Source organism: Flavobacterium sp. GP15 (assembly GCF_014281985.1).
Taxonomy (GTDB): Bacteria; Bacteroidota; Bacteroidia; order Flavobacteriales; family Flavobacteriaceae; genus Flavobacterium; species Flavobacterium pygoscelis.
Genome location: NZ_JACFTC010000007.1, coordinates 57672 through 173014 on the forward strand (window position 1 = coordinate 57672; position 115343 = coordinate 173014).

92 protein-coding genes, 1 tRNA gene and 1 riboswitch (2 of these 94 cut by a window edge) are annotated in these 115343 nt (G+C 32.1%); of the genes, 55 read left to right on the plus strand and 38 right to left on the minus strand.

Annotation, left to right across the window (positions count from 1 at the left end; translation table 11 throughout):
- From H2650_RS13425 to H2650_RS13445, 5 genes are all read right to left on the minus strand, one after another.
- Positions 1–443: the 5' portion of an OsmC family protein gene (locus H2650_RS13425; protein WP_188051330.1), read on the minus strand. It extends 10 nt beyond the left edge of the window; 443 of the gene's 453 nt are visible here — the first part of the coding sequence; its start codon is at positions 441–443; the stop codon falls past the left edge of the window.
- Positions 444–552: 109 nt separating this feature from the next.
- Positions 553–3939, minus strand: coding sequence for a bifunctional aspartate kinase/homoserine dehydrogenase I (gene thrA / locus H2650_RS13430; protein WP_188051331.1), 3387 nt, complete (start codon positions 3937–3939; stop codon positions 553–555).
- An 83-nt stretch (positions 3940–4022) separates the two neighbouring features.
- Positions 4023–4145, minus strand: a riboswitch (SAM riboswitch).
- A 198-nt stretch (positions 4146–4343) separates the two neighbouring features.
- The gene (locus tag H2650_RS13435; protein WP_188051456.1) at positions 4344–4553 is read right to left on the minus strand and encodes a hypothetical protein; all 210 of its coding nucleotides are present in this window, start codon (positions 4551–4553) and stop codon (positions 4344–4346) included.
- A gap of 492 nt (positions 4554–5045) precedes the next feature.
- Positions 5046–5339, minus strand: coding sequence for a hypothetical protein (locus H2650_RS13440; protein ID WP_188051332.1), 294 nt, complete (start codon positions 5337–5339; stop codon positions 5046–5048).
- Positions 5340–5712: 373 nt separating this feature from the next.
- Positions 5713–7005, minus strand: a complete 1293-nt coding sequence (locus H2650_RS13445) for an O-acetylhomoserine aminocarboxypropyltransferase/cysteine synthase family protein (protein WP_188051333.1) — start codon at positions 7003–7005, stop codon at positions 5713–5715.
- Positions 7006–7571: 566 nt separating this feature from the next.
- Here H2650_RS13445 and metK point away from each other — a divergent pair.
- Positions 7572–8822, plus strand: coding sequence for a methionine adenosyltransferase (gene metK, locus H2650_RS13450; protein ID WP_188051334.1), 1251 nt, complete (start codon positions 7572–7574; stop codon positions 8820–8822).
- Between the two features lie 236 nt (positions 8823–9058).
- Here metK and H2650_RS13455 read toward each other — a convergent pair whose 3' ends face one another.
- On the minus strand, positions 9059–9574 hold the full coding sequence (locus tag H2650_RS13455) for an outer membrane beta-barrel protein (RefSeq protein ID WP_188051335.1): 516 nt from the start codon (positions 9572–9574) through the stop codon (positions 9059–9061).
- 360 nt (positions 9575–9934) lie between these two features.
- Between H2650_RS13455 and H2650_RS13460 the strand changes: the two genes are divergently transcribed.
- Entirely contained in the window at positions 9935–10726 is a 792-nt protein-coding gene (locus tag H2650_RS13460) for a hypothetical protein (RefSeq protein ID WP_188051336.1), read from the plus strand.
- Positions 10726–11340 carry a deoxynucleoside kinase gene (locus tag H2650_RS13465; RefSeq protein WP_188051337.1) on the plus strand — a complete coding sequence of 205 codons (615 nt, stop codon included), beginning with the start codon at positions 10726–10728 and terminating at the stop codon, positions 11338–11340. Before H2650_RS13460 ends, H2650_RS13465 begins: the two co-directional genes overlap by 1 nt.
- 152 nt (positions 11341–11492) lie before the next feature.
- On the opposite strand, the gene H2650_RS13470 is transcribed toward H2650_RS13465, so the two are convergent.
- From H2650_RS13470 to H2650_RS13490, 5 genes are all read right to left on the minus strand, one after another.
- Positions 11493–13961, minus strand: coding sequence for a sodium-translocating pyrophosphatase (locus tag H2650_RS13470; protein ID WP_188051338.1), 2469 nt, complete (start codon positions 13959–13961; stop codon positions 11493–11495).
- A 108-nt stretch (positions 13962–14069) separates the two neighbouring features.
- Positions 14070–14600 carry an inorganic diphosphatase gene (locus H2650_RS13475; protein ID WP_188051339.1) on the minus strand — a complete coding sequence of 177 codons (531 nt, stop codon included), beginning with the start codon at positions 14598–14600 and terminating at the stop codon, positions 14070–14072.
- 108 nt (positions 14601–14708) lie between these two features.
- Positions 14709–15311 (minus strand): DNA-3-methyladenine glycosylase, encoded by a 603-nt coding sequence (locus H2650_RS13480; protein ID WP_188051340.1) that lies wholly within the window; start codon positions 15309–15311, stop codon positions 14709–14711.
- An 87-nt stretch (positions 15312–15398) separates the two neighbouring features.
- Entirely contained in the window at positions 15399–17882 is a 2484-nt protein-coding gene (locus H2650_RS13485) for a DUF5686 and carboxypeptidase-like regulatory domain-containing protein (RefSeq protein ID WP_188051341.1), read from the minus strand.
- Between the two features lie 135 nt (positions 17883–18017).
- Positions 18018–18998, minus strand: a complete 981-nt coding sequence (locus H2650_RS13490) for a pyruvate dehydrogenase complex E1 component subunit beta (RefSeq protein WP_188051342.1) — start codon at positions 18996–18998, stop codon at positions 18018–18020.
- 340 nt (positions 18999–19338) lie between these two features.
- On the opposite strand from H2650_RS13490, the gene H2650_RS13495 reads away from it, so the two are divergent.
- From H2650_RS13495 to H2650_RS13530, 8 genes are all read left to right on the plus strand, one after another.
- On the plus strand, positions 19339–20085 hold the full coding sequence (locus H2650_RS13495; protein ID WP_188051343.1) for an electron transfer flavoprotein subunit beta/FixA family protein: 747 nt from the start codon (positions 19339–19341) through the stop codon (positions 20083–20085).
- Positions 20086–20208: 123 nt separating this feature from the next.
- Positions 20209–21174, plus strand: coding sequence for an electron transfer flavoprotein subunit alpha/FixB family protein (locus tag H2650_RS13500; protein WP_188051344.1), 966 nt, complete (start codon positions 20209–20211; stop codon positions 21172–21174).
- 123 nt (positions 21175–21297) lie between these two features.
- Positions 21298–21927, plus strand: coding sequence for a bifunctional nuclease family protein (locus H2650_RS13505; RefSeq protein ID WP_188051345.1), 630 nt, complete (start codon positions 21298–21300; stop codon positions 21925–21927).
- Positions 21928–22014: 87 nt separating this feature from the next.
- Entirely contained in the window at positions 22015–22839 is an 825-nt protein-coding gene (locus H2650_RS13510; RefSeq protein ID WP_188051346.1) for a thymidylate synthase, read from the plus strand.
- 266 nt (positions 22840–23105) lie between these two features.
- Positions 23106–23447: a 2TM domain-containing protein gene (locus H2650_RS13515; protein ID WP_188051347.1), complete on the plus strand. Its 342-nt coding sequence runs from the start codon at positions 23106–23108 to the stop codon at positions 23445–23447.
- Between the two features lie 2 nt (positions 23448–23449).
- Positions 23450–23932, plus strand: coding sequence for a dihydrofolate reductase (locus tag H2650_RS13520; protein WP_188051348.1), 483 nt, complete (start codon positions 23450–23452; stop codon positions 23930–23932).
- Positions 23933–24525: 593 nt separating this feature from the next.
- The gene (gene ubiE, locus H2650_RS13525; protein WP_188051349.1) at positions 24526–25257 is read left to right on the plus strand and encodes a bifunctional demethylmenaquinone methyltransferase/2-methoxy-6-polyprenyl-1,4-benzoquinol methylase UbiE; all 732 of its coding nucleotides are present in this window, start codon (positions 24526–24528) and stop codon (positions 25255–25257) included.
- A gap of 1 nt (position 25258) precedes the next feature.
- Positions 25259–25972 carry a porin family protein gene (locus H2650_RS13530; protein ID WP_188051350.1) on the plus strand — a complete coding sequence of 238 codons (714 nt, stop codon included), beginning with the start codon at positions 25259–25261 and terminating at the stop codon, positions 25970–25972.
- A gap of 21 nt (positions 25973–25993) precedes the next feature.
- Here the strand turns inward: H2650_RS13530 and H2650_RS13535 are convergent, their stop codons facing one another.
- Positions 25994–26722 carry an RNA methyltransferase gene (locus H2650_RS13535; RefSeq protein ID WP_188051351.1) on the minus strand — a complete coding sequence of 243 codons (729 nt, stop codon included), beginning with the start codon at positions 26720–26722 and terminating at the stop codon, positions 25994–25996.
- A gap of 37 nt (positions 26723–26759) precedes the next feature.
- Between H2650_RS13535 and H2650_RS13540 the strand changes: the two genes are divergently transcribed.
- The 3 genes from H2650_RS13540 (at position 26760) to accD (ending at position 31419) form a co-directional block, all read left to right on the plus strand.
- Positions 26760–29327, plus strand: a complete 2568-nt coding sequence (locus tag H2650_RS13540; protein ID WP_188051352.1) for a BamA/TamA family outer membrane protein — start codon at positions 26760–26762, stop codon at positions 29325–29327.
- Positions 29328–29384: 57 nt separating this feature from the next.
- Positions 29385–30452 (plus strand): class II fructose-bisphosphate aldolase, encoded by a 1068-nt coding sequence (gene fbaA, locus H2650_RS13545; protein ID WP_188051353.1) that lies wholly within the window; start codon positions 29385–29387, stop codon positions 30450–30452.
- 112 nt (positions 30453–30564) lie between these two features.
- On the plus strand, positions 30565–31419 hold the full coding sequence (gene accD, locus H2650_RS13550) for an acetyl-CoA carboxylase, carboxyltransferase subunit beta (protein WP_188051354.1): 855 nt from the start codon (positions 30565–30567) through the stop codon (positions 31417–31419).
- Positions 31420–31517: 98 nt separating this feature from the next.
- Here the strand turns inward: accD and H2650_RS13555 are convergent, their stop codons facing one another.
- From H2650_RS13555 to H2650_RS13565, 3 genes are all read right to left on the minus strand, one after another.
- A complete protein-coding gene (locus H2650_RS13555; protein ID WP_188051355.1) occupies positions 31518–32759 on the minus strand; it encodes an MFS transporter in 1242 nt (413 codons plus the stop codon).
- Positions 32760–32809: 50 nt separating this feature from the next.
- A complete protein-coding gene (locus tag H2650_RS13560) occupies positions 32810–33415 on the minus strand; it encodes a PAS domain-containing protein (RefSeq protein ID WP_188051356.1) in 606 nt (201 codons plus the stop codon).
- Between the two features lie 78 nt (positions 33416–33493).
- The gene (locus H2650_RS13565; RefSeq protein WP_188051357.1) at positions 33494–34564 is read right to left on the minus strand and encodes a Ppx/GppA phosphatase family protein; all 1071 of its coding nucleotides are present in this window, start codon (positions 34562–34564) and stop codon (positions 33494–33496) included.
- Between the two features lie 541 nt (positions 34565–35105).
- Between H2650_RS13565 and H2650_RS13570 the strand changes: the two genes are divergently transcribed.
- Positions 35106–35486 (plus strand): hypothetical protein, encoded by a 381-nt coding sequence (locus H2650_RS13570; protein WP_188051358.1) that lies wholly within the window; start codon positions 35106–35108, stop codon positions 35484–35486.
- Positions 35487–35553: 67 nt separating this feature from the next.
- Here the strand turns inward: H2650_RS13570 and H2650_RS13575 are convergent, their stop codons facing one another.
- A complete protein-coding gene (locus H2650_RS13575; protein ID WP_188051359.1) occupies positions 35554–36804 on the minus strand; it encodes an ABC transporter permease in 1251 nt (416 codons plus the stop codon).
- 198 nt (positions 36805–37002) lie between these two features.
- Here H2650_RS13575 and purH point away from each other — a divergent pair, with 198 nt between their 5' ends.
- From purH to rodA, 6 genes are all read left to right on the plus strand, one after another.
- Positions 37003–38529 carry a bifunctional phosphoribosylaminoimidazolecarboxamide formyltransferase/IMP cyclohydrolase gene (gene purH / locus H2650_RS13580; protein ID WP_188051360.1) on the plus strand — a complete coding sequence of 509 codons (1527 nt, stop codon included), beginning with the start codon at positions 37003–37005 and terminating at the stop codon, positions 38527–38529.
- Between the two features lie 55 nt (positions 38530–38584).
- Entirely contained in the window at positions 38585–39613 is a 1029-nt protein-coding gene (locus tag H2650_RS13585; protein ID WP_188051361.1) for a rod shape-determining protein, read from the plus strand.
- Between the two features lie 88 nt (positions 39614–39701).
- Complete coding sequence (gene mreC, locus H2650_RS13590) at positions 39702–40526, plus strand: rod shape-determining protein MreC (RefSeq protein WP_188051362.1); 825 nt, start codon at positions 39702–39704, stop codon at positions 40524–40526.
- Positions 40519–41025 (plus strand): rod shape-determining protein MreD, encoded by a 507-nt coding sequence (gene mreD, locus H2650_RS13595; protein ID WP_188051363.1) that lies wholly within the window; start codon positions 40519–40521, stop codon positions 41023–41025. Before mreC ends, mreD begins: the two co-directional genes overlap by 8 nt.
- Positions 41022–42974, plus strand: coding sequence for a penicillin-binding protein 2 (gene mrdA / locus H2650_RS13600; protein ID WP_188051364.1), 1953 nt, complete (start codon positions 41022–41024; stop codon positions 42972–42974). Before mreD ends, mrdA begins: the two co-directional genes overlap by 4 nt.
- A gap of 5 nt (positions 42975–42979) precedes the next feature.
- Positions 42980–44215, plus strand: coding sequence for a rod shape-determining protein RodA (gene rodA / locus H2650_RS13605; protein WP_188051365.1), 1236 nt, complete (start codon positions 42980–42982; stop codon positions 44213–44215).
- 7 nt (positions 44216–44222) lie between these two features.
- On the opposite strand, the gene H2650_RS13610 is transcribed toward rodA, so the two are convergent.
- Together H2650_RS13610 and H2650_RS13615 are read right to left on the minus strand one after the other, a co-directional pair.
- Positions 44223–45068: a DNA/RNA non-specific endonuclease gene (locus H2650_RS13610; protein ID WP_188051366.1), complete on the minus strand. Its 846-nt coding sequence runs from the start codon at positions 45066–45068 to the stop codon at positions 44223–44225.
- Between the two features lie 142 nt (positions 45069–45210).
- Complete coding sequence (locus H2650_RS13615; RefSeq protein ID WP_188051367.1) at positions 45211–47388, minus strand: carboxy terminal-processing peptidase; 2178 nt, start codon at positions 47386–47388, stop codon at positions 45211–45213.
- 205 nt (positions 47389–47593) lie between these two features.
- Between H2650_RS13615 and surE the strand changes: the two genes are divergently transcribed.
- The 5 genes from surE (at position 47594) to H2650_RS13640 (ending at position 52522) form a co-directional block, all read left to right on the plus strand.
- Positions 47594–48373: a 5'/3'-nucleotidase SurE gene (gene surE, locus H2650_RS13620; protein WP_188051368.1), complete on the plus strand. Its 780-nt coding sequence runs from the start codon at positions 47594–47596 to the stop codon at positions 48371–48373.
- Entirely contained in the window at positions 48366–48638 is a 273-nt protein-coding gene (locus H2650_RS13625) for a hypothetical protein (RefSeq protein WP_188051369.1), read from the plus strand. The genes surE and H2650_RS13625 overlap by 8 nt, the downstream gene beginning before the upstream one ends.
- Before the next feature lie 95 nt (positions 48639–48733).
- Positions 48734–49846: a lipid-A-disaccharide synthase gene (lpxB, locus tag H2650_RS13630; RefSeq protein WP_188051370.1), complete on the plus strand. Its 1113-nt coding sequence runs from the start codon at positions 48734–48736 to the stop codon at positions 49844–49846.
- Positions 49847–49885: 39 nt separating this feature from the next.
- The gene (locus H2650_RS13635) at positions 49886–50404 is read left to right on the plus strand and encodes a C40 family peptidase (RefSeq protein WP_188051371.1); all 519 of its coding nucleotides are present in this window, start codon (positions 49886–49888) and stop codon (positions 50402–50404) included.
- 87 nt (positions 50405–50491) lie between these two features.
- Entirely contained in the window at positions 50492–52522 is a 2031-nt protein-coding gene (locus H2650_RS13640; RefSeq protein WP_188051372.1) for a ComEC/Rec2 family competence protein, read from the plus strand.
- A gap of 2 nt (positions 52523–52524) precedes the next feature.
- Here the strand turns inward: H2650_RS13640 and H2650_RS13645 are convergent, their stop codons facing one another.
- From H2650_RS13645 to H2650_RS13670, 6 genes are all read right to left on the minus strand, one after another.
- Positions 52525–52989, minus strand: coding sequence for a thioredoxin family protein (locus tag H2650_RS13645; RefSeq protein ID WP_188051373.1), 465 nt, complete (start codon positions 52987–52989; stop codon positions 52525–52527).
- Between the two features lie 108 nt (positions 52990–53097).
- A complete protein-coding gene (locus H2650_RS13650) occupies positions 53098–53562 on the minus strand; it encodes a thioredoxin family protein (RefSeq protein WP_188051374.1) in 465 nt (154 codons plus the stop codon).
- 49 nt (positions 53563–53611) lie between these two features.
- Positions 53612–55096, minus strand: coding sequence for a peptide MFS transporter (locus H2650_RS13655; RefSeq protein WP_188051375.1), 1485 nt, complete (start codon positions 55094–55096; stop codon positions 53612–53614).
- Between the two features lie 5 nt (positions 55097–55101).
- Positions 55102–56760: a peptide MFS transporter gene (locus tag H2650_RS13660; RefSeq protein WP_188051376.1), complete on the minus strand. Its 1659-nt coding sequence runs from the start codon at positions 56758–56760 to the stop codon at positions 55102–55104.
- Between the two features lie 76 nt (positions 56761–56836).
- The gene (locus tag H2650_RS13665) at positions 56837–58528 is read right to left on the minus strand and encodes a peptide MFS transporter (RefSeq protein ID WP_188051377.1); all 1692 of its coding nucleotides are present in this window, start codon (positions 58526–58528) and stop codon (positions 56837–56839) included.
- Between the two features lie 25 nt (positions 58529–58553).
- Entirely contained in the window at positions 58554–60725 is a 2172-nt protein-coding gene (locus tag H2650_RS13670) for a S9 family peptidase (RefSeq protein WP_188051378.1), read from the minus strand.
- 179 nt (positions 60726–60904) lie between these two features.
- Between H2650_RS13670 and H2650_RS13675 the strand changes: the two genes are divergently transcribed.
- On the plus strand, positions 60905–62221 hold the full coding sequence (locus tag H2650_RS13675) for a hydroxymethylglutaryl-CoA reductase, degradative (protein ID WP_188051379.1): 1317 nt from the start codon (positions 60905–60907) through the stop codon (positions 62219–62221).
- Between the two features lie 66 nt (positions 62222–62287).
- The gene (locus tag H2650_RS13680) at positions 62288–63205 is read left to right on the plus strand and encodes a GYDIA family GHMP kinase (protein WP_188051380.1); all 918 of its coding nucleotides are present in this window, start codon (positions 62288–62290) and stop codon (positions 63203–63205) included.
- A 266-nt stretch (positions 63206–63471) separates the two neighbouring features.
- Here H2650_RS13680 and H2650_RS13685 read toward each other — a convergent pair whose 3' ends face one another.
- The 6 genes from H2650_RS13685 to H2650_RS13710 form a co-directional block, all read right to left on the minus strand.
- On the minus strand, positions 63472–65568 hold the full coding sequence (locus H2650_RS13685) for a peptidylprolyl isomerase (protein WP_188051381.1): 2097 nt from the start codon (positions 65566–65568) through the stop codon (positions 63472–63474).
- 108 nt (positions 65569–65676) lie between these two features.
- Positions 65677–66936, minus strand: coding sequence for a hemolysin family protein (locus tag H2650_RS13690; RefSeq protein ID WP_188051382.1), 1260 nt, complete (start codon positions 66934–66936; stop codon positions 65677–65679).
- Complete coding sequence (locus tag H2650_RS13695) at positions 66936–67136, minus strand: hypothetical protein (protein ID WP_188051383.1); 201 nt, start codon at positions 67134–67136, stop codon at positions 66936–66938. The genes H2650_RS13690 and H2650_RS13695 overlap by 1 nt, the downstream gene beginning before the upstream one ends.
- 11 nt (positions 67137–67147) lie before the next feature.
- Positions 67148–67702, minus strand: coding sequence for an LPS export ABC transporter periplasmic protein LptC (gene lptC / locus H2650_RS13700; protein ID WP_188051384.1), 555 nt, complete (start codon positions 67700–67702; stop codon positions 67148–67150).
- A gap of 36 nt (positions 67703–67738) precedes the next feature.
- Positions 67739–68986: a hypothetical protein gene (locus tag H2650_RS13705; protein ID WP_188051385.1), complete on the minus strand. Its 1248-nt coding sequence runs from the start codon at positions 68984–68986 to the stop codon at positions 67739–67741.
- Positions 68983–69714, minus strand: coding sequence for a type III pantothenate kinase (locus H2650_RS13710; RefSeq protein ID WP_188051386.1), 732 nt, complete (start codon positions 69712–69714; stop codon positions 68983–68985). The genes H2650_RS13705 and H2650_RS13710 overlap by 4 nt, the downstream gene beginning before the upstream one ends.
- A 98-nt stretch (positions 69715–69812) precedes the next feature.
- Between H2650_RS13710 and H2650_RS13715 the strand changes: the two genes are divergently transcribed.
- Positions 69813–69885, plus strand: a tRNA-Phe gene (locus H2650_RS13715).
- Between the two features lie 158 nt (positions 69886–70043).
- Here H2650_RS13715 and H2650_RS13720 read toward each other — a convergent pair.
- Complete coding sequence (locus tag H2650_RS13720) at positions 70044–70583, minus strand: YSC84-related protein (protein WP_188051387.1); 540 nt, start codon at positions 70581–70583, stop codon at positions 70044–70046.
- 318 nt (positions 70584–70901) lie between these two features.
- Between H2650_RS13720 and H2650_RS13725 the strand changes: the two genes are divergently transcribed.
- The 7 genes from H2650_RS13725 (at position 70902) to acs (ending at position 80043) form a co-directional block, all read left to right on the plus strand.
- Positions 70902–71321 (plus strand): helix-turn-helix domain-containing protein, encoded by a 420-nt coding sequence (locus H2650_RS13725; RefSeq protein ID WP_188051388.1) that lies wholly within the window; start codon positions 70902–70904, stop codon positions 71319–71321.
- A 109-nt stretch (positions 71322–71430) separates the two neighbouring features.
- On the plus strand, positions 71431–72699 hold the full coding sequence (locus H2650_RS13730) for a hypothetical protein (RefSeq protein WP_188051389.1): 1269 nt from the start codon (positions 71431–71433) through the stop codon (positions 72697–72699).
- A gap of 29 nt (positions 72700–72728) precedes the next feature.
- Complete coding sequence (locus H2650_RS13735; RefSeq protein WP_188051390.1) at positions 72729–74264, plus strand: MFS transporter; 1536 nt, start codon at positions 72729–72731, stop codon at positions 74262–74264.
- Between the two features lie 10 nt (positions 74265–74274).
- A complete protein-coding gene (locus H2650_RS13740; RefSeq protein WP_188051391.1) occupies positions 74275–74502 on the plus strand; it encodes a DUF6814 family protein in 228 nt (75 codons plus the stop codon).
- Between the two features lie 442 nt (positions 74503–74944).
- A complete protein-coding gene (locus tag H2650_RS13745) occupies positions 74945–77650 on the plus strand; it encodes a sensor histidine kinase (RefSeq protein ID WP_188051392.1) in 2706 nt (901 codons plus the stop codon).
- Positions 77651–77657: 7 nt separating this feature from the next.
- Positions 77658–78020 (plus strand): response regulator transcription factor, encoded by a 363-nt coding sequence (locus H2650_RS13750; RefSeq protein ID WP_188051393.1) that lies wholly within the window; start codon positions 77658–77660, stop codon positions 78018–78020.
- A gap of 115 nt (positions 78021–78135) precedes the next feature.
- Positions 78136–80043, plus strand: coding sequence for an acetate--CoA ligase (gene acs, locus H2650_RS13755; protein ID WP_188051394.1), 1908 nt, complete (start codon positions 78136–78138; stop codon positions 80041–80043).
- Between the two features lie 717 nt (positions 80044–80760).
- On the opposite strand, the gene H2650_RS13760 is transcribed toward acs, so the two are convergent.
- From H2650_RS13760 to H2650_RS13770, 3 genes are read right to left on the minus strand one after another with little or no spacing between them, the layout of a single operon-like run.
- Entirely contained in the window at positions 80761–81582 is an 822-nt protein-coding gene (locus tag H2650_RS13760) for a SusE domain-containing protein (protein WP_188051395.1), read from the minus strand.
- Positions 81583–81612: 30 nt separating this feature from the next.
- Positions 81613–83223 (minus strand): RagB/SusD family nutrient uptake outer membrane protein, encoded by a 1611-nt coding sequence (locus H2650_RS13765; protein ID WP_188051396.1) that lies wholly within the window; start codon positions 83221–83223, stop codon positions 81613–81615.
- 10 nt (positions 83224–83233) lie between these two features.
- The gene (locus H2650_RS13770) at positions 83234–86176 is read right to left on the minus strand and encodes a SusC/RagA family TonB-linked outer membrane protein (protein ID WP_188051397.1); all 2943 of its coding nucleotides are present in this window, start codon (positions 86174–86176) and stop codon (positions 83234–83236) included.
- A gap of 233 nt (positions 86177–86409) precedes the next feature.
- Between H2650_RS13770 and H2650_RS13775 the strand changes: the two genes are divergently transcribed.
- From H2650_RS13775 to H2650_RS13825, 11 genes are all read left to right on the plus strand, one after another.
- The gene (locus tag H2650_RS13775) at positions 86410–87432 is read left to right on the plus strand and encodes a LacI family DNA-binding transcriptional regulator (RefSeq protein ID WP_188051398.1); all 1023 of its coding nucleotides are present in this window, start codon (positions 86410–86412) and stop codon (positions 87430–87432) included.
- Positions 87433–87700: 268 nt separating this feature from the next.
- Positions 87701–89065 carry an MFS transporter gene (locus H2650_RS13780; protein WP_188051399.1) on the plus strand — a complete coding sequence of 455 codons (1365 nt, stop codon included), beginning with the start codon at positions 87701–87703 and terminating at the stop codon, positions 89063–89065.
- Positions 89065–89721, plus strand: coding sequence for a beta-phosphoglucomutase (gene pgmB / locus H2650_RS13785; RefSeq protein ID WP_188051400.1), 657 nt, complete (start codon positions 89065–89067; stop codon positions 89719–89721). The genes H2650_RS13780 and pgmB overlap by 1 nt, the downstream gene beginning before the upstream one ends.
- Positions 89722–89838: 117 nt before the next feature.
- Positions 89839–92136: a glycoside hydrolase family 65 protein gene (locus tag H2650_RS13790; RefSeq protein WP_188051401.1), complete on the plus strand. Its 2298-nt coding sequence runs from the start codon at positions 89839–89841 to the stop codon at positions 92134–92136.
- Positions 92137–92166: 30 nt separating this feature from the next.
- Positions 92167–94278 (plus strand): glycoside hydrolase family 97 protein, encoded by a 2112-nt coding sequence (locus H2650_RS13795; protein ID WP_188051402.1) that lies wholly within the window; start codon positions 92167–92169, stop codon positions 94276–94278.
- Positions 94279–94374: 96 nt separating this feature from the next.
- Complete coding sequence (locus tag H2650_RS13800) at positions 94375–96042, plus strand: alpha-amylase family glycosyl hydrolase (RefSeq protein ID WP_188051403.1); 1668 nt, start codon at positions 94375–94377, stop codon at positions 96040–96042.
- Positions 96043–96223: 181 nt separating this feature from the next.
- Positions 96224–96781, plus strand: a complete 558-nt coding sequence (locus H2650_RS13805; RefSeq protein WP_188051404.1) for an NfeD family protein — start codon at positions 96224–96226, stop codon at positions 96779–96781.
- A 13-nt stretch (positions 96782–96794) separates the two neighbouring features.
- Positions 96795–98327 carry a flotillin family protein gene (locus H2650_RS13810; protein WP_188051405.1) on the plus strand — a complete coding sequence of 511 codons (1533 nt, stop codon included), beginning with the start codon at positions 96795–96797 and terminating at the stop codon, positions 98325–98327.
- A gap of 122 nt (positions 98328–98449) precedes the next feature.
- Positions 98450–99127, plus strand: coding sequence for a glycerophosphodiester phosphodiesterase family protein (locus tag H2650_RS13815; protein ID WP_188051406.1), 678 nt, complete (start codon positions 98450–98452; stop codon positions 99125–99127).
- Positions 99124–100332 carry an NAD(P)/FAD-dependent oxidoreductase gene (locus H2650_RS13820; protein WP_188051407.1) on the plus strand — a complete coding sequence of 403 codons (1209 nt, stop codon included), beginning with the start codon at positions 99124–99126 and terminating at the stop codon, positions 100330–100332. Before H2650_RS13815 ends, H2650_RS13820 begins: the two co-directional genes overlap by 4 nt.
- Positions 100333–100423: 91 nt before the next feature.
- Positions 100424–101161: a hypothetical protein gene (locus tag H2650_RS13825; protein WP_188051408.1), complete on the plus strand. Its 738-nt coding sequence runs from the start codon at positions 100424–100426 to the stop codon at positions 101159–101161.
- 24 nt (positions 101162–101185) lie between these two features.
- Here H2650_RS13825 and H2650_RS13830 read toward each other — a convergent pair whose 3' ends face one another.
- The 3 genes from H2650_RS13830 to H2650_RS13840 all read right to left on the minus strand — a co-directional run bounded on the left by H2650_RS13830 (position 101186) and on the right by H2650_RS13840 (position 103631).
- Positions 101186–101662, minus strand: a complete 477-nt coding sequence (locus tag H2650_RS13830; RefSeq protein WP_188051409.1) for a TspO/MBR family protein — start codon at positions 101660–101662, stop codon at positions 101186–101188.
- Between the two features lie 206 nt (positions 101663–101868).
- On the minus strand, positions 101869–102582 hold the full coding sequence (locus H2650_RS13835) for a LytTR family DNA-binding domain-containing protein (protein WP_188051410.1): 714 nt from the start codon (positions 102580–102582) through the stop codon (positions 101869–101871).
- Positions 102579–103631: a sensor histidine kinase gene (locus tag H2650_RS13840; protein WP_188051411.1), complete on the minus strand. Its 1053-nt coding sequence runs from the start codon at positions 103629–103631 to the stop codon at positions 102579–102581. The genes H2650_RS13835 and H2650_RS13840 overlap by 4 nt, the downstream gene beginning before the upstream one ends.
- A 203-nt stretch (positions 103632–103834) precedes the next feature.
- Here H2650_RS13840 and H2650_RS13845 point away from each other — a divergent pair, with 203 nt between their 5' ends.
- From H2650_RS13845 to H2650_RS13875, 7 genes are all read left to right on the plus strand, one after another.
- Positions 103835–106234: an outer membrane beta-barrel family protein gene (locus H2650_RS13845; RefSeq protein ID WP_188051412.1), complete on the plus strand. Its 2400-nt coding sequence runs from the start codon at positions 103835–103837 to the stop codon at positions 106232–106234.
- A 151-nt stretch (positions 106235–106385) separates the two neighbouring features.
- Positions 106386–107489, plus strand: a complete 1104-nt coding sequence (locus tag H2650_RS13850) for a diphosphomevalonate/mevalonate 3,5-bisphosphate decarboxylase family protein (RefSeq protein WP_188051413.1) — start codon at positions 106386–106388, stop codon at positions 107487–107489.
- A 37-nt stretch (positions 107490–107526) separates the two neighbouring features.
- The gene (locus H2650_RS13855) at positions 107527–107721 is read left to right on the plus strand and encodes a hypothetical protein (protein ID WP_188051414.1); all 195 of its coding nucleotides are present in this window, start codon (positions 107527–107529) and stop codon (positions 107719–107721) included.
- A 51-nt stretch (positions 107722–107772) separates the two neighbouring features.
- The gene (locus H2650_RS13860) at positions 107773–108711 is read left to right on the plus strand and encodes a mevalonate kinase (RefSeq protein ID WP_188051415.1); all 939 of its coding nucleotides are present in this window, start codon (positions 107773–107775) and stop codon (positions 108709–108711) included.
- 149 nt (positions 108712–108860) lie between these two features.
- Positions 108861–109787 carry a geranylgeranylglycerol-phosphate geranylgeranyltransferase gene (locus tag H2650_RS13865; RefSeq protein ID WP_236023968.1) on the plus strand — a complete coding sequence of 309 codons (927 nt, stop codon included), beginning with the start codon at positions 108861–108863 and terminating at the stop codon, positions 109785–109787.
- Positions 109788–110080: 293 nt separating this feature from the next.
- Positions 110081–110989, plus strand: a complete 909-nt coding sequence (locus H2650_RS13870) for a pseudouridine synthase (protein ID WP_188051417.1) — start codon at positions 110081–110083, stop codon at positions 110987–110989.
- Between the two features lie 84 nt (positions 110990–111073).
- A complete protein-coding gene (locus H2650_RS13875; protein WP_188051418.1) occupies positions 111074–111436 on the plus strand; it encodes a nuclear transport factor 2 family protein in 363 nt (120 codons plus the stop codon).
- 83 nt (positions 111437–111519) lie between these two features.
- Here the strand turns inward: H2650_RS13875 and H2650_RS13880 are convergent, their stop codons facing one another.
- Positions 111520–113667: a M3 family metallopeptidase gene (locus H2650_RS13880; RefSeq protein WP_188051419.1), complete on the minus strand. Its 2148-nt coding sequence runs from the start codon at positions 113665–113667 to the stop codon at positions 111520–111522.
- A gap of 179 nt (positions 113668–113846) precedes the next feature.
- Here H2650_RS13880 and H2650_RS13885 point away from each other — a divergent pair, with 179 nt between their 5' ends.
- Positions 113847–115343, plus strand: partial view of a DUF885 family protein gene (locus H2650_RS13885; RefSeq protein ID WP_188051420.1) — the 5' portion only. Its footprint extends 267 nt past the window's final position; the window shows 1497 of its 1764 coding nt (coding positions 1–1497); it begins with the start codon at positions 113847–113849; the stop codon falls past the right edge of the window.

Below are 115343 nucleotides of genomic sequence, written 5' to 3' on the forward strand. Positions count from 1 at the left end.
CTTGTTCCCCCTTCGGGGGTTAGGGGGATTCCATTCAAAACTACTTTGTAATTTACTGTAGCTGTTGGCTCTAATGTTTTAGAAACGGAACAATACTTCTCAAAAGAAAGTTGTGCGGCTCTCGCTGCTTTTTCTGGATTAATTTCGCCTTCTAAATAAAAAACAACATGAATATCTTTAAAAGGTTTTGCCTCTCCTATTTGAACTCTTTCGCCATCAACCTCTGCTTTGAAAGAAGTAATTTCTTGACGTTGCTTTTTTAGAATCGAAATCATATCAATGGCGCTACAGCCTGCAACTCCCATTAACACTAATTCCATAGGACTTGCTCCCATATCATTTCCTCCAAACTCAGGACGACTGTCTACGTTTACTATGTGTCCACGTTCGTTTTTTAATTCGAAATGGAAATTATCGTTTACTCTATTTAATGTTACTTTCATAATATCCCCTCCCCAACCCTCCCCGAAGGGGAGGGAGCCAAGACCGGAGGTATGTCCTTTTTATATTATTTATATTTTCTTTATTCCCCCTTCGGGGGTAAGGGGGATTCTACCCTTTATCCGACAATCTCAAAATATCTCCAAAAACTCCTCTTGCTGTCACCGCTGATCCAGCGCCCGCTCCTTGAATTACTATTGGTCGATCTCCGTAGGACTCTGTGTAAATCTCGAAGAAAGAATCAGAACCTTTCAATCCTCCTAATGCAGTATCTGAAGGAACTGAAACTAATTTCACTTCTAGTATTCCTTTATCATGCTGCAAATCTCCAGACAATTCGCCTATATATCTTAAGACATGATTCGGTTTTTGGTCTGCTTTTATTTTGTCATAAATAGGATCAAATTCCTTAAGCTTTGTTAAAAAATCAGCAACATCACCTTCACGTAAATGTTCTGGAATAAGATTTTGAATCTTAATTTCTTCAAATTCATTTTGCAAATCTAGTTCTCTTGCTAAAATCAATAATTTTCTTCCTACGTCATTACCGCACAAATCTTCTCTTGGATCTGGCTCCGTGTAACCGTTGTCAATTGCTTCTTTTAGAATTTCGCTAAAAGGCGCATCTTTTGCAGAGAAATTATTGAATAAATAGCTCAAAGTTCCAGAGAAAACCCCTTTAATTTTAGTAATATTTTCTCCTGAAAGATGCAGTAATTTAATCGTATCAATCAATGGCAAACCAGCTCCAACATTGGTTTCATACAAATAGTTCTTTTGGTTATCTGCTAATGATTTTCTTAAGTCTTTATAAAAACCATAGCTTAATGTGTTTGCTACTTTATTTGAAGAAATTAAATCGAAGCTGCTTTCCACCAGCGGAATATAGTTTTCAACAAATGCAGCACTCGCTGTATTATCGATGGCAATTAAATTTTCTAAATGATGTTCGTTTGCATAAGCAATAACGTCTTCCATCGTATAAGGAATTCCTTGATCTTGAATTTGATTTTTCCACTGTAAAGAAACTCCGTTTTTATCTAAAAGAATTTTTTTAGAATTGGCAATGGCAAAAACATTTAGTTTAATATGTTTTCTTTTATCAATTGCTTCAGCAGACTCTAAAATTTGATTAATCAAAGTTCCTCCCACTAGACCATGTCCAAAAACAGCAATGTTGATTTTTTTTGAAACACCAAAAATCTCACCGTGAATGACATTTAATGCTTTATAAAGTTCGGTTTTTTTAACCACTAAACTCACGTTTTTACCCGTAACAGTATTATTAAATAGTATAGGAATAATTTTATTTTTAATTAAAGCAGTATAGGGTTTATGAAACGTACTTAAATCTTGGCCAATAATTGAAATTACCGAAACATTATCAGTCACTGTAATTTTATTCACATCTTTAGAATAGAAATCATTTTCGAATTCTTTTTCTAATTCGATCATTGCTCTTGTGGCTTTATCAGCTGCAACCACTAATCCAATTCCTCTTTCTGATGAACCTTGTGAAATGATACTTACACTAATATCATTATCGCCCATTACTTTAAAAATACGAGCATCTACACCTGTTTTCCCCAACAATCCTCTTCCTTCAAGATTTACTAAAGCTACATTCTCTAAAACGGAAAGTGTTTTTATTCCCGCTCCTGCAGCATTAGCCGTAATGAGTGTTCCTTTATTTTCGTGATTAAACGTATTTAAAATACGAAGCGGAATATTTTTTTCTAATAAAGGAATGATAGTTTTAGCATGCAGAATAGTTGCGCCAAAATTAGCCAACTCATTTGCTTCATTAAAAGTCAAGTGATCTATTTTTTTTGCATCAAATACTAAATCTGGATTGGCAGTGTATATTCCGTCAACATGTGTGAAGTTCTGAAGTTCTTCCGCATTAATGAAATTTGCTATTAGTGAAGCTGTGTAATTACTTCCATTTCTACCTAAAGTAGTAGTTTCATTTTTGGCGTTCGCACCAATAAAACCTGTAATTACTAAAACGGCGTCTTCATTTTCTTTAAAAATCTGGATGATATTCTTTTTCGATGCCCCTTCTATAGGTTGAGCATCGCCAAAATTCGAGTCCGTAACTATCAATTCACGGGTATCGGCAAATTTTGCAAGAATACCTCTTTCGTTTAGTAAGAAGACGAGTAATTTAGCCGAAAGCACTTCACCTTGTGCCAAAATTTGATCTTGAATTTTAGTACTGTAATCGCCTATCAAACTCACTCCTTCAAAAAGTTTATCTAATTTTTCAAATTCAACAGAGAAATCAATTGATTCAAATCCATCTTTTTGATATTTTTTAAAACTCTCTAAAAGTGGTTTGTAATTACCATTTTTCACAGCGATTGTTAAAATATCATCAAGTTCATCAGTAGCTTTTCCTCTTGCGGATACAACAACAGTAACTTTTTCTTCTTGCTTTATTTTACTTTCAATAATATTTAGAACCGTATTAATCCCTTCCCCATTTGCTAAAGATTTTCCGCCAAATTTCAGTACTTTCATTTGTTTTTTATTTTTGAAGACTACTTCTAATAAATTGTCTAATTGTTCATATTCTATCAAGAAAGCATCATGTCCGTGCTGCGAGTCAATCTCGCTATAGAATACATTGTTTTTAAATTTTTTGATATCGTTGTATGTTTCTTTATTCTCCTTTGCCGTAAAAAACAAGTCAGAGTTGATTCCTACTATATAAATATTGGCATCAACTTTAGAAATAAGAGATTCAAAAGATTCTCTATTCCGAGTGATATCAATGGTTTTTAATAATTGATTCATCATCTTGTAGGCCGATAACTGAAATCTTTTTTCCAATTTTTCTCCGTGATAATTCAACCAACTCTCCACTTGAAAAGTTTCGAGTTGCACATTAATATCTCGATTAAATTTTTCCTTAAAAGATTCAGGAGTTCGGTAACACAACATTGCGTGAATGCGTGCATCTTCTATAGGTTTTTTAGAATTATTTAAGATTTGCTCTTGCAAATAACAGTTAGCAATCAACCAATCGGTAGCCTTCCAATCGGTAGCAATGGGAATGAAATTTTGAGTTAATTTAGGCTCTAAGGCCAAAATTTCCCAACCTATTCCTCCACCTATTGATCCACCGATAAGCGCAAAAAGTTGATCAACTTTTAGCACACGAAGTCCTTCCAGAAAAATTTTAGCAATATCTCTTGCAATAAAATCCTTGTAATTGTCGATGGTAGCTGAATTAAAACCATTGCCTGGAACATCAAAAGCGATGATGGTATATTTTCGGGTATCAATTGTTTTATCAACGCCTACTATTTCGTTCCACCAACCAGCTTCACCAATAACTTGTGAGTTTCCAGTTAAAGCATGATTAATTAAAATTATGGGAGCAGAATGCAAATCGGCGCCAAAAATCTGATAGCTTAAATTTAGGGTAGCATAGAAAGCACCATTATGAGTGGTGAAATCTTGTAATTTAATTAATGAAGGTTTATTTTCCAATTTCAAATCTTTTATGATTTTTGATTTGTGTCTGGAAATATTAGAAAGAAAGCTAGAATATTGGGTATCTAGACGAATTCTTATTGTTATCTTTCCTAGCAACTGAAACAAATTCAGTTCAAGGTAGAATGCAGCACCTTCTCCGATAAATCGAAGGGTTGCTAAGGCTTCATCGGGTCTAATCCCTCTGCCTTTCTTTATAACATTTCAATACAAGTGTGAACTTAAAGCAGCAAATTAACTGCTATTATTTTTAAAAACCAAATTTTCGTGTCTTTTGATTTTTATAAGAAAAATAAAAGCAAAGTGTTAAACTTATAAATTAAAAGTAAAACTATACTATATCAGAGTAACACTTTGCATTTTTTTGTATCATCAGATAATGGAAATTACTTTCCCATTTCCTAAATAAACAACGCTTCATTCTCTTTTGAATACATTAAAAAAAGTAATGAATCTGTCACTTTATTTTGTGGCAAAGCATCATTTTTTGAAAATTCAAATCTCGAATCGATTAGTTCATTGATAAAGTCGTTCCCCTTTACTGTTTTATTTCTGAAATTAATACTTTTTAATAACTGAAATGTTTTTGCAAAATACTTAGTTGCACTCATAATTTAATAATTGTTTAGGTTTATAAAATTCTTTTTTGTTCTTATTGTTGTTATACTATCTTAGTTTTCAAATACTAGTAAAAAAACAAAAACCCTTTTAGATGACTATCCAAAAGGGTTTTAAGTTATATATCAAACTTATACTTTTGGAATCAACAGTCATGCATGCATAAAATGGTACACACCACAATTACATTGGTGACTTTTACGGTATTTATTGTCTTGTTTATTAGTTTTTTCATCTATTTCCGATTCTAATATAAATCAATTTAATTTTGTATGCTCATAAAAAAAGCCTCCCTATCATGGGAAGCTTATTTCTTATAATTTTAATTTAAAATTATGCAATAAACTACCCTCAGGAATTATCCTGACCGACTTTAAACATAGTGTAAATTGTATATTTCATCTTTATTTTTTTCAAAATCAAATATGCAACTTTTAATTCATATTTCCAAATAAAAAGACTGGATTTCTAATATTAAATAATCGTTAACAACCTTCTATTGTTTTCATATTCATCAGTCTTTCAATTTGTTGATCATTCAAACGATTGTATTTGTAGGCCCTGCTGATTTGCTTTTTAAAAAATTGCCATTTCTGCTGCATATAAGGATATAATGATAATGAATTCATATTCCCCTCGTTTGACTTTTTGTAATGCTTTTTATATTCTTTAAAATAGTTACAATAATCATCTAAATATTTATCCCATTTTAAATCTCCTGTTTTGTTACTTGTTTTCGATGCTTTTTGCTCCGCTACTAGTATTTCTCGTGACTCCATAATGAGATTGTTATTTTATTTTAATTTTATTTCTACTTCCAGCTAAAAAACACATCAACATATTGCTTTTCTTTTTTTTTAACTCGTAGCAAATCTACTGCGCTTATCTGCTACTTATCTTACACAATAAGGATTAATACTTATATAACTTTTTTGTATCATCACTTAAAAAATATAAAAGCTTTACAGAAACTTCGAATTTTTTCTTTGAAACCAAAATCTAACTAGAACTCTATCGTTATTCTTCAAAAAAAGATTTAGTTAGAAATATGTAATTTTTCACAATTAAAAAACCAAATTTTAATAAAGTTCTTTAATTGTGAAATTACTATTGAATTATGATCATTTTTTAAACTAATTAAAATCATAGTCTTTAAACAAATTCAGATTGTTTTATACTTTTAAAAGCCACTTTTAAATCGGTAATTAAATCCTGAATATCTTCTAATCCTACAGACAATCGTATTAAGTCATTAGGAACTCCTGCTGCAGCTTTTTGTTCATCGGATAATTGCTGATGAGTAGTACTAGCAGGATGAATTATTAATGATTTAGTGTCGCCAATATTAGCTAATAGCGAAAATAATTTAGTTTGATCTGCTACTGTTTTTGCTGCTTCAAATCCTCCTTTTAACCCAAAAGTCACTACTCCACTTTGCCCTTTTGGTAAATACTGCTGAGCTAAATTATAGTATTTACTGGATTTCAAACCTGGATAATTTACCCAAGCCACTTCTGGTTGCTCTTCTAACCATTGCGCTAATGCCAAAGCATTTTCACTGTGGCGTTGTACACGAATGGGCAAAGTCTCTAATCCTTGTATAATCTGGAAGGCATTAAACGGACTCAAAGCTGCTCCAAAATCACGCAGACCTTCAATTCTAACCTTAGCAATAAAAGCTGCTTTTCCTAAAGCTTCATTGTAAATTAATCCGTGATAACCTGCTGAAGGCTCTGTTAATTCAGGAAATTTCCCATTAGTCCAATCAAAGTTTCCAGCATCAATAATCACACCTCCAAGAGAAGTTCCGTTTCCAGTGATGTATTTTGTTAAAGAGTGCACTACGATATCCGCTCCAAAATCTATAGGATTTAACAAATAAGGGGATGCAACTGTATTATCAACTATAAAAGGGACTTTTGCGGCTCTTGCTTCCTTAGAAATACCTTTTAAATCTAAAACGTCTAATTTTGGATTCCCCAAGGATTCTACAAAAAAAGCTCTCGTATTTTCTTGAACAGCGTTCTTAAAGTTTTTTGTATCCGATGGATCTACAAATGTTGTGGTGATACCAAGTCTTGGTAATGTCACATTAAATAAATTGAAAGTTCCGCCGTATAAACTATTGGAAGCTACAATGTGATCTCCCGCTTTTAACAAAACTAACAATGCAGTAGTAATGGCAGCTGTACCAGAGGCTGTAACTACCGCTCCTATTCCCTTTTCTAGAATAGCCAATCGCTGCTCTAGAATATCGTTTGTTGGATTATTAAGTCTTGTATAAATAAATCCTGGCTCCTCTAATCCAAAAACTTTGGCGGCGTGTTCCGAATTATTAAAAACGTACGAACTTGTTTGATAAATTGGAACCGCTCTTGTTCCTGCTGTTTTAGTAACATCATGTCCTGCATGTAATGCATTTGTCTCAAATTTTTGTGTACTCATAATCTTCAAATTTAAATTAGTTGGTTTGTTATTAATTGCTTCTTTTTTTTATTTCTGATCTTAAAAAATAATACTCATATACTGGATTTATTAATTTAATTCCAAAAAAAAACCCCTGCTTTTCGCAGAGGTCTTAATTATATATTTTAAATTTTTAAAACTATACAATAGCGTGCTCTGCGGAAGGCTCCGGCATCATAACACACATATTGAAAGTTTTAATTGTCATTTTTCTTTATTTTATTTTACAAATCTGCAAACTATATTTGAATAAAACAAATAAAAAATAAATTATTTACTAATCCTATAGATTTAATAGGTTTTATTAAATTGTCTTAAATTATATTAAAAAAACAAAAGATTAATTTACAATTCAAAATGGTTTCATACATTTGCACCCTAATACAAGAGGAAAAATTTGAACTGATTGCAACCTCTTCATAATGAAACAAATTCATTGTGAATACTGAAAATTTTTCAGTAGAAAAAATGCTAAAGCAGAAACGCTCCTTTAGTCCTTTTCAGCAATTATTTTTTCTCATTTAATTTTAAAAATAATAATTATTATGGCCTATTTATTTACGTCAGAATCTGTAAGCGAGGGACACCCAGACAAAGTTGCAGATCAAATTTCAGATGCATTAATCGATAATTTTTTAGCATTTGATGCTGATTCAAAAGTAGCTTGTGAAACTTTAGTAACTACCGGTCAAGTAATACTTGCTGGTGAAGTAAAATCAAACACTTATTTAGACGTTCAACAAATTGCTCGTGATGTAATCAGAAAAATTGGTTATACGAAAAGCGAATACATGTTCGAAGCTAATTCTTGCGGTATTCTTTCTGCTATACACGAACAATCTGCTGATATTAATCAAGGTGTTGATAGAGCAAATCCTGAAGAGCAAGGTGCTGGTGACCAAGGAATGATGTTTGGTTACGCAACTAACGAAACAGAAAATTACATGCCATTGGCGCTTGACTTATCTCATAAATTATTGCAAGAATTAGCAATTTTAAGAAGAGAGAATAAAGAAATTACCTACTTGCGCCCTGATGCAAAATCTCAGGTAACATTAGAATATAGCGATGACAATAAACCAACTCGTATTGATGCAATTGTAATCTCTACACAACACGATGATTTTGATGAAGAAGCAGTTATGCTTGCAAAAATCAAAAAAGACATTGTGGAGATATTAATTCCAAGAATTATTGCAAAAAACCCAACGCACGTACATTTATTTAATGATACAATCCAATACCATATCAATCCAACTGGGAAATTCGTAATTGGAGGACCACACGGAGATACTGGACTTACTGGAAGAAAAATTATTGTAGATACTTACGGTGGAAAAGGGGCTCACGGTGGTGGAGCATTTTCTGGAAAAGATCCAAGTAAAGTAGATAGAAGTGCTGCTTATGCAACGCGTCATATCGCTAAAAACTTAGTTGCTGCGGGAATTGCTGATGAAATTTTAGTTCAGGTTTCTTACGCAATTGGTGTTGCAAAGCCAATGGGTATTTTTATTGATACTTACGGAACGTCTAAAGTAAACTTGACCAATGGTGAAATCGCCAAGAAAGTAGAAGCTATTTTTGACATGCGTCCTTACTTTATTGAGCAACGTTTAAAATTGAGAAATCCTATTTATAGCGAAACGGCTGCATACGGACACATGGGACGTACACCTGAAACTGTTACAAAGACTTTTACAGCTCCCGGAGGTTTAACAAAAACGGTAGAAGTAGAATTATTCACTTGGGAAAAATTAGATTTTGTTGACCAAGTTAAAACAGCATTTGGACTATAAATCATTTTCTTATCTACTATTATAATTAGAAACAGAAAAAAACGGTCTTCTATACAAAAAAACCGCAATTAAAAAGAATTGCGGTTTTTTTATTTTAATTCTTTTAGCAAAATTGTAAATAATTCTTTCAAAGAATATTATTTACAGTACATTAAAAAGCAATTAATAATAAAAAATCATAAAAAAACCGTCGCTTTATAGAAACGACGGTTTTTTTTATTTTCAATAATGTAAAATTAGAATTTGTATGTAATTCCAAGTTTAGCACCACTTACTACATTACCACCACCTAACTGAAGATTTACTCCAAAGTTATCACTGAAGAAATAACGACCACCTACTTGTAGACCGATACCAAAATTTTCAGCACCATTATAACCACTAAGTTTTTCTCCGTCATATTTTGTAGTCCAACTGTAGTAATTTAAGTTAGCTCCAGCATAAAAATCCCATTCACTAGGAATACTCAACAATTCATTAAAATGATAGTTACCGTTTCCTTGAATCCCTAAAATAGAACTTTTTACTTTACCATTTCCATAACCATAATTTTCATTGTAAGATTGGTAAGAAAGTTCTGCTCCAAGAGTCCAGTTTGTTGCAATACCGTAATCAAGACCGACATAAACAGGTGTTCCCCATCCAGAAGTTCCAACTCCAGCATTTAATTGAACTCCTCCTTCTTCTAAAGGAGCCTGAGCATTTGCAAAACTAAAAGCGAATACAGCTAATAAAAGAGCGATTTTTTTCATGTTTAAATTTTTAAATTAATTTGATTATTGTGTAAATAACATCTGTAAAAGTAGTATTTTTCTATTGAATAAACAAAAAATCAGTATATCGTTGGTGATTTTAGTACAAAAAACAAACGATTATTCTATTTCTTAAGGGTCTAGAATGTATTGTATGGATAAAATTAAAATCATATTTCGGTATTTTTAATAGATTCTATTTCTTGATCCTTTTTAATTTTGAAAAAAATATAGTTTTATTCAATACCATTAAAGTTCCTGAGAAAATCTAATTAGGCAAAAAAATATTTTTCATCAAGTTATTTAAATTAATAAAAAAGTGATCCTTTTTTGTAATGGTTAAATCGTAAATTCGTCTTCATGAAAAAAATTATATTTTTATTTATCATCACCTTTTATACCGCTCTTTCAAGTCAAAACATTGAAATAATAGGCTCTAAAACGAATACGCTTGTTTTTGATGGAGATGAATTTTTGGGATATGACAATTTAGGTTTTTATTATTTTATAAAAAATAATGTGTTTCATAAACGGAACAATCAAAACAATCTCGAGTATAAAAACATAAGTCTTGGAAAAATTACGAAAATCGACATACAAAACCCTTTTAAAATAATTGTGTTTTATGAAAACTTCAATACAATAATTCTGCTAGACAATCAATTGAATGAAATTCAAAGCATTAATTTTTCAGAGGACAACACCCCTATTATAGCTACAGCTGTTGGTCTTGCATCTCAGAATCAGTTCTGGATTTACAACACTATGAATCAGCAAATAGGGCTTTACGATTATTTAAAAAAAGAATACCGAGCGATCGCTGTTCCATTTATTGACACTATAAAATACTACCAATCCGACTTTAATTCCTTTTCCTGGATAGATCAAAAAAATAATTGGTATAGTTGCGATATTTTTGGAAAAATAGTTTTGAGAGGAATATTGCCAAATTCAGATTACACATTGATTATAAATAAAAATCAAATTATGTACGCTAAGTCAGGAATTATAACTCTTGAAGATGCCGAGAAACAGAAAAAATATGAAATAAAAATTCCCGAAAAAACCTTTAATAAATTCTATTACAAGGACCAAATTTTATCTATTTTTACATCAGAAGGAATTACAAATTATAAAATCATAATACCGTAATGCACATAGCAATAGCAGGAAATATAGGTTCAGGAAAAACTACTCTAACGCGTTTATTAGCCAAACACTTTAAATGGGAACCCCATTTTGAGGATGTAGTTGACAATCCATACTTAGATGATTTTTACCATCAAATGGAACGTTGGTCTTTTAATTTACAAATTTATTTTCTCAACACCCGTTTTCGACAAGTGATGCAAATTAGAGAAAGTGGCAAAAAGATCATACAAGACCGAACTATTTATGAAGATGCACATATTTTTGCTCCCAATCTTTATGCAATGGGATTAATGACAAGTCGTGATTTTCAGAATTACTCCTCTCTTTTTGAATTAATGGAATCAACTGTGAAACCACCAGATTTATTAATCTATTTGAGAAGTTCGATTCCTAATCTAGTAGGACAAATTCACAAAAGAGGAAGAGAGTATGAGAACTCTATTTCGATTGATTATTTAAGCCGATTAAATGAACGTTATGAGGGTTGGATACAAACCTATGATAAAGGAAAATTAATGATAATAGATGTTGATAATATTAATTTTGTTGACAGTCAGGAAGATTTAGGAAATATTATCAATAGAATAGATGCCGAACTAAACGGATTATTCTAAAATACGCTCCAATATTCTCACCATAAGAAAGGGAGAAACAATAAAATTAATAAAAACTAAATATAAAAATGCCTCACTCCTAATTTTTAGAGTGAGGCATTTTTTGTAAAACTTTGTCAAATTTTTAAACTTTCACAAAGATGATTTAATCATTATTTTAAAGCGTCTATTTTAGCTTGAACTTCGGCGTCGGTTCCTTCAAATTTTTGAATTTCTTCTTTTCCGTCTATCGTCGTTTTTATGGTAGCTGTTACCTTTCCATCAATGTTTGACTTTTCGATAGACACTTCTTTTGAAGAAGAGAAATGCGTAGCGACTGATTTCTCATTCATAAATTTACAACTTGAACTTGTACAACCCTTAGCTAAACACTCTTCTTTAGACATTGAAGTACACATTTCTGAAGTAGCGCAACATGCTGGTTTATCCAGAACAGTATGACTACCGTTGCCTAAAATTGGAGCGATTACTAAACCAATCAAACAAGTCAATTTAATTAAAATATTCATCGATGGTCCAGATGTATCTTTAAACGGATCTCCAACAGTATCACCAGTTACCGCTGCTTTATGAGCATCAGAACCTTTATAAGTCATCTCACCATTTATCAAAACTCCGGCTTCAAAAGATTTTTTAGCATTATCCCAAGCTCCACCAGCATTATTTTGAAAAACTGCCCAAAGCACACCCGAAACAGTAACTCCAGCCATATAACCACCGAGCATTTCGGCTACTAATTGGTTATTACTACTGTAAACTAACTTACCTAAAAGTACAATTGCAATAGGGAAACCAATAGTAAGAATTCCTGGCAACATCATTTCACGTAGTGCTGCTTTCGTAGAAATATCAACACATTTTGCGTATTCTGGTTTCCCAGTTCCTTCCATAATTCCAGGAATTTCTCTAAACTGACGACGTACTTCGTACACCATATCCATCGCTGCTTTTCCAACAGAGTTCATTGCCAAAGCAGAGAAAACTACAGGAATCATTCCGCCCACAAATAGCATAGCTAAAACAGGGGCTTTAAAAATATTAATTCCGTCAATTCCTGTAAAAGTAACATAGGCTGCAAATAAAGCCAATGAAGTTAATGCTGCCGAAGCAATTGCAAATCCCTTTCCAGTTGCTGCTGTTGTATTTCCTACAGAATCTAAGATATCAGTTCTCGTACGTACTTCTTTAGGCAACTCGCTCATTTCAGCAATTCCACCTGCATTGTCTGATATTGGTCCAAAAGCATCGATTGCTAATTGCATTGCAGTTGTTGCCATCATTGCAGAAGCTGCAAGTGCAACTCCATAAAAGCCAGCCAATGCATAGGTTGACCATATAGCTGCTGCAAATAATAAAACAGTCGGAAAAGTAGAAATCATTCCAGTTGCCAATCCAGCAATTACATTAGTTCCTGCACCCGTTGATGATTTTTGTACAATGGCCATAACTGGTTTTGTACCTAATCCGGTATAATATTCTGTAACTGATGAAATAGCACCACCAACAAATAAGCCAATTAGTGATGCATAGAAAACTCTCGTTGAAGAAATATCTTGTAAGCCTTCGCCAAAGAAATTCATTTTCATAGTTTGAGGTAACATCCACTGAATTAAAAAGAAACAAGCGATAGCTGTAAGTACAATAGAAACCCAGTTTCCAATGTTAAGTGCTTTTTGAACTTGTGGCTCTTTAGCATTATCGTCTGTAATTTTGACTAGTAGAGTTCCGACGATAGAGAATAAGATTCCGAAACCAGCAATTGCCATAGGTAATAGTATTGGACCAATTCCGCCAAAACCATTTTCTACTATATTCCCTCCCATATCTTTGATTACATAGTTTCCTAATACCATTGCTGCTAAAACGGTAGCAACATAAGAACCAAATAAATCCGCACCCATGCCCGCAACATCGCCAACATTGTCCCCAACATTATCAGCAATAGTCGCTGGATTACGTGGATCATCCTCTGGAATACCCGCTTCTACCTTACCAACTAAATCAGCTCCTACATCAGCGGCTTTGGTATAGATACCACCTCCAACTCGAGCAAATAATGCAATAGATTCAGCTCCTAACGAGAAACCAGCCAATGTTTCCAGTACAATTGTCATTGTCTCTGTGTCTTTCCAAACGCCTCCAGAAAGTATTTGAAATAAAATTATAAAGAAAGTTGTTAATCCTAAAACTGCTAGACCTGCAACTCCCAAACCCATAACAGTACCACCACCAAAAGAAACTTTTAGTGCTTGTGGCAAACTCGTACGTGCAGCTTGGGTGGTTCTAACATTGGTTTTAGTAGCGATTTTCATTCCCATATTTCCTGCCCAAGCTGAAAATATAGCTCCAAAAATAAAGGCAACTACTATTAGTAAATGTGTTTTTACACCTGGAATAAAAGTAATTCCGGCTAAAACAATGCTAGCTCCTATAACAAAGAAAGTCAACAACCTATATTCTGCTTTTAAAAAAGCTAAAGCTCCTTCGTAGATGTAATCTGAAATCTCTTTCATTTTTCCATCTCCTGGATCTTGTTTTAAAACCCAGGCTCTTTTATACATCATAAAAAGAAGGCCAACTATTGCCATAATTATTGGCACATAAATCATTATTGAATCCATAATTTTTGTTTGGTTTTTGGTTAAATTAACAATGTAACTTAACGAAAATAAACAAAAAAGCAATACTCTTAACGGAGTATTGCTTTTTTTATAAAAATCACAAATTAATTATTTAATGCTAAATAATCCTTTTGGTTTGTTTTCAATCTGATTGAAACGGTCTGTACATTGTTTGATTATAGAATAAGCTTCCTTAACATCTCCCCAACCACCTACGTCAACACTTTTGTTTTCAAGATCTTTATATACTTGAAAAAAGTGCTCGATTTCTTTTAATAAGTGTGGATTCATATCTGATAAATCATTCAATGAATTCCAAATTGGATCTGAAACAGGAACGCAAATTACTTTTTCATCTGGTCCTTTATCGTCTGCCATATGGAAAACACCTATTGGTTTTACTTCCATAACACATCCAGGAAAAGTTGGCTCATTTACTAATACCAAAACATCTAATGGATCTCCGTCTAAAGCTAAAGTTTCAGGAATAAATCCGTAATCAGCAGGATACATCATTGAAGAAAATAACATTCTGTCAAAACGCATTCTTTTTATTTCGAAATCATATTCGTATTTATTTCTACTTCCTCTTGGTATTTCGATTAATACATCGAAAGTTGTTAATTTGTCTGCAGTCATTTTAATTTTTCTTATCTATAATTATGGGTGCAAAAGTAAGGAATCTAACTCTTTTTTACAATAAAAATAAATACACTTTCAATTGATTGTGTTTTAAAAGTGAACACGTTAATAAACAACTCTTCGATTTCGCTTTTTTAAATAATGATGCCATAAAAGATACGTCGCAAAGGAGCGATAAGGACTCCACTTTTCAGCATACTTTTCCATAGCCTCTTTATCGTGAATATCCAGTAATTCTTTTATAGTGTTTACAACCGCAATATCTCCTAATGGTAATAAATCAGGCACTTGCAAACAAAACATCAGGTAAATATCAATAGTCCAATTGCCTATTCCTTTAATTTTTATAAGTTCCTGCCGAACTTCTTGCGCAGTTTTGTTTGGCAAACTTTCTAAATCAATTTCTTTATTTAAAATAGCTAACGCTAAAGCTTTTATATAACTCGTTTTTTGACGAGTTACTCCAAAATTCCTAAAAACTTCATCCGAAACAATCGATAAAACTTCTGGAGTTATTGTTTTTTGACTGTCTTTTATTTTTAGAAATGTAGCTTTGGCCGAATCAATAGAAACTTGTTGCTCTAAAATTAGCAACAATAACGTTTCAAATCCTTGCGGTCTTTTTGGAATTAAAGGCAATCCAAATTGATCAATAATTATCCTGAAAATCCGATCTTTTTCTGCGAGATAATCAAATGCTTCTTGCATAATCTAATTTTTTTTTAATCATCTTAAATTTAAATAGCCTTACATCCAATTCTTTTAGGTTTGGATGTAAGGCTAAAAATATCTCTATTAAAAATTAAATCCAAATGAGGCTTTAACTGTAAATCGATTGGTATCGGGAGTGTTTAAATAATTACCTCGCCAAGAAAAATCAACTCGGAATAATTTAAAAATATTCCCAACTCCAGCACTATATTCCCAATATCCTTTTTCTGGTGCATTATAGGATAATCCAGAAGCATTTATGGCTCTATTATCATCAGAAATACTACCATATACTCCTTTTACCGAAATTATTTCTCTCCAGTTCAATTTACGCATAAACGGAATTCTAGAAAAAATCCGTCCTCCAAAATTGTGGTTCCATTGTACAGTAGCATATTGATCTGAAATAAATTCATAATAATTTAGATTACTGAACGTATTTTCGATACTGAAAAAAGTTTGATTTCCTGGAATAACACTCATTAATCCTAAAGGAACAGTTCCAAAAGTTTTACCCAATTCCATAATAATATTAGAGCGTCCTAATGGACCAATAATAATTGGTTGTTTAAAATACAATTGCAATTTATCATATTGAAAGTCACTATCTAGCAAGCCTTTAAAACCATGACTGTAATTTACAAAAAAGCGACTGTAAGGACTATCTACAATTTCACGTTCTACCGCGTATCCAATGGTTCTCCTTTTGGGAGTATATTCAATTTGAAAACTAACTTCTGATTGTTTTACATCACTTTTAACAACACCATTAACTCTATCGGTGTAATAATCTAAACTAAATGTAGAAGAAGCAGACTCCAAGGTACGGTACGAAAAACCTGTTTGAAAAGTTAAGTTTTTCACAGGCTCCATTTCTACTGCTATATTACTTAAATTAATATTGGTTAGTTTTCCATTATTTCCTGATGAGAATACAGAGGAAGAAGCACCGCTCCTACCCAAAATATCATAAGTCGCAGTCAAACTCGCACCGATTTGCTCGATGTCACGTCTATTTCCTCCTGATAAAATAAATCTATTTTTCTTATCGACCATCCATTTTCCAGAAAATCCGTATTTAAATTTATCATCTTTAAAACCATAAGCCGTATATCCTTGTATACGCCAAGTGTCATTAGTTCCAAAATAGGTTCTTCCTCCTGCACGCAATCTTGCTCCTTCTACTTCATTGTAGCCAAATGTGGAAAAAATAGGACCGTAATCGAAATTACCAAATTGTACAAATCCGCTAGCAAGTACTTGAACAGAACTGTAAATTTGTTTGAATTTTTTAACGGTCTGCAAAGTATCAAGCATTTTATATACCCCTAATTCGTCTTTATTTAAATTTTCGAAACGATTTTCCTCCCAGTATTCATCCGACTTATTATAAACTTCAGGATCCTTATAATTTACTTCCTCTTTATAAAAAGCAATTGGTTTGACATTATTGAATTTATGATCTCTGAAATAGGTTGTTCTTTTTCCGTAAATCCCTTTAGACTTTTCTTTTTTGTTTAAAGCAAAGTCGGACATTAAATAATCTTTGGTCAACAAGAAAACCGAATCACTAACAACCTCAAATTCTTGCTCAAGATAGATATCTTTCACCCAGTTGATGTTGGCGCTTTTGGTAACAGCCATATTGATTTTCTTGATCGCAAAAGTGGTATCGTTTACCCAAAAATCACCTTTAAAAGTTAATTCATTTTTACGTCTTGGATAAAATATAATATTATAACACCATTTGTTATCAATATAAGTGCTGTCTTTTAGGATATAATTATAAACATCGATACCTGTTTTAGAAAGCGGGCTTGTAAAACTTTTGTCAAAAAAAGTTAAATAGTTATTATAGATATTATAATCAGAATACAAATCTTTTACAAAATTTAAAATTTGCTGATTTCCATTAAAACCTGATGTCTTGCTGGCTTTTAGTTTTTCTTTTATTTTTTTTAATTTTAAATCACCATAAACATCAGACAAGGCCTCGTTTACAAAAATGGGTAAATAGGTTTTTCCTGTAACTTTTGAAGTATCCATTTGATTAAAAATAAACTCCATTCCTTTGAAAAGCTTATTTTTCATAAAAGCACTGTCTATAGAATTCATATCAAATTCTATTTTTTCGTACTTCTCCATTTGATACTGATTGAACATGTACAATCCGTTTTGGCGTTTCTTTTCCCAAATTTTACGCAGTATATCAAGAGCAGGATTATTCTTTTTAGAAGTTTTACCAGTAAAAACAACTACTTCATTTAAACTCTCCGCTTCATTGAGCTGAATTCTCATATTATAATTAACCGCTTTTGGCAACACAATTTCCTTTTCAGAAAAACCTACAGAGGAAATCACTAAAGCCGTATACGTTTTTGGAGATTCTAAATAAAACAACCCATCTTCATTAGCAACAATTCCTTCACTAGAATTCTTAAATACTACATTAGCAAAGGGTATGGGCTGATTCATCTTGTCTAAAACAACGCCACCAGCTTTGGTCTGTGCAAAAACAGCACTTACCGAAACAAATAAAAACAACAGTATTACAATATTTTTTTTCATAATCGTTCCAAAAAAAAACTTCATCAAATAAATAATTGATGAAGTTTCAAATATAGTGAATTACAGCACTTAAATAATCAGAATTTAATGTTTCAATTATTAAATTTCAATCAAATTCAAATCTTTCAGTAGCTGTTATTTTTTATACATTACTTTCTTAACTGCTTTTATAACATCTTCTGAATTAGGCAACCATTCTTTCAATAATACTGGAGAATATGGCGCTGGAGTATCTGCAGTTGTGATACGTTGTATTGGTGCGTCAAGAAAGTCGAAAGCACGCTCTTGAACAATATAAGTAATCTCTGAAGCGACACTTGCAAAAGGCCACGCTTCTTCAAGAACTACCAATCTATTTGTTTTTCTAACTGATGTTAAAATCGTTTCATAATCCATAGGACGAACCGTTCTTAAATCAATTATTTCACATGAAATTCCTTCTTTAGCCAATTCATCAGCAGCAATATGAGCTTCTTTTATAATTTTTCCAAAAGAAACGATTGTTACATCTGTTCCTTCACGCTTAATATCAGCAACTCCTAGAGGAATTGTATATTCGCCATCAGGAACTTCCCCTTTATCACCATACATTTGTTCCGATTCCATGAAAATTACTGGATCGTTATCGCGAATAGCAGCTTTTAATAATCCTTTAGCGTCATAAACAGTAGATGGAACTACAACTTTAAGCCCAGGAGTATTGGCAAACCAATTTTCTAAAGCTTGAGAGTGTGTTGCTCCCAATTGTCCTGCAGAAGCAGTTGGGCCACGAAAAACAATAGGAACATTAAATTGACCACCTGTCATCTGACGCATCTTGGCAGCATTATTAATAATTTGATCAATACCAACCAAACAAAAGTTAAAAGTCATGTATTCTACGATAGGACGACATCCATTCATAGCAGATCCAACTGCAATACCGGTAAAACCTAGCTCAGCAATTGGAGTATCAATAACTCTTTTTGCACCAAATTCAGCAAGCATTCCTTTAGAAGCTTTGTAAGCACCATTATATTCTGCAACTTCTTCACCCATTAAGTATATGGACTCATCGTGACGCATTTCCTCACTCATCGCTTCGCAAATAGCCTCTCTAAATTGTATCGTTCTCATATTATTATGTTGTATGTGTCTAAATTTTTCGAACAGCAAAAATAAATATTTTATATCACTTTAATGCATAAAAAATCCTAAATTAATTTTAGAACATTAGTTCTCCTTTTGAGATCCAATTCAAAACTCATAAAGCCTATAAACTACTTAAATTAAGAGGCACATTTAGCTCTTTATAACCAACTGTCTAACATACAATAATAAGCCTACAAAGACTCTTTCAATATTAATGCTCCGAAAACGTAATAGCTAACAAAAAATATTATGCACGCATAGTATATTATTCAAATTAATATTTTAAATTTGTAAAAGAAATTAAAGAATAACTAAATATATACTTATGAAAATATTAGTTTGCATCAGTCACGTTCCTGATACTACTTCAAAAATTAACTTTGTCAATGGTGATTCTGAATTTGACACTAATGGAGTTCAATATGTAATTAATCCTAATGATGAATTTGGATTAACACGTGCCATTTGGTTTCAAGAACAACAAGGAGCAACGGTAACAGTTGTAAATGTAGGAGGACCAGACACGGAACCAACTTTAAGAAAAGCTTTATCAATTGGCGCAAACGAAGCAATTCGTATAAACGCTACTCCTACGGATGGTTTTTTTGTGGCTAAACAGTTAGCCGAAGTAATTAAAAACGCAGGATATGACATCGTAATTGCAGGAAAAGAATCTTTAGATTACAATGGCGGAATGGTTCCAGGTATGATAGCAGGAATTCTTGGATATAACTTCCTAAATTCATGTACAAACTTAACCGTTGACGGAACTAACGTAAAAGCAGTTCGTGAAATTGATGGTGGTAAAGAAACTGTAGCTACAACTTTGCCATTAATTATTGGTGGTCAAAAAGGATTAGTAGAGGAAAAAGACTTGCGTATTCCGAACATGAGAGGAATTATGACAGCAAGAACTAAAGCCTTAACAATACTTGAGCCAGTAGAGGCTACTGTAAATACTAAAGCGGTAAAATTTGAAAAACCAGCTCCAAAATCTGCGGTAAAATTAATTGCTGCTGATAATTTAGACGAATTAATCAATCTATTACACAACGAAGCAAAAGTGATCTAGAAATTGGATTACAGAATTAGGACAAACGATTTTTGATTGCTAATGACAAAAAAAATGTAAATTCCTTATTCAAATTCCTGAAATCTAAAATTACAATTCAAAAATCTAAAATCTAAAATCATCATGTCTATATTAATATATGCAGAATATGCAGAAGGAAAATTCAAGAAAGTAGCTTTCGAATTGGCCTCATATGCAAAAAAAGTAGCTGAAACATTAGGAACAACTGTTACAGCAGTAACTGTTAATGCTGGAGATGTTTCGGAATTATCAAAATACGGTGTGGATAAAGTTTTAAAAGTAAACAATGATAAATTATCTGGATTTACTGCAAAGGCATATGCTGATGTGATTAAACAAGCCGCACAAAAAGAAAATGTAAAGCTAGTATTACTATCTTCAACAACTGATAGTGTTTATTTATCTTCTCTTGTTTCCGTAGCGCTAGAAGCAGGTTACGCTTCAAACGTTGTTGGACTACCTGTATCAACTTCACCATTTCAAGTAAAAAGAAATGCTTTTTCAAATAAAGCGTTTATGATTACTGAAATCACAACTGATGTTAAAGTTCTTGGATTAGCTAAAAATTCTTATGGGATTTTTGAAAATACATCTACTTTGACAGAAGAAGATTTCAACCCAACCATTGGAGAAAATGATTTTGGTGTAAAAGTAGAATCTGTTGAAAAAGTTACTGGAAAAGTATCTATCGCAGATGCAGAAGTTGTAGTTTCAGCAGGACGTGGATTAAAAGGTCCTGAAAACTGGGGAATGATAGAAGAACTAGCTACTGTTCTTGGAGCAGCAACAGCTTGTTCTAAACCAGTATCTGATTTGGGTTGGAGACCTCACGGAGAACACGTAGGACAAACAGGAAAGCCTGTTGCAGCAAACTTATATATAGCAATTGGTATTTCAGGAGCTATTCAACACATTGCAGGAATCAACTCTTCTAAAGTAAAAGTTGTTATCAATAGCGACCCAGAAGCACCTTTCTTTAAAGTTGCAGACTACGGAATTGTAGGAGATGCTTTTGAAATCGTACCTCAATTAATTGAAAAATTAAAGGCTTTTAAAGCGCATAACTAGTCGTTACAATAAAACAGTTTTAATGCTATCTAAAAATAAGATATTTGTATCTTTGCGTTTAGATAGCATTTTTTTTGCAATCTGTTTTTTTAAAAGTATTCGGTAATTACCATTACAACATCTATGAGCTTAGTTAAATTATCTATAAAAGGAATTTCTTACAGTCAGACTCAAAACGGAGCCTATGCTTTGATATTGAATGAAGTTGACGGCGAACGTAAGTTACCAATCGTTATCGGCGCTTTTGAAGCACAATCTATTGCAATTGCCTTAGAAAAAGAGATAAAGCCACCACGCCCACTGACGCATGATCTTTTTAAAAATTTTGCAGAGCGATTTGATATTGTTGTAAAACAAGTGATCATTCATAAATTAGTTGATGGAGTTTTTTACTCGAGTATCATTTGCGAAAGAGATAAAATAGAAGAAATCATTGATGCTCGTACATCCGATGCGATAGCTTTAGCATTACGCTTTAACGCTCCTATTTTTACCTACAAAAACATTCTTGACAAAGCTGGGATTTACTTAAAAACTAATCCTTTAGACCCAAACAAAGACACTCAAGAATTAGATGATGTTCTTTCTAATCCAGACACTTTTGGTCGTGAAGAAGAAAGCAATCAATCCGGACATACGTATTCTAAACATACGCTGCAGGAATTAAATGAATTATTGGATCAAGCTGTTTCACATGAGGATTATGAAAAGGCAGCCAAAATTAGAGACGAAATTTCTAAAAGAGAACTTTAATGGCTTTTTTTAGTCTAAAAAAAGCAATATATAAAGCGATTTTTCAATAGATATCAAATTAAAAACTACTACGTACCTACCAATAATATGAAACAATATTTAGATTTAGTACAGCATGTAATGGACAATGGTTGTCAAAAAGGAGACCGAACGGGCACGGGAACAAAAAGTGTTTTTGGTTACCAAATGCGTTTTGACTTGAGCGAAGGATTTCCGATGGTTACCACTAAAAAATTACATCTTAAATCTATTATTTATGAATTGCTTTGGTTCCTTAAAGGAGATACCAATATTAAATATCTTCAAGAAAATGGAGTGAAAATTTGGGATGCTTGGGCTGATGCCAATGGAGATTTAGGTCCAGTTTATGGTCATCAATGGCGCAATTGGAATAGCGAAGAAATTGATCAAATCTCTGACTTAATTACAGAGTTAAAAAACAATCCTAACAGTCGTAGAATGTTAGTTTCAGCTTGGAATCCTTCTGTTTTACCAGACACTACAAAGTCTTTTGAAGAAAATGTAGCCAATAACAAAGCAGCTTTACCTCCATGTCATGCGTTTTTTCAATTTTATGTTTCTGAAGGAAAATTATCCTGCCAATTATACCAACGAAGTGCTGACATTTTTTTAGGAGTTCCTTTCAACATTGCATCTTATGCGTTATTAACTATGATGATCGCTCAGGTTTGTGACTTACAACCCGGAGAATTTATTCATACTTTTGGCGATGCACACATTTACAACAATCATTTTGAACAACTAGAATTGCAATTGTCTCGTGAGCCAAAACCATTGCCTAAAATGATTTTGAACCCAGAGATAAAAAATATTTTTGATTTTGATTTCGAAGACTTTACTCTAGAAGGCTATGATCCTCACCCAGCTATAAAAGGAAATGTAGCCGTATAAAGTATTTTTTGTACAAAAATTTACTTTTCATTATTTAGAATTTTCAAAACATTTTGGATACATTTTTGAAAATGAGTTTCTATTATTTATTAAATAAATAGAATAATGTAATGCAATAAAGTAAAAATTCATTTTTTTGTTTATAAATATAAATCCCTAGTTCTATAAAAACCAATTATAGGCTTATCTATCCAAATTAAATAATCTTAAATCATTTCTGCAACTTCCCAAAATAAATTTTATCTTTATAAACTAAAATCAAATCGATGGAAAAAGAAGTACATGAACAATATGAATATGCCCGAAGAAGGATAAAGCAAAAAAAGAGATTATATTTCCATTTTGTCGTTTTCGTTTTAGGAAGTTTATTATTATTTCTTGGACATCAATTCTTAAATAGTAATGTAGTCTCTGACTGGTACCAATGGATAATTGCTGTATGGCTGTTTTTATTCCTTCTTCATTTTATAAAAATATTTATAACTGATCGATTCATGAATAAAAACTGGGAAAGAGATCAAATTGATAGATTAGTAGCTTTACAACAAAAGAAAATAGAGCAATTAAAGTTAAAAATAGAGAGTGACGAACCTAATAATAGCATCTAATTATGATTACAATGATTGCGGCGGCGGGCGAAAATAATGCTTTAGGAAAAGATGGTAAAATAGTTTGGCACTTGCCCAATGATTATAAAAGATTTAGGAGACTTACAACTGGACATCATATTATAATGGGTCGTAAAACTTACGAGAGTCTTCAAAAACCATTACCTAATAGAAAGCATATCATAATTACAAGACAAAAAGACTATAAAGCAGAAGATTGCATTGTGGTTGACACGATTGAAAAAGCTTTAGAAGCATGTCCAAAAGAGGAAGATTCATTTATAATAGGAGGTGGAGAAATTTATACAATTGGAATTTCTTATGCTGACAAAATCGAACTAACTAGAGTTCATGGCAGTTTTGAAGCAGATGCTTATTTTCCTGAAATTGACAAAACAGAATGGAAATTAGAAAAATCTGAATTCAATGAAAAAGATGATTTTCATAAATATGAATACACTTATGAAACTTATCTTAGAGAATAAAACAAAAAAACATCCTTTACAGGATGTTTTTTTTGACCAATGATTTTAGAAACGAGTTACTCTTGAAAGTTAATTTGATAAAATAACATAAATATCACAAACACTAATAGCACTCCAGAAATGAAGGTTATCAGGTTTGCAACTCTTTGAGAGTACATCTCAAAAAAGCCTTTAATACCAAATACCACGAAGGTACTAAAGACGAAAAAAATTAAAATTTCCAAAAACAAATTTAATCCTAAGAACGTGTGTTGCGTTGTAAATAAAATACTGGGATGTAACACAGTATTCTCAAAAAAACTCACAAGAATAAATGAGATAATTAACGCTAAAACTATCCATTTAATTTGGCTCATTGTTTCTTTTTTAATCATTTAAAAGGTCTACTATTATTGTCACAAATGTGGATATTATAATTTGGAGTTACAATACCCACTTTTAGTGATATTTCTAACAATACCCTTTCATCCTGTTTAAATTATTTATTTTGAACCTATAAAAAAGTAATTCTCAACCCAAATTATTCTTAATTCTATTTCCTGAAACTCATTTTAAGTTTATGAAGATTACCTATATTTGTACAAATAAAAAAAATGTCTGAAAAAATAACTCCGTATAAAGATTCAGCCTTAGGCAAAAAAGAGCAAGTTGCACAAATGTTTGATACCATTTCTGGAAATTATGACAATTTAAATCGTGTCATTTCTTTTGGAATTGATTTGAAATGGCGCAAAAAAGTTCTGAATATAGTAAGCAAATCCAATCCCAAACAAATTTTAGATATTGCTACTGGAACAGGTGATTTAGCGATATTGATGGCACAAACTAATGCTGAAAAAATCATTGGTTTAGACATCTCCGCAGGAATGCTTGACGTTGGCAAGAAAAAAATTGCTTCAAAAAATCTTTCTAATACAATTGATATGGTTTTAGGCGATTCTGAAAACATGCCTTTTGATGACAATTATTTCGACGCTATAACAGTTGCTTTTGGGGTAAGAAACTTTGAAAACTTAGAAAAGGGTTTAAGCGAGATTTTAAGAGTTTTGAAACCAAATGGAGTTTTTGTAATTTTAGAAACCTCTGTTCCTGAAAAAACGCCTTATAAACAAGGATATAATTTTTATAGCAAAAATATTCTGCCAATAATAGGAAAATTATTTTCTAAGGACGATGTTGCTTATGGCTATTTATCCGAATCTGCAGCTGCATTTCCTTATGGCGAAGCACTGAACAATATTTTAAGAAAAATTGGGTTTATAGATGTAGTTGCGCTACCACAAACTTTTGGCGTTGCTACAATTTATTCAGCTTCTAAAAAATAATATGAAAAAAACATTTGCAATACTTTTTTTTCTGCTCCTTCTAAACGGATATGCTCAAGGTTCGAAAAACATCTTTAGCAAAGATCCTATCATAAATTTGGAAAACTTTCAACAAAAGAAAATCTATTATGGTTTTTATTTAGGATTCAATTCTTATGATTTTAAAATTGACTATAAAACAGAAACACCTGATATATTAGTCAAAAAAACAACGGGTTTTAATGTAGGAATTATTGCTGATGTAAAACTTCAAGAATACATAAATTTACGATTTGAACCCGGATTATACTATACTAAAAGAGAATTGAACTTTCCTGCAAATCCTAATTTTACTAAAAACAGTGATGCGCTTAGAGAAGTTAACAGCACTTATATACACTTTCCTTTGTTGCTAAAATTTTCTTCTTTAAGAACTGGAAACATTCGGCCTTATGCTTTAGGAGGAGTTTCTGCTACGCTAAACTTATCTAGTAATGCAAAAATACTTGATGACAATTTAGAGCAACGTTTTAGAGTAAAATCTTGGACTCCTAATTATGAATTGGGATTTGGTATTGATCTATTTTCAGAATATTTTATATTTTCGCCTTCTATTAGAGGTGTTTTTGGATTAAATGACGAACTTATTCGAGATAAAGATCCCAATAGTCCTTGGACTGGAAACATAGATTCGATGAAAACTCGTGCTATTTTCATCAATTTTACTTTCCACTAAAATTATTAAGAATACTTTCAGTTAATTTCCTCGACTAAATTCACTCAAAATTATTGCCGTTGCTGTGGCAACATTCAAACTTTCTGTTTTTTGAAGACTTCCAAAACGTGGTATTGTAAGTCGGTTTTGAACTAATTTTTCGAGTGTTTCAGAAATCCCATTTGCTTCATTTCCCATAATAATTATTCCTTGCTGTGGCAAAATAGACTTGTATATATTTTCACCGTTCATAAAAGTTCCAAAAATAGGCAATTGAGTCTGTTGCAAATAACTATTCAAATTCGTATAATTTACATTAACTCTAGCTATAGAACCCATAGTAGCCTGCACAACTTTAGGATTAAAGTAATCAACGGTCTCGTTTGAGCATACAATTTGTTGAATACCAAACCAATCACACAAACGCATTATGGTTCCTAAATTACCCGGATCCCGAATAGAATCGAGTACAACAATTAAACCTGTAGCAATAATTGATTTCTCTAAAGGCATCTTAAAAACTGCTAAACACGTATTTGGAGTTGCTAATGCACTGATCTTTTTTAAATCATTTTCGTCAATAATAGATTTTTTATTATTAGAAACTTCTGGAAAATCATTTTGTGTAGAATACAAATGCTCCAATTCAAAATTAGAATCCAATAATTCTTGAATCCCTTTTACACCTTCGGCAAAAAATAATTTATTGGCATATCTATATTTTTTTTGCTGTAAACTCGTTATAAGTTTTATTTGGTTTTTACTAACCATAAAATAATGTACTTTTGAATTAAATATTTTAGAACACTTGAAAAAAACTTCCACAAAAATAACTGCATTTATTGTAATTGCAATACTAATTTCTGCATGTAACGCTGTAAAAAGAGTTCCAGCAGATAAATTATTGCTCACCAAGAATGAAATTAGTGTAAATAACAAAGCAATAAAGGAGGAAATTGTTTTTAATCAGTTGTATCAAAAACCCAATACAACTTTACTTGGCTATCGCCTGCGTCTAAATCTTTATAATTTAGCCAATTTAAACCCGGATTCAACATATCAAGCCAAGTTTAAAAATAATCCAGAAAAATACAAACGGTTATCTAAATGGTTATCTGAAAAACAAGTGAATCGTTTGGGACAATCTTTTTGGTATCACGGAATTCATGATTTTTTGATAAAAACGGGCGAGCCACCAGTAATTGTAGATAAAGAAAAGTCGAACAAATCCTTATTAAGGCTTAAATATTATTATTTTAACAATGGTTTTTTTAACGTAAAAGCAGCTTATCAAATTGATACTATAAACATTCAAAAAGCAAAATTAAAATACGATATTACATTAGGAAACGCTTTCTTTTTAGATACTATCAAAACATCTATTACAACTCCAGTTTTAGATTCTTTGTACGAACGCAATAAATTCAATACTTTTTTAAAATCTGGAAATCAATATAAAACAGATGATTTTGAGAATGAAAGAAACCGTATAACAACAAACTTTAGAAATAATGGTGCTTATTATTTTCAGCCTAATTATGTGACTTTTAATATTGACACGATCAAAAAAGTAAATCAGGCGAACATCACTTTGATGATAAATAATTATTCCTATCAGGAAAAAGATTCCACCAAAACAGAACCATTTAAGTTATACAAAATAAGCGATGTAAATATTTACACTGATTATTCACCAAATAATAGCGGATTGAATATTAATGATAGCGTTTCCTACAAAAACTTTAATTTATACAGTCAGAAAAAATTAAAATACAAACCAAAAGCTATAACAGATGCTATTTTTATTTATAAAGGCGGAATGTATGCAGATTTCAGGACGGTATTAACAACACGTTATCTAAACAATCTAAAGATTTTTAATTATCCTTCTATTCAATATGAAGTAGACAAAAGAGATAGTACCGCGCAGTCATTAATTGCTAAAGTATATTTGACTCCGAGAAAAAAATATAGTTTTGGAACTACATTAGATGTAACCCATTCTAACATTCAAGACTTTGGTATTGGACTAAGTGTTTCTGAGACGATAAGAAATGTATTTAATGGAGCGGAAACACTTGAACTTGCAGCACGCGGAAACATTGGATCCTCTAAAGATTTAGCCAATCCAAAAAACAATTTCTTTAATGTATCAGAATATGGAGTAGATTTAAAATTAAATATCCCAAGGATTCTTATGCCCTTTAACACGGATAAAATTATTCCTAAAAGTATGATTCCTTCTACTCTAATTACGGTTGGTTTTGCAAAACAAAGAAATATAGGTCTGGACAAAGAAAATTTTACAGGAGGATTATCATACAATTGGACTCCAAAAATAAATCATACCGCACGATTTGATCTCTTAAACACTCAATTTGTGCGAAATTTAAATCCTAGAAATTATTTTAATGTTTACAGCTCCTCTTATAGTGCTCTAAATAAAATTAGCAAGGCTTACAATACAAATCCTTCCTATTATGACGATGCAGTAAACAGGGATTTACTTATTGAGCAGGGAACTCGCGGATTTACAAACGATGTCCTTTCTGGTAGTGGTATTTTTTTAAAACCTTTGGAACCTGCTGATTATGAATCTGTAAAAAGTATTGAAGAAAGAAGACTTAGACTAACGGAAAATGATTTCATCTTAGCGACAAGTTTCACTTTTTCAAAAACGACAAAGAAGGATTTAAAAGATAACGATTTTTATCTTTTCAAAACTAAGATCGAATCTGCTGGAACCATCTTATCCGCTTTTGCAAATGTTACCAATCAAAAGAAAAATGCGAATGGCAACTATGATATTTTTAATTTAGAATATTCAGAATATGTAAAAACAGAATTTGATTATATTAAGCATTGGGATTTATCCAAAGAAAATATTATTGCTTTCCGTTCCTTTTTTGGTATTGCAATTCCGTTTGGAAACTCCAATTACATTCCGTTTTCTAGAAGTTATTTTTCTGGAGGATCAAATGACAATCGAGCATGGCAGCCTTATAGTTTAGGTCCAGGAAGCAGCGGTGGTCTTGATGATTTTAATGAAGCTAATATGAAAATTGCTTTAAGCGGAGAATATAGGTTTAAAATTGCTGGAAGTCTAAAAGGCGCTATTTTTGCTGATGCAGGTAACATTTGGAACGTGTTAGATAATGTAAAAGACGAAAAGTCAGTTTTTAAAAATTTTAGCAGTTTAAAAGATATTGCTGTAGGTTCTGGTTTTGGATTGCGCTACGATTTAAGTTTTTTCGTGATTCGATTTGATTTAGGATTTAAAACCTATAATCCAGGCAAAGAAATGAACGAAAGATGGTTTAAAGAATATAACTTTTCTAAAGCCGTTTTAAATTTTGGAATAAATTATCCATTCTAGTCCTAATTAATTCTTATTTTTGCAAGACTAAAAACTAAACAAACTAAAACAAGTACAATGGCACACAACATTAAACCAGGCGTAGCTACCGGAGATCAAGTACAAGAAATTTTTAATTATGCAAAAGAAAAAGGATTTGCACTACCAGCTGTAAATGTTACTGGCTCAAGTACTGTAAATTGTGTTCTTGAAACTGCTGCAAAACTAAATGCTCCTGTAATCATTCAATTTTCTAACGGAGGAGCGCAATTTAATGCTGGAAAAGGACTTTCAAATAAAGACGAAAAATCAGCAATCGCTGGTGGTGTAGCAGGTGCACTTCACATTCATGCTTTAGCAGAAGCCTATGGTGCAACTGTCATATTACATACGGATCATTGTGCAAAAAAATTATTACCTTGGATTGATGGATTGTTAGATGCTTCTGAAGCCCATTTTGCTAAAACTGGAAAACCATTGTATTCTTCACACATGATTGACCTTTCTGAAGAGCCAATCGAAGAAAATATAGAAATCTGTAAAACCTATTTAGCAAGAATGAGCAAAATGGGAATGACACTAGAAATCGAACTTGGTATTACAGGCGGTGAAGAAGACGGTGTTGATAATTCTGATGTTGATAGTTCAAAATTATATACACAACCCGAAGAAGTAGCCTATGCTTACGAAGAACTTTCTAAAATAAGTCCACGATTTACTATTGCGGCTGCTTTTGGAAACGTTCACGGTGTTTACAAACCAGGAAACGTAAAATTGACACCTAAAATTTTAAAAAATTCTCAAGATTTCGTTCAAAATAAATTCAACACTAAAAATAATCCAGTTGATTTCGTTTTTCATGGTGGATCAGGTTCTACATTGGAAGAAATCAGAGAAGGAATTAGCTACGGAGTTATAAAAATGAATATCGATACTGATATGCAATTCGCTTACACAGAAGGAGTTCGCGATTATATAACAAAGAATATCGATTATTTACATACTCAAATTGGAAATCCAGAAGGAGACGATGTACCTAACAAAAAATATTACGATCCAAGAAAATGGATTCGTGAAAGCGAAATCACGTTCAATACAAGACTTGAACAAGCATTTGCAGACTTAAATAATGTAAATACACTATAAAAAAAGTAGGCAGCGTTCTGTTTATTATTAATCATTTATTAAAAAAATGATTATACAATACTGAAAAACTGAATACTAAACATTGGATTACTGAACACTGAATACTAGAAAAATGGCTTGGTTTAAAAGAAAAGAAAAAGGGATTACTACTGCGACTGAAGACAAAATGGATATTCCAAAAGGACTTTGGTACAAATCTCCTACTGGAAAAATTATTGATGCCGATGAACTTGCTCGCAATTTATTTGTAAGTCCAGAAGATGGTTTTCACGTTAGAATTGGAAGCGCTGAATATTTCCAAATTTTATTTGACAATAATGAGTTTGTTGAATTAGATAAAAACATGACTTCTAAGGACCCTTTGAATTTTGTTGACACTAAAAAATATGGTGATCGACTTAAAGAGGTAATGGAAAAAACAAAATTAAAAGACGCCGTACGTACAGCCGTTGGTAAATCTAAAGGAAAAGATTTAGTGATTTGCTGTATGGATTTTGCTTTTATTGGAGGTTCTATGGGAGCTGTAGTTGGTGAAAAAATTGTAAGAGGAATTGATCATGCTATTAAGCATAAATTACCTTTTGTAATGATTTCAAAATCTGGTGGAGCACGTATGATGGAAGCTGCTTATTCGCTAATGCAATTAGCAAAAACTTCTGTAAAACTGGCGCAATTAGCTGATGCCAAACTTCCTTATATATCTCTATGTACAGATCCTACAACAGGAGGAACTACTGCATCATACGCGATGTTGGGAGATATTAATATTTCTGAACCGGGAGCTTTAATAGGATTCGCAGGACCAAGAGTAGTAAGAGATACCACTGGAAAAGATTTACCAGAAGGATTTCAAACTGCAGAATTTTTATTAGAACACGGTTTTCTAGATTTTATTACTCCTAGAAAAGAACTTAAAGACAACATTAATTTATATATTGATTTGATTCAAAACAATGATATAAGATAGTCAAAACATAATCTTTTAAACAAAAAAAATCTCGATAATTCGAGATTTTTTTGTTTAAAAGATATAATGTGTTTTAAAAATCAGGATTAAGAAACTATTTACTTTTTAAAAAAAGAAATCATGATATCTTGTTTTACCTTTTTTTGTTCTTTTCGAACCACTATAAAAATGATATAAGTACAAAATGCTGTAATAAATGCTAGTATGTAATTAAAAGTCCAATTGGTATTATAATCATAATTTTGCACAATTGTCAATCCTGTTTTAGAACTAAATACATGAGCAAAACCATAACTCATTTGAAAAGTCGACATAAATAAACCTTCTAAGTTTTTATGACTTCTGTTCATCACAAAACTACTTGCAAAAGCAAAGGTTAACATATTACCAAAAGACATTAAAAACATAAAGACCCAAAACACCCACGGTTGATGAACTAAATAGAGCAAAAGATAGGAAGCTCCTATTAATAACAATCCTAGCATTATAGCAACCAAATCGGTAATTTTATTTTTTTGCACAAAATTAACTACAGCAAGTTCAAAGAGTATAAATACAACACCACTAAAACCTAAGAACATTCCTGTATCAAACTCCGTTAAATTATAAGCTTCTTTATGATAAATTGGAACAATAGAGAAAACTTGAAAATAAAGATACCCTGTGATTAAAGCGATAATCCAATTCATTACAAAAGGAACATCTTTGAAAGGTGCAAATTTATCTTTTATTACATCATTCAATTCCAGTTTATAAAGTAACTTTTTCTCTCTAACAAAAATTAAAAAAAATACTACAGAGATAATAGAGGTTAAACCATCAACAATAAATAAAGTGTTGTATTCTGAATTCATGATTAAAATACCTCCTAATACGGGTCCTACGATAAGTCCCACATTAGTAGCCATTCTTAATAAAGACAAAGCTCTCACTCTAGATTCACTAGTTACATAATCGTTTATACTTACCATCATTGCAGGTCGATACATATCAGCAACTGCAGTCAAAAGGAAAACAGAAATACACAATAATTCAAAAGTAATTGCAAATTGAAGCGAAAGTAATACTACACCACTAGCAAACAAGCTAAAAGCCATTACTTTATACGCACCAAAAACATCAGATAATTTTCCGCTTAAAAAAGTACCGACAAGAGATCCAACTCCAAAGCAAACCATAATCCACCCTATTTGTGAATAACTTAAGTTTAGTTCTTCTTTAAAATATTTGGACAAAAAAGGAACAACTACAGCGCCAACTCTATTGACAAGCGTAATTAAAGCAAGAATCCATATTTCTTTTGGAAAATTTTTAAAATTTACTAAATAACGGTTAAGCATTTTTTAAATATATTTAAAAGGCGTGTACTTATTAAAATTTTATAACTGTATTAGTTACCAAAGAATCTTCCGAAAAAACTTTTTTTAGTTTCTTCAACTTCTTCAGTAGTAGATTCTAACTCCACTTGTTGATTTAAATCATCCATCATTAATTTTGTAATTAATTCTACATAATCAAGATTATGATCTTCTAGATAACCAATTAAGTATTTTTCGCTCCCTTCTATTCCGCTTACTTCTTCAATTTTATATAGTTTTTTATAAAGCTCATCCACTTTTTTTACCACACCTGGAGAAACAGCTTTACGACGGGCTACGTATTTTAAAATTTTTGCATCATCACTTACAACATAATCAAAATCAGTAATTACCCAGTAATATTTTCCTGATTTGGCTAAGTTTTTAATAACACCATGAAATTTTTTACCTTTTGAAATATTATCCCACAAGACTTTAAAAATTACTTTGGGCATATCTGGATGACGGATAATATTATGAGGTTGCCCTATTAGTTCTGATTCATCATATCCAGAAACTGATGCAAAAGTCTCATTTACATATTCTAAGCTTCCGAATAAATCGGCTTTACTAACAATAGTTTGAGTTTCATCCCACTTAACAGGTTGATCAATTGGTGTTGGACGTTTTTTATCCATAATATATTTTTTAGTATTAAAATTTTAAAAATTAGAAATTTATAGGGAATTTATTCACTATAAAAAGTAGAATATTGTTTAATAGATTTTCTTTACTTTAGTAGAACGATCCGTTATATAAGATATCAACCATGCAATTTGACCTTCTTTAGCAAAATATAATTTTTTACTATTAATATCTGGTATGGCTTCTAAACACACCAATAATATATTACTACCAGAAATTAAATATTTTTGAGAATAGGTCTTTAAAACTTTATCAACATCTTCATCAGTTTTAGCTAGGTCTTCAAATTTGCGGAAGTTATTTTTTAAAATAGCATCATAATTTATCACATCTTCTAACTTAAATTGACTGAACGCTTCTTTAGTAACCCCTTTGTATAGCGTGTAAAAAGCCCAAACGGCACCACCAGACAAGTATACTTTTTCTTTTCGTAAAGCCTGAGGTTTAGATTTATACATAGCATCAACTTGTTCCCTTAATATCGGCAAAAAGCTGAATGACCTAGAATTATATTCCCCAATATCTGTACTATTCGTTTTTTTAATAATACTTTCTGTAAGGGTTACACTTCCATAATTAAGACTTAATGGAAAAAATATAAAAGCATTATTATTAAGTACATCGATATAACCACCTTTAGTATTACCTCCTCCTATATCAAGGATCATAGAGTTTTTATAATCTACTGGAGGAACACATCCTTTTAAGAGCATTTTGCCTTCCATTTGAGCATCGATAAATTCAAGATCTTTGCCTGTGGCAGCTTTAACCTTATCAATAAGTATTTGGGTATTATTAGCCATAGCCACACCAGAAGATCCTACTATAAAAATATTTGCCTCTGGAACCTTCATCTCTATCATAATTTTCCTGTAATTATCAGAAATAATTTCAATAGCTTTATTCATGTTTTCCTCAGTCATATTCCCTTCAGTAGAAATACCTTTTGCTATAGCTACATTTTCTGTCCAATAGGATTTAACATTAATATTTCCTTTTTTAATATTGAACACGTCTATAACAGACATTTTGATTCCTTTACTTCCAATTTCAATTCCAGCAAAAATATTTTCTTGTGAAAAAAGGAGCGCAGGCAGAAGTAACACTAAAAAAAGTGTGAAGTTGAGTTTAAAAATTTTCATTTTTTAAGTTTTATTTTATCAAGAATTATTCAATTTTTGAATTTAATTATCTTGAATTTGACAAATAAAACACTTTGACTTTTGAGATTAAAAGAGAGCGATTTTCGTAAATTTAAAGCAAATTATTACTGTAGGTTAGCAACGAAATCACTAGTGTTTTGGGGCCGCAAAAGTACAAAAAAAACCAATAATTTCGCCCTATAAGCATTAAAAGAAATAATAGTAAATTAGCCAACACTTCAATCATTTCATACGCAATCTATTAAGCGAAATTATTTTTAACAATTAACCCAAAAAACAACTAAACCTTATAGCAAAAAAACCGCTATTCAAATAAATTAATAAGAATTTATTTATTCGCTAAAGAAATATAAACGATTTATTTAAAAGATATTTTTGAATAAAATTCATTAAAATGATTCCAACTAATAGACTTTTTAATTATTTTGAAGTTTCAAAAAAAACTTCAAAATAATTAAAAAGAGTTACAGTAGTATTTGAATCATAAAAAAATTAAATTTGCTACTTAAACTTTTTATAGATGTCAGATTTTTTAAAATTATTTGGAGAAAATATTTCAAAGGAAATGCCTGGATTTGTTGCATTAAGTGTTGTAGATATAAAAAGCGGTAATCTTTATTACTCAAAAAGAAACGACAACAAATTTGATATAGAAAGTGCTTCAAAATTTGCATTAGAAATGATTAGAGCACAATTGAACGCCAATGATTTTTTAAAGCAAAAACAGAATATTGATGACATTACTATTACATTGACAAATCAATTTCAGTTTTTAAAAATTTCACAAAACAATAGTTACTTTATCTATCTAATTGCAGATTCCTCTAAGGCAAATTTAACTTTCACAAAAGCTATTCTAAACAAGCAAGTAGCTCAAATTTCGAGCATATTTCACATTTAATGAAATAAAAATTAGGGTTTAAAAAAAATGATTGGCAAGATCTCTAAAGAGTACTTTTTTATAAAAATTACATTCCGGTTCTAATAGCTTCTACTGGATCTAGTTTAGACGCTGTAATAGCAGGTAAAATACCCGATATCAATCCTATAGCTGCAGCTAATCCAGTTCCTAGAACTACATTTCCCATACCAAGAACAAATTCAAAATCCAAAACATTGGTCAAAATCAGAGAAATAATCCAAACTAATAATAGCCCGATTACACCACCAATTACAGATAAAATAATAGCTTCAAATAAAAACTGAAATAAGATAAATTTATTTTTGGCTCCTAATGATTTTTGAATTCCAATTAGATTGGTTCTCTCTTTTACAGAAACAAACATAATATTAGCAATACCAAAACCACCTACCAAAAGAGAAAAACCACTAATAATCCATCCAACTACATTCATTTGACCTAAAATACCATCGATAAGGTCTGTAAAACCTGAAAAAACATTGATGAAAAAATTATCTATTTCACCAGCTTTCAAACCTCTATAGCTTCTTAATTTTTGTGACATTTCGCCTTTGTAAGCCTCCATATCTACCCCTTTTTGGGGTTTAAAAATAATAACATTCGTTAAGGAAGTATTGTTGTCGCCATACAACTGTCTCACAAAATTCACAGGTATGTAGGCAGCGGTATCATTACTATCACCGAACAATCCTGAACCTTCCTTTTTTATCACGCCAATTACTGTAAAACGTTTTCCATACAAACGCACATTTTTCCCTATAGGATCAAAATCATCAAATAAAGATTTAGCAATTTCATTTCCAAGAACAATAACCGTAGCTCCAGAATTAGCTTCTGATTCATTATAAAAACGACCTTTTTCAAATTCTAATCCTTGAATATCGATAAATTCATGAGAAACAGGAATTATTTTTACATCACTTACTGTTTTAGAATCATATTTTATAGACTCACTTCTAGTAAAAATTTGATACGCCATTTGATCCGTATTGGTCATCGCCCCTTTCATGTAGGTATATTCATCATACTTTACATTAGGAAATTGCTCTCTTTTCCATTGAGGAATATCCGATGGACCAAAAGAAAACTTCATCAAATAGATTGTGTTTTTATCTAAACTACTTAAGTCTTTTGTTATTTTCCTGTCTAAAGAATCTACTGCAGCCAATACTGCTATAATCGAAAAAATACCAATAGTCACTCCTAACAAAGAAAGTAAGGTCCTTAATTTATTATTTTTTAATGCATTCATTGCAAAACCAAAACTCTCACTTAATAATCTAAGGTAAACTAGCATACAATCTGTTTTGTGTTAAAGTAAAATTCCATAAATATTAATCAAAATCCTAATGAAAAATCAATTCGTTAAAGTCCCAATCCATTATTTTAGTACTCCTTATATAATAGCTGTAAAAAAATACAATTATCTCGTTTTCAAATGGCTTAATTTTAACATTAAAAAACTATTTTTGCACTTGATAACAATAACTACATAATGAACACTACTAAAACAATTCAATCAGCATTAATCTCTGTATTTTCTAAAGAAGGATTAGAACCTATAGTTAGACAACTAAACAGTCAAAATGTTACACTTTATTCAACTGGAGGAACCGAAGATTTTATCAAAAATCTAGGAATTCCTGTCATTCCTGTTGAAGATGTTACGTCTTATCCCTCTATTTTGGGTGGTCGTGTTAAAACATTACATCCAAAAGTTTTTGGCGGAATATTAAATCGTCAAGATAATGAAAGCGATGTACAACAAATGCAAGAGTTTAATATTCCTCAAATTGACTTGGTCATAGTTGACTTATATCCTTTTGAAAAGACAGTAGCTTCTGGAGCAAGTGAGGCAGATATTATTGAAAAAATTGATATTGGTGGGATTTCATTAATTCGTGCTGCAGCAAAAAACTTTAAAGATACCGTAATTGTTTCCTCTGTTGATCAATATGCTTTACTATTGGATTTAATTACAACGCAAAATGGCGCCACAACATTAGAAAATAGAAAATTGTTAGCTACAAAAGCATTTCATGTATCCTCTCATTACGACGGAGCTATTTTTAATTATTTCAACACTGATGAAACCATTTACAAAGAAAGTATTGCAGACGGTCAAGTTTTAAGATATGGAGAAAACCCACATCAAAAAGGATTTTTCTTTGGTGATTTTGAAGCGATGTTCAAAAAAGTTCATGGGAAAGAATTATCTTATAACAATTTATTAGATGTTGATGCAGCAGTGAATTTGATCAATGAATTTAAAAATGACGGACCAACTTTTGCCATTTTAAAACATAATAACGCTTGTGGTTTAGCTACAAGAAAAACAATTGGTGAAGCATACAATGCAGCTTTAGCTTGTGATCCTACTTCCGCTTTTGGAGGTGTCTTGATTTCTAACACTAAAATAGATGTTGCTACTGCTACAGAAATAAACAAACTTTTTTGTGAAGTGGTAATTGCTCCAGAGTATGATGAGGAAGCAAAAACCATCTTAGAGGAAAAGAAAAACAGAATAATCTTAATACAAAATACTGTTGAATTACCTAACAAACAAGTTAGAACTTGCTTAAACGGACTTTTAATTCAAGAAAGAAATAACATTACTGACAATAAAGAAGCTCTAAAAACCGTTACAGTAACAACTCCTACGGAACAAGAGATTCAAGATTTGATATTTGCGTCTAAAATATGTAAAAACACAAAATCTAATACGATTGTTTTTGCAAAAAACGGAACACTTATATCATCAGGAACTGGACAAACTTCAAGAGTAGATGCATTGCTTCAAGCAATAGAAAAGGCAAATAACTTCGGATTTGATTTACATGGTGCCTCGATGGCTAGTGATGCTTTTTTTCCTTTTCCGGATTGTGTAGAATTGGCTAAAAAAGCAGGAATTACAGCTGTAATTCAGCCTGGAGGTTCAATTAAAGATGAATTAAGTATTAATTATTGCAATGAAAATAAACTTGCAATGGTATTTACAGGAACGCGTCATTTCAAACATTAATTTGTTTAACTTTGCATGCTATTATTTATTATAACTTTTAACCCTTAAAAAACTTATGGGATTTTTTGATTTCATGACCGAGGATATTGCGATAGACCTTGGTACCGCTAATACTTTAATCATACATAATGATAAAGTTGTAATTGACAGCCCCTCTATAGTTGCTCGCGATAGGGTTTCGGGTAAAATCATTGCTGTAGGTAAAGAAGCCAACATGATGCAAGGTAAAACACATGAAAACATTAAGACCATAAGGCCTTTGAAAGATGGTGTAATTGCTGACTTTGATGCTTCAGAAAAAATGATAAGTATGTTTATAAAAAGCATACCTGCATTAAAGAAAAGAATGTTTACACCTGCGTTACGAATGATAGTTTGCATCCCTTCTGGAATTACAGAAGTAGAAATGCGTGCTGTAAAAGAATCGTGCGAACGCGTAAATGGTAAAGAAGTATATTTGATTCACGAACCTATGGCTGCGGCCATTGGTATTGGTATTGATATTATGCAACCTAAAGGAAACATGATTGTTGATATCGGTGGTGGAACAACTGAAATAGCGGTAATTGCTTTAGGTGGAATTGTATGTGACAAATCAGTTAAGATTGCTGGTGATGTTTTTACAAATGACATAGTATACTATATGCGTACGCAACACAACCTTTTTGTTGGAGAAAGTACTGCTGAGAAAATAAAAATACAAATTGGTGCTGCTATAGAAGATTTAGAAACTCCACCAGAAGATATGTCTGTTCAAGGTAGAGATTTACTTACCGGTAAACCTAAACAAGTTGAAGTTTCATATAGAGAAATTGCAAAAGCATTAGACAAATCTATACAGCGTATTGAAGATGCGGTAATGGAAACTTTATCTCAGACTCCACCAGAATTAGCTGCTGATATTTACAATACTGGTATTTATCTTGCAGGAGGTGGATCAATGCTAAGAGGTCTTGACAAAAGAATTTCTCAAAAAACAGATTTACCAGTTTACATTGCCGAAGATCCTTTAAGAGCAGTAGTTCGAGGAACTGGAATGGCACTTAAAAATGTAAACAAATTTAAAAGCATTCTTATAAAATAACAAATAAATTCTAAATTCTAAAACTTGTTTAAAGTCTTTAGAATTTAGAATTCAATTTTAAATTTATTTAAATATTCAAATTTAGACAATGCAGCAAATATTTAATTTTATTTTAAAAAACAGTAACAAAATACTGTTTTTGCTGCTTTTAGGTACATCGTTAACTCTAACGATTCAGTCTCATTCCTTTCACAGAAGCAAAATAATAAGTTCAGCTAATTTTTTAAGCGGAGGCGTTTATGAAAAAGTAAATAATCTAAATGAGTATTTAAACTTAAAAACTCAAAATGATGAACTTGCTCTTGAAAATGCTAAATTAAAAAGCATATTATTTAATAAAAAAGACACTGCTACTGCAAAAGCTTTAGACAGTCTAAAAGGAGTAAAACTAGATGATATAATTGTATCTAAGGTAATTCACAATTCCTATAATGTTTACGAAAATTACTTAACACTAAACTCAGGTGAACGAGATGGTGTAAAGCCTGACATGGGTGTTATTAATAGTTTAGGAATCATAGGAATCATAGAAAATACTTCGACTAATTATTCTACCGTTATAAGTATTTTAAATAAAAGAACACAGATTAATGCTAAAATCAAAAAATCAGATCATTTTGGTTCTCTAAACTGGAATGGTAAAAGTACTGGTTTTGTGCAACTAACAGATCTTCCAAGATTAGCTCTCATAAAAATAGGAGATACAATCGTAACGGGAGGGCAATCAGTCATTTTCCCTGAAAATATTAATATTGGAACAATTGCTAAAATTTATAGAGATACACAAACTAACTTTTATACGTTAGATATTAAACTTTTTAATGACATGACGAACTTAGGACATGTTTATATCCTAAAAAGTAAAAACCGTCAAGAAGTTATTAATTTAGAAAAAAGAGAAAAAGATGAATAGTACGCTGTTGGTCAATATTTTCCGTTTTGTACTTTTGCTAGCCCTTCAGATCATCATATTCAACAATATGAATTTTTTGGGATATATAAGTCCATTCCCTTATATTCTATTTATCATTTTATACCCTGTAAACGGTAATAAATCTGCCTTAATAGCCTCTAGTTTTTTATTAGGAATTATAATGGATCTTTTTAGTAATTCTGGAGGAACTCATGCAACTGCTTGTTTAGTTTTAGCTTATTTTAGACCATCTATTTTTAAGTTTGCATTTGGTTTGAGCTATGAGTATCAAACTATAAAATTAAATGATGTTATAACACCACAACGATTTTCGTTTATTTTGCTTTCTGTAGTAATACACCATTTTACTTTATTTTTACTAGAAGCATTTCAATTGACCTATATATTAGATACTTTAATAACGACTTTATTAAGTACTGTATTCACCATTATAATCTGTATTATAATCATATATCTTATTAAGCCAAATAAAAGATGAGAAAAGTCTTGTTGCCTTCTTTAATTATTATTGCGACCTCTTTACTTTTAATTCGTATTTTTTATTTACAAGTTATTGATGACACTTTAAAATTAAAGTCAGAAAATAATGCAATTAAAAAAAAATATGAATATCCAGAGAGAGGCTATATCTATGATAGAAAAGGAAAACTTCTCGTAGCCAATCAAGCTTCATATGACATCATGGTAATTCCACGTGAAGTAAAGAAATTAGACACCTTAGAATTTTGTCAGTTACTTCACATGACCAAAGAGGACTTTATTAAAAAAATGGAGAAATCTAAAGTTTATAGTCCAAGATTACCATCTGTATTTCTATCTCAATTAAACAAAAGTGAGTTTGCTGCTTTTCAGGAGAAAATACGAAAATATGAAGGTTTTTATTTCCAAAAAAGATCGCTTCGTGATTATGAAGTGAATTTTGGCGCTAATATTTTTGGTTTTATCACTCAAGTGAATGAAAAATTGGTTTCGAAAAATCCTTACTACAATAGCGGTGATTTGATTGGAAGACAAGGTGTAGAAGAAAGCTATGAAAATCTTTTGCGAGGTGTAAAAGGGATTAAATATTTCCAGAAAGACAAATTTAATCGCGAAATAGGATCCTACAAAGATGGTAAATACGATACAATTGCCGTGCAAGGGGAAGATATTAATCTCTCTATAGATGCGCAGCTTCAAAAGTATGGGGAAGAATTAATGATTAATAAAAGAGGTGGAATTGTTGCTATTGAGCCTAGTTCTGGCGAAATATTAGCCTTGGTTACAGCACCCTCATTTGACCCTGGTATTCTAGTGGGAAGACAACGCTCTAAAAACTATACCGCTTTGTATCACGATTCTATTGCTAAACCACTTTATGATAGAGGATTACTGGCTGAGTATCCTCCAGGTTCACCATTTAAAATTTTAACAGGCCTTGTTGGCTTGCAAGAAGGTGTAATTAACGAAAATACAACTTTCTTTTGCAATAATGGATTCAGTTATGGAAGGGGACGATTTATGAAATGCCATCCACATAGTCCTAGCCAACAATTACATAATGGTATTTACAATTCTTGCAACACTTATTTTGCTCAAACCTATATGTTAACGATTAACAAATATAACAATCCAGCAAAAGCAGTTGATATTTGGAGTAACCATTTAAAAAGTTTTGGATTAGGCCAGTTTATGGGTTATGACTTACCAACAGGAAAAAAAGGGAAAATTCCTGATTCTAAAACCTATAAAAGAATGTATCCAAACGGTGGCTGGAGAAGCACCACAATAGTATCAAACGCAATAGGTCAAGGAGAAGTTGTAATGACTCCTATACAACTTGCTAATATGATGGCAACCATTGCTAATGAAGGATATTATTACACGCCTCATATCATAAAAAAAATAGAAGGACATGCTATTGACAAAAGTTTTACAACCAAACATGTAACTACTATTGATAAAAAATATTTCAAGCCCGTAATAAGCGGACTTTTTGATGTGTATAATGTTGGTACAGCCAGATCGCTTAAAGTTGAAGGAATTGATATTTGTGGTAAAACAGGAACCGCAGAAAATTTTGCGAAAATTGGTGGAGTCAGAGTAAAACTAGAAGATCACTCGATCTTTGTAGCTTTTGCTCCAAAAGACAATCCAAAAATAGCGATAGCCGTTATGGTTGAAAATGGAGGTTATGGTGCAGCAATTGCAGGACCTATTGCGAGTTTGATGATAGAAAAATACCTTAGACAAAAAATAACAAGAACTGACTTGGAGACAAGAATCCTTGCTACAAGTTTACAAAGTAGGTATGCAAAATTAGGTGGACTTTCTGATAAAGTAAAATCTCAGTTAAGAGTTAGCGATTCGATTTTGAAAAGCAAAACCATTATTCCCACTTTTAAAGTAAAAATAGATTCAACTAAGGAGCAAAAACCAGTTATATAATTCAGATGAAAAATCAAAGTGTATCAAATAATATTGACTGGATAAGTATAATAATATATACTCTACTCGTTATTTTAGGTTGGCTAAACATCTATTCGTCATCATTATCTTCTATGGAAGATACTTACCAAAAACAGCTTATTTTCATTATACTGACAATCCCATTAATATTTATTGTTCTTTCTGTAGATGGAAAATTTTATGAAAAATACGCAAGTATTATATTTGGAGTTTCACTACTGACATTAGCCGGTTTGTTTTTATTTGGAAAAACGATTGCAGGCCAACGCTGTTGGTATGCCATAGGAAGTTTTACAATACAACCTTCAGAATTTGCAAAAGCAGCAACCTCATTAGCGCTAGCAAAATTTTTGAGTGATACCCAAATCAATTTAAAAGACACCAATAGACAGATACAAGCGCTCGCCATAATATTTTTGCCGGTATTACTTATATTGCCCCAGCCAGATCCTGGAAGTGCTTTGATATATAGCATTTTTATAATTGTTCTATACCGCGAAGGACTTCCTAGTTGGTATGTTTGGACGGGATTTATCACCATCCTTTTATTTGTACTTACACTTGTTTTAGAGCCCCAATATGTAATCTTAATTGCATTAGGAATAATAATAATTGTTCATTTAAAATCAAGACTTGCAGATCGAAATATTATTATGAGTACAATTTTATTTCTATTAATTTCTGGTTTTGTACTCTCTGTAGATTATGTATTTGACAATGTATTTAAGCAACACCATAGAGACCGTTTTAATATCCTATTGGGAAAAACAGTAGATATGAAAGGAATTGGATACAATACAAACCAATCCGAAATAGCTATAGGATCAGGTGGATGGATTGGTAAAGGATTTCTGGAAGGAACTCAAACTAAAGGAGGATTTGTACCCGAGCAACATACAGATTACATTTTTACCACAGTGGGTGAAGAATGGGGATTTGTAGGCTCATTAGTAGTCATAGCTCTATTTGCGGGTCTGTTTCTCAGAATAATCTATTTGGCGGAACGACAAAAAACAAAATTCAGTAGAGTCTATGGTTATTGCGTAGCAGGAATTTTATTTACACACTTTTTTGTAAATATCGCAATGGTAGTTGGAATCTTTCCAACCATCGGAGTTCCATTGCCGTTCTTTTCTTATGGTGGATCAGGACTTTGGGGATTTACTATTCTTCTATTTATATTTATAAAAATGGATGCTAATAAAGTAAACGAATGGTAACTGTATATTAGTTAAAACTCCACGCTTTATAATCATTGCTGCTTTCTAATTTTTCTTCTATTTTATCATCTAATTTAGGAAAGAAGTCTATGCCTGTCATTTTCTCAATTTGATCAACTGACACGACGAAATCATACAAAGGTTTTTCACTGGCTTCATTTGGGATAAGAAAAGCAATCAGTTTTATTTTGCCATCCGATTTTGATAATAGAACTTTATAAAAATAATTAGGAACCGATACCTTTTCTTTTCCAATTGTTTGTAAGGAACTCTCTAATACGCCTCCAGTAATAACATAAAGACCATCATATTTCACTGCCCAATAGCGTACTTTTTGCTCTAATCTATTCCAAACTCCATCGTTAAATTTGTGTTTTTGTGGAGAAATATTTGAGGTATAAAACGTGTCATTGTAAGCGTTTTCATCAAAAGACATATCTCCTGCAGGACACAAGTGACCTTTATCGTATCCCGAGTTTTTATAGTTTTTCCAATCAGCAGATCTAGTAGTTACTTTAGGATCTTCTATAAAAAAAGGTCTCTGAAAATGTTTATTTAATATGTACTTTTTTTTCATTTCGTAGGCTACCCATTCTGCTTGTTCAAATTTCTCATTATATGAAAGAGAAAAGTAATCATGATTTACGATTTGATTAGTTGTTGAAGTAGGATAAAAATCAAAAGTACCATCAATTTTATCTGTTGGCTTTGTATTGATTTCTATAGAATCTGCCTCTCTAATCTTAGCATTGTTGCCGTAGGAATTTCCTATTGAAGCTTCTTTACCATTACAAGAAATCAAAAAAAAAGTTATAAATATGACTGGTATAAAATTGATTGTAATTTTTATCATTGTAATTTAAAATAATATCATTGATTGTTTGTAATTTATTATAGATATAAAACTATTATTACTAAATTTTATTCTTTTATTTTAAATAAAAAACGCTCCATAAAATATGAAGCGTTTATAACTATAAAACAGTGATTGTAGATTATGACTTCACTAAATTATCTTTTTTTAACTTAGTAGACATATTGGTCTTAGAAATAGATTTAGTTTGTAAATCGTCTAAAACATTTAATGCTTCTTCTACATAAATATCTTTTGACAACGCTTCATGCCATCTGTCTCTTTTTTCTTTTAAAGTAACATCATTATTCATTATCACTTTTTCATAAGGTAATGATGTGAATATTAAATTATTTTTGTAATCAGAAAGAGGCTTGTATTTTTTAGCTTTTTCTTCTATTTCAGCTTGTGCGCTTTTAAATTTATTAATATTTAAATTATACACATTTTCTTTACTTCTATTATCAATCCACTTTGCATTTTCCTCAATCAATTGAAATTGAGAATTACTTAAAATTCTATTCTTGCTATTAACAATTGCTTGACTAAAGTTATTATTATTAGACCATTCATTGTAATCTGCTTTGTCTATTTTATCCCATGGCATAGCATTGTCAATATCACGCTCTCCCATTTTTAAATAAGCATATCGGTCTGGCATAACAATATCACTTCTTACACCTTCTATTTGTGTTGAACCACCGTTTATTCTATAAAACTTTTGAGTTGTCGTCTTGAGTGCACCAAGATCACCTACTAAACTACTGCGAACAAATTCATTCAAATCAAAAACATTTTGTACTGTACCTTTACCATAAGTTTGCTTGCTTCCTATGATAATTCCTCTTTTGTAATCTTGAATTGCAGCAGCTAAAATTTCTGAAGCAGAAGCAGAAAAACCATTTACCATAATTACCAATGGACCGTCCCATTCTATCTTAGGGTCTCTATCATACAAGACTTCTTTTTTTCTACCAGCAGATTTTATTTGTACTATAGGGCCTTGTTCGATAAACAAACCAGCGATATCAACTACTGTAGATAGCGATCCTCCTCCATCATCACGTACGTCTAAAACGATACCATTTACCCCTGCTTTTTTCAATCTATCAACTTCTAAAGCAATGTCTTTACCAGCGTCACGTCCATTTTTATTTACAAAATCAATATAAAATTTCGGAAGATAAATAACACCATATTTTAATCCGTTTTTATTAACGATACTTGATTTTGCATACGTTTCTTCAATTTCTACAATATCCCTAACAATTGAAATCACCTTAATAGTACCATCAACTTTTTTAACTGTTAAGCGAACTTCAGAACCTTTTGGTCCCTTTATTTTTTTAACAACATCATCAAGGCGCATTCCAATAACTTCAACCGCTTCTTTATTTCCTTGACCTACTTTCATGATCAAATCACCAGCTTCTAGTAATTTTCCTCTCCAAGCAGGACCTCCTGAGATAAGTTCTGTAATTTCAGTAAAATCATTTTTCTTTTGAAGACGAGCTCCAATCCCTTCTAATTTACCACTTATACTTACGTCAAAACGTGCCTTTTCTTCGGGTGCAAAATAATTCGTGTGAGGATCAAAACGAGCTGTAATTGAATTAATGTAAACAGAAAACCAATCATTTCTATTTAAATCTTTTATGAATCCAAAGTATTCATCTAGTGATTTCCCAGAAATATCTCTGGTTTCTTTTTCAAGAACATCATAAGATTTTACTTTATAACTTGGATCATTTTTCTTTTTATCTTGTTCGATTTTTTGCTTATCAACTAGAGATGAAAGCGTAGACAACTTTATTTGTTTCCTCCATTTATCATTTAATTCAGCAGCATCTTTAGGATATGGAGCTTTATCATAATCTATGTTAATAGTTTCATCAGTAGTGTAATCGAAAGGTTTACTTAAAATTGATTTGTAAATCTTAGTACTCTCATTCATCCTTTGAACCAAGCGAGCATAAGTCAAATTAAAGAAAGTCAAATCTTTATTGATTAGTTGATCATCTAATTGATATTCATACTTTGAAAATTCATTTATATCCGATTGCAAAAAGAATCTCTTAGACGGGTCTAACGCTTCTATATAATCTTTGTAAATTCCTTTCGAAAAATTATCATCAATCGCTGCTGGATTGTAATGTTGTTTTTCAATAACAAAAGTCAATAACTCAAGTAGCAGTTTATCTTTTTCTGGGTCATTATCTTTCGAGCCATTCATTTTAAAGGCAAATAATGTCACCGTTATACAAACGACAACAAGAATAATTTTATAATTTCTTTTCATAAAGTTAATAATAGTATTCATGAATTTTTAATGTAAAGTACAATAGAACTTCACCATAATCAGTGTGTTCTCAATAAATTTCGGTTAAAGATATAAAAATGTTTTTTCAAACTGAAGTAAATAAACCAAGATAACATTTTTTTATCTTTTGTTCAAAAATTAACGCAATCAGTGACTACATTTGCCATTTATATCATAAAATATTTTATATTTTAACATATCAGCAATGAAAAAAAATAAACCATTAATTCTGATCACTAATGATGATGGTGTATCGGCACCAGGTATCAGAGCTTTAATTTCAGTCATGTCAGAATTGGGAGAGGTAATAGTTGTCGCGCCAGACTCACCACAAAGCGCTATGGGACACGCAATTACAACTAACAGCACTCTATATTTAAACAAAATCTCTAATATTAATGACCCAATACAAGAGTATAGCTGCTCTGGAACTCCAGTTGATTGTGTGAAATTAGCTGTAAATGAAATTCTGAAAAGAAAGCCAGATTTATGCGTTTCCGGCATCAATCATGGCTCAAATTCATCTATAAATGTGATCTATTCTGGCACAATGAGTGCTGCAGTAGAAGCAGGAATAGAGGGAATTCCTGCAATTGGCTTCTCATTGATGGACTTTAACTGGAATGCAAATTTTGAACCCATTAAAAACTTTGTAAGAAAAATAGCTTTAGAGGTTTTAAAAAATGGATTACCTGATGGAGTAGTTCTAAATGTGAATTTTCCAAAATTAGAAGAAAAAGAAATTAAAGGAATTAGAATTTGTCGTCAAGCAAAAGCACGTTGGATGGAAAAATTTGATAAAAGAAAAACTCCCCAAGGAAGAGATTATTACTGGCTTGCTGGAGAATTTGTAAATCAGGATAAAGGAGAAGACACAGACGAATGGGCTTTAGAGAATAATTATATTTCTGTAGTTCCGGTACACTTTGACTTGACTGCACATTACACAATACAACAACTTAACACTTGGAAATGGGATGAATAAAAGAGACTTACTATTGGGATTTTTAATCGGTTTAGCAACTACATTACTGGGATCTTATATCTTTATAACTTTTTTTACTGATTTTAAATTTATAGCTGGAATTCAAATACTTAAATCACAAGGCAGTCTGGGCAAAATAATAACTTTAGGTTCTATTATGACTCTTATTGCTTTTGGTTTATTTTTAAAATTAAATAAAGAAATGATGGCCAGAGGAGTACTTCTTGCCGTAATTGTACTGGCAATACTTACTTTATTTATATAACAAATCATATTAACCTATCTTTGCTATTCAGAAAAAGTTGAAAAAAATCGAAAATTATTATCGTTCGATTTGTAAATTATTAATCGAAATACAACATGAAATATTATATAATTGCTGGAGAAGCTTCAGGTGATTTGCATGGCTCAAATTTAATGAAACAAATTTACGAGCAAGATCCTAGTGCAGATATTCGATTTTGGGGAGGCGACTTAATGACTTCCGTTGGAGGAACTTTAGTTAAACACTATCGCGATTTAGCTTTTATGGGGTTTGTTGAAGTGATTTTTAATTTAAAAACAATACTTGACAATATTAAAATTTGCAAGAAAGACATCACTGAATTTCAACCTGATGTACTTATTTTCATTGATTATCCTGGCTTTAATTTGAGAATAGCAAAATGGGCAAAAACATTAAATATAAAAACACATTATTATATTTCTCCTCAGATTTGGGCCTGGAAAGAAAGCAGAATCACAGAAATCAAGAGAGATATCGACAAAATGTATGTTATCCTTCCTTTTGAGAAAAAATTCTATGAGCAGAAACATGATTTCCCAGTAGAATTTGTAGGTCATCCTTTGATAGATGCTATACACAATCAGCCTCAAATAGATTCAACACTTTTTAGAAGCGAGAATCAATTGAGTAACAAACCTATCATTGCTATTTTACCAGGTAGTAGAAAACAAGAGATTAAAAAAATGCTTTCTGTAATGCTAAGTGTTGTTGCTGATTTTCCTGATTATCAATTTGTAATTGCGGGTGCTCCAAGCCAAGAGTTTTCTTTTTACAAACAATTTATTACGCAAGACAATATAAAATTCATTTCGAACAAAACATATAATTTATTGCAAAATGCAACTGCGGCTTTAGTTACATCTGGAACTGCAACGCTCGAAACAGCACTTTTTAAGGTGCCAGAAGTTGTTTGCTATAAAGGCAGTTGGGGTTCTTATCAAATTGCCAAACGAATTATAACACTTAAATACATCTCACTGGTCAATTTAATAATGGATGAAGAAGTTGTAACTGAATTAATTCAGGACCAATGCAACACCAAGCGAATTAAAGAGGAACTTGAAAAAATATTAAATAGCACTTATAGAAATACTTTATTAGAAAAGTATGCGTTATTAGAAAAACAATTAGGAGGCGTTGGAGCTAGCAAAAAAACGGCAGCACTGATTATCAATAGTTTAAAATAAATTAATATCTTACAATTTAAACATTCAAAAAATCGCCTTTTGAAACATTTTATTACACTAGTAATACTAGCAAGTTTATTTGCCTCATGTAAAGCAAAATCACCTATTGTAACTTCTAGAAATGGAATTTCAAAGGAGAAGATAAGCCGTACAGAAAAAAGAAATTCAGAGAAATCAATTGATCATCTAATAGATTTAGCTACCGATAATGTAGGCGTAAAATACAAATATGGAGGAACCAGTAAAGCCGGATATGATTGTTCCGGATTAATGTTTACTGTTTTTAGTTCAGAAAACATCATATTACCACGAAATTCTTATGAGCAATCAAAAATAGGCGTTGTTTTAAATCAAAAAAAAGATCAAGTACAAAAAGGAGATTTAGTTTTTTTTAAAACCAATAAAAGCAGCCAGATAAATCATGTTGGAATTGTAATTGAGGTCTTTAACGAGGAAATAAAATTTATTCATTCCTCTACTTCAAAAGGCGTTATAATTTCCTCTACTAAAGAGCCCTACTACAAAAACACTTTAGTTCAAATTAATAGAATCCTATAATCTAGTACAATTCTTAAATCAATTGCGTTAACAAAAAAATACATACAAAAATAAATTTATTTTATTGAAAATATGTAATTTAAAGTTATGAAAGTAATTCATTTCCCGTTAGCGAGAATAACGATAGCATTTGTTTTAGGCTTATTACTAGCTTATTACATAAAAATCCCTATTAGTATTGTTTTCAGCATTCTTATTCTGCTATCTATTTTACTTATTTTTATTTTTTATACTTATAAAAACAAACAAACTACTTTTTTCAGTGTCCTAACTTATCTTATTTCTTTTATAGTTGGTATTTCAAATCAAATCATACACACGGATTATTATCAAAAAAATAATTACATCCATGACGCCAGTTTATTTGAAAAAACCCATTCTATAAATATTACAATTAGAGAAAAATTAAAAAGCTCTTCTTTTAGCGATCGCTATATAGCGATTGTAAATGAAATCGATCAAAAATCAAAATCCGGTAGAATCTTATTAAACATTCAAAAAGATAGTATTGATCACGATGTAGAAATTGGAAGTAATTTACTCCTAAAAGGAAAATTGAGTAAAAATAAATCTGCTGATAATCCTAATCAATTCGATTACAGTAAATATCTAGAAAATAAACAAATTTACGCGCAGATTTACTCACATGCTGACGATATAAAAAAGAGATCAAAAATCCAAAAAAGCATTTGGTACTTCTCCTCAAAATTAAGAGCTCGGATTATAAAAAATCTACAAAAAAACAATTTTAATAAAACTGAATTAAATGTTGCTTTGGCATTAATAATGGGACAGCGACAAGAAATTGATCCAGAAATTCTTCGGGATTATCAGTATGCCGGCGCAATTCATATCTTGTCTGTCTCCGGACTGCATATAGCATTCGTACTTCTCTTTGTTAGCTTTATACTAAAGCCTTTTCCTAATACAAGAAAAGCATCCTTAATAAAGCTAATTATAATCATCATCTCTTTATCACTATTCGGAATAATTGCTGGTTTAGCACCTTCAGTTATTCGATCTGTTACTATGTTTTCTTTTGTTGCAATAGGAAATCATCTTAGAAGAAGTGTCAATATTTATCATACCTTATTGGTTTCGATCCTCTTAATATTGCTATTTCAACCTTCCTTTTTATTCGATGTAGGTTTCCAATTAAGTTACATCGCTGTATTTTTTATAGTATGGCTTCAGCCCCTTTTTTCTTCTTTATGGACACCTAAAAAAAGATTTTTTAAATATATGTGGTCTATCTTAACCGTTACGTTTGCAGCACAAATAGGAACACTACCAATAACCATTTATTACTTTCATCAATTTCCAGGTCTATTTTTCGTCACAAACTTGATCATAATACCTTTACTAAGTATTATAATGGTTTTAGGAATAGTTGTAATGATTTTAGCTGCTTTCAATAGCATTCCCCTATTTTTATCAAATTTACTTCAATGGAGCATATTTTGCCTAAACAAAATAATTAACACAATTGCTTCATTTGAGCAATTTATAATCAAAGACATTCCATTACACTTTTACATGTTGGTAAGCGGATATCTATTTATTATTACCTTAATCATTTGGTTTAAGAAACCCAACTTTACCAGATTAGTTACAGTTATGCTTTCCATTATTATAATTCAACTTTGTTTTTTTAAAACACATTTAAATGCTATCAAAGAAAAAGAACTAATTGTATTCAGCGTAAAAAAAAGCACCTTAGTTGCAGAAAGAATAGGCAACAAGACAACCATTTATACCAAAAAAGAGGGATTAATAAATTTATCCAACAATAACATTTTAAAATCTTATTGCAGTAGTAATTTTAGCTCTATAAAAAACAATAAAGAATTAAAGAACTTTCTTTATTTTAATAATAAAAGGATATTGATTTTAGATAGCACGAATTTATCAGCCCACAATACACATCCCGACTTACTATTATTAACACAATCACCTAAAATTAATTTGGATCGAATACTAATCAATAGCAAACCTAAAATGGTAATTGCTGATGGCTCTAATTTTAATACCGTACTAAAAAGATGGAAGGAAAGTTGTAGAAAACAAAAAATCCCTTTTCATTCGACAAATGAAAAGGGATTTTATATCTTAAAATAAATCTATTCTTCTTCTTCAGCTCTAAAATTTAAAATTTTAGTTGAAGCATCGATCCAAGATTTAACACCTCCAGGTTTATAGCCTATCTTGCCTAAAAGCCCGTAATTAATTTTATTTTTACGTATTGTAGCATTTGTATAGCATATTTGAGGCAACTCCTCTACACCGAAAGCTTTTTGTAAAGACTGATTGCGTTCAATATTCTCATTATTTGGACCTGGATTTAAATCTAATTTTACTAAAATCACATTGTCTCTAGACCACAAAGCAAAATCTAAAGTTTTTAAAATTTGCGAGTCTAAAAGTCTATCTGAATCATTGTTGTTAGTGAACAAAATTAGTAAAGGTTTTTTTTGATCTTTACTAGCTGTTATTGCGTCATTAATGTCTGTATTCCAGTTTAAAACCTGAGCCTCAATACTTAAGGAAAGTAAAAGTGTCAACGATAAAAGTATTTTTTTACACATATATGTTATATTTATTTGATTAGTTTATTGTTTTGGAAGAAGTATTCTAGATAAATTGTTAATAATTCTTTAAAATTAACAAAATTAATAGAATATCCAAATTAAAAATTATAATTTATGATTAATAATTTTATTAGCTACGTCTAACCAAGCTGTTGGCCCACCGGCAACATATCCAGTACTTCCTAAGCCTTCAAAATTTATCTTTCCATCCTTTTTAGTACTATTAACCAGTACGATTGTTGGAAAGCCTTGAATGCCAAAAACTTGCTGCAATTCGTTGTTTTGTTTTTTAATTTCAGGAGTCTGATTTGTTCTTCTTGGATAATCTAATTCAACTAAAACCACATTTTCCTTAGCCCACTTGGCAAACTCAGGTGTTTTTAAAACTTCATTTTGTAAACGAATGCACCAGCCACACCAGTCGCTTCCGGTAAAAAATAACAACAATGGTTTTTTTGTTTTATTAGAAACTTCCATTGCTTTACTAACATTGGTTTCCCAAATTAATTCTTGAGCTTCAGCGGCAAATGAACCCGCAAATAACAATAAAGCGATTATGATTTTCTTCATTTTATAATTTTAATTTTTATCATTTTCAAAAATGATGCCGAAACGAAATTTATTTTACTTCTTGCATTAATTTTTTAATCAATGGGGAAATAGCGATCAATAGGACACCCGCCACTAATGAATAAATTGCTAATTGATAATATCCATCTGTGTAAGACTGTAATTTGGACATTAAAGTTGTTCCATTATTCGATTGAGAAATTGCGGCACCCAGCTTACCAGCCGCTAGTTGACCAAAAGCACTTGCTAAAAACCACAACCCCATCATCATTCCGAATAACTTTTTAGGAGACAATTTGGTAATGATAGACATTCCAATAGGACCAAGACAAAGTTCACCGATTGTAGTTACAAAATAAGCAAAAGCAAATAAGTTTAAAGAGGTAATCCCTTCAACATTTGCAAAAAATTTAGTGTAATAAAACAAGTAAAAGGAAGCAGAAAGGAATAAAAACCCTATTCCAAATTTTATTAAAGTATTCGGTTCAAGTTTCTTTTTTCCCAACCAAAGCCATAACATTCCGATAAGAGGACTTAGAATTACAACAAAAAAAGTATTCGAACTGTTATTTACCACATTAGGATCTATAGTAAAACCCAACAAATTACTATTCAAATTATCTTTTGCAAATAGTGATAGTGAACCACCACTTTGCTCATATATAGCATTAAATAAAAAATAGAAGAAAATAAATAGAAAGGCTGCAAATAATTTTTTCTGCAAGTTAACCTCACCCAATTTAAATAATTCATAAGCAAAATAAGCAACCGCTATTATTCCAATAGTATACATGAAATAATCCGTGTAATCCGTGTTTTTTACCATTATAAAAATTAACGGAATACTTAGTAAAGATCCTAAGTAAACCGCAATTTCACGAGTTTTTCTTTTAGTATCTGTTAAACCCAAAAGAGGAGAATCCCCTATTGGCCCCAAGTGTTTTTTTGTAAAAAGAAAAGTCACTAAACCTAGTACCATTACAATAGCTGCAGCAAGAAAACATAAAGTCCATGAATGGTATTTCCCTAGATAGATGCATAAAGCTCCACCTAAAAGCCCACCAATATTAATTCCTGCATAAAACATTCCAAAACCGGCATCACGTCTTGGATCATTTTCATGATACAACTCACCAACCATCGAAGAAATATTAGGTTTAAAAAAACCGGTACCAATAATAGAAAAGGCTATTCCGTAATAAAATAAAGTTTGAGGAGAAAAAGCGATCAATAAATTACCAATAATCATTACAATACCGCCAAAAAACAGGGACTTTTTGAATCCTAGAATTTTATCGGCAAAAATTCCACCAATAAATGTAAAAGCGTAAACAAACGCCTGAATTGCACCATATTGTAAATTAGCCGCTGCATCTTTTAGCAACAATTGATCTACCATAAAAAAAGTAAGAACACCGCGCATTCCATAAAAGCAAAAGCGCTCCCACATCTCCACTATAAACAAATACCAAAGTTGTTTAGGATATTTCCCTTCAAAATTCTGTATTTGTTCAATTGTTAAATTATTTTCCATACAATCTAATTTATACCGTGATCTTTCATCACTTTATTTAAGTTTTTAACCAAAGCAAACATCAAAACCGTTGCAAACATTAACAGACCGAAGTTGATCCAAAAGAAATTGGCTTTATCATCATAAGTGTCCCACATACTCGCCAAAACACCGCTTAATTTATTTCCTATTGAAGTAGATAGAAACCAACCACCCATCATTAATGCTGTGATGTTCTTTGGAGATAATTTTGACACAATAGACAATCCCATTGGACTCAGAAATAATTCTCCAACAGTTATAATTCCGTAATTTGCCACTAACCACCAAACAGATACTTTTTCTGTACCGTTACCACCAATATGGACCGCAGCAACCATTACCAATACCGACAAGGCCGAAATTAATAATCCAAATGCGATTTTAGTTGGTGTTGAAGGTTCTTTTTTTCTACTTCTTAAGAAAGTAAAAAATGCTACGATTAAAGGAGTCAAGATAATTACCCAACCTGGATTAATAGATTGACTTAAATTGGTGGCCCAAATGGTAACTTTAGAACCTTCTGCAGGTTTCTCACTTGCTGCAACGTTTCTAAAATAAATTGGATAATCAACAGTTTTAACTACTTTCCCATTTTCTTTTTGAAGTCTAAAACTAGCATCATATAACTCGGTAGAGTCTTTTTTATAATCTACTTCTTTAGATAATTTAAGACCATTAAATACTGCTTTTGTATTTCCAGTAATTTCTCTGTCCGTATAACGATCCGCCCAAGTTGTTAGTGCAGAACCATTCAATTTAAAAACAGCCCAGAATAAAATAACCACCGCAAAAATAGATAGTAACGCTCCTATTTGTCTTTTCTCTTCTACTTTAGCTTTAAAATATAAACTTCCGTAAAAATAAACAACAGGAATACAAGCAAAAATAAAAGCATCGGTGCTATCAGAACCAAAAATAGCACTGTCTAAATTTGTAGCAGAAGCCACTCCTTTTAGCAACCAACCTATTACTCCAAAAATCACAGAAGGAACTAAAATATAAAGTACAATTTTCGAAAAAGGCATATCACCTTCTTGAATTCCTTTTTTCTCCGTTTTATCTCCATAATGTTTGGTTCCCATTAGGAAAACAATAACACCAATAAACATTCCTAGTCCGGCAGCCATAAAAGCAAAGTGCCAACCTAATAGAATCTGTAAAGCAGCACCAAAGAAGTTACAGATAAAAGCACCTACATTGATTCCCATGTAGAAAATATTGTAGCCTTCGTCTTTTTTGTCTTTAAATCTTTCTTCGTCATAGAAATTACCTAATAATGTAGAAATATTAGGTTTAAAAAATCCGTTACCAACAATAACCAATGTCATGGCAACATAAAGCATAGTCAAACTATGAATTCCCATCATAAAATAACCCAATCCCATCATTAAACCACCTAGAACTATCGATTTTTTATAACCTAAATAGCGGTCAGCAACCAAACCTCCAATAAAGGGAGTCAAAAATACTAATGCTATAAAAGTTCCATATAAATCGGATGCTTCTTTTTCGGTCATAGCAAATCCAGATTCTACATCTTTTAAATATAAAGTAAAAATTCCGATCATTAAATAATAACCGAAACGTTCCCACATTTCAGAAAGAAAGAGGAATGGCAATGCCTTTGGATGATTTTTCCACATAATTTAGAATAGGATTAAAATTAAAAATTACCTAGTCAAATAAATTGACTAGGTAATAGATTTAAGGAATCAAATATTATCGCACACCGTGCATCATTTTCTTTAATACTGGCGTTAGAGCAAATAAAACTACTGCTGCCAATCCGCAGAGAACTACGAATACCATAAAAAATTCGAAAAGATTATGAATTTCAAAGCCAGCAAAAATAGGATTTGAAGGACTTATTTGTGCTTTCTCTAAAATAACTAACTGTTCTGGAGAAGCTGTAAATGTCTTATTTAACAAACCTTCTAAATCTATCCCTAATTCTTTTGCTTTCAAAAACTTGTCTCCTGTAGCAGGAAGAATAGAGCCTAAAGTTCCTGCCAATGCGTAACCTGCTGCATTGGATAAGAAAAACACACCAAATAATAAAGAAGAAAAACGTTTTGGAGATAACTTACCTACTAGAGAAAGTCCTATTGGTGACAAACATAATTCGGCAAAAGTTTGAATTAAATACAAAAGAATAAGCCACTTAATAGCTAACAAACCGCTATTTCCTAAATCTTTTACATTATATGCTAATATTAAATAACTTAAAGCGATTAATGCTAAACCTATTGCTTGTTTAACAGGTGAAATTGGTTCTTTTCCAGATTCTCTCAATTTATCCCATAGAATACTAAATGGGAAAGCAAATGCAAAAACAAAAGCACCATTAAATATCTGAACCATTGATGGTGGCATATTCCAACCAAAGAAATTTCTATCCGTTTGATTATCTGCAATAAAAGTTAAGGATGATCCTGCCTGTTCGAAAGCCGCCCAAAAGAAGATAATAAAGAATGCTACAATATAAATAACGAAAATCCTGTCTCTTTCTATTTTTGTTAATGAACTATCTGAAACTATTAGTCCTGCTAAGGTTAATCCACTTGCATAAATTATAGGATAAATTATAGTTTTTACAAAATTTTCTCCACCTAGAATATATCTAAAAACAAAGAAAAGAGTAACGAAAGCTATCGCAGAGATAACTAAAGATTTTTTAGTAAAAACAGCTTGTTGCGCCTCACCTTCTTCATATTCCGAACCATCATTTTGAGATGGCAAACCTCCTAATGGCTTCCCTTCTGGAGTAACTACATACTTGTTTTTTAAGAAATAGAACACTAAAGTACCCACTAGCATTGCAATTGCAGCTGCTAAAAATCCCCATTTGAAAGCATGAATATCTCTAATTCCGCCAACATCTTTAACATCTCCTACAAGTGGACAAATCAATTGACCTAGAAAAGCACCTAAATTAATACCCATGTAAAATATTGTAAAAGCAGTATCTAATTTGCTTTTTTCTTGTTTTGGATATAAACTTCCCACCATTGAGGAAATATTTGGTTTAAAGAATCCATTACCAAAAATAATTATCCCTAATGCTGACCACATTAAAGTCGTTGCTAAATTTAAATTAGCATCAAATATACTTGCGCTAAAAAACAGTAAAAACTGTCCAACAGCCATCATTAGTCCTCCGAGTAGAATACAATTTCTATTTCCAAAAAATCGATCTGCAACAAAACCTCCTAACATTGGTGTTAAATAACAAAGTCCTAAAAATCCTCCATAAATAATTGAGGCATCAGCCTCTTTCATCATAAGAGCATTAATCATAAATAATGTTAAGATTGCTCTCATTCCGTAGAAATTGAAACGCTCCCACATTTCTGTTCCAAATAATACCCAAAGGCCTTTAGGATGTCCTGACTTTACTGCTATTTCACTCATTTTTTATATTATTGATATTAATTTATTATAAATTCTCTTTGATGTAATTAGTCATTTTTGTGTACAACTGTATTCTAGTGTTCCCGCCATAAATACCATGATTGTTGTCTGGGTAAATTTGCGAATCAAATTGTTTATTGGCTTGAATCAAAGCTTCCATCATTTGCATAGAATTTTGAACGTGCACATTATCATCTCCTGATCCGTGTATCAAAAGAAACTTACCTTTTAATTTATCTACATGATTAATTGGTGAGTTTTGATCGTATCCGCTTGCATTTTCTTGAGGTGTTGTCATATAACGTTCTGTGTATACGCTATCATAAAAACGCCAGTTGGTTACTGGAGCCACTGCAATTGCCATTTTAAAAACATCATTCCCTTTTAAAATACAATTAGAAGCCATAAAACCACCATAAGACCAGCCAAATATACCGATTCTAGATTTATCTACAAATGAATAATTGCCTATAACTTTTGCAGCATCAATTTGATCTTCTACCTCGTACTTACCTAATTCAAGTTGAGTTACTTTTTTAAATTCGGCACCTTTAAATCCAGTTCCTCTTCCGTCTACGCAAGCTACAATGTACCCTTGTTGTGCCAACATCATAAACCAATAATCATTAGAATTAATCCAACTATTAGCTACTTGTTGTGATCCAGGACCTGAATACTGAAACATAAATACTGGATATTTTTTTGAAGCATCAAAATCTTTTGGTTTGATAATCCAAGCGTTCAATTCATTTCCTTTATCCGTTTTTAAAACAAAAAATTCTTTAGCTGGTAAATCGTATGCTTTCAATTTTTCGCTAAGAGCATCATTATTTTGAATAACTTTGATTTCTTTACCTAATTTTGATTCGTTCAAACTATATTTTGTTGGCTGAGATGCGCTAGAAAATGTACTAATATAGAATTGAAAATTAGGACTAAAAGTCGCTTTCGTAGTTCCAATTTCTTTAGACAAACGCAATTTATTTTTACCATCAAGACTTATTCTATAAACATCTCTATTGATAGAACCATTTTCAACAGATTGATAGAATACAGTATTTGTTTTTTCATCTAATCCATAATATTCGGTAACGTCCCATTTTCCCTTAGTCACTTGATTTTTTAACTTTCCATTTTTATCATATAAATAAATATGATTGAAACCATCTTTCTCTGATGTCCAAATAAAACTATTGTCTTTTAGAAACGTTAAATTATCCGTTACATCAACATACGCTTTGTCTTTTTCGTTCAAAACCACTTTTGCAATTCCTGTATCTCCATTTACAAACACTAAATCCAAATTGTTTTGATGACGATTTAATACCTGAGCAGATAAGGTATTAGCATCATTAGTCCATTTCATTCTAGCGATATAGAAATCAGTATAATTACCTAAATTGATGTTTTTTACAGCATTGGAATTGACATCATAAATATGCAAAGAAACTTCTGAATTTTTTTCTCCTGCTTTTGGATATTTAAAAGTATCAATTGTTGGGTACAAATCTTTTCCAAACATTGACATAGAAAATTCTGGTACTTTACTTTCGTCAAAACGAATATAAGCTAATTTTTTACTGTCGGTACTCCAATCAAATGCTCTTACAAAAGCAAATTCTTCTTCGTAAACCCAATCCGTAATACCATTAATGACACTGTTTTTAATACCATCAGAGGTAATTGCGGTAGATGTATTAGAAGCTACATCATATACAAAAAGATTATTGTCTTTAGCATATGCTATTTTTTTTCCGTCAGGCGAAAAGGTAGGCTCTTGAACTTTAAAGTCAAATGGTTTTTTAAGTTCTTTTGTAGCAATGTTGTACACATAATAATCTGCTGTGAAGGAATGGCGAAAAATTTGATTGCTATTACAAGCTAATAATATCATTTTTTCTGAAGCATCAAAGGTGTAACTATCAATACCATTTGCTAAGGCAGCAAATGATTTTGTATCAATTAAGGTTGATACTTTTTTTAAAGTTTCAAAATCATATAAATCAATACTCATACTGCGAGATTGTCTATCTACATTAAGAACGGTATATTGGTTTGTATTTTTTAAGGATTGTAATTCATCCATCCCTTTGGTGCGGAATGTGCCATTGTAAATCTCATTTATCGTGATTTTTTGTTGCCCTACAACGGTAAAACAGACAAATAAAAATAAAGCTATAATTCTTTTTGAGTACATAGTATATATTTAAAGATAAAAACCGTCAATTTTAGTGAAAAAATTACAATTAACAGTTGTTTTTTATGTTAAATGTAAAAATTAATATTATTGACAAATTTGCAGTCTAGATAAATTGGTTGCAAACAAAACCGCTAAAACCGTATATTTGCGGTTAATTATACCATAATCAATTGAGAATGAATAAGGCTATTAGTGGATTTTCTAAATTATCCAAAGAAGAAAAAATAAAATGGATTGCAAATGAATATTTTTCGACCCCTACAGAAGCTATTGCCTTACTGAAAAACTACTGGAATTCTGACGAAAAAATACAGCAGTTGCATGATGAATTCATCGAAAACACCATTACAAATTTTTATATACCATTGGGAGTTGCTCCAAATTTTCTAATTAACGGAAAATATAGCACTATTCCGATGGCAATTGAAGAAAGTTCAGTTGTAGCTGCTGCTTCTAAAGCAGCTAAATTCTGGTCTACTCGTGGCGGATTTAAAACGACTGTTATAAACACTGAAAAAATAGGCCAAGTTCACTTTATATATACCGGAGATGTTTCTAAATTAAATTTATTTTTTGCTCAAACTAAGAATAAATTCTTCAACCAAACAGAATCCATAACTGTTAATATGCAAAAAAGAGGTGGTGGAATTTTAGATATAGTTCTAAATGACAAAACTGATTTACTGCCTAATTACTTTCAGCTACATACCACTTTTGAGACCAAAGACAGCATGGGAGCTAATTTTATCAATTCTTGTTTAGAACAATTTGCAAAGACATTAAAAGAAGAAGCGCATAATTACGATCTATTTACTCAATCGGAGAAAGAAATCGAAGTAGTTATGAGCATACTTTCCAATTATGTTCCTAATTGCCTTGTCAGAGCTGAAGTTTCGTGTCCCGTATCTGAATTAGAAGAGAAACACATTCCAAATCCTGAGGAATTTGCTCATAAATTTATTCAAGCTGTTCAGATTGCGGAAGTTGAACCGTATCGTGCTGTAACGCACAACAAAGGAATTATGAACGGAGTTGATGCTGTAGTACTTGCAACAGGCAACGATTTTAGAGCTGTAGAAGCTGGAATTCATGCTTATGCATCTAAAAACGGAAAATACTCGAGTCTTTCTCATGCAAAAATAGAAAATGGAATTTTTACTTTTTGGCTAGAAATTCCTTTAGCTTTAGGTACCGTTGGCGGATTGACTTCTTTGCACCCATTAGTAAAATTATCTTTAGAAATGCTAGAGAAACCTTCGGCAAAAGAACTAATGCAATTTGTAGCCGTAGCTGGATTAGCGCAAAATTTTGCTGCGTTACGTTCCTTAACCACCACAGGGATTCAGGAAGGACACATGAAAATGCATTTAAACAACATCATCAATCAGTTTGAGGCTAGTGATGAGGAACGCATTTTAATTCAGAAGCATTTCAAAAAAAACACCGTTACTCACAGTGCAGTAGTAACATTTATTGAAGAGATAAGAAAATAACAAACAGCTCTTTGACAGATTGAGACCATCAAAGAGCTAAAAAATACTGAAATAAATTCAGCATAAATGAAAAAAACATTCTACAGTAACGGAAAACTTTTAATCACGGGAGAATATCTCGTTCTTGATGGCGCTAAAGGATTTGCACTTCCTACCAAATTTGGTCAAAATTTAATTATTGAAGAAGGAAATAAGCAAGAATTTCATTGGAAGAGTTACGATGCTGATGGAAGTATTTGGTTTGAAGACACTATTACTTATAATGACCTAATAAACGAAATTGATCTTGAAGAAGAATCTGTAAAAACTACTTTGACTATCATCCTAAAAGAAGCGTTCTTACTAAACCCAACATTCATGGATCCTTCTAAGGGATTCAAAATTACCACAGAGCTTAGTTTTTCAAAAAGCTGGGGCTTAGGAACATCATCTACCCTTATAAACAACATTGCGCAGTGGTTACAAATTGATGCCTTTAAGCTACTTCAAAATAGCTTTGGAGGAAGTGGTTATGACATTGCCTGCGCACAAAACAATACTCCTATTTTATACCATCTAGAAAATGGAAAACCAATTATAGAACAAGTTTCTTTTTCTCCCGATTTTATACCAAACATTTATTTTGTATATCTCAATAAAAAACAAAGTAGCAAAATTGCAATTGCCGGTTACAATAAGAACAGAAAAAATAATTTAGAGAAAATAATTGCTACAAATGATCAAATAACAATTCAGGTTTTACAAGCAGAAACCGTTGAATCGTTTGCAAAAGCAATTCAGAAGCATGAAATAGATATGAGTTTAATTCTTGAAATGCAAACAGTAAAAGAAGCTTCATTTCCTGATTTTACTGGAACTATAAAGAGTCTTGGTGCTTGGGGAGGCGATTTTGTAATGGTAATTAGCACTGAAAACCCAACAGACTATTTTGTTGAAAAAGGATATACAACTGTTATCCCTTATGCTGAAATGATATTAAACTAACTGTTTTGAAGCATACTCTTTTCAGTAGCAAACACAAATTACAACTTTTATAATTATGTAAGGCCATCAATAGAAAGGAGGAAGTTTGCAGATACAATTCAATCCTGACAAATAAAACACAAAAGAGATTTCTAAATAATTCATTTTTTTTATTGATAGAAGTCTCAACTTATTATGCATATTCACTAATTAGTTCAAAATTATAGCACAAAAAAAAACCGATACATTTTAGATGTATCGGTTTTTTTAAACCTATAAGATATAAACTAGTAATTAAACTGTTGTCTATTATCTTTAATTTTAGCGTTTCCTTTTAATGCAGGAATTACTCTATTTACTTCAGCACCATTTTGAGCTTCTATTTTTGCAACGTATGTCTTATAATCTTTCAACGCTGGAGCTTTAACTGTACTTGTGTTTTTCACAACATAAACACCAGTATTTCCTTCAATTGGAGCCGATAATTTATTTGCTGCTAAAGCAAATGCATTCCCAACTACTTTTGGCTCAGGTCCAACATTTGGCAACATTGCATTTTCCATAGTAATATCAGTTGCTTGTTGCACTGTACCACCAACTGCCTTAGCAATTGCTTCAAGAGAAGAACCAGTCATTTTAGCTTTGATTAGTTCTGCTTTTTTCTTGTTTTTAAGTATTTGCTCTACGTAAGGTCTCGCAACCGAAACTGCTACTAAACCAGATTTATCAATACTTTTAACTTTAGCAATAACGTGTCCTACATTGGCTACTTCAAATCTTTTTACAGAACCTTGTTTTACATCATTTTCAAAAGCCCATCTTACGATGTTTCTTTGTTTTCCTAATGAACCAAAATTCTCATCCATTCCTTTTACAGAAACTGCTGGAGCAACAGTAAGACCCATTTCTTTAGCGGCTTTGCTAAAATCTTTATCAGCAGCTTCCATTTCAAATTTGATTGCTTGTGTAAACATTTTATCAGAAGTTCCTTCTGAAGCTTGAATTTTTTGAGCTACAGTTGCCAAACGAATTCCGTCTTGCTTGTCTGTTATTTTAATAATATGAAAACCAAAATCTGTTTCAACTAAACCTACTTTACCAATTCCGTTATTAAAAACAAAATCATTAAAAGGCTTAACCATTTGGTTTGGACCAAAATAACCTAAATCACCACCTTGTTGAGAAGAAGAATCATCAGAAGCAGTAAATGCTAACATTAAGAAACTATCTGGATTTGCAGTTACTTGAGCTAAAATACTTTCTGCTTTTGCTTTTGCTTCTGCTTTAGTTCTTTTTTCTTTTTTATTTGGAACTTGAGTTCCTTCATAACTAATTAAAATATGACTTGCTTTAGCATTAACCCCATTTTTCATACCCATTGATCTAGAAATACAATAGTACTGACCAAAAATGTAAGGACCATAAACAGCACCTGGAGCAAGGTTAAATAATTTATCAGCATCAATAGCTGGTAAATCTTTTTTAGCAATATAAGTTGAATCATAAGGAATATCAGAATTTGAATTCACAAAGTCAATCACATTTTTTGTAGTTCTAAATCCTGCTACAGTATCATTTTTTCCTGTTGCTTGGTTGTACACCACACTTCCAGTTAATAATGCACTAATTTTAGATTTTATTTCTGCCTCGTCTGCTGGAGATGGTTTATCTTCAATTAAAACGTATTCTACTTCACGAGACTCGTCTGCTTTGAATTTTTTTTCGTTTTTCTTCATGTAGTCTACAATTTCAGAATCAGTAACTTTTACATCACTATCTTTAATTGTTGAATATAAACCGGCAACGTAAGCAAAGTTAACTTTGTTTGCTTCCATTTCGTATTTCATCTTACCTTCACTCTCAGTTGTATAAACTGCTGCTTTTATCATTGTGTTATACATTTGATATTTCGCATTAAGTTCAGCGTCTTTTTCTCTGTCTTTCAAAAATTGAGCTTGCTCCGGATTAGACTTGAAGTACTCTTTAAATTTAGCAACATCAAATACACCAGCTGCATTCATAAACAATGGATTTCCACCAATATTTTGATCTGCTTTTAAAACTTCCAATAAGTGTTTTTCACCTACTCTCAATCCTAATTTTTCAAACTCCGAAGACAACAAAGCGATAGAAACTTCTTGCTCCCAAACTCTGTTTGCTGCTTCAGTTGAAGTAATCCCTTGCCCACTTTTCTCAACATTACTTACTTTAACTCTAAAGTCTTCAAATGAGATATCTTTTCCATCAATGCTTCCTACATCTTTTGATGTGCTGTTGAAACCACCGCTGTTGAATATATCACCTATGATAAATGCTAATAAACAAAACCCGATAACAAGTATCAGAAGAAGTGAACGTTGTCTAATTTTTTGTAAAACTGCCATTTTATTGTTGTTAATTTTTATATTCAGTTTGCGAAAATACAATTATCTAGTTAATAATAATACTAGTAGCGTTTTATTTTGCAAGAATTTTTACTTTCACAATAAAAATCACTCTTGCACGCTCATTTTAACCAATTCTATTTTCTTGTTTGTAGCCTCTTGTATTACAAAATGATAGCTTCCTACGGTAATAATAGCACCTTTTTGTGGAATTTCTTTAGTAAAATTGACAATAAATCCGCCAAGCGTACCATAGGAGTCTTCCTCTGGAATATTAAGTTTATATTTTTCATTAAGATACTCAACATCTAAGCGAGCTGAAAACTGATAACTACCATCATCGAGTAGGTTTTCTATCAACTCTTCCTCCGAATCGTGCTCATCTTCTATTTCGCCAAAAAGTTCTTCTACAATATCTTCGATAGTAATAATCCCTGAAGTACCGCCGTATTCATCTAAAACCACAGCAACACTTTTTCGTTTTTTAGTCAGCAGATTCATGGCATCTTTTATAAATATGGTTTCTGGAACAAACTCTACAGAAATTACAATTTCTTCAATATTATTGGGTTTTTTAAACATATCAAAAGAATGCACATAACCAATAATCTCATCAAAAGATTTTTGATAAACCACAATTTTAGAGTAGCCAGTTTCGATAAACAATTCTCTTAAATCTTCTATCGAATCGAATAAATCTACAGCTACAATTTCAATCCTAGGAGTCATTACATCTCTAGCTTTTACACCAGAAAACTCTAATGCATTTTGAAACATTAATATCTCTGAATCTACTAATTCATTGTCTTCTACAGTGCTCATTTGCTCTGTAATATAATCTCCAAGTTCTAATTTACTAAAAAAAAGAGGCGTGATATCACCCTCTGTTTTAAAGAATTTTCTCAATATAAAATCTGAAATTCCTATAAAAAATGCTGAAATAAAATAAAAAATCTTGTAAAAAACATAAGCCGGAATCGCAAGAAATTTAATTAATGAATTGGCATAAATCTGGAAGAAAACTTTAGGAAGAAACTCTGCCGTAACAAGAATTATCATTGTAGAAACAACAATTCTTATTATTAAAGCCAAACTAACCGAAAGCGGATTTGAAAAAGACAGTAGCCAATGCGTAAGCAATTCGCCCATAAAAAAACCGTAAACAACCATTGCAATAGTATTCCCTATTAACATGGCAACAATGAAATTTGTAGGCTTTTCAGTAAGTTTAGTCAGTATTTTAGAAAGAAAATTATCTTGTTTTTTTTCAATTTCAAGATATATTTTATTCGACGAGACAAAGGCAATCTCCATTCCTGAAAAAAAAGCACTTAGTATTATACACAATATGATAATACTAATCTCCACTATTTAGAGTTGTTATTTCTATCTTCAAATTTTTTAGCATATTTTCTTCTAAAAAAGAACATAAAAATAGCCAAAGCGGCAATTATAAAACTCAACCAAGGAGTTCCTGTTTGTGGGTCTATCAGTTTAGTAACTCCACCATAGATGAAATAAGCAGCAAAAAGCAGATAAACGTATTGTGTTAATTTTAGGTAATTCATGGTATTATTAATTATTCATTGGTTTCTACTTCGCCAGTAATTTTTTGAGAATTAATGACTTTAAAATCTTTACTAAAATCTATTCCTTGGCCGTTTGAAACTCCTTTTGGATCGGTAAACTTAAATCTACGCTCTGTAAAGAACCATTCGTTTTTTTGATCAAAATAAAGCTGTTCCGTCTCTAATATTTGACCATCTTCGGTATATATTTTTACTTTTCCTTGCAAATCAATAATACTAGATCCTTTATATGAAATTGCATAATTAGACCTAATAAAGGTTTTTTTTGCCTTCTTATCATACAAAGTAACATCTATTCCTTTTGGAAATTCTGTAAAAGGGAAATTAACACTTGCGTAATCAAGCATCTTAGAACTAACCAAAATTGCAGTAATACGGCCTGAGTCGGTATATTTTAAATTAACCATATCAGCATCACTGCTTGGAACAAACTCGGAAAAGTTAATTTTTTGTATTTCTTTAAAATTACTTTCGCATCCAAAAAACAGAGTCACAGCAAAAGCTGTGACAATCTTTATTGTATTTTTTGTATTAAATAAAGTCATACGCTAAACTTAGCAATAAATTTATGAATGGTAATTTTAGTTGAATTTTCGTTTAACAAACCATTGCTCATTAAGTGAAAAACTCACACTTACATTGGCATAATTTTCTTGAACTAAATTTGCTGTAGTGGTACCTTTTTTACCAATTTCAAAACCAACATTTACATTAGAAAATGTTCCTGACAAGGGCAAACCTAATCCTAATGTTAATGCCATATCATTTATTGGCTCAGAATTAATAATCAAACCGGTTTTTTCATATCTAAATCCACCTCTGTAAGTAATTCTTTTTGCATAGCTTGAAAATGCATTATAACTAGGAACATAATATCCTCCTAGACTATATTTTGAGTGCTTTTCATGAGTCACATTAACAGCTGAGTTATAATAACTACTCATAGAGCTTGCTCCTTGAAAAGTGTATCCAACACCTAACAACCACTTTCTAGCTTCACCAATACCTGCAGCAAATGCATATTTACTTGGCACTTTTAGATTCTCATTTGTCTTTACATTTTCTAAAACATCAACAATTTGCAAATCAAAATTAGAATTATACAAAGCTGTAGCAATATTTCTGGAGTTTTTAGATTTTAAATCACTTTCAATCGTATAATTTAAGCTACTAAAAAAAGACAGTTTCTTATCAATTTTTTTCTGGTACATAGCCCCTAGATTGAAATTAAATCCAGACAAATCAACTTCATTTAACTCACGTGTTCCAATAGAAATATCATTGATATATTCAAAATTGTTAGATTCAATTTTTCCAAAATTATAATTCAAATCGGCACCCACGCTAAGTTCAGGAGTTATCTTATATCCTGCACCAATAAATGCTTTATTCAGACCTCCTTTACCATTAAAACTTTGATTGTTTTCTGTTCCAGAGCCTAATGTTCTAATTTTATAACCAACAGATGAATATGGAATTAACCCAAAGCCTACACCAAATTTACCTAAAGGCAAACCTACCGCTAAGTAATCTAAAGTTGATCTTGTTGCTTTAGCAGAATTAGTATTTGATTTCAAGTTAGTCGATGAGTAACTTCCACCTAGTGTAAAAGTCGTCAATTTTAAACTTGCATAACTCGCAGGATTCTCTAAATTCATGTGAATACTATCTTGCTCAATAGCTATACCTCCCATAGAACGGGTTTCATGGGTTCCTTTGAACCTTACATCACCTATACCGTAAAATGAATATGGAGAAGCAGTTCCTTCTTGAGCAAAAGAAACTAATGATAAAAGCAAACAAGCGCTTACTATAATTTTTTTAATCATTTTTTGATTTTATATTGAAAAGTTTGGTTCAAACTCTCTAATAGAAAATTTGAATTGGCAAATATGGTATTTTTTAATCGTTTAGCCAAAAAATCTGTGTCTCCACCCGTTAAAATTATTATAAAATTTAAATAGCGCGCTCTATAATCTGCTATGAATCCGTCAATCTCGTAAACTAATCCATTAACAATACCAGAATGAATGGATTCTGAAGTAGAGTTTCCAATAAGATTTTTGGGCGCTTCTAAGGACAATAAAGGCAATTTTGCAGTGTAATTATGCAGTGATTCATACCTTAATCTTAGTCCAGGAGCGATTGCTCCACCTAAATAATTATTTTGATCGTCTATAAAATCATAAGTGATACAAGTTCCTGCATCAATAACCAAACGATTCTGATTAGGAAATTGGAGTACAGCTCCAGCAGCAAGAACCATTCGGTCTAATCCTAATGTATGTGGTGTACTGTATTTATTTTGAAAAGGAAAAGAATCTTTATGAGATATAAAAAAAACATCGACTACTTTTTCGTAAGCTAAAAAAGATTGTTTTTCGACATCTCCAACCGAGGAAACAACTAGATCTGATACTTTTTTAAACTTTTTTAAAATAAAATCTATATTTTTTTGAAGCTCTATTTTCGTGAAAACAAAATGCTCTAAAAGCATAGATTCCTCAAAAACAGCCGCTTTAATTCTAGAATTACCCACATCAACAACTAAAACCATAATATATTCTTTGATGTTGCGAAGGTACGAATTGATTTTTTTAAAAAAATGTTTTGTATATACTAAAAATGATTCTATATTTGCACCCGCAATAGCACGGTACCTTAGCTCAGATGGTAGAGCAATGGACTGAAAATCCATGTGTCCCTGGTTCGATCCCTGGAGGTACCACAAAACCCGAATAGAAATATTCGGGTTTTTTGTTTTATATAATTAATGTTTATTGATTTTCTTGAGTCATTATAACTTGAAAGTCAACAGAAACCAAATATTATAAATCTTTAGAAATTTGATTCTTTTGTTTTTTTTAAACCCAAAAAAAATAATTATTACAATTTATTAAACTTAAATTTTTGACCTTCTACTGACGCTTCATACATCAATCCTCCTTTTAGTGCTGTAAAAACCATAACACCTTCTGCATACTTAACATTCGCCGAAGCACCTTCTGTGGCAGCTACTGCAGAAGCTTGAGCCGAAAACTCAAAGTTACTTTCCTCAAATCGCGATAAATCTTTTTTCGCCTCAAAAAATATCACTTCTCTATAAGCCTGTCCACCTGCTTGAAATCCTATACTCAATTGCGAAAGCTTTGCCATACCTATAATTTTACCTTTCTCATAGACAACACCATTTCCTGCAGCTCCTCCTATTCCGAAGCCACCTTTACCAACATTAGGAAAAATAACATACCCATGCGCATTCTCAAAAAGATCTTTCATAAGAGCATCGGCTTTAATAAATTCAGCTTTTGCCATCTTGCTGTCAGCAATAATTTTATTTTTTTTAGCTTCTGACTGTCCTAACACAGATGCAGTACTCATCACAAAAACTACTGCCATCATCCAAATAACATTCAAATTTTTCATATCCTTTATTTTTAATTGTTCATAAACTATTGACGCAATAATCCATCTGATTTCTTAAAAAAGAAGAATAAAAACGCTTATCAAATATACCATAAAAAATCAAACAAAACACAAAACAACTGATTATCAATACAATATAAGTAAGATGTTTTTTTTTACAATTGAATTATGGTTAACAACATACACACATTAATAAGCAGTTAGAAACAGTACATTAATGTAATCATTATTAAGTTTTGATAAATTTAAAAAGTTTTAAATGAATGCGTTTTTATAATATAATTGCAAAATTACTATATTTATGCAAAATTTATATACATGGAGATTTTAACCTGTCCAAAATGCCAAAGCAATCACATCATTAAAAGTGGTGTAATAAACAGCAAACAAAGGTACTTATGCAAAAAATGTAATTATTTTTTTACGGTAAACAAAATAGGAAAAAAGATCGATGATTACTATGTCACTAAAGCATTACAACTTTATTTAGAAGGGCTCAGTTTTCGTGAAATAGAGCGAATCATCGGGGTTTCACATGTAACCGTTAGCAACTGGGTAAAGTCCTATAATATAAAAAAACCTTCTCATGGCAACTACCACCCTACTTATAAGATTATTAATCATTTAGAATTAATAGAATTTATAAAAAACAAAGAATTACTTTCTGGTGCAGGTATGATAATCACAGAACTTGGTGATAAATTTATGCTTATAAAATGGGAGCGTTTCAAGGATTAACTATAGTAGTTTACATAAAAATATATCATAATTTTTTTCTAGAATAAAATAATTGAATTTGGCACCGTTGAAACTAACCACTTTGATAAAACCAAACCAACTAGTTATTATGAAAAAAGCATGTTTATTATTTTTTGTCGGAATAGCTTACTTTCAAGGTTATTCACAAACTCCAACACCATTACCTACACAAACAAATACTGAGAAAGAATGGGACATTAGTTTGTACGGTTTTGCTAGAACTGACTTTATTTGGGACAGTCGAAAGTCCGCTTTTACTAGAGAAGGCCAGTTAAATCTATATCCGTTAGATGTAATTTTAGACGCTAATGGTAAAGATATTAATGATGCTCCACAATCTAATTTTCTATCCATTACATCAAGATTAGGAGTAAAAGCAAAAGGACCGAATGTTTGGGGCGCAAAAACGTCCTCTGTGATTGAAGGCGATTTCTACGGAAATGTTGAAGGTGGCACCATTGGGTTATTGAGATTAAGACATGCTTACATAAATCTCGAATGGTCTAAAACAGCTGTTACAATAGGACAAACTTGGTATCCGCAATTTATTCCTGAAGTTTTTCCTGGCGTGGCAAACTTTAACACAGGTATTCTTTTTAATCCTTTTGGCTGGGCAACACAAGCTAAAATAAAACAAATGTTAACTACTGAATTTTCAGTAACATTTACTGCATACAAAGAAAGAGAATTTACAGTTCCAGGACCTGGAACACAAAATTCCGCATCTATAAACAGTGTATTACCCTCACTTAATGGTCAAATTCAATACAAAGGGAACAACTCGATTCTGGGTTTAGGAATCGAATATAAGTCCCTACAACCACTTACAGTTTCCAATAATTTAGTTACCACTGAAAAAGCAAATAGCACTTCATTTTTTGGATACGGAAAATATTCTAATGAAAAATTTTCGATAAAAGCTTACGGAATTTCTGGTGGCAATCTAAACAGCTTAGTAATGCTTGGTGGTTATACTGGTAAAACAATTGCTGGTCAAGTTGAGACTTATAATCCTACAAAAACAACTGCTGTTTGGATTGATCTTGCCAGCAATGGAAAAGCTATTGCTCCAGGATTATTCTTTGGTTATACTAAAAATAATGGATCGAAAGACGATAATACTACCGCTACTTTCGTGAATTATGTTCGAGGTATTAGCGGAAATAGAATAGTAGATATTGTATGGAGAGTTTCTGGAAGAGTTGACTTTAAGAAAAACAAATTTAGAGTTACTCCTGAGTTAGAATACACCGATGCAACTTGGGGAGATTTAAATAAATCAAATGCAACCGCAGGAGCTAATAAAACAGCAGTAGGAAATTTTAGAACCATGATTTCTTGCGCTTATTCATTTTAAAAAACCAAACTAACAAAAAACCAAAAAATATGAAAGAGAAATCAACAAAAGGAATTTGGAAAGTAATTTCCGCCTCCTCAATGGGCACAATGATCGAATGGTACGACTTCTACATCTTTGGGAGTTTAGCTGTTGTGATTTCAACAAAATTCTTCCCATCAGACAATCCAACGGCAGCTTTCTTATCTACTTTAGCAACTTTTGCTGCTGGATTTGTTGTTCGTCCTTTTGGAGCTCTGTTCTTTGGGAGACTAGGTGATTTAATTGGAAGAAAGTACACCTTCATGGTTACCTTACTTTTAATGGGTGGCGCCACTTTCCTAATTGGTTGTATTCCGAGTTACGAAACCATAGGGTTTATGGCTCCCTTACTCGTTTTAATTCTTCGATTGTTACAAGGCCTTGCCTTAGGAGGCGAATACGGTGGAGCCGCCACTTATGTAGCAGAACACGCACCAGTGGGACAAAGAGGTTATTGGACTTCTTGGATTCAGACCACTGCAACGGTTGGTTTATTCATTTCGTTGATGGTAATTCTAGCTACACGAAATATTCTTACCCCAGAACAATTTGATGAATGGGGATGGAGAGTTCCGTTTTGGGTATCTATCGTTATGGTTGGCGTTTCTTATTTGATTCGAAAAAACATGGATGAATCTCCCGTTTTTGCAAAAGCGAAAAGCGAAGGAAAAACAAGTACAAATCCATTAAAAGAGAGTTTCGGTAATCGTTATAATTTAAAATTTGTCTTACTAGCTTTATTTGGAGCTACTATGGGACAAGGTGTCGTTTGGTACACAGGACAATTTTACGCGATGAGTTTCATGAAAACCGTAATGGCTATCGATTCTTCTCAAGTAGATACTTTACTCGGAATTGCTTTGATTCTAGGAACACCGTTTTTCGTTTTCTTTGGTTGGTTTAGTGATAAAGTGGGTCGAAAATACATTATGATGGGTGGTATGTTATTAGCAATTTTACTGTACAGACCTATTTACAAACAAATGTACGAAACCACCTCTGTTAAAAACAAAACAGAAATAGTTGCAAAAACGACGCTCCTTGCTGAATTAAAAGAGACCAAAAAACAAACCATGGACTCTGTTTATACTACTCACAAAGAGTACACCGATGGAACAACTTTTCAAGAAATAAAAACCGTACATTTAGAAAACGGCACTCCTATTATAGTTGATGGAAAACCAAAAGGAGATACCAAAACAACTGTAAAAATTAATTCAAGTGACGAATGGTCTTTAGTATTCCTTGTGTTCATACAAGTCATTTTCGTAACCATGGTTTATGGCCCAATTGCAGCATTTTTAGTTGAAATGTTTCCCGTTAAAATTAGATATACCTCTATGTCATTGCCCTATCACGTAGGAAACGGAATTTTTGGAGGCTTACTTCCGGCTATTTCAACGTATTTTGTTACCAATGCAAAAGATCTTGGTCATCCAGAATTTTATTTAGAAGGACTTTGGTATCCAATTGTTATTGCTGCTGTCAGTTTTGTAGTTGGAATGGTTTACATAAAAAATAAAGATAAAAACGCTCACGTATAAAAATATAGCTATGAATCAAATAAAAAGAATTTTAGGATTAGTTTGGATTGCATTAGCGGTTGCCGCAGCTTATTTTTGCATCTTTACTTTTGGATTACCAAAATTTGTATCCGGAAAACAAGAGGATTTAGTTTTTGGAATTATTATCCTTTTTGTGCTCACACCTCTTATTGTTTTGGGCTTAGGAACTTTTGGATACTATGCCTTAATGGGAGATTACGACGAAAAAAAGAATTAAAAAAACACTACTTTAACAAACAGTCCCTGTATTTATTTACAGTGATTGTTTGTTATTTAATATAAAGCTGTTGTACCAAAATGATAAAATTTTAACATTATAAAATTAATTGTGTTTTAGTATGACTAATTATAAAGAGACAATGGTTTTAGTTACTTTTATCTAGTACAAACAGTTTTTCAGTTTTTGTATCAATAATACAAATACAACACCCATTATATTAGCTATTCTGCTCACAACAAGCGGTATCTTACTATGAAAAAGAGACATGAACAAAAGTTAGTAATTCTATCAATGCTATTGTTATTAGTATTGAATCTGCCTCTTTTGCTATTATTTGATAGCTCCAAACCAATTTTTGGTTTTCCAATAATCTACATCTATATTTTTTCGGCATGGTTGTTTTCAGTTGCTATTTCGTACTTCATTATAAAAAGATATTATGAATAGCATAGGGCTTTTACTAATATTGGTTATTTATTTAGCTATTCTTTTTTTCATTGCCCATTGGTCTGAAAAAAGAAGTCATTCTAAATGGACTAATAACGCCTATGTATATTCCTTTTCATTGGCAGTTTATTGTACCGCCTGGACGTATTATGGGAGTATTGGCGTTGCTGCTGAATCCGGTTTAAATTACCTAACGATTTATTTAGGTCCTATATTAATTATTCCTACATGGATGATTATTCTCAAGAAAATTATTAGAATTTCGAGGGTGAATAAAATCTCTAGTATCGCAGATTTCATTTCCTTACGTTATGGAAATAGCAGATTTCTTGGCGCCTTAGTCACTATGGTATGCATTTTTGGTATTGTACCTTATATTGCATTACAATTAAAATCTATTTCAGATACTTTTCATATTGTTACAAAGACAGAATCTAGTGCTAATATTTTTACAGATACTACTACTTATGTTTGCTTGGCTTTGGCACTTTTCGCTTCCTATTACGGTACAAAATACGTAGATGCTTCAGAAAAAAGACGTGGTATTGTTACTGCAGTTGCTTTAGAATCTATATTAAAATTAATTTTCTTTTTGATTATAGGAATCTATGTAACTTATTTTGTTTTTGATGGTTTTGATGATATTTATCAAAAAGCAGCTTTACTCAAAGATTTCGACAAAAAAAATACAATTGGTGGGATTAGCAACGGTATTAATTGGTTCTTTTTATGTATATTATCCATGTTTGCCATTTTTTTATTACCTAGACAATTTCATACAGCAATTGTAGAAAACAATAAAGAAAATCATATTAGAACTGCCATTTGGCTTTTTCCTTTATACTTACTGCTTTTTAATATTTTTGTTTTTCCAATTGCTTGGGGCGGCAACATCCTTTTTGAGGGAAAAGGCCATAATTCAGACACATATTCTTTATTGATACCGCAATTATTTGACAACAACACCTTGACAGTTTTAGTATTTTTGGGTGGATTTTCGGCAGCAATATCAATGATTATTGTTTCTTGTATTTCGCTGTCTACTATGCTTAGTAATAATTTACTAATTCCGTATGGATTTATTGGATCTCTTGAAAATGCATCGCAGAAAAAAAACAACAGACGTATCGTTAACAGTCGCAAAATTGGTATATTTTCTCTTATCATTTTATCCTACGCTATTTACAGAATTTTCATTTTAGATTATTCTCTATTTTCTGTAGGATTGGTCGCATTCGTAATAATTGCACAACTAGCACCTTCCTTTTTCGGCGCGCTCTTTTGGCGAAGAGGTTCAAAAAAGGGAACGATCACTGGGATTATTTTGGGTTTTTCAGTATGCTTTTATACGTTACTAATTCCTTTCGCTATTGGTCTTACAAAATCAACTAGTCTGTTTATTCAAGAAGGACCTTGGGGAATTACACTATTAAAACCTTTTCAGCTTTTTGGATTGGATTATCTGGAACCAATTCCACATGCTTTTTTCTGGAGCTTACTTATTAATACTTTTAGTTATATGGCAATTTCCGTAAGTTTTAGCGGAAATTACAGAGAACGCAATTATGCTGAAATGTTTGTAGATATTGACAAATATATTACCAATCATGAAAATGCTTTTATTTGGAAAGGCACCGCTTACATTAGTGACATTCAAAAAGTATTACAACGTTTTTTAGGAGAAGACAGAACAAAGAGAGCTCTTACTATTTTTAATTTAAAATACAATGTAGACAAAGATATTACGACAGCCGATGCGCGATTTATAAAATTTGCAGAGAATCTATTAACGGGACACATTGGTACAGCTTCCGCCAAAATATTAATATCTAGTGTTATCAAGGAAGATAAGATCAGTTTGCCGGAGGTCTTGCGAATTTTAGAAGAATCTAAAGAAAACCTCATCATCAACAAAAAACTGACAGATACTTCTAATGAACTAAAAAAAATATCGGTACAGTTAAAGAATGCCAATTTAGAACTCGTAAACAAAGACATTCAAAAAGATGAATTTCTAGATACGGTTACACATGAATTAAGAACACCAATTACGGCTATTCGCGCGGCTAGCGAAATCCTTCATGATGACGAGGATATACCAGATGAGTTGCGCAAACAGTTTTTACAAAATATTATTTCCGAATCAGATCGATTGAACCGTTTAATAGACAAAATTTTAGATTTAGAGAAATTTGAAACCGGAAAACAAAAAATATATTTATCTAAAAATGACATTTCTAGAACAATAAAAAATACTTTAGAATCATTACAACAATTGATCAAGAATAAAAAAATTGAAGTGGTTTTTGAAGAATCTTCTTCAGAAATAAAAGCTTTTTATGATGAAGAACGGATTGTTCAAGTTGTTACAAATTTAGTGTCAAATGCTATAAAATTTAGTGCAAATGCCAACGGGAAAATAATAATTTCGATTATTGAAAATAGAGATAACATCGAGGTCAAAATTCACAACAATGGCAAAGGAATTAAAAAAGAAGATTTTGAGGCTATTTTTGATAAATTTTATCAGTCCAGAAATCAAAATGTAAAAAAACCAATAGGAAGTGGATTGGGATTAGCAATTTGTAAAAAAATTATAGAACACCATAAAGGTAGAATTTGGGCAGAAAAAGAAGTTCTTGAAGGCGCAACTTTTATTTTTACCTTACCCAATTATAACACCGCAGAAAATAGTTAAAGAAAAAATGAAAAAGATTTTAATCGTAGATGACGAACCCAATATTGTAATGGCGCTTGAATACACGTTCAAGAAAAACAATTTTGAAGTTTTTATTGCTCGTGATGGACAAGAAGCATTAGAGATTTTAAAAAATCAACTTCCAGATGTAATTATCTTAGACGTAATGATGCCTATGGTTGATGGTTTTGCAACATTAGAACACATTAAAAAGAACGAACGGCTGCGGCATTGCAAAGTCATCTTCCTTTCAGCAAAAAACAAAGAAAAAGATATTGAATCAGGACTAGCACTCGGAGCAAACTTATATGTAACCAAACCTTTTTCAGTTAAAAAATTAGTCGAGCAAGTTCATGAATTAACACAATAAAAAAATTCTCAGAATAGGGAGTTATTAAAATGTAGAGGTTACATTATAACAAAATCAAAAGTTCACGAAATTGAAAATCATTTTTTAAAATAAAAAACAACTAACATCTATAAATATGAGCCGTTACAAAATAAATAATCTAGAAGAATACTTTAAAGAATATAAAAAATCAATTCGCGAACCAAGAAAGTTTTGGGATAAGATAGCCGCCGAAAATTTTACGTGGTACCAACAATGGGACAAAGTAGTCGATTTTAATATGGCTGAAGCCGAAATAAAATGGTTTACTGAGGCTAAAGTTAACATCACCAAAAACTGTATCGACAGACATCTTGCTAAAAAAGGAGAAAAAACAGCTATTATTTTCGAACCAAATGATCCTTCTGAAGAAGCGATTCACATTTCCTATAATGAGTTACACCAAAAGGTTTGCAAAATGGCAAATGTTTTATTAGATCAAGGTGTAAAAAAAGGAGATCGTGTTTGCATTTATTTGCCCATGATTCCCGAATTAGCAATTACTACATTGGCCTGTGCTAGAATTGGAGCAATCCATTCCGTTGTATTTGCTGGGTTTTCAGCATCAGCAGTCACGGCAAGAATTAATGATAGCGAGTGCAAAATGGTAATCACTTCAGATGGTGGTTATCGTGGTAACAAGACAATAGACTTAAAAAGCATCGTTGATGAAGCTCTAGAAAAAAGTCCTTGCGTAGAAAATGTGTTGGTGGTAAAAAGAATCCATTCGGAAATTAATATGAAAGAAGGTCGTGACCATTGGCTAGAGCCTCTTCTTGATCAAGCATCGGATAATAATGTAGCCGAAATTATGGATGCAGAAGATCCTTTGTTTATTCTTTATACTTCAGGATCAACAGGAAAACCAAAAGGTATGGTTCATACTACTGCGGGTTATATGGTTTATGCTGCATACACTTTTAAAAACGTATTTAATTATGAGGACAATGACATCTTTTGGTGTACTGCAGATATTGGTTGGATCACCGGACATTCTTATATTTTGTACGGTCCCTTATTAAACGGAGCCACTACAATAATTTTCGAAGGTGTGCCTTCCTATCCTGATTTCAGTCGTTTTTGGGAAACAATAGAAAAGCACAAAGTAACTCAATTCTATACTGCTCCAACTGCCATTAGGGCTTTAGCCAAAGAGAACTTATCTTATGTTCAAAAATTTAAATTGGAAACATTGAAAGTAATTGGTTCTGTTGGAGAACCTATAAATGAAGAAGCATGGCACTGGTATAATGATCACGTAGGAGGCAAAAGATGTCCTCTGGTTGATACTTGGTGGCAAACTGAAACAGGCGGGATTCTAATATCCCCTTTAGCTTTTGTAACACCAACAAAACCAACTTATGCTTCCTTGCCATTACCGGGAATTCAACCCGTATTAATGGATAGCAAACGAAATGAAATTGAAGACAATCAAGTCACGGGAAGTCTTTGTATAAAATTTCCTTGGCCAGGAATTGCAAGAACTATTTGGGGGGATCACCAACGCTATAAAGAAACTTACTTTTCTGCTTTTCCGGGTAAATATTTTACTGGCGATGGAGCTTTACGTGATGAAGTAGGATACTATAGAATTACAGGCCGTGTAGACGATGTGGTTATCGTTTCAGGACACAATCTTGGCACAGCACCTATTGAAGATTCAATTAATGAGCATCCAGCCGTTGCTGAATCTGCCATTGTAGGTTTTCCTCATGACGTAAAAGGGAATGCGTTATATGGTTTTGTAATTTTGAAAGAAACCGGAGAATATCGCGACAGAGAAAACTTGATTAAAGAAATTAATCAACAAATCTCAAATCATATCGGACCAATTGCCAAACTCGATAAAATACAGTTTGTGTCTGGTTTACCAAAAACACGTTCTGGAAAAATCATGCGTAGAATTTTACGCAAAATTGCCGAAGGTGATTATTCTAATTTTGGAGATACATCTACCTTGTTAAATCCGGAAATTGTAGATGAAATTAAAGAAGGAAAAATTTAATTTTTGGTTTTTAATTGTTGTTCAAAAAGTACTCTAACAAAAGGACTTCACTGAAACATATCGCCTATTTTGAGCAATATTACCCTTAAATAATAAAAATCGCTTATAACTGAATTTTAAAGATTCGTTATAAGCGTTTTATTTTAGAAGCTTTTTTTGATCTATTTTTCATTTGAACCATTTCTTTTTATTCATTAAAAACTTCGATTGTCTTTATATACTTAATTGGAGTATTCTCTTTAAATTTACTGTAAAATATTTTATTTCAGATTGTTAGTGCCGCAAGTTATTCCTCTATCATAACCAGCTACATTTTTGAACTAACTATTTTTAGCTTCAATTTGACATCTATCCTTTGCTTTTTCCTTGTAATATCCAGTTTCTTAAAAAGCTATTTTATCAACGAATTAAAATTTATAACATCTTCCTCTGGATTCTTAACTAAAAAATATTTAATAGACATATCATATCACCAGCTTTCTATTTCATCGACATCTGAAACGCTGTAAATTGTTTTCAAATTGAATGTTTACTGAACTGAATCGTTTGTTGCTGTTGTCATTGTTTGCAAACTTTATAAAATCTCATAATTACACTCAAACAAAAAAAGGAGCAGAAAAACTTCGTTTTCTACTCCTTTTAACTAACAATTTATATCTCAAAAGACTTTTTTAATGCATTCTCGAATAATAGTCTTGTTTTGGATACATTAAAAAATTATTCTAACGTTATCGTTTTGGCAGCGTTATCAATTTTTAGGACTCTCATTCCTGTTGGTCCTGTATATTTAAAATTAAAATCACCATCATTAGCATTTACTAATTCAGGAGTAATGGTATAACCTGCGTTAGCGTAAAATGCGTAACTGCGACTCGCATCCCAGTTTCCGTTACTTGTGAAATTATTGCCTAGAAAAATTCTAAAAGCTTCTCCACCATTTAACATTACTGCCACTTGATATACATTGGTTTGGCCTATTACTAATGGCAACTCGGTTTCTGCATCATCATCCCATGACCATCCTCCAGGAGTAGCTGCGCCTACAAGCCATAATGAACTTGCTAATGGTGTTCGGTACGAAGTAACTTTAATAGTAAAGAAATTAGAAAACTGTGCTACACTGCTGGTAGCTCCTATAGATGATTTTACACGAATATCTACTAAGTTTTCTTGTTTTTCAACAAAGCCACCATTCACTAATGCTGAATTTAATTCTCCAACGGTAATTGCCTTAAAACGACTTGTAGTGGTAGTAACAACAATTGGCGCTGCAAATTTAGTTCCTGCTTTTGCAATTTCTATTGTATAATTTACAACAGTAGGCGTTCCCGCATAAGCAGCATCGTCCCATATAAAGGTGGTTACAACATCTTTTTCTGTTGCTTTAGAAAGTATGATATTAAAATCTCCTGTTGGTGATAATAATACAGGTGCTTTTACTGCAGCTACAGCTTCTCTATTGGTATCTTGAATATCATCTGTACAAGAAATAGCTACTATGCTCAAAAAAGCAACTAATAATTTATTAATATTTTTCATGTTTTTTTATTTTTAATGTGTAACAGTCATTTAATAGCCCGTGTTTTGCGTCAAATTAGGATTGGATGAAATAGATGAACTAGGTATTGGAAAAACATTTAAATTGGATGCAAATGAAGTTCCATTGGCAACATTTCCTTTCCAAGCCCAATTGTAATTGCCTCCACCGTATTTATTAAAGCGGATCAAATCTTGTCTTCGGTGACCTTCCCAATGCAATTCTCTCGCTCTCTCATCAATAATAAAGTTTAAGTTTACTTGAGCCTGAGTAACATTTGCAACAGCAGAACCATTATTTGCTCTTTCTCTTAAAGCATTAATATAATTTAACGATTGAACAGAAGCATTGGCAGAAGTATTTGAATTGGTAGCACCATCTTTTCTCATTTGCGCCTCAGCATACATTAAGTACGCATCGGCTAATCTAAATAATGGAAAATCAGTATCTACAAATGTGGAGTTTACCCCAGCAATACCAGCTGAAGTTTTGTTAGAATATTTACGCAAAATATATCCTTGTCCCGCATTAGTAAGTTCAGCAATATCAATTGGTCTTGTACCAGCTGCATACGTTTTTCTGGTATCGGTATCAAATTGGGAACCATCAAATTTCTCTACTAATTGTCTTCGCATACGCAACGCTCCTCCAAAACCACCAACACCAAATTCAGCACCGTTGGATTCGATAGAACCTACTTGACCGTTAATTATAACAGTAGTAGCACCGTAATTTTGAGTTTTTATACCATCTGATTGTAAGGTAAAAATAAGCTCAGAGGAGGTATTATTGTTAGCATTAAAATTGTCTAAATAATTCGTTTTTAAGGAATATCCTCCACCAATTACCTCGGTACATTTAGTCATACACTCCGCATATTTTGGTGTGCCAATATATACCTCAGCATTCAAGTACATTTTTGCTAGAATCATTTGAGCCATCGCTTTGTCTAATCTCCCATACTCATTTGTTCTTGCGGCTTTAAGATTTGGAATTACTTCATTCAGTTCTTTTTCAATAAAAGTAAATAATTGTTGTCTGTTGTATTGTGGCCCTTTAAAATTCAATTTATCATTTTCTGTAATAAAAGGGGCTTTTCCAAACAAATCCATCATGTTATAATAAGCAAACGCTCTTAAAACACGTACTTCATTTCTGTAAAAATTAATTTCTGCAACATCTGCCGTAGCATTAATTCCTCTTGAACTTAATAATTCTGGTGTAGATTGTCTCAAAAAATCATTAGCAAGTGCAACCTCAGCCATTGTTCTACTAAACATACCTAGTAAAATAGGATTAGCGGCTGTCCAGGTATTCCTTTGCAATTCAGCAACTCCTTCATCATTTTCATAGGTCCAAACGGCTTCATCTGTTGTTAAACTTTGTAAATACCACATACATCTTCCAAACTGACTTGTTCCTGCATCAATTCCTTGTAAGAACGAAGAACCTGCATCTCCTGTACCGGTCAAACTAAGATTGCCATATACACCAGCCAATGCTTGCTTGTATCCTAAAGGAGTAGTAAATAGTTTTTCCGAAGAAAGTACTCTTGGATCTTCTGCTACTACATCTAAATCACCCGTACACGATTGCAATGTCGCTAAAGCAAATAGGAAGTAAATAAAATTTATTTTTTTCATGATCTTATTATTAAAATTTAACATTAACCCCACCTAAAATAGAGCGTTGTCTCGGGTATATGGTATTGTCAATTCCGTTGTTTGCAATCTCTGGATCTAAACCAGAATAATCTGAAATTACGAAAACGTTTTGTACCCCAGCGAATAAACGCAAAGAGGCTTTTCCTTCTAACCATTTTGGAAAAGTATAGCCCAAAGTGATGTTATCCAGCCTCAAAAAAGAAGCGTTTTCAACAAACAAATCGGATAAAACTACATTTGAAGTTGTATTGAATCCTGTTTCTAAAACAGAAGTTGGAATATTTCCCACCGTTCCGCCTGTTGTTAATAAATTGTATTGTGCTCTACTGGCATTAACAGCATTAAATACTCGGTTACCTACACTTGCTCTAAAGTTGAAAGAAAAATCAAGATTCTTATAATTTAATGTAGAGGCCAAACCAAAAGTAGCTTTAGGATCAGGATTTTTATAAATATACTTATCGCTTGAGTTAATCACGTTATCATTATTTAAATCTGCATATCCATTTTCAATAGGTTTTCCAGTGTTATCATAAAGTTGTTTGTACAATAAAAAAGAGTTTGGAGCATACCCTACTTGATGCACTTGTCCTTGGGTTCCTGTTCCTGCTAAATTTTCTCCAACTCTAATAAAATCAGAGCTCAACTCCGTTATCTTACGTTCAAAAGCAGTCACATTAAAGTTAAGATTCCAATTTAAATCTTTGGTTTTAATTACATCTGTACTTACTGAAAATTCGATTCCTTTGGTAGTAAAACTACCAATGTTTTGCCAAGATCTGTTAGAAAAATTACTTCCGTCAGCTGTAGCAACATCGGCTAATAAATCCTTAGAGTCTTTATAAAAAACCTCAACACTTCCTGTAATTCTATTGTCATAAAGACCAAAATCTATTCCTGCATTATAAGTAGTGGTTTCTTCCCATTTTAGATTAGAACTTTGTCTGGCAGAAACTGCAATTGGCAAAGCAACAGTCCCAAAATAGTATTGAGAGCTACCACTTCCTACATTGTATTGTTGTAAATAATCATTGTTATTACCAATCTCTTGCTGTCCTGTGATACCATATCCTAATCTAATTTTCAAATCAGAAACGGCAGTACTATTTGGTAATAAATCATCTTTAATTTTCCATGCAAAGGCTGTAGCAGGAAAGTTGGCCCATCTATTATCCTTATCAAATCGAGAAGAACCATCTCTTCTAAAAGATAAAGTAAGCAAGTATTTATCGTTGAAGTTTAAATTTGTTCTTCCAAAAAACCCAACATTAACTCTATCAAAATCGATGGTTTTTTGTGGAAAACCAGTAATTCCTGTTGGCAAATTAGGATCGTTTGTATTTCCTGTAATAAAGTTGAACGAATCCCATTTTTGATACGAATATCCAGCAGTAATATCAAAAACCAATTTATCAAAAGAAGTATTATAAGTTAAATACGCATCCAATAATTTATTTTTTCTAACACTTCTGGAGAATTCATTGGTACCAAAAGGAATGTCATTATTAGTGCCTGAACTGGCTGCGAAGGCCGAAGCTGTTTTAGCTCTTTCTCCATCGGCCTGATCAAATCCCGCATTTACAACCGCTCTTAATGCTGGCAAAAAATGAAACTTATAATCTAATTCTAAATTACCAAAAAAGCGATTGTTTTTTCCTTCATCAAAAGTTTGCAACAATTGTGCAACAGGATTTCTAGGAGTTTGCGAGATAAGCTTGCCATTTGCGTTATTGTAATATTCAAAGAAACCACCATAAATAGAACCTGACTTATATACTGGCTGGGTAGGATCAAATCGCAATGCGCTTCCCTCCACACCATCAGCGAATCTATTGTTCTCGTTCGAATAATTGGCATTCAATTTTATTTTCAAATGATCTTCCAGAAAGGATGGGTTTAAGGCTAAACCAACTGTATTTCTATTAAATACATTTGTTAATCGCAAACCTTCTTGATAGGTATTACCCACTGTAATTCTTGAAGGAATGATGTTAAATAAGTTTCCTCTTAATGAAATGTTATTATCTACATAATCAGTTCTTCTATAAATTTCTTTTTGCCAATTTGTATTAACATTACCTAATTTCGGAACATCATCTGGTCTTCTTTGTGCAATAATCGCTTTAAAAGAATTGGCATCAAAGACATCAATAGTTTTTACTAAATTACCACTCCCATATTGAAAATTATAATCTACAGCAAGCGTTTTTCCTCCTTTTTTGGTAGTAATTATTATAACACCGTTAGAAGCGCGTGAACCATAAATAGCAGTGGCTGAAGCATCTTTTAATACCGTCATAGACTCAATTGTACTCGGGTTTATAGACGCTAAAATAGAGGTTGAACCAAAATTTTTATCAGAATTGTTTTCAATCGGCAAACCATCTATAACAATTAAGGGATCATTACTCGCGAACAAAGATGAGCCACCACGAATTCTAATTTGCGATCCAGATCCTGGAGCTCCACTCGTATTTACAGTTACACCAGCAACTCTTCCATTTAATAAGTTTTCCGCAGTAACATTGGCTCCTTTATTAAAATCTTTAGTAGATAATACTGTTACGGCTCCTGTGGCATCTTTTTTCTTTACGGTTCCGTACCCTACTTGTACTACAACTTCATTCAGTTGGTTGGCATCTTCAACCAGTGATACATTTAGTGTTTTTTGATCTGTAAAAATTGCGGTAACATTGGCATAACCAATATAAGAGAAAACAATTTTATCTCCTTTTTTTACATTCGACAATTGGTATTTACCATCAAAATCAGTAGAAACGCCACTTTTGTTTCCTTCAATATTTACGTTTACTCCAGGAATAGGTTGCCCCGATAATTTATCTAAGACAGTTCCTCCTAAAGTACTCTGAGCCAAAATACTGAATGGGAGCAGTAATATTAAAATGAACAACTTTTTATAAATTGTTTTCATACTTTTCATTTAAATTAATTGATTTTTTGTAGAATCTTAATGCTTAACTATTACTTCGAATGTTAAATTTATGTAAAATTTGTTACTCCCGACAAGCAGTATTTTTTCCTGGTCTACGAAAACGTGATAGTGTTGAAAACTTTCTGATTTATTTGCATTTTCACCAATTAAATTATTAATTGTGAAATTATATTTTATCTTTATTACGAAATAAATTTTTACTCGATTGCAATATGAAAAAGAAAATTACGCTTAAACAAATCGCAAAAGAATTAGACGTTTCTATTTCAACCGTTTCCAAGTCACTTCGTAATAGCCCTGAAATTGGCGAAGATACCCGACTTAAAGTGCAAGCTTTTGCAAAGTTTTACAATTATAAACCCAATAATATAGCGCTGAGTTTAAAAAATAGAAAAACAAAAACAATTGGCATCATCATTCCCGAAATCGTTCATCACTTTTTTTCTACAGTAATAAACGGTGTAGAACAAGTAGCTAACGAAAACGGTTATAGTGTAATCATTTGTCTATCCGATGATTCTTTTGACAAAGAAGTATTAAATATGGAGATGCTTGCCAATGGTAGCATAGATGGTTTTATCATGTCACTCTCTAAAGAGACGCAGTTTAAAGGTGATTTTCATCACATTACAGAAGTTATAAATCAAGGAATGCCTGTCGTAATGTTTGATAGAGTAACCAATGAAATTTTGTGTGACAAAGTGATAATTGATGATAAACTAGCTGCTTACGAGGCAGTTCAAAGCTTAATTGATAAAGGAAGAAAAAAAATCGCATTAGTAACCACTGTAGATTATGTAAGTGTAGGCAAGCTTAGAACCGATGGTTACACCAAAGCACTTTTAGATAACGACATTCCTTTTAATGACGAACTAATCATTAAAATTGAAGATATTGATACCTGCGAAATAACAATAGGCAAATTATTAGAAGATAAAGCGATCGATGCGGTGTTTGCAGTAAATGAATTGTTTGCGGTAACAATTATAAAAACGGCTCACAAAATTGGATTGAACGTTCCTAACGACCTTGCTGTCATTGCCTTTACCGACGGCATGATTTCTAAATACTCTACTCCTACTATAACTACTGTAAGTCAAAGTGGTATAAAAATGGGAAATGTTGCTGCGAAAATGCTAATTGAAAGACTTGAATTAGAAGACGAAGAAGAAAACGAAAGCTACAAAACAGAAGTAATAGAAACTCATCTGATAGAAAGAGAATCTACCAAGTGATTTTTAGCTTTTAATCACAGTTATTGTAGTTCACTTTTAGAAATTAACACCCAAATTTGGCTTTTTCCTGAAACATACTTTATCTTTTTTCCTATTTATTTCACTACTACAACCTTGTAGTTGCAAATCTTTGCTTTTATTTCTTTATAAAAAATAAAGAATTAAAATATATTTTTATATTTACCACTCAAAGCTTTGACTTTTACTTCGAAAATAAGACAAGTTTTGATAAGCATAGCGCTTATCGTATCAATTTTAAATTACGATAATGGAAAAGCGTAGATTAAGTTTCTGGGAAATTTGGAACATGAGTTTCGGTTTCTTAGGAATCCAGATGGGTTTTGCCCTTCAAAATGCTAATGCCAGCAGAATTCTCCAAATTTTTGGTGCAGACGTACATGAATTATCTTGGTTTTGGATCATTGCTCCTTTAATGGGACTCATTGTACAACCGGTTATAGGATATTACAGCGACAAAACTTGGGGAAAACTCGGAAGACGAAAACCATTCTTTTTATTAGGTGCTGTATTAGCTTCAGTAGGTTTAATATTAATGCCACAAGCGGCCATTTTTATTACCTTATTACCTGCTTTATGGGTTGGTGCTGGAATGCTTATGATCATGGATGCTTCGTTTAATATTGCCATGGAACCTTTTCGAGCATTAGTTGGCGACAACTTAAGAACGGATCAAAGAACTCTTGGGTTTAGTGTACAAACCGCTTTAATTGGTTTTGGTGCTGTAATCGGTTCTTGGCTACCATATGTATTAACGAATTGGTTTGGCGTTTCTAATAGAAATGAAAGCGGCGGCGTTCCAATGCATTTAATTTTATCTTTTGTCATTGGAGCTATTATTCTTGTTGGTTCCATATTAGTATCGATTTTTACAACAAAAGAATATTCTCCAGAAGAATTAGCACAATTTGAAGAAAAAAAGACACTTTTAGAAACAAACGTTTCAACTGTAAAAATCAAAAAAAACAGCTTATTAGACATTTTTGAAGATTTCAAAAAAATGCCTGAAACGATGCGTCAGTTAAGTTGGGTACAATTCTTTTCTTGGTTTGGTCTTTTTGGAATGTGGGTATTTAGCACTCCTGCCATAGCCCATCACGTATACGGCTTACCCATAAGCGATAGCAAAAGTGAGGCGTACCAAAATGCAGGAGATTGGGTTGGAGTCCTTTTTGGAATATACAATCTCGTTTCGGCTTTCTACGCATTTGCCCTTCCTTACATTGCAAAAAAAATAGGTCGAAAAATAACACATTCTATTTCATTGGTCATTGGAGGTTTAGGATTAATATCAATCTACTTCGTGCCAAATGAAAACTGGTTAATATTATCTATGATAGGTGTCGGAATCGCATGGGCTAGTATTTTATCTATGCCTTACGCTATATTAGCGGGTTCAATATCTCCTATGAAAATGGGAGTTTACATGGGTATCTTCAACTTTTTTATTGTAGTTCCTCAAATTATAAATGCCTTGATCGGCGGACCATTAGTTAAATATGTTTACCATGACAATGCTATTTTCGCATTGGTTACTAGTGGCTTTAGTTTCTTGATTGCTGCTGCTTTAGTTTTTAAAGTACAGGATGTAGATGACGTAATAAAACAGCAATAATGAATAAGAAAGCATTTATCTTCGACTTAGATGGAGTGATCGTTGACACTGCCAGATATCATTATTTAGCTTGGAAAAAAATTGCCAATCAGCTAGGTATCGATTTTACATTAGATCATAATGAATTATTAAAAGGAGTGAGCCGCGTGCGCTCTTTAGATATCATTTTAGAAATAGGAAAAATTGACCTTATACAAGAGGAAAAAGAACAGTTTCTATTCCAAAAAAATGAAGATTATCTCATCTATATAACAAACATGAACGAAACCGAGATTCTTCCGGGAGTTCACAAAACACTACAATTTTTAAAAGAAAAAAAACAATTAATAGCTTTAGGTTCTGCCAGTAAAAATGCTAGACCAATATTACAGAAAACAGGAATTATAGACTATTTTGATGCAATTGTTGATGGCAATGATGTAACGAATGCTAAACCTGATCCTGAAGTTTTTCTTATTGCAGCAAAATCTTTAAATGTTCTTCCAGAAAATGCAATTGTTTTTGAAGACTCTGTAGCTGGAATTCAAGCTGCAAACATAGCAAATATGACGAGTGTCGGAATAGGAAATACTTCTATATTAAAGGAAGCAAAATATACATTTGAAGATTTTACAGCTATAAAAAACCCATTTATAGAGTTTTTTATTTCAAAATAACCAATTCCTAAAAATTACTTTTTTAAAATCAAGTACACCTAATTAGTCCTCTTACTTGCTTATTCCTAAAACGGAGCAAATCTCTACTAATTAGGGCTTATTACAAATTAAAGCGAAATGAATCAAGATTATATAAAACCAGATAATTGGTCTGTCATAGAAGAAGGGTTTGATGTTACACGTATCAAATCTTCCGAAAGTTTGTTCAGCATAGGCAATGGCGCGATGGGACAACGTGCAAATTTTGAAGAAAATTATACCGGAGAAACCTTTCAAGGAAGTTACATTGCCGGTATTTACTATCCCGATAAAACCAAAGTGGGTTGGTGGAAAAATGGATATCCCGAATATTTCGCTAAAGTTTTGAATGCTCCTAACTGGATAGGAATCGATATCGAAATTAATGGAGAAAATTTAGATTTGAACACCTGTGTGGAAGTAAAAAACTTTCGTAGAGAATTGAATATGAAGGAAGGATGGTACAATCGCTCCTTCAATGCCATACTGAAGAATGGAACCGAAATTGCAGTAAATGTACGTCGATTTGTTTCATTAAAACTTGACGAGATTGGTATCATAAATTACGAAATAACGCCTTTAAACAAAAATGCAAAAATAATTTACAAACCCTATGTTGATGCAGGAATTACGAATGAAGATGCCAATTGGGAAGAAAAATTCTGGGAGCCGCTCGAGGTATCAAAGGCAAATAACAAAGCATTTGTAACAGCTCAAACCTTTAAAACTCATTTTAAAGTAACGACTTTCATGCAAAACAGCATTTGGTCTAATGGACAAAAAACAGCTATTTCTCCTTCTGATGTAGAAACAAAATCAGATAAAATACAATTTAACTATGATGTCATAGTTGCGCAAGGAGAAAAATCTTCTATTCAAAAAATAGGAGGTTATACCGTTTCTTTAAACCATAAAAACACACTAATTGCTGCAGAAAAAGCAATCGAAAATGCAGTATCCAAAGGATATGAATTACTATTAGAAGATCAAATTAATGCTTGGTCAGAGATCTGGGAAATGTCAGACATTACCATTGAAGGAGATGTAAAAGCACAACAGGGAATTCGTTTTAATATTTTTCAGTTAAACCAAACCTATCTGGGTAAAGACTCTCGACTGAATATTGGACCAAAGGGTTTTACAGGAGAGAAATATGGCGGCTCAACCTATTGGGACACTGAGGCGTATTGTATTCCTTTTTATATGGCTACAAAAGATCAAGAAGTTGCGCGCAATTTATTGACCTACCGCTATAATCAATTAGACAAAGCGACAGAAAACGCTTCAAAATTAGGCTTTGTAAATGGAGCAGCTTTGTATCCAATGGTGACCATGAATGGTGAAGAATGCCATAACGAATGGGAAATAACTTTTGAAGAAATTCATAGAAATGGAGCCATTGCTTTTGCTATTTATAATTTTCATAGGTATACAGGTGATTACAGCTACATTCCAGAAAAAGGCTTAGAGGTGCTTATCGGAATTGCTCGTTTTTGGCATCAAAGAGTAAATTATTCTAGTAGTCAAAAAAAATATGTAATCTTAGGAGTTACAGGCCCTAATGAATATGAAAATAATGTCAACAATAATTTTTATACCAATTATATTGCAAAATGGTGCCTTGAATATACCTATGAACAAATTCAGAAAGTATCCTTAGAATATCCCTTGGATCACAAAAGAATTACTGAAAAAGTAAAAATAACCGATTCTGAATTACAATCTTGGAAAAATGTTTCAGATAATATGTATTTCCCGTTTTCTGAAGAACACAATCTATATTTACAACAAGATGGTTTTTTAGACAAAGACCTTGTTCGCGTAGCCGATTTACACAAAGACCAAAGACCCATCAATCAAAAATGGTCTTGGGACAGAATTTTGCGTTCGCCATACATCAAACAAGCTGACGTTTTGCAATGTTTTTATTTCTTTGAAGATCATTTCACTAGAGAAGAATTAAAAAATAATTTTGATTTTTACGAGTCTTTTACTGTTCATGAAAGCTCCCTATCTCCTTGTGTTCACTCTATACAAGCAGCATTATTAGACAAAATGGATATGGCTTATTCCTTTTATCTAAGGACTTCTCGTTTGGATCTTGATGATTACAACCATGAAGTAGAAGAAGGATGTCATATTACATCTATGGCTGGAACTTGGATGAGTATTGTAGAAGGTTTTGGTGGATTAAGAGTACGAGACAACACTTTGCATTTTTCTCCAAAAATTCCAAAACAATGGCAGTCGTACTCCTTTAAAATTAATTTTAGAAATCAGATTTTAACCGTTGTGGTGAGTCAAAATGAAACTCATTTTTATGTCAATGGAGACACAAAACTAGCGCTAGTCGTTAATGGCCAAAAAGTGTTTGCTAGCAAAAGCCCACAGAATTAAAAGTTACGATATCATTAAAAAAAAAGAAATATGAAAAATCTATTTTTAACTGCATTTATTCTTCTTAATAATAGCATTATCCAAGCCCAAGAATTAAAATCACCTGAAGGCAAATTTGTAATGCAATTTTCCTTATTGGATGATGGAACTCCAACTTATAACCTTACATACAAAAACAAAGATGTTATAAAACCAAGTACATTAGGACTAGAGCTAAAAGACGACAAAAAATCATTACTTGATGATTTTATTATATTGGATGCAAAACAAACTAGTTTTGACGAAACCTGGAAACCAGTTTGGGGAGAAGTAAACAAAATTAGGAATCATTACAACGAACTAGCAGTAACATTAAAACAAAAAGAAACGGAACGATTAATTATCATTCGTTTTAGATTGTTTGATGATGGTTTGGGTTTCCGATATGAATTCCCAACACAAAAAAACCTTACTTATTTTATTATTAAAGAGGAAAAAACACAATTTGCAATGACTGGAGACCATACTGCTTTTTGGATTCCAGGAGATTATGACACTCAAGAGTATGATTACACACAATCGAAATTATCAGAAATAAGAGGGCTTTCAGAAAAAGCATTTACTGAAAACGTATCCCAAAAATCTTTTTCACCAACAGGCGTGCAAACTTCATTAATGATGAAATCAAAGGAGGGGATTTATATCAATCTGCATGAGGCCGCTTTGATTAATTATTCGTGTATGCATTTGAATTTAGACGATAAAAGCATGATTTTTCAATCGTGGCTAACACCAGATGCAAAGGGAGACAAAGGATACATGCAAGCACCTAACTTCTCACCTTGGAGAACTATAATAGTGAGCGATGATGCCCGAGAAATCTTGAACTCTAAAATGACACTAAACTTAAACGAACCCTGTAAAATAGAAGATACTTCTTGGATAAAACCCATAAAATATGTGGGTGTTTGGTGGGAAATGATTACTGGAAAAAGTTCTTGGGCTTATACCAATGATTTTCCCTCTGTTCAGTTAGGCATTACCGATTATTCTAAGGCCACACCAAATAAAACTCATGGTGCCAACTCGAAGCATGTAAAAGAATACATTGATTTTGCGGCTCTTCATGGTTTTAATGCCGTTTTAGTTGAAGGATGGAATGAAGGATGGGAAGATTGGTTTGGACATTCTAAAGATTATGTTTTTGATTTTGTAACTCCATATCCTGACTTTGATGTAAAAGGGATTCAAGCCTATGCAAAATCTAAAGGAGTAAAAATGATGATGCATCATGAAACCTCAAGTTCAGTTCGGAATTACGAGCGTCACATGGACAAAGCCTATCAGTTTATGAAAGATAACGGTTATGATTCTGTAAAAAGTGGTTATGTAGGAGATATTCTTCCAAGTGGAGAAAATCATTATAACCAATGGTCTGTAAACCATTACCAATATGCCATAGAAAAAGCCGCCGATTACAAAATAATGGTGAATGCTCACGAAGCCATACGTCCTACAGGAATCTCTAGAACTTATCCAAACTTAATTGGCAATGAATCGGCTAGAGGAACAGAATATCAAGCTTTTGGTGGTTCTAAACCAAATCATGTAACGATTTTACCTTTTACCCGTTTAATCGGTGGACCAATGGATTACACGCCTGGAATTTTTGAAATGGACATCAGCAAACTAAATCCTGATAATAAGTCACATGTAAATAGCACTATTGCCAATCAATTGGCTTTGTATGTAACGATGTATAGTCCTTTACAAATGGCAGCAGATCTAATAGAACATTATAATGCGTTCCCAGATGCTTTTCAATTTATAAAAGACGTAGCAGTAGATTGGGATGAAAGTAAATATCTAGAGGCAGAACCTGGTAACTACATTACTGTAGCGCGAAAAGCAAAAGGAACTAACAATTGGTTTGTAGGTAACGTAAATGGAGACAACAGCCGCACTTCAATAATTAATTTTTATTTTTTAGATAAAGGAAAAAAATACACCGCTATACTCTATGCTGACGCTAAAGATGCGCATTACAAAACAAATCCGCAAGCATACACTATTACTAAAAGTACAATCACTAATAAATCAAAACTATCACAATTATCTGCGCCTGGGGGAGGTTATGCAATTAGTATTGTCGAAAGTAAATAAGTGTTTGATCGCTTATTAGCCCGACTTAATTTACTTTAGAATAAGCTAAAAAATTCAGAATAAAAGAGCTAAAATACAATCGTTTAAATTTAAAAAATGAAAAAGCAATTCATCCCTTTTTTTCTATTCCTAACAATTATTATGGGAAGTTGTTCCACTTCTAAAAATGTTTCTAAAATACAGAAAACACCTTTTGTATGGGAAGGAGCCAATGTCTATTTCTTACTAACAGATCGTTTTAATAACGGCAATACATCAAATGATACTAATTTTGAAAGAAATAAAAAAACGGCAAAATTACGCGGTTTTGAAGGAGGTGACATTATAGGAATTACCAAAAAAATAGAAGAAGGCTATTTTGATAAATTAGGAATAAATGCAATATGGTTTACACCAGTTGTAGAACAAATTCACGATGGTGTAGATGAAGGAACTGGACTAACATATGGTTTTCATGGTTACTGGACGAGAGACTGGACTAACTTAGATCCTAACTTTGGAACCAAGGAAGATTTAAGAATGCTAGTCGATAAAGCACATGCACATGGAATTAGAATTATACTAGACGGTGTAATCAATCATACTGGACCGGTAACACAAACAGATACTGTCTGGCCAAAGAATTGGGTACGAACAGGTCCAGTATGTGATTATAAATCCTATGAAGGCACCACTGCGTGTACGCTAGTCTCTAACCTTCCTGACATTAAAACAGAAAGTAATGAAAATGTAGATTTACCTCCTTTTCTAATCGAAAAGTGGAAAAAAGAAGGACGCTATGAAAAAGAAATGGCAGAATTAGATGCGTTTTTTGCTCGAACAGGATATCCAAAAGCACCCAAATATTATATTATAAAATGGCTCACAGATTATATTAGTGATTACGGGATTGATGGTTACAGAGCCGACACAGTAAAACACACCGAAGAAACGGTTTGGGCTGATTTTAAAACGCAATGTGACTTTGCTTTTGCCACTTGGAAGCAAAATAACCCTACTAAAGTTTTAGATGAAAATTCTTTCTATACAATTGCCGAAGTATATAATTATGGCATCGGCAGTGGAAAAATTTTTGACTTTGGAGATAAAAAAATCAACTATTTCGAAAATGGTTTTAACAACATGATCAATTTCGAATTTAAAGGGGATGCCCAAAAAGAATATGAATTTATATTCTCTAAATATTCAGACAAGTTAAATAATGAATTGAAAGGATACAGTGTTTTAAACTATTTATCTTCTCACGATGACGGAGCTCCTTTTGATGCCAAACGCACAAAAAGTAAAGAAGCGGCAATTAAGTTGTTACTTTCGCCTGGATTATCTCAAGTATATTATGGGGATGAAAGTGCACGATCGTTAGTAATTGAAGGTACAGAAGGTGATGCAACATTGCGTTCTTTTATGAATTGGGAGGAAATTAAATCAAATTCAGAAACTCAAAAAACACTATTACATTGGCAAAAATTAGGGCAATTTAGAAGAAATCACCCTTCAATTGGTGCAGGAATTCACAAAAAAATTTCCGACCAGCCTTATACTTTTTCTAGAACATTCTCCAAGAATAATTATTCGGATTCAGTTATTATAGGATTAAATCTGCCAGTAGGTCAAAAAGAAGTAACTGTAGCATCTATTTTTAAAAACGGAACAAAGCTAAAAGATACTTACTCAGGAAAAGAAGTTTTGGTTGTAAACGGAAAAGTCAGTATAGATTCTGAATTTGATATTGTTTTATTAGAAGCCATTTCCGAAACTAAATAATAAAAAACAGTAAAAGCTTTTTATCATCTTATTCAAAACACCTTTGTAAATGAAGGTGTTTTTTTTTTATAATGAACTTTATCAAAAAGTAGTAAAACACTTAAATATATTTTATATCTTTTTTAAGAAATATAACTTTTGTAAAAAATTCCGTCTATTTTTGGCAATCAAAACCAAACCAATGGAATTTTTAGAAAACTACGAACCTTTGCTTAAAGCTTTCTGGTATATCGCATTACCAATTAGCTTATTTTTTGCTTTACAAACCATTATGACTTTCATTGGCCTAAGCGGCGGTGAAACCGATATCGACTCCGATGCTGGGGATGGAGATTTACCTTTTGAAATCTTCACCTTGCGCAATCTTATCAACTTTTTATTAGGATTTAGCTGGAGCGGAATTTCATTTTATGATTCCATTCAGAACAAAGCAGTGCTGATTGGTGTTTCCCTTACAATCGGTTTAGCTTTTGTTGGCGTTTTCTTTATATTAGTAAAGCAAATTTTAAAATTATCGGAGAACAATAGTTTCAAAATAGAAGATACACTTAACAAAACAGCCGAAGTATATCTTACCATTCCAGAAGCTAAATCTGGAAAAGGAAAAGTACTAATTAGCGTAAATGGATCTTTTCATGAACTAGATGCCATGACGCTTTCAAATGAAAAAATATTTTCGAATTCTTCCGTAAAAGTAATTGCTGTTGAAAACAACTTATTAATTGTAGAAAAAAATTAAATTAAACTAAACCATGACCGAAATTATTATTATTGTCGTTGCCGTATTCGTTATTTTCGTTTCCTTTTTAACTCTTATATCGCGTTATAAAAGATGTCCTTCTGATAAAATTCTTGTGATTTATGGTCGCACTGGAGGAACTTCTGCAAAATGTGTTCACGGAGGAGGTGCTTTTATATGGCCTGTTGTTCAAGATTTTCAATATTTAGATTTAAAACCACTTTCTATTGATGCGAATTTAACCAATGCCTTATCGCGTCAGAACATTCGGGTTGATGTTCCTTGTCGTTTTACTATTGCAATCTCAACAGAAAGTGAAAGTATGAATACTGCTGCTGAACGTTTGCTAGGTTTACAGCCAGAACAAATTCAGGAATTAGCAAAAGACATTTTATTTGGGCAACTGCGTTTGGTTATTGCTACAATGACTATCGAAGAAATAAACTCTGACAGAGATAAATTCTTAGAGAATATTTCTAAAAATGTAGATTCGGAATTAAAGAAAATTGGTTTAAAATTAATCAACGTAAACGTAACCGACATCAAAGATGAATCGGGTTATATAGAAGCTCTAGGAAAGGAAGCTGCTGCAAAAGCTATTAATGAAGCTAAGATATCAGTTGCAGAACAAGAAAAAATTGGAGAAACTGGAAAAGCAATGGCAGATCGTGAGAAAGACGTTCAAATTGCAGAAACCCACCGTGATCGCGACGTAAAAATTGCCATCACAAATAAAGATAGAGAAGTAAGTATTGCTGCAGCTTTCAAGGATGAAAGTATTGGTAAAGCAGAGGCACAAAGAGATACGCGTGTAAAAACATCGGAGGCCAATGCAATTGCGATTCAAGGAGAAAATGAAGCACGTATTGCTATTGCACAATCAGAAGCAACAAGAAGAGAGCGCGAAGCAGAAGCATTAAGAATGGCACTCGCCTCGGAAAAAGTACAAAGTGCAAGAGCACTAGAAGAATCCTATGTTGCAGAGCAAAAAGCCGAAGAAGCTCGTGCAGAAAGAGAACGATCTACTCAAAATGCTAATATTGTTATTCCTGCTCAAATTGCAAAACAAAAAGCAATTATTGATGCACAAGCTGAGGCCGAAAAAACAAGGGAATTAGCCAAAGGTGAGGCCGATGCTATCTTTGCAAAAATGGAAGCAGAAGCAAAAGGGTTATATGAAATATTAACAAAACAAGCAGAAGGATATAAGGAAGTAGTTAGCGCTGCTGGTGGAGATCCTACAAAGGCTTTCCAATTATTATTGATTGAAAAATTACCCGAATTGGTTCGAACTCAAGTGGAAGCTGTAAAAAACATCAAAATTGATAAAATCACGGTTTGGGATTCTGGAAATAATGGTGACAATGGTGCAGGTTCTACAGCTAATTTTGTCTCTGGCATGATGAAAACGGTTCCTCCTTTGAATGATTTATTTAATATGGCAGGATTAAATTTACCTACTTATTTAAAAGGAGAGGATACAAAGGAAGTAAACAGCAAAAGCACTGCTCCTGCTGAAATCATAACTCCAACTGATCAAGTATAGAAATAAATAATCCTTAAGTTAATTTTTAACTTTTAGATAATCTATTGCGAATCTCTAAAGCACAAATCGTTTTTGGTTTGTGCTTTTTTATTTTAGTTACCTTTGAAAAAAAATCTTCCTATATGCTTAAAATAGGCCATCGTGGCGCCAAAGGTTTCGAACCAGAAAACACATTAATTTCTTTTCAAAAAGCGTTAGACTTAAAAGTGGACGGAATAGAATTAGATGTTCATCTGAGTCTTGACGATGAATTAATAGTTATTCACGATGAAACAATCGATAGAACCACAAACGGAAATGGCTTTGTAAAGACGTTATCTTTGTCTGAATTAAAAGCTTTTAGAATTAATAATGAGCATGAAATTCCAACTTTAATTGAAGTTTTAGATTTAGTTAATCAAAATTGTTTGGTCAATATTGAATTAAAGAGTTATGAAACAGCTGAAAAAATAGTAGTACTGATCGAGAAATATGTTTCGGAGAAAAACTGGAAATACAATCAATTTATAGTTTCTAGTTTTGACTGGAATGCCTTACAACAAGTTCGGTTTTTAAGCGAAGAGATTCATATTGGTGTTTTAACAGAAACCGATTTAGACTTGGCTTTGGCTTTCGCCAAATTTATTCAGGCAAGATCAATTCACCCACATTTTCATTTGCTAAACAAAGAGAACGTTTCTAAAATTCAATCTAAAGGAATACACGTTTTTCCCTGGACAATCAATGAACCAGAGGACATCGAGAAAATAAAACAATATAACATAAACGGAATCATTACTGATTTCCCAGACAGAATATGAATCAGAATTTTGATATAATTATAGTTGGCGGTGGCGCAGCAGGATTTTTTACAGCAATAAATATTGTAGAGAAAAACCCAACATTGAAAGTAGCTATTCTAGAACGTGGTAGCGAAGTTTTACAAAAAGTTAGAATTTCTGGTGGCGGAAGATGTAATGTGACTCACGCCTGTTTTGAACCAAATGAATTAGTAAAGTTTTATCCGCGTGGCGAAAAAGAGCTTCGAGGTCCTTTTCATCAATTTGGTGCTGGTGATACTATTGAATGGTTCGAAAAACACGGTGTAGCACTAAAAATCGAATCGGACGGGCGTATGTTTCCCGTTTCAAATTCCTCTCAAACGATTATTGATTGTTTTCTAGAAGCAACAAAAAAATTGGGAATCGCTGTTTTAACTGGACAAAGCGTGCAATCTATTTTTAAACAAGAGGCACTTTGGAAAATAGAAACACAAACCGAAAATTATCTTTGCGAAAAACTAGTATTAGCAACAGGAAGTAATCCCAAAGTCTGGGATATGTTACAAAATTTTGGTCACGCAGTAATTACACCAGTTCCTTCGCTATTTACCTTTAATATCAAAGATGTTAGAATAAAAGAATTATCAGGAGTGGCGGCACAAGCGACTGTAAAAGTAAAAGATACAAAACTAATTTCTTCTGGACCCTTACTAATTACGCATTGGGGAATGAGCGGACCGGCTATTTTAAAACTCTCGGCTTGGGGAGCACGAATTTTGCATGACAAAAATTATCAGTTTACAATTTTTGTAAATTGGCTTAATGATGCTGATTCAGAAGAAGTTGAAAAAAAGCTAAAAGACTTAAAACAAGAGCATGCTAAAAAATCAGTTTCTAAAAAATCACCTTTTGAATTAACCAATCGATTGTGGGAAAGCTTAGTGATTGCCTCTGGAATTGAAGCCGAAACAAAATGGGCCGATTTATCTAAAATTCAACTGACAAACTTAATAAACCAACTGGTAAATGGTACTTTTCAAGTGAATGGAAAAAGCACTTTTAAAGAGGAATTTGTCACGGCCGGAGGAATCGATTTAAAAGAAATTAATTTTAAAACCATGGAAAGTAAGTTACATAAAAACCTCTATTTTGCGGGCGAAATCGTAAATATTGATGCGATAACTGGAGGATTTAATTTTCAAAACGCCTGGACGAGTGGTTTTATTGTAGCGAATACTATTTAAAGACTAAAAGTCAATTAACAAGACTTTAATGCTTTACTAACTTTATTTTAGGATTAAACTTATATTTTTACTTTCTATCTATTTGCTATTTATGAAAGGAAAATTACTGTTTGCTTGCTATTTTATCATGGTAAATTCTGTTTTTTCACAATCCCAAAAAATACTAAAGGGTGTGGTAATGTGTGAAAAAAATCCTGTTTCGAAAGTGGATGTGGCCAATTATAATTCTAAACAAGTTATTACTACTAATACATTAGGAACATTTAGTATCCAAGTAAAAGTTGGAGATGAATTAGTTTTCATTTCTAAAAACTATGAAATAAAGAGATTAATGGTTGATCAAAAAACGATGAACCTCAACAACTTAATAATTTCATTACAACTCAAACCAGAACAGTTGAACGAAGTAGTAATAACCAACATACCTTCTATTAAACTGAGTGCGGATACTAAATGGGAAGAAGGGAAAATTGAGGAAATGAACTTAATAAAAAATTCAACTAGTTTAAAAAATCCCGCTGTTTACGATGGAAGAATTGAAAATGGTGTCGGTTTAATAAAAATTGGCAGTAAAATTATGGCTCTTTTTAAAAAAGAAAAAGAGCCCATCAAAAAAAAAATTCCTAAAATAGAATTTGCACCTTTGGCAAGAAAGACTTGTGATGAAAGGTTCTATATACAAACACTACATTTAAAACCAGAGGAAATAAATCTCTTTCTTCAATTTTGTGAAGCAGATCCTAAGTCGCAAACACTTTCAAAAGAAACAAGTGTATTAAACATAATGGACTTTTTAATTTATAAAAACAGTGACTTTAAAAAGTTATAATTATTAAAGTCAATAGTAATCATACTATTTATTCAACCACCAAATACTGGCATTCAAAACCGCTGCAAAGCTTACCCAAGCGAGATATGGCAGAAACAAATAACCCGCAATTTTATTGATTTTACCAAACTGAACATAGGTCTCATAAATCATCAACCACAATACGATAATTTCTAAACCTGCAAGCATTGGGTTGTGCAATCCAAAAAATAAATACGACCACAGGGCGTTTAATCCTAACTGTATCGCAAAGAAAATTAGCGCTTTTTTTACGGCTTCTTTTTCAAATTCTAATCTGTTCCAAACCAAACCTGCGGCAACTCCCATCATAACATAAAGCAAACTCCAAACTGGAGCAAAAATCCAGTTGGGCGGATTAAAACTAGGCTTTACCAAAGTAGGATACCAATCTGTAATAGCAGAGCGAGTAACGATTCCTGAAAAATAACCTATCACAAGGCAAGTAACTACTACTGATAAAATTCGGGTAATCTTATTCATTTTAATGTGTTTTATGTTTTACAAATTTAATGAAAACTTCAATGCATTTCTTAAAAACATATGTTTCAATAAAACTACTGTTTTAAACAATTCAATAAGCTGTATCTATTGTAATATAACTACTTTGCTGACAATTAGAATTGATAAATAATACTCATTCAAAATGTAAAAATAAAATATGTTGAAAATTCAATAAGGTTTTAAAATTATAATTTCTTTTGTTGAATGATTTCAAAAAGTTCTTTCTTGAAAGTATCTCCAATAGGAATGCATTTGTCGTTTATGTACACGCACAACGAATCTGTTTTAGAAATGTGTCGCATCGAAACAATAAATGATTTATGCGTTTTTATAAATTCTGAAGTAGGCAAAAAATCCTCTATACTTTTTAAGGTATTATTGGTGATAATCTGCTTGTTGTTTAAATGAATGGCTACATAATTTTTTAAGCCTTCGATGTAACAGATATCCTTAACATAGACTTTTTCAAAATTATTTTTACCGTCTGTTTTAATAAATATAAATTCATCTACTTCTTTTAAAACTTCTTTAATTTCTGATTGAAAACTATTTTTTACTTTTAAAACAGCTTCATAAAAACGCTCAAATTCAAATGGCTTAAGCAAATAATCTACAGCGTCTACTTCATAACTTTGCAATGCAAACTGCGGATAAGCCGTGGTAAAAATGATGTTTGTTTTCCCTTTTACAATTTTTGACAACTGCAAACCCGTTAAGTCAGGCATTTGAACATCCAAAAAAACCAAGTCGATATCGCCTTCTTCAATTTTAGATAATGCTTCTAGAGAACTTGTTGTAGAGGCTTTTAAATCCAAAAAAGGAACTTTAGAAACATATTTTTCTAATAATCGGATTGCAGGTGGTTCATCATCAACAATTAGACATTTTAATATTTTCATATTTTATATTTAAGTGGCAATTTTAGTACGGTAGTAAAGGTATCATTAGATTGATTGTAATTTAACACATAATCATCTTTATAAATGGCACTCAGCCTTCTTTTTAAATTTTCCTTACCAATTCCGCTATTATTATATCTTTCTGAAGATGAAATTTTATTGTAAGTTGCTACTGTAATTTCGTTTTCGGTAATGTTTATATTAATTTTTGCAGGATTTTCGCTGTCGTTGATAATTCCATGTTTAAAAATATTTTCTACAAAATGTATAAAAACTAATGAGGGTACACTTTGTTCTCCAACAATTCCTTCTACATTGTAGTCTAAAAATAGAGTGTCTTCAAATCTTTTTCTGTGAAGATAAATATAATCCTCAATAAATTTAATTTCCTTACTCAGGCTCATAAACTCCTGCTCGGCTTCGTAAGTTACATAACGTAATAGTTCACAAAGACGATGAATATCTTTGGCTATCTTAGGTTGTGTATCTATTAAATCGGTATAAAAAGTGTTCAGTGTATTGAACAAAAAATGAGGTTCTAATTGTGATTTAAGAAAATTGAGTTCCGCTTTATTATAATCTAATTCCAATTTATGAATGCGGTTTTGATTGCTTGCAAACTCAAAGAACAAATACAATAAGGTGCTGTATAAAATCCCTTTGAGCGCAAAATAAGAATTGTCAAAAGTATAAAAAAAGAATTTTCTAGACTCCTCAAAGTAATTGTGGTTTCCGGTGAAATGATATAAAATTACTTCTTCTCCTAAATAGCGAATACGCCCAAAAATAATAATGAGAATTAAAACTCCCAAAGCAAATTTAAAATAATTCTTTTTTCGCAGCGTGTAAGGACAAACAACAAAAAAGTTTAGCGCATAAGTTGTAAAAGTGGCTACATAAATAATGATGCGCCCATAATTTAAAGGGAATTTAAAATTTTTGACAAACCCTTCTGATCCAGCATAAATATAATCTGCAAAAAGATCCATAATCACAACTACAAGGATTATGGCAAAATGAAAGTACCACTGTTTTTTATTTATTTCCATGGGATGAAATTACACATTCTACATCCATTTTAAATGTTTTTTTGGATCAACGCACCAATTGGCTATACGAAACCTACTTTTTTTTATAAAAAATACAAATTAAATACTTTTTAAGGTTTGGTGTAGTGTAAAGACCGTATCGTGTAAAATGAATTTAGGCACCGTTTCTCTATTATAAATTTGCTACAACAAAACCAAACATCATGAAAACAGTCCTTATCCTTTTTTTAGTATTCAACATTAATTTTTTGTTTGCACAAGAAACCAAACTTACAGGAACAATAGCAGCAAAAAACAATAAAGAGAAGTTAGCTTTTGCAACTGTTTCTGTTTTTAATGCTCAAAATAATAGTTTCCTAAAATTCGCTACCACAGATGAAAAAGGACATTATGAAATCCTACTTAATACTCCATCATTTTATATTCAAGTAGAGATATTGGGTTATAAGACATTTAAATCAGAAATTAACACTGCAAAAAAGGCGATTCAAAATCAAGATTTTTATTTAGAGGAAGATTCCGTAGCTCTTAATGAAGTCGTGATAATGCAAAATAAAAGTGCGATAAAACTCAGTAAGGATAAAATGATTGTTGATGTAGAAAAAGCAGGTTTGGGCATTGGAAATGACGGTCTTGAAACTTTAGCCAAGTTGCCAGGAGTTCGTTTAGACAAGGATGAAAATGTAGTTTTTAGAGGAAATGCTAATCTTCAAATTATGATAGACGGCAAACCTTCCTTATTAACTGGTGAAGAGCTTAAGCAATATCTAAAAACTATGGATGGAACCAATATCAAAACAGTTGAAATTATTGCCAATCCTTCCGCAAAATATGATGCTTCTGGAAGTGCCGGTATTTTTAATATTGTTTTAAAAAAATCTGCTGCAACGGGATTAACGGGAAATGTAAAAACATCCATTGGTTATGCCGAATTCATCAAAAACTACAACGGAATAAACCTTTACAACAATACCGACAAATGGAACCTTAAATTTGGTTTAAACTATAATTATTCGGAATCTGCAAATCACAGAACTATAGAACAAACTGTAGTAAATCCATTTCTTACCACAGTTTTAAAGCAAAAAAATGATTGGTTGCCTATTTCTAATAGTTATTCTGGAAACTTTGGAGCCGCGCACAAATTAAATACCAATGCTACTATTGGTGCCTCTGCAAATTACAGTGTTTATAAAAGTGATGAACTTACAAACGGACGTACCGAAGAATTTGACAATAGTATTTACAATCGCTATACGATCTTAAAAACACAAAACGAAATTCTTAATAATACCCTAACAAGTACTGTATTTTACAATTTTGCCACAGATAGTTTAGATACTAAATTGGATGCCCAAATAAATTATGCAAATTACCAAAATGAAAGCGACCGCATTACATCAAATTCATATTTTAGAGCTATTACCAACGATAATTACAAAAACAATGAGTTTGTAAAATACCAAAACCCTACAAACTTTAATATCTTAAGTGCAAAAGTAGACTTCGAGAAAAAGATAAATAAAGCCTTTAGTATAGAAACAGGAAGCAAATACAGTTATGTAAACAATGATTATACGATTGTTTTACAAGACCAAAATGCGCAAGGAGATTATGTTGTAAATACCAACAGAAGCAATCGACTGATTTATAAAGAATCTATTCTTTCTGGATATGGAATTGCAAATTTCACTACAAGGAAGTTAGAATTTCAAGCAGGATTACGAGCAGAATACATTAATTATAATGCTACTTCTGTAACCTCTAATACTAAGAATAAAGATCAGTATTTATCTCTTTTTCCTTCCTTTAGCATTAATGCCAATTTAGAAAGCAATCAATTCAAATTTTCCTACAGCCGCCGCATCCAAAGACCTCGTTATTTATATCTAAATCCTTATTACGAATATATAGACACGTATAATGTTTCTGTAGGAAATCCTAATTTAACTCCTCAGTTTACCGATGCGTTTGAATTAGTTTGGATTAATAAACAAAAAACATCTGTTTCGTTATTTGCGAATTTTTCTACAGACGAAATGTATCAAATTATAGATTACAATAAGGATACAAAAATTACAACATTGTATTATGACAACATTGGAAGTTCTAAAAGCATCGGACTTTCCTACAACACCAGTTGGACTTTAAAAAAATGGTGGGAAGCTCAAGTAAGTAGCGAAGTTTCTTTTGGACAAGCTAAATCTGATTTGGAAGGCTATAAATTTGACAATAGTGGTATATCGTACACCGCAGGAATAAATCAGTCTTTTACCCTTGCAAAAGATTGGAGTGCCACTTGGAATAGCTTTTACAGTAAAAATGGAGATTATGGAAACACCACTTTCAAACCCTCATATGATATGTCTTTTGGTATGCGAAAAGATTTTCTTAACAACAAATTACGTTTGAATCTTAGCGCTCAAAACGTATTGAAAAAAAGTCAATGGATACAAACTACCAAACAAGATAACGTAACAACCAACTGGGTAAATCGTTGGGAAACAAGAAAAGTAACTGTATCTCTTACCTACAGTTTTGGTTCAGCAAAAAAGAAAGAAGTAAAAGAGGCTGACCTTAATGACGAGCAAAATAGATTATAATTATTATTCTATTGTTGAGTTTAGAAAAAGATAATTATTAGAAAAAGCAAATTACATACAGATCGCACTACAATTTTCATCAGAATTGATTTAAAAAAATCTACGAATCAGCGGTAAAAAATAGAGTATCTTTGCACAAAATTTATCAATTATGTTTACAGCAACGGATTTTATTCCTTCAAACTATACGCATACTGTAGAAAGTGGTAACTTTCAGTGGAGCGCTCCTAGCAATATTGCTTTAGTGAAATATTGGGGCAAAAAAGACAATCAGATTCCTGCAAATCCATCTGTGAGTTTTACACTTAATAATTGCAAAACAGTTACTAAATTGGCTTTCGCCAAAAGAGATAATTCGCTTACGGAAAATGCAACAGCCAATACTTTTTCATTTGATTTACTTTTTGAAGGGAAACCAAAAGAAGATTTTAAACCAAAGATTCAGAAATTTCTGGAGCGAATCGAAATTTACTTGCCTTTTTTAAAAGAATATCATTTTACGATTGATACCGAAAATACTTTCCCACACAGTTCAGGAATCGCATCTTCGGCATCAGGAATGGCGGCTTTAGCGATGAACTTGATGCGTTTAGAGAAAGAATTAAATCCAGCAATGACGGAAGCTTATTTTTATCAAAAAGCATCAATGCTCGCACGTTTAGGTTCTGGAAGTGCTTGTCGTAGTATAAAAGGAGAAATCGTAGTTTGGGGAAATCACAACAATATTCCTGGAAGTTCTGATTTATTTGGAGTAGAATTTCCGCACGCTGTTCATGAGAATTTCAAAAATTTTCAAGACACCATTTTATTAGTTGATAAAGGCGAAAAACAGGTTTCTAGTACCGTTGGTCATGAGCTCATGCACAATCATCCTTTTGCCGAAAGGCGATTTGCACAAGCGCATGAAAATTTAGAGCAATTAATTGCTATTTTCGAAAATGGAGATTTAGATGCATTTATCAAAATTGTAGAAAGCGAAGCCTTGACTTTGCATGCGATGATGATGACTTCGATGCCGTATTTTATATTAATGAAACCTAATACTTTAGAAATCATTAATGCCATCTGGAAGTTTAGGAATGCTACTAAAATACCCGTTTGTTTCACTTTAGACGCTGGAGCAAATGTGCATGTTTTGTATCCAAATAAGGATAAAGAAATTGTATTGCAATTTATTCAAGACGAATTAGTTGGCTTTTGCCAAAATCGTCAGTACATTTGTGACGAAATTGGAAGTGGAGCGGTTGAGTATTAAGTTTTTTTCAATACCTTTATTTTCTAATAGTTAGATTATGGATATTCAGTCAGAAAAAATAGAATTGATACAGCTTTTGTTAGCGACTAATGACAAAGCGATAATTGATGCCATAAAAACGATTTTTGAAAAAGACAAGCAAGAAGCTTGGGAGAAATTATCGCCAGAGGAACAAGCGGTAATAAATAACGAAATACAAAAAGAAAATCAAGCTGATACTGCTGATTTTTAAAAATATATAAAATCAGATTAACAATCCCAAATTGCTAATTACCTACCTCATATGAAAGGACCTTTATTTTATTCTAAAATATTACTCTTTGGCGAATACGGAATCATCCGTGACTCAAAGGGATTGTCAATTCCTTATAACTTCTACAATGGCGCTTTGAAAAAAGAGGAAAACCCATCTGAGGAAGCGATAAAATCGAATGGACATCTGAAACGTTTTGTGGTGTATTTGCAAAACCTACAAAAGGAACAACCTAATTTAGTCAATTTTGACTTAATTACTTTAAATGAAGATGTCGAAACGGGAATGTATTTTGATTCTAGCATTCCGCAAGGATATGGTGTAGGAAGTAGTGGCGCTCTTGTTGCTGCTATTTATGACAAATATGCTCAAAATAAAATTACAGTTTTAGAGAATTTAACTCGCGAGAAACTGTTACAATTAAAAAATATATTTTCTCAAATGGAAAGTTTTTTCCACGGGAAAAGTTCCGGTTTAGATCCTTTAAATAGTTATTTAAGTATTCCTATATTAATTAATTCTAAAGATAATATTGAAGCAACAGGAATTCCAACTCAAAGTTTTGACGGAAAAGGTGCTGTTTTCTTGTTAGACTCAGGAATTGTGGGCGAAACCGCTCCAATGGTTAATATTTTTATGGAAAACTTAAAAGATAAAGGCTTCCGTGCTATGTTGAAAAATCAGTTTGTAAAACACACTGATGCTTGCGTAGAAAATTTCTTGGGTGGTGATATGAAATCTTTGTTCATGAACACCAAAAAATTATCGAAAGTAGTTTTGAATAATTTTAAACCTATGATTCCAGAGCAGTTTCACGGAATTTGGCAAAAAGGAATTGATAGCAATGACTACTATTTAAAATTATGTGGTTCTGGCGGAGGTGGTTATATTCTAGGTTTTACAGAAGATTTAGAAAAAGCAAGACTGTCATTGATCGATTATAAATTAGAAGTAGTTTACCAATTTTAAAATTATTTTTAATAGTACATCCACGAGGAGAAAATTAAAATAAATATCGAAATAATTGTTGTTTAATTACTAATAAAAAATACTTAGAGCCTTTGTGCCTTTGTGGCTAACCAGATGTTTCAATGAACAGAAAGCACAAACTTCTTATAATGAAAATTGCAAGTTTGTTCTCTGTAGTTAGAGGGTATAACATTCCAATAATTATTTTAGCGCAGTATTTATCTGCCGTATTTATACTCGCTCCCGAGAAAAGAGCTTTAGATATTTTGTTGGATTTCAATTTGTTTATACTGGTTTTCGCTTCCTCACTAACGATCGCTTCGGGTTACATTATTAATAATTTTTACGACAGCCAAAAGGATTTAATCAATCGTCCTAACAAATCAATGTTGGATCGATTGGTCAGTCAGAAAACAAAATTAAGCGTTTATTTTACTCTTAATTTTATTGTAGCCTTGATGGCTCTATTTGTTTCCTGGCGCGTATTTTTATTCTTCTCTGGCTATATATTTTTTATTTGGTTTTATTCTCATAAAATAAAAAAATACCCATTAATTGGAAATCTTACAGCTGCTTTGTTAGCGGTTTTACCTTTTTTTGCTATTTTGCTTTACTTCTACACACGCATTCCGTTTGAAGATATTGACAATTACAAAAGACAATTGGGAGTGATCTTTTCGCACGCAACTTTTCTTTTTATCCTGCTTCTTATTCGTGAAATGATTAAAGATTTAGAAAACTTAAAAGGAGATTTAGCGAATGGTTATAAAACCATACCTATTGTTTATGGTGAGATGATCTCCAAACAAATCATAACAACATTGACAGTTTTAATAATTATTCCTGTTTATGTTTTAATAGAAATATCCGATGTTGGCTTTATGGATATTTATTTTTATTCCTGCCTTATCATATTGATTTTCTTTTTGTTATACCTTTGGAAAGCAAACCGAAAAGGGCAATTTTTATTTCTACACAACGTGCTCAAATTTTTAATTGTGGCAGGTGTATTTTGTATTGTTTTGATAGATCCAACGGTATTATGGCATGGGAAAAGAATGCTGCTGACTATTTAAAAAAACTAAAAATAGATTTTAGATACTGCTAAATCTATTATTACAAGAATAGCTAATTAGGATACTCGCCTAGCCCCGATTGCAACGGCATCCTTTTATAATATTTGGCTTTTAGCCTTTTGAAGGCGGAAAGGAAAATATTATAAAAGATACAGTGAAAAGCGGGAAATAGCTCCAGAAAAAGAAACTCAAACAATTAAGTGACTTATTAGCTAGATAGTTACCTATTTATAGTCCTCAACTATTGATTATCAATTATATAAATACTACCTTTGCGCAAATTAAGGAATATTATGAATAATAAGCAAGGCAATAATAAAGGAAGTGGTCCAAGAGCAACTAGTTCAAGACCAAGTTCTAACAAGCCAAAACCTGCGATGCAAAAAAGGGCACAAGGGCCAAAAAAAGTTAAAACCGTTACTAAAGTTGCAGAAGTTGTTTCTGATAAAGTAGAGAAAAAGCCAAACCAAGCGGCAAAGAGACCAAAAGTAAAAGACGAAATTCGTTTGAACAAATATATAGCTAATTCTGGGGCTTGTTCGCGTCGTGATGCAGATATTTACATCACGTCTGGTACTGTAAAAGTAAACGGAATTCCGGTTACCGAAATGGGATATATGGTAAAACCTGGTGATGTTGTTAATTTTGACGGTGCTACATTGACACCAGAGAAGAAAGTTTATATCTTGTTGAACAAGCCAAAAAACTTTACAACTGCGATGGACGAAGGTCAAGAATATCGTAATGTATTAGAATTAGTAAAAGGTTCTACTACAGCAAAAATTGGTGCTATAGGAAGAATGGACAAAAATACAACCGGTTTGTTATTGTTTACTAACGATACCGATATGATTCGTAAGTTTACTTTACCTAGCCAGAAATCATCTAAAATATACCAAGTTTCCCTAGATAAAAACTTGAAATTTGAAGATTTAGAAAAGATAAATAAAGGCTTGACACTTGATGGACACCGCGTTTTTGTTGAAGATGTGAGTTATATTGATGGAGAAGCGAAAAGTGAAATTGGTTTACAACTGCGCTCTTCTAATGTAAAAGTAGTTCGTAGTATTTTTGAACATTTTGATTATGATGTTTTAAGAATCGACCGTGTGGCTTTTGCTGGATTAACGAAGAAAAATTTACCAAGAGGTAACTGGAGATTACTTACTGATCAAGAAATCATCAATTTGAAGAACGTTTAATACGTACTTTAATTTATACTAAACAAAAATCCCTTCCGTTCTATACGGTATGGGATTTTTTATTTAAACGCACCCCTCAATTATATGACACCTGAAAAATTACAGTCGATTGCTTTTAAATGGTTTGAGACTTTTAACAATAAAGAATTAGAAAAATTATTGTCTTTATACGATGAAGATGCAGTACATTTTAGTCCAAAACTAAAAATATTAAAACCCGAAACAAACGGATTTGTTACTGGAAAACAACAACTAAGAGAATGGTGGCAAGATGCTTTTGATCGATTACCAAGTTTAAATTACAAAGTAAAAACACTTACCGCAAACGGAGACCGAGTATTTATGGAGTACATAAGAACGGTTGATGATCAAGAAGATATGCTAGTGGCTGAAGTACTAGACATAAGAGACGATAAAATAACTTCATCTAGAGTTTATCACGGATAAGTATTGGTTTAGCACTAAAAACAAAAAACCCTACCTCATTTTTATTTTGATGTAGGGTTCTTTGTTATAAAATAGATTTTAGTTTATCCTTTTAACTTTTTTAAAGTTGTTTCTTTTTTATCTAATCCACGCTTTCTTAACAAAGGTTCTATACTTGGCTCAGCACCTCTAAAACGCTTGTATAAAACCATAGGATCTTCTGTGCCTCCTTTTTCTAAAACATTCTCGCGAAATGATTTTGCTTTCTCTGGATTAAACAAATTAGTTGTTTTAAACACTTCAAATGCATCTGTATCTAAAACTCCAGACCAGATATAACTGTAATAACCCGAAGAATATCCGCCAGCAAAAACATGATTAAAATACGTACTTCGGTATCTAGGGATAATAGCATCTATCAAACCAATTTTTTTCATTGCTGCTTTCTCAAACGCATTTGCATCAAGAATGATATCCTTTGTTTGTGAGTGGTATTCTAAATCTAATAGCGAAGCGGCTAAATACTCTGTTGTTGTAAAACCTTGATCAAAAGTCCCTGCATTTTTAAGTTTGTTGATTAAGCTTTCTGGTATTACTTCTCCCGTTTTATAATGCTTTGCATACATTTTTAAGACTTCTGTTTCAGCTGCCCAATTCTCCATAATTTGAGACGGCAATTCAACAAAATCTCTTGGAACGCTAGTTCCTGCAAGGCTTTTATAGGTCACATTAGAAAGTAGTCCGTGTAAAGCATGTCCAAATTCATGAAAAAAGGTAGTAACCTCATCAAAAGTCAATAAAGCAGGCGCTGTACCTGAAGGTTTAGTAAAATTACACACAATGGATACCACTGGCGCTAGTCTTTTTCCATTAACCGTTTCTTGCGTTCTATAAGAGGTCATCCAAGCACCACCACGTTTAGAATCACGAGGATGAAAATCCATATAAATAATTCCAATATGACTTCCATCAGCTTCTTTTACTTCCCAAACTGAAGCATCTTCGTGATATTTAGGAACATTATTGAGCTCTGTAAAAGTAACACCGTATAATTTTTGAGTTACTTGAAAAACACCGTTTCTTACATTTTCTAAACTAAAGTAAGGTTTTAACTCCTCCTCGTCTAAATCAAAACGTTGCTTTCTAATTTTCTCGGTATAATATCTCCAGTCATAAGGCTGAACAGCTCCTTTTATTCCGTCTTTAGCCATCATGTTTTTGATATCTATCGCTTCTTGTTTTGCGATTTCTAGAGCTGGCTTCCACAAATCATTCAATAGCTTATTTACATTTTCAGGTGTTTTTGCCATAGATTCTTCTAACACATAATCTGAGTGCGATTTAAAACCTAACAAACGCGCTCGCTGTCCGCGCAAGTTAGCCAGTTGCACAACATTTTCTTTGTTGTCAGTTTCATCATCGTGATTCGCTCTAGTTTGATAGGCATTCCAGATCTCTTGACGCAATTTTCTATTAGCACTATATTGTAAAAAGGGCATCACACTAGAATTAGAAAGTGTAAATACCCATTTACCTTCTTTCCCTTTGTTTTTGGCATCAGTTGCAGCGGCGTCAATTAAGCCTTGAGGCAAGCCTTTTAAATCTTTTTTGTCTGTAATTACTAATTCATATTTATTAGTTTCTGCTAATAAATTTTGGCCATATTTCAGACTTAATAAAGAAAGATCGCCATTAATTTTCCTTAATACACCTTTATCTGAATCTGAGAGATTCGCACCACTTCGGATGAAATTTTTATAGGAGTTATCAAGAATTTTGGCCTGCTCTAAATTTAAGCCTAGCGTTTCTTTTTTGTCCCAAAGCGCTTTCACTCTGGCAAATAATTTCTCATTCAAATAAATATTATCTCTATGAGCAGATAAATTTGGTGCAACTTCCTTAGCAATATTTTGTATTTCTTTATTGGTGTTCGCCGAATTTAAATTTGAAAAAACTGCATTTACATTGGATAATAATTTGCCCGCATTTTCCATAGCAAGGATTGTATTATCAAAACTTGGTGCAGCAGTTGAATTTGCAATTGCTTTAATTTCTGTATCATGCTCTTTAATTCCTTCTAAAATTGCAGGTTTAAAATGTTCATTTTTGATCAAATCAAACGGGGGAACATTAAAAGGAGTGTTATACGGTTGAAAAAAAGGATTTTTTCCTTTCTCTTCTTTTTTTTCTTGGGCTTCGACAGTTAACATATTTCCGATAACTAGTAGAATAAAAAGTGATTTTTTTCTCATTTTGGTAAATTAATTAAGTTCGTAAACATAAATGAAATGGATTTGAAATGGAAGTAACGCAGATGGATTAACTAAATTTTAAGAAAAACAAAAGCTATTTTTTTAAGTCTGCCACCTATTCTTACATTTATACTTAAAAAAAAGAATAAATTAGCTAATTCTATCAACATACATAAATCATGAAAAAAACAACCACGATTTTTATTGCCTTCATCACCTCATTTCTACTTGTAAATTGTAAGTCGGAAGAAAAAAAGCAAGATTTTGCTACGCTAACTAAGAATTATTTTGACGATAAAAGTGCACTAGACCCTTTATCTGCCACTCAGAATGGTCAAAACGAATACAACGACAAACTGCAATTTGAGATGACTGATGGATATCGAAAACTGCAAACCGCTTTTTTTAATAAATACCAGAACGCACTACAACAAATAGCCATCGATGACTTAAACGAGGAAGAAAAGAATAGCTACCAAATCATTAAGTGGGAAGTTGAAATAGGTAAAGAATTATTGAAACAACCTACTAATCTGTTGCCGGTTCATCAATTTTGGGGAACACATTTAACCATGGGACAATTTGCAGGAGGAACTAGCGCACAACCCTTTAAAACTGAAAAAGACTATACCAATTTCTTAAAGAGAATGGATCAGTATGCGGTTTGGATAGACTCTGCTATGGTTTATATGAAAAAAGGAATCAGCAAAGGAGTAGTTTTGCCACGAGCATTAACTCAGAAATTGATTCCACAATTTTCAGAAATGGCGACTCCAGCAATAGAAGACAATTTATTCTACTCTTCGATTAAATTAATGCCCGCTTCATTTCCGGATAGCATGAAAGAGGATCTGACAGCAAAATATACGCAAACTATCAATAATAAGTTAATTCCTCAGTACAAAAAAATGGCTGATTTCCTAAGGAAAGAATATCTCCCTGCATCGCGAGCAACGAGCGGAATAGGAAGTTTGCCTTTTGGAAAAGATTTATATAAAATCTATGTCAAACAATGGACAACTACTGAAATGAGTCCAGAAGAAATTCATGAATTGGGTTTAAAAGAAGTGGCTCGATTGAATGCAGAAATGGAAAAAGTAAAAAACCAAGTTGGTTTTAAAGGTACTTTACTTGCGTTTTTTGAAGAGGTTAGAAATAAAAAAGAACTCAAACCATTCACAGAACCAGAACAGGTAATTGCTAATTTTCAAAGTATTTATGATCGAATCAAACCAAATGTAGATAAATTATTTTCGCTACAGCCAAAAACAAAATTCGAAATCAGAAGAACAGAAGCCTTTAGAGAAAAAACAGCTAGTGCTGAATACAATCAAGGAACAGCTGACGGCTCGCGTCCTGGTATTTTTTATGTACCCATTCCTGATGTAAAGAATTATAATATTTATGGCGACGAAGATTTATTTTTGCACGAAGCTATTCCTGGACATCACTTTCAAATCTCTTTGCAACAAGAAAATGAAAGCCTACCAGACTTTAGAAAATTCAACTGGTTTGGTGCTTATGGAGAAGGCTGGGCATTATACACCGAAAGTTTAGGTAAAGAACTTGGACTCTATCAAGATCCTTATCAATATTTCGGAATGTTGAGTAATGAAATGCACCGAGCGATTCGTTTAGTAGTTGATACTGGTTTACATTCTAAAGGATGGACAAGA

Bases quoted from the DNA above. Each gene is read 5' to 3' on its own strand.
- H2650_RS13565 (WP_188051357.1), bottom strand. From the start codon at position 34,564: ATGAAAATTTTTAAACTCAACTTCACACTTTTTTTAGTGTTACTTCTG.
- H2650_RS13705 (WP_188051385.1), bottom strand. From the start codon at position 68,986: ATGATTAAAAAAATTATAGTAAGCGCTTGTTTGCTTTTATCATTAGTT.
- H2650_RS13475 (WP_188051339.1), bottom strand. From the start codon at position 14,600: ATGACTGCAGACAAATTAACAACTTTCGATGTATTAATCGAAATACCA.
- H2650_RS13780 (WP_188051399.1), top strand. From the start codon at position 87,701: ATGGAAAAGCGTAGATTAAGTTTCTGGGAAATTTGGAACATGAGTTTC.
- H2650_RS13470 (WP_188051338.1), bottom strand. From the start codon at position 13,961: ATGGATTCAATAATGATTTATGTGCCAATAATTATGGCAATAGTTGGC.
- H2650_RS13625 (WP_188051369.1), top strand. From the start codon at position 48,366: ATGAATAAAAGAGACTTACTATTGGGATTTTTAATCGGTTTAGCAACT.
- H2650_RS13740 (WP_188051391.1), top strand. From the start codon at position 74,275: ATGAATCAAATAAAAAGAATTTTAGGATTAGTTTGGATTGCATTAGCG.
- H2650_RS13750 (WP_188051393.1), top strand. From the start codon at position 77,658: ATGAAAAAGATTTTAATCGTAGATGACGAACCCAATATTGTAATGGCG.
- H2650_RS13445 (WP_188051333.1), bottom strand. From the start codon at position 7,005: ATGAGTACACAAAAATTTGAGACAAATGCATTACATGCAGGACATGAT.
- H2650_RS13560 (WP_188051356.1), bottom strand. From the start codon at position 33,415: ATGGATAAAAAACGTCCAACACCAATTGATCAACCTGTTAAGTGGGAT.
- H2650_RS13830 (WP_188051409.1), bottom strand. From the start codon at position 101,662: ATGAATAAGATTACCCGAATTTTATCAGTAGTAGTTACTTGCCTTGTG.
- H2650_RS13735 (WP_188051390.1), top strand. From the start codon at position 72,729: ATGAAAGAGAAATCAACAAAAGGAATTTGGAAAGTAATTTCCGCCTCC.
- H2650_RS13455 (WP_188051335.1), bottom strand. From the start codon at position 9,574: ATGAAAAAAATCGCTCTTTTATTAGCTGTATTCGCTTTTAGTTTTGCA.
- H2650_RS13530 (WP_188051350.1), top strand. From the start codon at position 25,259: ATGAAAAAAACATTTGCAATACTTTTTTTTCTGCTCCTTCTAAACGGA.
- H2650_RS13775 (WP_188051398.1), top strand. From the start codon at position 86,410: ATGAAAAAGAAAATTACGCTTAAACAAATCGCAAAAGAATTAGACGTT.
- H2650_RS13860 (WP_188051415.1), top strand. From the start codon at position 107,773: ATGAAAGGACCTTTATTTTATTCTAAAATATTACTCTTTGGCGAATAC.
- H2650_RS13585 (WP_188051361.1), top strand. From the start codon at position 38,585: ATGGGATTTTTTGATTTCATGACCGAGGATATTGCGATAGACCTTGGT.
- H2650_RS13660 (WP_188051376.1), bottom strand. From the start codon at position 56,760: ATGTGGAAAAATCATCCAAAGGCATTGCCATTCCTCTTTCTTTCTGAA.
- H2650_RS13795 (WP_188051402.1), top strand. From the start codon at position 92,167: ATGAAAAATCTATTTTTAACTGCATTTATTCTTCTTAATAATAGCATT.
- H2650_RS13465 (WP_188051337.1), top strand. From the start codon at position 10,726: ATGCACATAGCAATAGCAGGAAATATAGGTTCAGGAAAAACTACTCTA.
- H2650_RS13710 (WP_188051386.1), bottom strand. From the start codon at position 69,714: ATGGTTTTAGTTGTTGATGTGGGTAATTCTAGAATTAAAGCGGCTGTT.
- H2650_RS13685 (WP_188051381.1), bottom strand. From the start codon at position 65,568: ATGGCAGTTTTACAAAAAATTAGACAACGTTCACTTCTTCTGATACTT.
- H2650_RS13870 (WP_188051417.1), top strand. From the start codon at position 110,081: ATGAATAATAAGCAAGGCAATAATAAAGGAAGTGGTCCAAGAGCAACT.
- H2650_RS13765 (WP_188051396.1), bottom strand. From the start codon at position 83,223: ATGAAAAAAATAAATTTTATTTACTTCCTATTTGCTTTAGCGACATTG.
- H2650_RS13820 (WP_188051407.1), top strand. From the start codon at position 99,124: ATGAATCAGAATTTTGATATAATTATAGTTGGCGGTGGCGCAGCAGGA.
- metK (WP_188051334.1), top strand. From the start codon at position 7,572: ATGGCCTATTTATTTACGTCAGAATCTGTAAGCGAGGGACACCCAGAC.
- H2650_RS13440 (WP_188051332.1), bottom strand. From the start codon at position 5,339: ATGGAGTCACGAGAAATACTAGTAGCGGAGCAAAAAGCATCGAAAACA.
- H2650_RS13435 (WP_188051456.1), bottom strand. From the start codon at position 4,553: ATGAGTGCAACTAAGTATTTTGCAAAAACATTTCAGTTATTAAAAAGT.
- H2650_RS13665 (WP_188051377.1), bottom strand. From the start codon at position 58,528: ATGAGTGAAATAGCAGTAAAGTCAGGACATCCTAAAGGCCTTTGGGTA.
- mreC (WP_188051362.1), top strand. From the start codon at position 39,702: ATGCAGCAAATATTTAATTTTATTTTAAAAAACAGTAACAAAATACTG.
- H2650_RS13485 (WP_188051341.1), bottom strand. From the start codon at position 17,882: ATGAAAAAAAATATTGTAATACTGTTGTTTTTATTTGTTTCGGTAAGT.
- mrdA (WP_188051364.1), top strand. From the start codon at position 41,022: ATGAGAAAAGTCTTGTTGCCTTCTTTAATTATTATTGCGACCTCTTTA.
- fbaA (WP_188051353.1), top strand. From the start codon at position 29,385: ATGGCACACAACATTAAACCAGGCGTAGCTACCGGAGATCAAGTACAA.
- H2650_RS13875 (WP_188051418.1), top strand. From the start codon at position 111,074: ATGACACCTGAAAAATTACAGTCGATTGCTTTTAAATGGTTTGAGACT.
- H2650_RS13480 (WP_188051340.1), bottom strand. From the start codon at position 15,311: ATGCAAGAAGCATTTGATTATCTCGCAGAAAAAGATCGGATTTTCAGG.
- H2650_RS13770 (WP_188051397.1), bottom strand. From the start codon at position 86,176: ATGAAAACAATTTATAAAAAGTTGTTCATTTTAATATTACTGCTCCCA.
- H2650_RS13800 (WP_188051403.1), top strand. From the start codon at position 94,375: ATGAAAAAGCAATTCATCCCTTTTTTTCTATTCCTAACAATTATTATG.
- H2650_RS13640 (WP_188051372.1), top strand. From the start codon at position 50,492: ATGAAAGTAATTCATTTCCCGTTAGCGAGAATAACGATAGCATTTGTT.
- H2650_RS13845 (WP_188051412.1), top strand. From the start codon at position 103,835: ATGAAAACAGTCCTTATCCTTTTTTTAGTATTCAACATTAATTTTTTG.
- H2650_RS13695 (WP_188051383.1), bottom strand. From the start codon at position 67,136: ATGAATTACCTAAAATTAACACAATACGTTTATCTGCTTTTTGCTGCT.
- H2650_RS13645 (WP_188051373.1), bottom strand. From the start codon at position 52,989: ATGTGTAAAAAAATACTTTTATCGTTGACACTTTTACTTTCCTTAAGT.
- lptC (WP_188051384.1), bottom strand. From the start codon at position 67,702: ATGACTTTATTTAATACAAAAAATACAATAAAGATTGTCACAGCTTTT.
- H2650_RS13615 (WP_188051367.1), bottom strand. From the start codon at position 47,388: ATGAATACTATTATTAACTTTATGAAAAGAAATTATAAAATTATTCTT.
- H2650_RS13865 (WP_236023968.1), top strand. From the start codon at position 108,861: ATGAAAATTGCAAGTTTGTTCTCTGTAGTTAGAGGGTATAACATTCCA.
- H2650_RS13730 (WP_188051389.1), top strand. From the start codon at position 71,431: ATGAAAAAAGCATGTTTATTATTTTTTGTCGGAATAGCTTACTTTCAA.
- acs (WP_188051394.1), top strand. From the start codon at position 78,136: ATGAGCCGTTACAAAATAAATAATCTAGAAGAATACTTTAAAGAATAT.
- H2650_RS13570 (WP_188051358.1), top strand. From the start codon at position 35,106: ATGTCAGATTTTTTAAAATTATTTGGAGAAAATATTTCAAAGGAAATG.
- H2650_RS13520 (WP_188051348.1), top strand. From the start codon at position 23,450: ATGATTACAATGATTGCGGCGGCGGGCGAAAATAATGCTTTAGGAAAA.
- H2650_RS13840 (WP_188051411.1), bottom strand. From the start codon at position 103,631: ATGGAAATAAATAAAAAACAGTGGTACTTTCATTTTGCCATAATCCTT.
- H2650_RS13675 (WP_188051379.1), top strand. From the start codon at position 60,905: ATGAATAAGGCTATTAGTGGATTTTCTAAATTATCCAAAGAAGAAAAA.
- H2650_RS13850 (WP_188051413.1), top strand. From the start codon at position 106,386: ATGTTTACAGCAACGGATTTTATTCCTTCAAACTATACGCATACTGTA.
- rodA (WP_188051365.1), top strand. From the start codon at position 42,980: ATGAAAAATCAAAGTGTATCAAATAATATTGACTGGATAAGTATAATA.
- H2650_RS13725 (WP_188051388.1), top strand. From the start codon at position 70,902: ATGGAGATTTTAACCTGTCCAAAATGCCAAAGCAATCACATCATTAAA.
- H2650_RS13825 (WP_188051408.1), top strand. From the start codon at position 100,424: ATGAAAGGAAAATTACTGTTTGCTTGCTATTTTATCATGGTAAATTCT.
- H2650_RS13790 (WP_188051401.1), top strand. From the start codon at position 89,839: ATGAATCAAGATTATATAAAACCAGATAATTGGTCTGTCATAGAAGAA.
- H2650_RS13610 (WP_188051366.1), bottom strand. From the start codon at position 45,068: ATGATAAAAATTACAATCAATTTTATACCAGTCATATTTATAACTTTT.
- H2650_RS13880 (WP_188051419.1), bottom strand. From the start codon at position 113,667: ATGAGAAAAAAATCACTTTTTATTCTACTAGTTATCGGAAATATGTTA.
- H2650_RS13760 (WP_188051395.1), bottom strand. From the start codon at position 81,582: ATGAAAAATATTAATAAATTATTAGTTGCTTTTTTGAGCATAGTAGCT.
- H2650_RS13745 (WP_188051392.1), top strand. From the start codon at position 74,945: ATGAATAGCATAGGGCTTTTACTAATATTGGTTATTTATTTAGCTATT.
- H2650_RS13490 (WP_188051342.1), bottom strand. From the start codon at position 18,998: ATGAGAACGATACAATTTAGAGAGGCTATTTGCGAAGCGATGAGTGAG.
- H2650_RS13495 (WP_188051343.1), top strand. From the start codon at position 19,339: ATGAAAATATTAGTTTGCATCAGTCACGTTCCTGATACTACTTCAAAA.
- H2650_RS13505 (WP_188051345.1), top strand. From the start codon at position 21,298: ATGAGCTTAGTTAAATTATCTATAAAAGGAATTTCTTACAGTCAGACT.
- surE (WP_188051368.1), top strand. From the start codon at position 47,594: ATGAAAAAAAATAAACCATTAATTCTGATCACTAATGATGATGGTGTA.
- H2650_RS13575 (WP_188051359.1), bottom strand. From the start codon at position 36,804: ATGCTAGTTTACCTTAGATTATTAAGTGAGAGTTTTGGTTTTGCAATG.
- purH (WP_188051360.1), top strand. From the start codon at position 37,003: ATGAACACTACTAAAACAATTCAATCAGCATTAATCTCTGTATTTTCT.
- H2650_RS13680 (WP_188051380.1), top strand. From the start codon at position 62,288: ATGAAAAAAACATTCTACAGTAACGGAAAACTTTTAATCACGGGAGAA.
- lpxB (WP_188051370.1), top strand. From the start codon at position 48,734: ATGAAATATTATATAATTGCTGGAGAAGCTTCAGGTGATTTGCATGGC.
- H2650_RS13650 (WP_188051374.1), bottom strand. From the start codon at position 53,562: ATGAAGAAAATCATAATCGCTTTATTGTTATTTGCGGGTTCATTTGCC.
- H2650_RS13805 (WP_188051404.1), top strand. From the start codon at position 96,224: ATGGAATTTTTAGAAAACTACGAACCTTTGCTTAAAGCTTTCTGGTAT.
- H2650_RS13460 (WP_188051336.1), top strand. From the start codon at position 9,935: ATGAAAAAAATTATATTTTTATTTATCATCACCTTTTATACCGCTCTT.
- H2650_RS13810 (WP_188051405.1), top strand. From the start codon at position 96,795: ATGACCGAAATTATTATTATTGTCGTTGCCGTATTCGTTATTTTCGTT.
- H2650_RS13655 (WP_188051375.1), bottom strand. From the start codon at position 55,096: ATGGAAAATAATTTAACAATTGAACAAATACAGAATTTTGAAGGGAAA.
- H2650_RS13720 (WP_188051387.1), bottom strand. From the start codon at position 70,583: ATGAAAAATTTGAATGTTATTTGGATGATGGCAGTAGTTTTTGTGATG.
- accD (WP_188051354.1), top strand. From the start codon at position 30,565: ATGGCTTGGTTTAAAAGAAAAGAAAAAGGGATTACTACTGCGACTGAA.
- H2650_RS13835 (WP_188051410.1), bottom strand. From the start codon at position 102,582: ATGAAAATATTAAAATGTCTAATTGTTGATGATGAACCACCTGCAATC.
- H2650_RS13500 (WP_188051344.1), top strand. From the start codon at position 20,209: ATGTCTATATTAATATATGCAGAATATGCAGAAGGAAAATTCAAGAAA.
- H2650_RS13515 (WP_188051347.1), top strand. From the start codon at position 23,106: ATGGAAAAAGAAGTACATGAACAATATGAATATGCCCGAAGAAGGATA.
- pgmB (WP_188051400.1), top strand. From the start codon at position 89,065: ATGAATAAGAAAGCATTTATCTTCGACTTAGATGGAGTGATCGTTGAC.
- H2650_RS13535 (WP_188051351.1), bottom strand. From the start codon at position 26,722: ATGGTTAGTAAAAACCAAATAAAACTTATAACGAGTTTACAGCAAAAA.
- H2650_RS13670 (WP_188051378.1), bottom strand. From the start codon at position 60,725: ATGTACTCAAAAAGAATTATAGCTTTATTTTTATTTGTCTGTTTTACC.
- H2650_RS13815 (WP_188051406.1), top strand. From the start codon at position 98,450: ATGCTTAAAATAGGCCATCGTGGCGCCAAAGGTTTCGAACCAGAAAAC.
- mreD (WP_188051363.1), top strand. From the start codon at position 40,519: ATGAATAGTACGCTGTTGGTCAATATTTTCCGTTTTGTACTTTTGCTA.
- ubiE (WP_188051349.1), top strand. From the start codon at position 24,526: ATGTCTGAAAAAATAACTCCGTATAAAGATTCAGCCTTAGGCAAAAAA.
- H2650_RS13855 (WP_188051414.1), top strand. From the start codon at position 107,527: ATGGATATTCAGTCAGAAAAAATAGAATTGATACAGCTTTTGTTAGCG.
- H2650_RS13555 (WP_188051355.1), bottom strand. From the start codon at position 32,759: ATGCTTAACCGTTATTTAGTAAATTTTAAAAATTTTCCAAAAGAAATA.
- H2650_RS13510 (WP_188051346.1), top strand. From the start codon at position 22,015: ATGAAACAATATTTAGATTTAGTACAGCATGTAATGGACAATGGTTGT.